This is a genomic window from Dyella sp. A6 (assembly GCF_036320485.1).
In the GTDB taxonomy this organism is placed as follows: Bacteria; Pseudomonadota; Gammaproteobacteria; order Xanthomonadales; family Rhodanobacteraceae; genus Rhodanobacter_A; species Rhodanobacter_A aluminiiresistens.
Window position 1 is genome coordinate 2,118,719 of record NZ_CP132911.1, and the last position, 114,108, is coordinate 2,232,826.

The 114,108-nt window shown below is 65.6% G+C and carries 108 protein-coding genes, 2 tRNA genes and 1 other RNA gene (1 of these 111 running past the window's edge); 36 read left to right on the forward strand and 75 right to left on the reverse strand.

Annotated elements, in window-relative coordinates:
- The 3 genes from RA164_RS09405 to kch all read left to right on the forward strand — a co-directional run.
- A protein-coding gene (locus RA164_RS09405; protein WP_329740592.1) for an RNA-binding S4 domain-containing protein crosses the window boundary here: on the forward strand, positions 1-52 show its final stretch. Its footprint begins 188 nt before the window's first position; the window shows 52 of its 240 coding nt (coding positions 189-240); the start codon falls outside the window, past its left edge; it ends in the stop codon at positions 50-52.
- A gap of 93 nt (positions 53-145) precedes the next feature.
- The gene (msrA, locus tag RA164_RS09410) at positions 146-862 is read left to right on the forward strand and encodes a peptide-methionine (S)-S-oxide reductase MsrA (RefSeq protein ID WP_329740593.1); all 717 of its coding nucleotides are present in this window, start codon (positions 146-148) and stop codon (positions 860-862) included.
- Between the two features lie 94 nt (positions 863-956).
- The gene (kch, locus tag RA164_RS09415; protein ID WP_329740594.1) at positions 957-2,168 is read left to right on the forward strand and encodes a voltage-gated potassium channel protein; all 1,212 of its coding nucleotides are present in this window, start codon (positions 957-959) and stop codon (positions 2,166-2,168) included.
- Positions 2,169-2,189: 21 nt separating this feature from the next.
- Here kch and RA164_RS09420 read toward each other — a convergent pair whose 3' ends face one another.
- A complete protein-coding gene (locus RA164_RS09420) occupies positions 2,190-2,615 on the reverse strand; it encodes a VOC family protein (RefSeq protein ID WP_329740595.1) in 426 nt (141 codons plus the stop codon).
- A gap of 187 nt (positions 2,616-2,802) precedes the next feature.
- Between RA164_RS09420 and RA164_RS09425 the strand changes: the two genes are divergently transcribed.
- Positions 2,803-5,007, forward strand: coding sequence for a penicillin acylase family protein (locus RA164_RS09425; protein ID WP_329740596.1), 2,205 nt, complete (start codon positions 2,803-2,805; stop codon positions 5,005-5,007).
- Positions 5,008-5,043: 36 nt separating this feature from the next.
- Here RA164_RS09425 and RA164_RS09430 read toward each other — a convergent pair whose 3' ends face one another.
- Both RA164_RS09430 and RA164_RS09435 read right to left on the reverse strand, forming a co-directional pair.
- Entirely contained in the window at positions 5,044-5,748 is a 705-nt protein-coding gene (locus tag RA164_RS09430; protein ID WP_329740597.1) for a glutathione S-transferase N-terminal domain-containing protein, read from the reverse strand.
- Positions 5,749-6,131: 383 nt separating this feature from the next.
- A complete protein-coding gene (locus RA164_RS09435) occupies positions 6,132-6,482 on the reverse strand; it encodes a carboxypeptidase-like regulatory domain-containing protein (RefSeq protein WP_329740598.1) in 351 nt (116 codons plus the stop codon).
- A 547-nt stretch (positions 6,483-7,029) separates the two neighbouring features.
- Here RA164_RS09435 and RA164_RS09440 point away from each other — a divergent pair.
- The 6 genes from RA164_RS09440 (at position 7,030) to RA164_RS09465 (ending at position 10,944) form a co-directional block, all read left to right on the forward strand.
- Positions 7,030-7,425, forward strand: coding sequence for a hypothetical protein (locus tag RA164_RS09440; RefSeq protein ID WP_329740599.1), 396 nt, complete (start codon positions 7,030-7,032; stop codon positions 7,423-7,425).
- 3 nt (positions 7,426-7,428) lie between these two features.
- Positions 7,429-7,803: a GntR family transcriptional regulator gene (locus RA164_RS09445; protein ID WP_329740600.1), complete on the forward strand. Its 375-nt coding sequence runs from the start codon at positions 7,429-7,431 to the stop codon at positions 7,801-7,803.
- Positions 7,800-8,657 carry an ABC transporter ATP-binding protein gene (locus RA164_RS09450; protein WP_329740601.1) on the forward strand — a complete coding sequence of 286 codons (858 nt, stop codon included), beginning with the start codon at positions 7,800-7,802 and terminating at the stop codon, positions 8,655-8,657. The genes RA164_RS09445 and RA164_RS09450 overlap by 4 nt, the downstream gene beginning before the upstream one ends.
- Complete coding sequence (locus RA164_RS09455; protein ID WP_329740602.1) at positions 8,654-9,628, forward strand: hypothetical protein; 975 nt, start codon at positions 8,654-8,656, stop codon at positions 9,626-9,628. Before RA164_RS09450 ends, RA164_RS09455 begins: the two co-directional genes overlap by 4 nt.
- A 35-nt stretch (positions 9,629-9,663) precedes the next feature.
- A complete protein-coding gene (locus tag RA164_RS09460) occupies positions 9,664-10,347 on the forward strand; it encodes a YggN family protein (protein WP_329740603.1) in 684 nt (227 codons plus the stop codon).
- Positions 10,348-10,491: 144 nt separating this feature from the next.
- Complete coding sequence (locus tag RA164_RS09465) at positions 10,492-10,944, forward strand: DUF2884 family protein (protein WP_329740604.1); 453 nt, start codon at positions 10,492-10,494, stop codon at positions 10,942-10,944.
- A 122-nt stretch (positions 10,945-11,066) separates the two neighbouring features.
- On the opposite strand, the gene RA164_RS09470 is transcribed toward RA164_RS09465, so the two are convergent.
- Positions 11,067-12,449, reverse strand: coding sequence for a class II fumarate hydratase (locus RA164_RS09470; protein WP_329740605.1), 1,383 nt, complete (start codon positions 12,447-12,449; stop codon positions 11,067-11,069).
- A gap of 169 nt (positions 12,450-12,618) precedes the next feature.
- On the opposite strand from RA164_RS09470, the gene purB reads away from it, so the two are divergent.
- The 10 genes from purB to pilH all read left to right on the forward strand — a co-directional run bounded on the left by purB (position 12,619) and on the right by pilH (position 24,528).
- Positions 12,619-13,986, forward strand: a complete 1,368-nt coding sequence (purB, locus tag RA164_RS09475; RefSeq protein ID WP_329740606.1) for an adenylosuccinate lyase — start codon at positions 12,619-12,621, stop codon at positions 13,984-13,986.
- Between the two features lie 40 nt (positions 13,987-14,026).
- A complete protein-coding gene (locus RA164_RS09480; RefSeq protein ID WP_329740607.1) occupies positions 14,027-14,779 on the forward strand; it encodes a sulfite exporter TauE/SafE family protein in 753 nt (250 codons plus the stop codon).
- A 21-nt stretch (positions 14,780-14,800) separates the two neighbouring features.
- On the forward strand, positions 14,801-16,030 hold the full coding sequence (locus RA164_RS09485; protein WP_329740608.1) for a cupin domain-containing protein: 1,230 nt from the start codon (positions 14,801-14,803) through the stop codon (positions 16,028-16,030).
- Positions 16,027-16,536 carry a DUF7931 domain-containing protein gene (locus RA164_RS09490; protein ID WP_329740609.1) on the forward strand — a complete coding sequence of 170 codons (510 nt, stop codon included), beginning with the start codon at positions 16,027-16,029 and terminating at the stop codon, positions 16,534-16,536. Before RA164_RS09485 ends, RA164_RS09490 begins: the two co-directional genes overlap by 4 nt.
- 209 nt (positions 16,537-16,745) lie before the next feature.
- Entirely contained in the window at positions 16,746-19,583 is a 2,838-nt protein-coding gene (locus tag RA164_RS09495; RefSeq protein WP_329740610.1) for a 2-oxoglutarate dehydrogenase E1 component, read from the forward strand.
- Positions 19,584-19,590: 7 nt separating this feature from the next.
- Positions 19,591-20,790, forward strand: coding sequence for a 2-oxoglutarate dehydrogenase complex dihydrolipoyllysine-residue succinyltransferase (odhB, locus tag RA164_RS09500; RefSeq protein ID WP_329740611.1), 1,200 nt, complete (start codon positions 19,591-19,593; stop codon positions 20,788-20,790).
- 135 nt (positions 20,791-20,925) lie between these two features.
- Positions 20,926-22,350, forward strand: a complete 1,425-nt coding sequence (gene lpdA / locus RA164_RS09505) for a dihydrolipoyl dehydrogenase (RefSeq protein ID WP_329740612.1) — start codon at positions 20,926-20,928, stop codon at positions 22,348-22,350.
- 130 nt (positions 22,351-22,480) lie between these two features.
- Positions 22,481-23,077: an LOG family protein gene (locus RA164_RS09510; RefSeq protein WP_329740613.1), complete on the forward strand. Its 597-nt coding sequence runs from the start codon at positions 22,481-22,483 to the stop codon at positions 23,075-23,077.
- 20 nt (positions 23,078-23,097) lie between these two features.
- Positions 23,098-24,093, forward strand: coding sequence for a YhdH/YhfP family quinone oxidoreductase (locus RA164_RS09515; protein ID WP_329740614.1), 996 nt, complete (start codon positions 23,098-23,100; stop codon positions 24,091-24,093).
- Positions 24,094-24,162: 69 nt separating this feature from the next.
- A complete protein-coding gene (gene pilH, locus RA164_RS09520; protein WP_329740615.1) occupies positions 24,163-24,528 on the forward strand; it encodes a twitching motility response regulator PilH in 366 nt (121 codons plus the stop codon).
- 101 nt (positions 24,529-24,629) lie between these two features.
- On the opposite strand, the gene RA164_RS09525 is transcribed toward pilH, so the two are convergent.
- Both RA164_RS09525 and RA164_RS09530 read right to left on the reverse strand, forming a co-directional pair.
- A complete protein-coding gene (locus RA164_RS09525; RefSeq protein ID WP_329740616.1) occupies positions 24,630-25,541 on the reverse strand; it encodes a DnaJ C-terminal domain-containing protein in 912 nt (303 codons plus the stop codon).
- Between the two features lie 137 nt (positions 25,542-25,678).
- A complete protein-coding gene (locus RA164_RS09530) occupies positions 25,679-26,128 on the reverse strand; it encodes an Hsp20/alpha crystallin family protein (protein ID WP_329740617.1) in 450 nt (149 codons plus the stop codon).
- 333 nt (positions 26,129-26,461) lie between these two features.
- On the opposite strand from RA164_RS09530, the gene RA164_RS09535 reads away from it, so the two are divergent.
- On the forward strand, positions 26,462-26,746 hold the full coding sequence (locus tag RA164_RS09535; RefSeq protein WP_329740618.1) for a hypothetical protein: 285 nt from the start codon (positions 26,462-26,464) through the stop codon (positions 26,744-26,746).
- Positions 26,747-26,822: 76 nt separating this feature from the next.
- Positions 26,823-27,311 (forward strand): peroxiredoxin, encoded by a 489-nt coding sequence (locus RA164_RS09540; RefSeq protein WP_329740619.1) that lies wholly within the window; start codon positions 26,823-26,825, stop codon positions 27,309-27,311.
- Between the two features lie 101 nt (positions 27,312-27,412).
- On the opposite strand, the gene gyrA is transcribed toward RA164_RS09540, so the two are convergent.
- The 43 genes from gyrA to RA164_RS09755 all read right to left on the reverse strand — a co-directional run bounded on the left by gyrA (position 27,413) and on the right by RA164_RS09755 (position 72,136).
- Complete coding sequence (gene gyrA / locus RA164_RS09545) at positions 27,413-30,028, reverse strand: DNA gyrase subunit A (protein ID WP_329740620.1); 2,616 nt, start codon at positions 30,026-30,028, stop codon at positions 27,413-27,415.
- A 162-nt stretch (positions 30,029-30,190) separates the two neighbouring features.
- Complete coding sequence (locus RA164_RS09550) at positions 30,191-30,601, reverse strand: GtrA family protein (RefSeq protein WP_329740621.1); 411 nt, start codon at positions 30,599-30,601, stop codon at positions 30,191-30,193.
- On the reverse strand, positions 30,601-31,611 hold the full coding sequence (gene mtnA / locus RA164_RS09555) for an S-methyl-5-thioribose-1-phosphate isomerase (RefSeq protein WP_329740622.1): 1,011 nt from the start codon (positions 31,609-31,611) through the stop codon (positions 30,601-30,603). The genes RA164_RS09550 and mtnA overlap by 1 nt, the downstream gene beginning before the upstream one ends.
- Before the next feature lie 28 nt (positions 31,612-31,639).
- Positions 31,640-31,822 carry a PspC domain-containing protein gene (locus tag RA164_RS09560; RefSeq protein WP_329740623.1) on the reverse strand — a complete coding sequence of 61 codons (183 nt, stop codon included), beginning with the start codon at positions 31,820-31,822 and terminating at the stop codon, positions 31,640-31,642.
- A gap of 19 nt (positions 31,823-31,841) precedes the next feature.
- Positions 31,842-32,864, reverse strand: a complete 1,023-nt coding sequence (phaC, locus tag RA164_RS09565) for a class III poly(R)-hydroxyalkanoic acid synthase subunit PhaC (RefSeq protein WP_412731100.1) — start codon at positions 32,862-32,864, stop codon at positions 31,842-31,844.
- Between the two features lie 59 nt (positions 32,865-32,923).
- Complete coding sequence (locus RA164_RS09570) at positions 32,924-33,967, reverse strand: poly(R)-hydroxyalkanoic acid synthase subunit PhaE (RefSeq protein WP_329740625.1); 1,044 nt, start codon at positions 33,965-33,967, stop codon at positions 32,924-32,926.
- 118 nt (positions 33,968-34,085) lie between these two features.
- Positions 34,086-36,191: a polyribonucleotide nucleotidyltransferase gene (gene pnp, locus RA164_RS09575; RefSeq protein ID WP_329740626.1), complete on the reverse strand. Its 2,106-nt coding sequence runs from the start codon at positions 36,189-36,191 to the stop codon at positions 34,086-34,088.
- Positions 36,192-36,209: 18 nt separating this feature from the next.
- Complete coding sequence (gene rpsO / locus RA164_RS09580) at positions 36,210-36,479, reverse strand: 30S ribosomal protein S15 (RefSeq protein WP_329740627.1); 270 nt, start codon at positions 36,477-36,479, stop codon at positions 36,210-36,212.
- A 157-nt stretch (positions 36,480-36,636) separates the two neighbouring features.
- Entirely contained in the window at positions 36,637-37,575 is a 939-nt protein-coding gene (gene truB, locus RA164_RS09585; protein ID WP_329740628.1) for a tRNA pseudouridine(55) synthase TruB, read from the reverse strand.
- A gap of 21 nt (positions 37,576-37,596) precedes the next feature.
- Entirely contained in the window at positions 37,597-37,971 is a 375-nt protein-coding gene (gene rbfA, locus RA164_RS09590) for a 30S ribosome-binding factor RbfA (protein ID WP_329740629.1), read from the reverse strand.
- A 196-nt stretch (positions 37,972-38,167) separates the two neighbouring features.
- The gene (infB, locus tag RA164_RS09595) at positions 38,168-40,996 is read right to left on the reverse strand and encodes a translation initiation factor IF-2 (RefSeq protein ID WP_329740630.1); all 2,829 of its coding nucleotides are present in this window, start codon (positions 40,994-40,996) and stop codon (positions 38,168-38,170) included.
- A gap of 134 nt (positions 40,997-41,130) precedes the next feature.
- On the reverse strand, positions 41,131-42,636 hold the full coding sequence (nusA, locus tag RA164_RS09600) for a transcription termination factor NusA (protein ID WP_329740631.1): 1,506 nt from the start codon (positions 42,634-42,636) through the stop codon (positions 41,131-41,133).
- A 106-nt stretch (positions 42,637-42,742) separates the two neighbouring features.
- Entirely contained in the window at positions 42,743-43,273 is a 531-nt protein-coding gene (locus RA164_RS09605) for a ribosome maturation factor RimP (protein ID WP_329740632.1), read from the reverse strand.
- 202 nt (positions 43,274-43,475) lie between these two features.
- Positions 43,476-43,552: transfer RNA gene (locus RA164_RS09610), tRNA-Met, on the reverse strand.
- 92 nt (positions 43,553-43,644) lie between these two features.
- Entirely contained in the window at positions 43,645-45,084 is a 1,440-nt protein-coding gene (nuoN, locus tag RA164_RS09615) for an NADH-quinone oxidoreductase subunit NuoN (RefSeq protein ID WP_329740633.1), read from the reverse strand.
- Between the two features lie 14 nt (positions 45,085-45,098).
- Positions 45,099-46,607 (reverse strand): NADH-quinone oxidoreductase subunit M, encoded by a 1,509-nt coding sequence (locus RA164_RS09620; RefSeq protein ID WP_329740634.1) that lies wholly within the window; start codon positions 46,605-46,607, stop codon positions 45,099-45,101.
- 15 nt (positions 46,608-46,622) lie between these two features.
- The gene (gene nuoL / locus RA164_RS09625; RefSeq protein ID WP_329740635.1) at positions 46,623-48,656 is read right to left on the reverse strand and encodes an NADH-quinone oxidoreductase subunit L; all 2,034 of its coding nucleotides are present in this window, start codon (positions 48,654-48,656) and stop codon (positions 46,623-46,625) included.
- 4 nt (positions 48,657-48,660) lie between these two features.
- On the reverse strand, positions 48,661-48,966 hold the full coding sequence (gene nuoK / locus RA164_RS09630; protein WP_329740636.1) for an NADH-quinone oxidoreductase subunit NuoK: 306 nt from the start codon (positions 48,964-48,966) through the stop codon (positions 48,661-48,663).
- Complete coding sequence (locus RA164_RS09635) at positions 48,963-49,622, reverse strand: NADH-quinone oxidoreductase subunit J (RefSeq protein ID WP_329740637.1); 660 nt, start codon at positions 49,620-49,622, stop codon at positions 48,963-48,965. The genes nuoK and RA164_RS09635 overlap by 4 nt, the downstream gene beginning before the upstream one ends.
- Before the next feature lie 13 nt (positions 49,623-49,635).
- Positions 49,636-50,127: an NADH-quinone oxidoreductase subunit NuoI gene (gene nuoI, locus RA164_RS09640; protein WP_329740638.1), complete on the reverse strand. Its 492-nt coding sequence runs from the start codon at positions 50,125-50,127 to the stop codon at positions 49,636-49,638.
- 8 nt (positions 50,128-50,135) lie between these two features.
- Positions 50,136-51,152, reverse strand: coding sequence for an NADH-quinone oxidoreductase subunit NuoH (gene nuoH, locus RA164_RS09645; RefSeq protein WP_329740639.1), 1,017 nt, complete (start codon positions 51,150-51,152; stop codon positions 50,136-50,138).
- A 5-nt stretch (positions 51,153-51,157) separates the two neighbouring features.
- On the reverse strand, positions 51,158-53,485 hold the full coding sequence (gene nuoG, locus RA164_RS09650; protein ID WP_329740640.1) for an NADH-quinone oxidoreductase subunit NuoG: 2,328 nt from the start codon (positions 53,483-53,485) through the stop codon (positions 51,158-51,160).
- Positions 53,482-54,822 (reverse strand): NADH-quinone oxidoreductase subunit NuoF, encoded by a 1,341-nt coding sequence (nuoF, locus tag RA164_RS09655; protein WP_329740641.1) that lies wholly within the window; start codon positions 54,820-54,822, stop codon positions 53,482-53,484. Before nuoF ends, nuoG begins: the two co-directional genes overlap by 4 nt.
- Positions 54,823-54,826: 4 nt before the next feature.
- A complete protein-coding gene (gene nuoE, locus RA164_RS09660; protein ID WP_329740642.1) occupies positions 54,827-55,354 on the reverse strand; it encodes an NADH-quinone oxidoreductase subunit NuoE in 528 nt (175 codons plus the stop codon).
- A gap of 21 nt (positions 55,355-55,375) precedes the next feature.
- Complete coding sequence (locus tag RA164_RS09665; protein WP_329740643.1) at positions 55,376-56,632, reverse strand: NADH-quinone oxidoreductase subunit D; 1,257 nt, start codon at positions 56,630-56,632, stop codon at positions 55,376-55,378.
- 1 nt (position 56,633) lies between these two features.
- The gene (locus RA164_RS09670; RefSeq protein WP_329740644.1) at positions 56,634-57,362 is read right to left on the reverse strand and encodes an NADH-quinone oxidoreductase subunit C; all 729 of its coding nucleotides are present in this window, start codon (positions 57,360-57,362) and stop codon (positions 56,634-56,636) included.
- Between the two features lie 10 nt (positions 57,363-57,372).
- The gene (locus tag RA164_RS09675; RefSeq protein ID WP_329740645.1) at positions 57,373-57,930 is read right to left on the reverse strand and encodes a NuoB/complex I 20 kDa subunit family protein; all 558 of its coding nucleotides are present in this window, start codon (positions 57,928-57,930) and stop codon (positions 57,373-57,375) included.
- Positions 57,921-58,277: an NADH-quinone oxidoreductase subunit A gene (locus tag RA164_RS09680; RefSeq protein WP_329740646.1), complete on the reverse strand. Its 357-nt coding sequence runs from the start codon at positions 58,275-58,277 to the stop codon at positions 57,921-57,923. Before RA164_RS09680 ends, RA164_RS09675 begins: the two co-directional genes overlap by 10 nt.
- A 228-nt stretch (positions 58,278-58,505) precedes the next feature.
- Entirely contained in the window at positions 58,506-58,859 is a 354-nt protein-coding gene (locus tag RA164_RS09685; RefSeq protein WP_329740647.1) for a PilZ domain-containing protein, read from the reverse strand.
- Positions 58,860-58,956: 97 nt separating this feature from the next.
- Positions 58,957-59,874: a PIG-L deacetylase family protein gene (locus RA164_RS09690; protein WP_329740648.1), complete on the reverse strand. Its 918-nt coding sequence runs from the start codon at positions 59,872-59,874 to the stop codon at positions 58,957-58,959.
- A gap of 24 nt (positions 59,875-59,898) precedes the next feature.
- Positions 59,899-60,834 carry a DNA polymerase III subunit delta' gene (holB, locus tag RA164_RS09695; protein ID WP_329740649.1) on the reverse strand — a complete coding sequence of 312 codons (936 nt, stop codon included), beginning with the start codon at positions 60,832-60,834 and terminating at the stop codon, positions 59,899-59,901.
- A complete protein-coding gene (gene tmk, locus RA164_RS09700) occupies positions 60,831-61,469 on the reverse strand; it encodes a dTMP kinase (RefSeq protein WP_329740650.1) in 639 nt (212 codons plus the stop codon). The genes holB and tmk overlap by 4 nt, the downstream gene beginning before the upstream one ends.
- The gene (gene mltG, locus RA164_RS09705; protein WP_329740651.1) at positions 61,466-62,506 is read right to left on the reverse strand and encodes an endolytic transglycosylase MltG; all 1,041 of its coding nucleotides are present in this window, start codon (positions 62,504-62,506) and stop codon (positions 61,466-61,468) included. Before mltG ends, tmk begins: the two co-directional genes overlap by 4 nt.
- Positions 62,503-63,318 carry an aminodeoxychorismate lyase gene (gene pabC, locus RA164_RS09710; RefSeq protein WP_329740652.1) on the reverse strand — a complete coding sequence of 272 codons (816 nt, stop codon included), beginning with the start codon at positions 63,316-63,318 and terminating at the stop codon, positions 62,503-62,505. Before pabC ends, mltG begins: the two co-directional genes overlap by 4 nt.
- Positions 63,315-64,664 (reverse strand): aminodeoxychorismate synthase component I, encoded by a 1,350-nt coding sequence (locus RA164_RS09715; protein WP_329740653.1) that lies wholly within the window; start codon positions 64,662-64,664, stop codon positions 63,315-63,317. Before RA164_RS09715 ends, pabC begins: the two co-directional genes overlap by 4 nt.
- 5 nt (positions 64,665-64,669) lie before the next feature.
- Positions 64,670-65,908, reverse strand: coding sequence for a beta-ketoacyl-ACP synthase II (fabF, locus tag RA164_RS09720; RefSeq protein ID WP_329740654.1), 1,239 nt, complete (start codon positions 65,906-65,908; stop codon positions 64,670-64,672).
- 204 nt (positions 65,909-66,112) lie between these two features.
- Positions 66,113-66,352, reverse strand: a complete 240-nt coding sequence (gene acpP / locus RA164_RS09725) for an acyl carrier protein (RefSeq protein WP_091336635.1) — start codon at positions 66,350-66,352, stop codon at positions 66,113-66,115.
- Between the two features lie 270 nt (positions 66,353-66,622).
- A complete protein-coding gene (locus tag RA164_RS09730; RefSeq protein WP_329740656.1) occupies positions 66,623-68,215 on the reverse strand; it encodes an ArnT family glycosyltransferase in 1,593 nt (530 codons plus the stop codon).
- 218 nt (positions 68,216-68,433) lie between these two features.
- Positions 68,434-69,177: a 3-oxoacyl-ACP reductase FabG gene (gene fabG / locus RA164_RS09735; RefSeq protein WP_329740657.1), complete on the reverse strand. Its 744-nt coding sequence runs from the start codon at positions 69,175-69,177 to the stop codon at positions 68,434-68,436.
- Positions 69,178-69,231: 54 nt separating this feature from the next.
- Positions 69,232-70,179 (reverse strand): ACP S-malonyltransferase, encoded by a 948-nt coding sequence (gene fabD, locus RA164_RS09740; RefSeq protein WP_329740658.1) that lies wholly within the window; start codon positions 70,177-70,179, stop codon positions 69,232-69,234.
- Positions 70,180-70,314: 135 nt separating this feature from the next.
- Positions 70,315-71,289 carry a beta-ketoacyl-ACP synthase III gene (locus tag RA164_RS09745; RefSeq protein WP_329740659.1) on the reverse strand — a complete coding sequence of 325 codons (975 nt, stop codon included), beginning with the start codon at positions 71,287-71,289 and terminating at the stop codon, positions 70,315-70,317.
- A gap of 154 nt (positions 71,290-71,443) precedes the next feature.
- Entirely contained in the window at positions 71,444-71,638 is a 195-nt protein-coding gene (rpmF, locus tag RA164_RS09750) for a 50S ribosomal protein L32 (RefSeq protein ID WP_329740660.1), read from the reverse strand.
- Between the two features lie 18 nt (positions 71,639-71,656).
- The gene (locus tag RA164_RS09755) at positions 71,657-72,136 is read right to left on the reverse strand and encodes a YceD family protein (protein ID WP_329743524.1); all 480 of its coding nucleotides are present in this window, start codon (positions 72,134-72,136) and stop codon (positions 71,657-71,659) included.
- Positions 72,137-72,308: 172 nt separating this feature from the next.
- Between RA164_RS09755 and RA164_RS09760 the strand changes: the two genes are divergently transcribed.
- Both RA164_RS09760 and RA164_RS09765 read left to right on the forward strand, forming a co-directional pair.
- Complete coding sequence (locus tag RA164_RS09760; protein ID WP_329740661.1) at positions 72,309-72,764, forward strand: hypothetical protein; 456 nt, start codon at positions 72,309-72,311, stop codon at positions 72,762-72,764.
- Positions 72,761-73,345 carry a Maf family protein gene (locus tag RA164_RS09765; RefSeq protein ID WP_329740662.1) on the forward strand — a complete coding sequence of 195 codons (585 nt, stop codon included), beginning with the start codon at positions 72,761-72,763 and terminating at the stop codon, positions 73,343-73,345. The genes RA164_RS09760 and RA164_RS09765 overlap by 4 nt, the downstream gene beginning before the upstream one ends.
- A 6-nt stretch (positions 73,346-73,351) precedes the next feature.
- Here RA164_RS09765 and RA164_RS09770 read toward each other — a convergent pair whose 3' ends face one another.
- A complete protein-coding gene (locus tag RA164_RS09770) occupies positions 73,352-74,950 on the reverse strand; it encodes an ArnT family glycosyltransferase (protein ID WP_329740663.1) in 1,599 nt (532 codons plus the stop codon).
- Between the two features lie 65 nt (positions 74,951-75,015).
- On the opposite strand from RA164_RS09770, the gene RA164_RS09775 reads away from it, so the two are divergent.
- From RA164_RS09775 to RA164_RS09790, 4 genes are read left to right on the forward strand one after another with little or no spacing between them, the layout of a single operon-like run.
- Positions 75,016-75,957 carry an AAA family ATPase gene (locus tag RA164_RS09775; protein ID WP_329740664.1) on the forward strand — a complete coding sequence of 314 codons (942 nt, stop codon included), beginning with the start codon at positions 75,016-75,018 and terminating at the stop codon, positions 75,955-75,957.
- Positions 75,957-76,913: a DUF58 domain-containing protein gene (locus RA164_RS09780; RefSeq protein WP_329740665.1), complete on the forward strand. Its 957-nt coding sequence runs from the start codon at positions 75,957-75,959 to the stop codon at positions 76,911-76,913. Before RA164_RS09775 ends, RA164_RS09780 begins: the two co-directional genes overlap by 1 nt.
- Positions 76,910-78,874 carry a transglutaminase TgpA family protein gene (locus RA164_RS09785; protein WP_329740666.1) on the forward strand — a complete coding sequence of 655 codons (1,965 nt, stop codon included), beginning with the start codon at positions 76,910-76,912 and terminating at the stop codon, positions 78,872-78,874. The genes RA164_RS09780 and RA164_RS09785 overlap by 4 nt, the downstream gene beginning before the upstream one ends.
- 50 nt (positions 78,875-78,924) lie before the next feature.
- Positions 78,925-79,530 (forward strand): Slp family lipoprotein, encoded by a 606-nt coding sequence (locus RA164_RS09790; protein WP_329740667.1) that lies wholly within the window; start codon positions 78,925-78,927, stop codon positions 79,528-79,530.
- Positions 79,531-79,592: 62 nt separating this feature from the next.
- Here RA164_RS09790 and RA164_RS09795 read toward each other — a convergent pair whose 3' ends face one another.
- The 9 genes from RA164_RS09795 to RA164_RS09835 form a co-directional block, all read right to left on the reverse strand.
- On the reverse strand, positions 79,593-79,937 hold the full coding sequence (locus RA164_RS09795) for a histidine triad nucleotide-binding protein (RefSeq protein ID WP_329740668.1): 345 nt from the start codon (positions 79,935-79,937) through the stop codon (positions 79,593-79,595).
- 13 nt (positions 79,938-79,950) lie between these two features.
- Complete coding sequence (locus RA164_RS09800) at positions 79,951-80,370, reverse strand: GNAT family N-acetyltransferase (protein WP_329740669.1); 420 nt, start codon at positions 80,368-80,370, stop codon at positions 79,951-79,953.
- Between the two features lie 3 nt (positions 80,371-80,373).
- Positions 80,374-80,976 carry a recombination mediator RecR gene (gene recR, locus RA164_RS09805; protein ID WP_329740670.1) on the reverse strand — a complete coding sequence of 201 codons (603 nt, stop codon included), beginning with the start codon at positions 80,974-80,976 and terminating at the stop codon, positions 80,374-80,376.
- A 107-nt stretch (positions 80,977-81,083) separates the two neighbouring features.
- Complete coding sequence (locus RA164_RS09810) at positions 81,084-81,407, reverse strand: YbaB/EbfC family nucleoid-associated protein (RefSeq protein WP_329740671.1); 324 nt, start codon at positions 81,405-81,407, stop codon at positions 81,084-81,086.
- A gap of 18 nt (positions 81,408-81,425) precedes the next feature.
- The gene (gene dnaX, locus RA164_RS09815) at positions 81,426-83,096 is read right to left on the reverse strand and encodes a DNA polymerase III subunit gamma/tau (RefSeq protein WP_329740672.1); all 1,671 of its coding nucleotides are present in this window, start codon (positions 83,094-83,096) and stop codon (positions 81,426-81,428) included.
- An 81-nt stretch (positions 83,097-83,177) separates the two neighbouring features.
- An RNA gene (gene ffs, locus RA164_RS09820) (signal recognition particle sRNA small type) lies at positions 83,178-83,274 on the reverse strand.
- Between the two features lie 65 nt (positions 83,275-83,339).
- A tRNA-Ser gene (locus RA164_RS09825) sits at positions 83,340-83,432 on the reverse strand.
- A 90-nt stretch (positions 83,433-83,522) separates the two neighbouring features.
- Positions 83,523-84,284: an MBL fold metallo-hydrolase gene (locus RA164_RS09830; RefSeq protein WP_329740673.1), complete on the reverse strand. Its 762-nt coding sequence runs from the start codon at positions 84,282-84,284 to the stop codon at positions 83,523-83,525.
- The gene (locus tag RA164_RS09835) at positions 84,281-85,006 is read right to left on the reverse strand and encodes a 3-deoxy-D-manno-octulosonic acid kinase (RefSeq protein WP_329740674.1); all 726 of its coding nucleotides are present in this window, start codon (positions 85,004-85,006) and stop codon (positions 84,281-84,283) included. The genes RA164_RS09830 and RA164_RS09835 overlap by 4 nt, the downstream gene beginning before the upstream one ends.
- A 127-nt stretch (positions 85,007-85,133) precedes the next feature.
- On the opposite strand from RA164_RS09835, the gene RA164_RS09840 reads away from it, so the two are divergent.
- A complete protein-coding gene (locus RA164_RS09840) occupies positions 85,134-86,177 on the forward strand; it encodes a glycosyltransferase family 9 protein (protein ID WP_329740675.1) in 1,044 nt (347 codons plus the stop codon).
- A 65-nt stretch (positions 86,178-86,242) separates the two neighbouring features.
- On the opposite strand, the gene ispH is transcribed toward RA164_RS09840, so the two are convergent.
- The 5 genes from ispH to murJ form a co-directional block, all read right to left on the reverse strand.
- A complete protein-coding gene (ispH, locus tag RA164_RS09845) occupies positions 86,243-87,205 on the reverse strand; it encodes a 4-hydroxy-3-methylbut-2-enyl diphosphate reductase (RefSeq protein WP_329740676.1) in 963 nt (320 codons plus the stop codon).
- A 114-nt stretch (positions 87,206-87,319) separates the two neighbouring features.
- Positions 87,320-87,820, reverse strand: a complete 501-nt coding sequence (lspA, locus tag RA164_RS09850; protein ID WP_329740677.1) for a signal peptidase II — start codon at positions 87,818-87,820, stop codon at positions 87,320-87,322.
- A 96-nt stretch (positions 87,821-87,916) separates the two neighbouring features.
- A complete protein-coding gene (gene ileS / locus RA164_RS09855; RefSeq protein WP_329743525.1) occupies positions 87,917-90,778 on the reverse strand; it encodes an isoleucine--tRNA ligase in 2,862 nt (953 codons plus the stop codon).
- 215 nt (positions 90,779-90,993) lie between these two features.
- The gene (locus tag RA164_RS09860; protein WP_329740678.1) at positions 90,994-91,947 is read right to left on the reverse strand and encodes a bifunctional riboflavin kinase/FAD synthetase; all 954 of its coding nucleotides are present in this window, start codon (positions 91,945-91,947) and stop codon (positions 90,994-90,996) included.
- 89 nt (positions 91,948-92,036) lie between these two features.
- Positions 92,037-93,629 carry a murein biosynthesis integral membrane protein MurJ gene (murJ, locus tag RA164_RS09865; protein WP_329743526.1) on the reverse strand — a complete coding sequence of 531 codons (1,593 nt, stop codon included), beginning with the start codon at positions 93,627-93,629 and terminating at the stop codon, positions 92,037-92,039.
- Between the two features lie 240 nt (positions 93,630-93,869).
- Here murJ and rpsT point away from each other — a divergent pair, with 240 nt between their 5' ends.
- Positions 93,870-94,133 carry a 30S ribosomal protein S20 gene (rpsT, locus tag RA164_RS09870; RefSeq protein WP_017460878.1) on the forward strand — a complete coding sequence of 88 codons (264 nt, stop codon included), beginning with the start codon at positions 93,870-93,872 and terminating at the stop codon, positions 94,131-94,133.
- Between the two features lie 115 nt (positions 94,134-94,248).
- On the opposite strand, the gene cgtA is transcribed toward rpsT, so the two are convergent.
- From cgtA to RA164_RS09890, 4 genes are all read right to left on the reverse strand, one after another.
- Complete coding sequence (gene cgtA / locus RA164_RS09875) at positions 94,249-95,328, reverse strand: Obg family GTPase CgtA (RefSeq protein WP_329740679.1); 1,080 nt, start codon at positions 95,326-95,328, stop codon at positions 94,249-94,251.
- 149 nt (positions 95,329-95,477) lie between these two features.
- The gene (gene rpmA, locus RA164_RS09880; protein ID WP_329740680.1) at positions 95,478-95,735 is read right to left on the reverse strand and encodes a 50S ribosomal protein L27; all 258 of its coding nucleotides are present in this window, start codon (positions 95,733-95,735) and stop codon (positions 95,478-95,480) included.
- A gap of 19 nt (positions 95,736-95,754) precedes the next feature.
- On the reverse strand, positions 95,755-96,069 hold the full coding sequence (gene rplU, locus RA164_RS09885; protein WP_329740681.1) for a 50S ribosomal protein L21: 315 nt from the start codon (positions 96,067-96,069) through the stop codon (positions 95,755-95,757).
- A 149-nt stretch (positions 96,070-96,218) separates the two neighbouring features.
- Positions 96,219-96,725 carry a DUF2059 domain-containing protein gene (locus tag RA164_RS09890; RefSeq protein ID WP_329740682.1) on the reverse strand — a complete coding sequence of 169 codons (507 nt, stop codon included), beginning with the start codon at positions 96,723-96,725 and terminating at the stop codon, positions 96,219-96,221.
- 169 nt (positions 96,726-96,894) lie between these two features.
- Between RA164_RS09890 and uvrA the strand changes: the two genes are divergently transcribed.
- Positions 96,895-99,825 (forward strand): excinuclease ABC subunit UvrA, encoded by a 2,931-nt coding sequence (gene uvrA / locus RA164_RS09895; RefSeq protein WP_329740683.1) that lies wholly within the window; start codon positions 96,895-96,897, stop codon positions 99,823-99,825.
- A complete protein-coding gene (locus RA164_RS09900; protein WP_329740684.1) occupies positions 99,822-100,355 on the forward strand; it encodes an acyl-CoA thioesterase in 534 nt (177 codons plus the stop codon). Before uvrA ends, RA164_RS09900 begins: the two co-directional genes overlap by 4 nt.
- 30 nt (positions 100,356-100,385) lie before the next feature.
- Here RA164_RS09900 and RA164_RS09905 read toward each other — a convergent pair whose 3' ends face one another.
- Positions 100,386-102,650, reverse strand: coding sequence for a glycoside hydrolase family 20 protein (locus RA164_RS09905; RefSeq protein WP_329740685.1), 2,265 nt, complete (start codon positions 102,648-102,650; stop codon positions 100,386-100,388).
- 95 nt (positions 102,651-102,745) lie between these two features.
- The gene (locus RA164_RS09910) at positions 102,746-105,676 is read right to left on the reverse strand and encodes a TonB-dependent receptor plug domain-containing protein (protein WP_329740686.1); all 2,931 of its coding nucleotides are present in this window, start codon (positions 105,674-105,676) and stop codon (positions 102,746-102,748) included.
- A 900-nt stretch (positions 105,677-106,576) separates the two neighbouring features.
- On the opposite strand from RA164_RS09910, the gene RA164_RS09915 reads away from it, so the two are divergent.
- Positions 106,577-108,034 carry a DUF4139 domain-containing protein gene (locus RA164_RS09915; RefSeq protein WP_329740687.1) on the forward strand — a complete coding sequence of 486 codons (1,458 nt, stop codon included), beginning with the start codon at positions 106,577-106,579 and terminating at the stop codon, positions 108,032-108,034.
- Between the two features lie 15 nt (positions 108,035-108,049).
- Positions 108,050-108,808 (forward strand): enoyl-CoA hydratase/isomerase family protein, encoded by a 759-nt coding sequence (locus RA164_RS09920; protein ID WP_329740688.1) that lies wholly within the window; start codon positions 108,050-108,052, stop codon positions 108,806-108,808.
- A 44-nt stretch (positions 108,809-108,852) separates the two neighbouring features.
- Here RA164_RS09920 and RA164_RS09925 read toward each other — a convergent pair whose 3' ends face one another.
- Genes RA164_RS09925 through RA164_RS09940 form a run of 4 tightly spaced genes read right to left on the reverse strand, consistent with a single transcriptional unit; the run spans position 108,853 to position 111,233 of the window.
- The gene (locus tag RA164_RS09925; RefSeq protein ID WP_329740689.1) at positions 108,853-109,692 is read right to left on the reverse strand and encodes a sulfurtransferase; all 840 of its coding nucleotides are present in this window, start codon (positions 109,690-109,692) and stop codon (positions 108,853-108,855) included.
- Positions 109,689-110,282, reverse strand: coding sequence for an NUDIX hydrolase (locus tag RA164_RS09930; protein ID WP_329740690.1), 594 nt, complete (start codon positions 110,280-110,282; stop codon positions 109,689-109,691). The genes RA164_RS09925 and RA164_RS09930 overlap by 4 nt, the downstream gene beginning before the upstream one ends.
- Complete coding sequence (locus tag RA164_RS09935) at positions 110,279-110,467, reverse strand: DUF1289 domain-containing protein (RefSeq protein WP_329740691.1); 189 nt, start codon at positions 110,465-110,467, stop codon at positions 110,279-110,281. The genes RA164_RS09930 and RA164_RS09935 overlap by 4 nt, the downstream gene beginning before the upstream one ends.
- Positions 110,468-110,498: 31 nt before the next feature.
- On the reverse strand, positions 110,499-111,233 hold the full coding sequence (locus tag RA164_RS09940; RefSeq protein ID WP_329740692.1) for an FKBP-type peptidyl-prolyl cis-trans isomerase: 735 nt from the start codon (positions 111,231-111,233) through the stop codon (positions 110,499-110,501).
- Between the two features lie 158 nt (positions 111,234-111,391).
- On the opposite strand from RA164_RS09940, the gene RA164_RS09945 reads away from it, so the two are divergent.
- Positions 111,392-112,174 carry an enoyl-CoA hydratase/isomerase family protein gene (locus tag RA164_RS09945; RefSeq protein ID WP_329740693.1) on the forward strand — a complete coding sequence of 261 codons (783 nt, stop codon included), beginning with the start codon at positions 111,392-111,394 and terminating at the stop codon, positions 112,172-112,174.
- Between the two features lie 54 nt (positions 112,175-112,228).
- Positions 112,229-113,011: an SGNH/GDSL hydrolase family protein gene (locus RA164_RS09950; RefSeq protein WP_329740694.1), complete on the forward strand. Its 783-nt coding sequence runs from the start codon at positions 112,229-112,231 to the stop codon at positions 113,009-113,011.
- Positions 113,012-113,076: 65 nt separating this feature from the next.
- Here the strand turns inward: RA164_RS09950 and RA164_RS09955 are convergent, their stop codons facing one another.
- Positions 113,077-113,997, reverse strand: a complete 921-nt coding sequence (locus RA164_RS09955) for a DUF1684 domain-containing protein (protein WP_329740695.1) — start codon at positions 113,995-113,997, stop codon at positions 113,077-113,079.
- Positions 113,998-114,108: the final 111 nt, after the last annotated feature.

Here is a 114,108-nt window from a genome sequence, read left to right on the forward strand (position 1 = left end):
GGTGCAGCTGGACGGCATCGAGATCCGCGTGATCGACGCGCCGACCGGCTGAGCGCGCCCTGATCCACCCCAGCGACAGCGTGAGGTAACCCCAGCGCAGTGTGGGGCGAATCAGCAGGTAGCCGAACCATTCGGGAGAACCCAGATGCGCACGCGATCACTGCAACGCCCTGCCCTGCACCCGCTCACCCGCCTTGCCGGCCTGTTGCTGCTGGCCGGACTGGCCGCCTGCAGCGCGGCTGCCGCCGAGCAACCCTTTCCCGACCCGGCTGTCGACGCACCGCAGGCCACGCCTCACGGTGACCGCACGGCCGTGCTGGCCGGCGGCTGCTTCTGGGGCATGCAGCTGGTGTTCGAGCACGTGCGCGGCGTGCGCCATGTGTGGGCCGGTTACAGCGGCGGCAGCGCGGCCACCGCGCACTACTTCGACGTCAGCGACGGCAATACCGGGCATGCCGAATCGGTGAAGATCCGGTTCGACCCTTCGGTGATCAGCTACGGCCAGCTGCTGAAGGTCTTTTTCGCAGTCGCCCACAACCCCACCGAGCTGGACCGGCAGGGCCCTGACAGCGGCACCCAGTACCGCTCGGAAATCTTCTACACCAGCCCGGTGCAGCGAAAGATCGCCACCGCCTACATCGCCCAGCTCGACAAGGCCCGCGTGTTCAAGGCGCCGATCGTCACGCAGGTGGCGCCCCTGAAGGCGTTCTACCCGGCCGAGGCCTATCACCAGGATTTCGCGCGCCGGCACCCGGACAACCCCTACATCGTCATCAACGATGCGCCGAAGCTGGCACGGCTGAAGCGCATGTTTCCGTCGATGTACCAGCCGGCGATGCGTGTGCTCGACGTCAGCCTGTAACCCTCCATGGCGTGGTCACCGGGGCCGGCTCTTGCTAAGGTGACAGCCCGTCCGCGCGCCGCGCGACGGCAGGCATGGAGTGACACGTCAGCCAATGAGTCTTGCACCGATCCGGCGCCTGCGCGCGCAGCTGCAACGCCTGCATCACGTGTCACGCGGCCGTCACTGGTTCCCGCATGTGCCTCTGTCGCTGCTGTTCGGACTCGGCGGCGTCTGGCTGCTGCGTTCCGAGCTAGGACAGCACTGGAGCGACTACGCGCAGCTGCTGGTACTCAACGCTTCGCACCTGCAACCGCAACTGCTGCCGCCGCTGCTGATCGGCGGCGGCATGTTCACCATGGCGCTGGGGCTGCTCTGGCGCTCGCGCCTGGCCTGGACCATGGCCCTGCTGCTGGAGGTGCTGGGCGCGATCAGTCTGCTGGTCGGGCCGTACGGCCATCGCAACCACCTGCTGCTGGCCTATTTCGTCCTGCTGCTGATCGCCCTGCTCAGCTCGTGGCGGCAGTTCAACCGTGCCAGCGTGGCGGCCAGCACACTGTTCGCGCTGACCTCGGTAGCGATGCTGCTGATGTACGCCACCTTCGGCAGCTATTACCTGGGTGCGGACTTCAAGCCGCGGATTGGCGACCTGATCACCGCGCTGTATTTCGCCATGGTCACCATGAGCACGGTGGGCTACGGCGACATCACCCCGCAGACCCCCGAGGCCAAACTGTTCACTGTCTCGGTGATCGTGCTGGGCGTGGCCGTGTTCGCGACCTCGCTGACCGCGGTGATCGCACCGATGGTCAGCCGCAGTCTGCAACGTATCGTCAATCGCAAGGGTTCGGGCATGAAACGGGAAAACCACTTCGTGGTGATCGGCAACACCTCGCTGGCCGTCAATACCTGGCATGAGCTGAACCGGCGCGGCCGTCCGGTCACGCGCGTGCTGCGCGAGTCGCCGGAAGACGACGAGCTGCGCGGGGTCGACTATGTGGTCGGCGACCCGAGCAGCCTGGACACTCTGCGCGAGGCCGGCGCCGAGCGCGCCGAGGCGGTGCTGGCCATGCTTGCCGACGACTCGGAAAACGCCTTCGTGGTTCTGGCGGTGAAGGAACTGGACAGCAAGGTACGGACGGTCGCCGCGGTCAACGACGCGCGTCATCTCAGTCGGGTGAAGCTGGTGCAACCGGACGTGGTGATCGCGCCGCAGGTGCTGGGCGGCGAGCTGCTGGCCATGTTGCTGTCCGGCGAGCAGGTCACCCCGGATTTCGTGATGCAGCGGGTGTTCCAGCAGGTCGAGAAGGCGCCGGCCGCCAGCTGACACCCGCGCTGCCGCCTCGCCTCAGCCCGGTGGCGGCACCGGCACCACCAGCATCCACGGCACACCGAACCGGTCTTCCAGCATGCCGAAGCTGCTGGCGAAGAAGGTCGGTGCCAGCGGCTGCTTCACCTGACCGCCATCGGCCAGCGCCGCGAAGCGACGTGCCGCCTCGGCATCGTCGGCCAGCGTCAATGACAGGGCGGTGCCGGCGAACTGCGGCTGGCCGCGGCTGAATCCGTCCGAGACCATCAACTGGGCGTCGCCGATCCGCAGGCTGGCATGCATCACCTTGTCCCCCGGCGGCATCGCGCCCTCGGGACATCCGGAACCCTGCGGCCCATCGGCGTAATGCATCAGCATCAGCACCTCCGCGTCCAGAGCCTGGCGGTAGAACGCGATCGCCTCCTCGCAGCGACCGTCGAAAAACAGGTAGGGATGGATCTGCATCGCTGAAACCTCTCGGTAAATGGCGTGCCACGGCGTCCGTGCCCCGTCATCCCGACGAACGTAACGCCGCGAAATCGACATGCTCCCAGCCATCCCGGCAACTGCTACTGTTGATCCTCGTGAACCGCCTTTGAAACGGGGCCGGCGGTGCGACAGGGCCATAAAGGCCGACAAGGGGACAACCACGATGCCCATCCGCCGCTCGATCCGGAAGCTGCACGCCTGCCTGCTGCTGGCCGCAGCACTGCCCCTGGTGCCGGCCTTTGCCGCGTACGCATCCACCACGCCGGAACAGGCGCGCTGGCGGCAGGAGGCTCAGGCCGTCACCATCACCCGGGACAACTGGGGTATCGCCCACGTCCACGGCAGGACCGATGCCGACGCCGTGTTCGGCATGGCCTATGCGCAGGCCGAGGACGACTTCAACCGCGTCGAGACCAACTACCTGACCGCGCTGGGCTGGACCGCCGAAGCCGAAGGTCCGTCCGCCATCTGGCAGGACCTGCGCCAACGCCTGTGGATCCAGCCGGCCCGGCTGAAGGTGCTCTACGCGCAGAGCCCGGCCTGGCTGCGTCAGTTGATGGATGCCTGGGCCGACGGCCTCAACTGGTACCTCGCCACGCATCCGGATGTGCACCCGAAGGTGATCACCCATTTCGAGCCGTGGATGGCCCTGTCCTTCACCGAGGGCAGCATCGGCGGCGACATCGAACGCGCCTCGCTGAAAGGGCTGGCCGCGTTCTACGGCGACCGCCATCCCGATCTTGCGCAGGCCACACCGCCCAGCTGGGCCGAGCCGACCGGCTCCAACGGCATCGCCATCGCGCCGAAGCTCACCACCGACGGGCACGCACTGCTGCTGATCAATCCGCACACCTCGTTCTATTTCCGCTCCGAGCTGCAGATGTCCAGCGACCAGGGGCTGGACGCCTACGGTGCGGTGACCTGGGGCCAGTTTTTCATCTACCAGGGCTTCAACAAGCACATCGGCTGGATGCATACCTCCACCGGCCTCGACGCGGTCGACTCGTTCGCCGAGACCATGGTGCAGAAACACGGCAAGTGGTTCTACCGCTACGGCGACAAGCTGCTGCCGGTGGCCGAACGCCGGATCGTCATCCGCTACCGCACCGGGGACGGCCAGCTGGCGTCGCGCAGCTTCACCGGCTACTTCACCAGGCACGGGCCGGTGGTGCGCGCGGATCACGGCAAGTGGATCGCCATAGCGCTGATGAACAAGCCGATTCCCGCGCTGGAGCAGAGCTGGCTGCGCACCAAGGCCAGCGATTTCGCCAGCTACATGAAGATCGCCGAGCTGAAGGCCAACTCGTCGAACAACACCATCTTCGCCGACGACAAGGGCGAGATCGCCTTCCTGATGCCGCAGTTCGTGCCCAGACGCGACAACCGTTTCGACTACACCCGGCCGGTGGACGGCAGCAACCCGGCCACTGCCTGGCAGGGCCTGACGCCACTGAGCCAGCTGCCGCAGGCCGTGAACCCGCCCAACGGCTGGGTGATGAACACCAACGACTGGCCCTGGTCCGCCGCCGGCCCGTACAGCCCGAAGCAGGCGGACTTCCCGCGCTACATGGACACCTTCGGCGAGAACCCGCGCGGCATTCATGTCACCGGCATGCTCACCGGCGCCAGCGGCTTCAGCATGCCCAAGCTGATCAGCGATGCCTTCGACTCCTATCTGCCGGAATTCGCGAAGCTGATCCCGCTGCTGATGCACGACTACGAGACGCTGCCGGCCGGCGATCCGCGCCGGGCCAGCCTGGCCGGCCCGATCGGGCTGCTGCGCCACTGGGACGACCGCTGGGGCATCGCCTCCATGCCGACCTCGCTGGCGGTGTTCTGGGGCGACACGCTGTGGGACGAGATCTACGCCAAGGCCAAGGCACAAGGCATCTCGCCGTACACCTACATGGCCACGGTCGCCGGTCCGGACGAACGCCTGCACGCACTGACCGAGGCGGTCGACCGGCTGCGGCATGACTTCGGCAGCTGGGGCGTGGCCTGGGGCGAGATCAACCGCTTCCAGCGCCTGGACGACGCGATCCAACCGCATTTCGACGACAGCAAACCGAGCATCCCGGTACCGTTCGTGTCCTCGCGCTGGGGTTCACTGGCCTCGTTCGGCGCGCACCGCTGGGCCGGCACCAGGCGTTACTACGGCAATAGCGGCAACAGCTTCGTGGCGGTGGTCGAGTTCGGCCCCAGGGTCGAAGCGCGTGCGGTCACCGCCGGTGGCGAAAGCGGCCACCCCGGCACCCCGCACTTCAACGACGAAGCCGAGCGCTATGCCACCGGCAACCTGCGCAGGGTCTACTTCTGGCCCGACGAGCTGAAAGGGCACATCGAGCGCATCTATCATCCCGGGCAGTGACCCGATGCGCCCGGCCGTGCTGGCCGGGCGCCGGTTTCAGCCTGCTTTCGGAACCGCAAGCCCACGCTGCACCGCCGGACGCGCCAGTCCGCGTTCGAGCCATGCGACCACATGCCCGAAGCTGTCGAAGTCCACCTGTTCGCGTGCACCGTAGAAGGTGATCAGGCAGTTGACCCAGCCCAGCGTGGCGATATCGGCAACGGTGTACTCATCGCCCATGATCCAGTCGCGCCCGTCCAGCCGCGCATCCAGCACGCCCAGCAAACGCTTCGATTCATTCACGTAACGCTGAAGCGGCCGCTTGTCCTCGTACTCGCGGCCGGCGAACTTGTAGAAGAACCCGATCTGGCCGAACATCGGCCCGATCGACGCCATCTGGAAAAACACCCACTGGATGGTTTCCCAGCGCAGTGCCGGATCGGTGGGCATGAACAGCCCTGTCTTGTCGGCGAGGTACAGCAGGATCGCGCCGGACTCGAACAGGCCAAGCGGTCTGCCATCCGGTCCCTGCGGATCGATCAGCGCGGGGATCTTGCCGTTCGGATTCAGCGCCAGGAATTCCGGCAGGTGGCTCTCGCCCTGCGAGATGTCGACCCGGTGCGCCTCGTAGGGCAGGCCAGTTTCTTCCAGCATGATCGACACTTTTACGCCGTTGGGCGTGGCCAGCGAGTAAAGCTGAATGCGATCGGGGTGCTGCGCCGGCCAACGGCGGCTGATCGGGAAGCTGGAGAGATCGGGCATGACGGGTCCTCGGGCGACATAGACTCTGGACAATGGTGACGCATCGGCCTGGCTTCAATCGCTGGACTCCAGCGAAGAGTCCCAACGGCCGGTGACGATCCGGTACTCACGCGCCATCACGGAACGCCCCGAACCTCATGCGCGCAGGCTGGACGGACCGTGTTCGTCATCGTCCCTTTCCTCAAATACCGGCACGCGCAGCATCCACCGCGCGCTGCACGCTGCTCCCACATACCGCGCATACGGACGCATCGGGCCGGCACTGAAGCACGCGTCGTCGTAACCCCATGCAACAAAAAGCCCGGCACCCCATGGGTACCGGGCCATGATCGAACCATGCGGCACAGGCGTCATCCGCCGGCCGTGCATGGCCTGGGGGCTTCTTACTTGGCGAAGTCCACTTCGCTGCCGCGTCCCACCACCACCGGCACATTGATGTGCTTGGCGACCGGCTTGCCGTCCTTCTTCAGCACGACCGTGTACACGCCGGTCGGCAGCTCGCGGGCGAAGTAGCGCCCCTCGGAGTTGACCTTCACTTCGCGGCCGGCACCGGTCTGCATGCTGCGGGCCGAAACCGTGTCGCCGGCCGGGGCCTTGCCGAACACCGAGCCCACGGTGGACTGGGCATTGACTGCCACAGCCGCGGCCAGGCTGCAGACACCAGCGATGGCCACCAGCATCAGCTTTGCGTTGCCGCGCTGTCCATTCGTGCGATTCGAACGTGCCTTGATCATGAGATGAACTCCATATTGGATGGTTATCAATGTGAGCATGGACAGCGCCATGGGGAATGGCGGACTACCCAAGGGGGAAAGCGGACTGCCATCGATCGCGCCCGTCTCTTCACAAGGCACGCCGCACGCACAGCCAGCAGCAGCCCGGCATACAACGTCCATGACCGGGAGCGGCGCAAAGGCTATCCCCATGCCATCGCGCTCCATAGAGCCAAAGGTCATACCGAGTGAGGCACGACGCACAAGCCGCGCAGCGTGTGCCTGTGCGAACACATCAGTCCGGCATCTTCGCCATGCCGTCGCCTGACCCTGCAGGATCGCCGCCAAAGCCGATAGGTCAGCGACGATCCCCATCAGTACTTCGTGTGCATACGAGGCCATGCAAAGCCGCCCCTACCTAGACGAAACGATGAGGCGCCCAGGAAGAACGTGCCCCACCCCTGCCATCAGTCACCCCCTGAAGCAGAGAAAGAACCGTTGACCCGCCAAAATATGGTGTTATAGTTAACTACAACACCGGTCAACGACATCACCAAGGAGGTTCGCCATGAAAAGCACATCGCTCTACGCCAACAGCTTCGCTACCGCACCGACGGACGAAGTCTTTGCCACGGCACCGGCCCACACCACCCGCCTGCTCTCGCTGGTCGCGGCCGTGCTGATCACCGGCCTGGGCGTGTTCGCCCTGAGCCATGGCAGTGCAGGCGCCCTGCCCGGCATGGTCGACGGCATCAAGGTCACCACGCTGGCACCGGTGCAGGTGCGGCCGACCGCCGCAGAATTGCGCGCAGCCCTGCAGGGTGTCGACATGGAGACGGGAGCCGCGGTGATGTCCCTGCCGCATACCGTCGCAACCGGCGCAGGCATGCTCGGTGCGCAGTTGGCCATGCCCTACTATTCCTTCGGCAATACCCACAGCAAAAGCGTCAGCACCAAGGAATAACTCATGACCATCACCTGGAACGACAGCGTCCCGATCTATCGCCAGCTACGCGAACGCGTGGTGGCGATGATCCTGGACGGCGCCTTGAACGAGGGCGACCCGCTGCCGTCGGTACGCCAGGTGGCTGCGGACTTCCAGATCAATCCGCTGACCGTGTCGAAGGCGTATCAGGAACTGGTCGACGACCAACTGGTTGAAAAAAGGAGGGGGCTGGGCATGTTTGTCATCGATGGAGCACGCGACGCGCTGCTGAAATCCGAACGCGAGCGCTTTCTGCGCGAGGAATGGCCCATGCTTTACGCACGCCTGCAACGGCTGGGCCTGGACCTGAAGACGCTGATGCGCGAAGCCGACAAGGCGAACGGAGAAACGCCATGAGCGCCGTGATCACTGCCACGGAACTGACCAAGCGCTACCGCAACACCGCTGCGCTGGACAAGGCCAGCTTCCGTATCGAGTCCGGCCGCATCGTGGGGCTGATCGGCCCCAACGGCGCCGGCAAGACCACTGCGCTGAAGGCGATCCTGGGTCTCACCGATTTCCAGGGCGAACTGGACGTGCTCGGACTGGACCCCCGCAAGCAGCGCGACAAGCTGATGGAGCAGGTCTGCTTCATCGCCGACGTCGCGGTGCTGCCGCGCTGGATCCGGGTTCGCGAGGCGGTGGACTTCGTCGCCAACGTACATCCGCGTTTCAACCGCGCCAAGTGCGAAACGTTCCTGGCCCGCACCAAGCTCACCCCTGACCAGCGCGTGCGGCAGATGTCCAAGGGCATGATCGTGCAGCTGCACCTGGCCCTGGTGATGGCGATCGACGCCCGCCTGCTGGTGCTGGACGAGCCCACTCTGGGCCTGGACATCCTCTATCGCAAGCAGTTCTACCAGAGCCTGCTGGAAGACTACTTCGACGAGAACAAGACCATCATCGTCACCACCCACCAGGTAGAGGAAGTCGAGCACATCCTCACCGACCTGATGTTCATCCGCGACGGCCGCATCGTCCTGGATACCGACATGGATGCCATGGGTGAACGCTTCACCGAAGTCATGGTGGACGCCAGTCGCACCGCCGAGGCGCGCGCGCTGAAACCCATCGACGAACGGCAGGTGTTCGGCAAAAGCATTTTCCTGTTCGACGGCGCCGATCGCGCTGCATTGGAGGCGCTGGGCGAAATCCGCCGCCCCTCCGTCAGCGACCTGTTCGTCGCCACCATGAAGGGGACCTACGCATGAAAACCCCGGCTCTGAACGAAATGTACTGGCTGGTGAAACGGGAATTCTGGGAACACCGCGGCGGTTTTTTGTGGACGCCGGTGATTACCGGCGGCGTGTTCCTGGTGCTGAACCTGATGGGCATCATCACTGGCGAGGTGCTGCGGGTACAGCACGGCATCACCTTCGGTGCCGGTGGCGGCAACATCAACCTGTTCAAGCAGGCGCTGGCCTCGGGCGACATGGCCAAGGTGGGCTTCGGGCTGGACATCATGATGCTCTCCAGCAGCGGCATCATCAGCGTCATCCTCGGCTTCGTGCTGTTCTTCTACTACCTGGGCGCGCTCTACGACGAGCGGCGCGATCGCAGCCTGCTGTTCTGGAAGTCGCTGCCGATCTCGGACACCGCGACCGTGCTATCCAAGGTGGCCGCCGGCGCCGTGCTTGCCCCGGTCATTGCGGTGGTCTGCGGTGTGGTGACGGGCATCCTGATGCTGCTGATGTACACGGTGACGCTGTCCTTCCACGGCATCAGCATGTGGCACCTGCTGACCCTGGCGCACCCGTTCCAGATCACTGCCAACCTAATCGGCATCATCCCGCTCTATTTCATCTGGGCCCTGCCCGCCATCGGCTGGCTGCTGCTCTGCTCCGCCTGGGCGCGCAGCAAGCCGTTCCTGTGGGCGGTGGCGCTGCCGATCGGCACCGGCATCGTGATCGGCTGGTTCCATCTGCTGGGTTCCATCGGCATGGGCAGCGAGTGGTACTGGAAATACGTCAGCGGCCGTTTCCTGCTCAGCGTCTTTCCCGGCGGCTGGCTGGGATTCGGGCACATGACCGACCTTGGCAACGGCGCCCATGCGCTGGACATCCTGCACGTCGAATATGCCTACCGTGTGCTGTCTTCTCCCTCGATCTGGATCGAAGCCGCCGTCGGCATCGCCATGATCGCCGGTGCCATCTGGCTGCGCCGCTGGCGCGACGACAGCTGACATTCAACGCTTACGACCACCAAGGGAGCCTATCGATGAAAAGCCATGCCATCGCTACCTGTGTTCTCGCCTCGGCGCTATTGCTGCCACTGGCGGCCTGCAGCCAGAGCGGTCAGGGAGGCGCCACTGCCTCCAACGGAAACCCCGCCAGCGCATCGTCGTCGCTGATTTCCAGGGAAATCGCGAAGGGCATGCAGAAAGCCAAGCAGGAACTGCTGACCCAGGACATCGACGTGGACAGCATTCATATCGGCCATGGCATGTCGGATACGCCGGACAATCTGCCCAAGGCAGTGATCACTCCGCAAGGTGACCTGAAAATCGCCGGAAAGATCGAGCCGGCCACGCCGGAGCAACACGCCATGCTGCTGGCCTACCGCACGCAGCTCATCGGCATCGCCGATGCAGGCATGGATATCGGGGCACGCGGTGCCGGCCTGGGCGTGAGTGCGGCGAAGGAAGCGATCTTGGGTGCTATCGCCGGCAAGAGCGACAAGCAGATCAACGCAGCCATCCAGCCCCAGACCAAGGGAATCCAGGCCGCCGCCCTGCAGTTGTGCAAGCGCATGCCGGCGGTGCTGGCCACCCAGCAGCAGCTGGCCGCCAACATGCCCGCCTTCAAGCCCTACGCCACCCTGACCCAGAAAGACGTGGACGACTGCGGCAAGGACAGCACCGACCAGAACGGCAAACACGGCGTGGTCATTTTTTCCGACTGACCCGCGTCAGTCGGCGAAATCTCTGGCCGCGCCTCTTTGCCCACCACCAGGAGAACACATGTGCGGTATGCAACACGGTCATTTCAGGGCCTCGCGCTCGCGCTAGGTGTCGGCACACTGGCCGCCTGCGGCGCCCCCACCGTCATGAGCATGGCGAACGGCACCATCATCCTGCATGCCGACGAGGTGAGCCTGCATGTCGGCGGCGCACCCGATGCAAGCATCGAGGCCAACGGCGACTTCGCCGTCGACGGCCACAAGGTTGCCACGACCGCCGCCGAACACGCCCTTCTGGCAGCTTATGTCCAGAACGTGCGCGACGTTCGCGAAAAGGGGCTTTCGATGGGCAAGACCGGCGTCAACATGGCCGTCAAGGCAGTCAGCGCGGCGGTCTCGTCCTCGTCCGGCAGTGCCGACAAGGCGGCGGATGCCGGGTCGAAACGGATCAAGACCCTGAACATGGCGATCTGCAATGACACCGCCGCGATCAAGCAGGCACAGGATGCGCTGGGCAACCAGCTGGCGGCCTTCAAGCCCTACGCGACCATCGTCGGCGCCGCCGATGTGTCCGATTGCATGAAGGACGCCAACGACTGACCCGGAACCGGGACTGCAGCAAGGAACGCTGCAGTCACCGACGGCATATCCATGAAGCGGGCATAGCATGCCGGAACAAGCCGCATGCAGGCGTACCAGGGGTCATCGCACCCAGCCGGCACTCATGCCTCGCGGATGCCACCGCGCGTCAACGCCAGCGGGTCCAGCAGTTTCTGCAGCTCGGCCCTTGGCATGCCGGTAGCCTCCAGTGCCACGTCGATGACCGGCCGCTTCTCCTTGTAGGCCTGCTTGGCTATCGCCACACCCTTCTCATAGCCGATCACCGGATTGAGTGCGGTAACCAGAATCGGGTTCATCGCCAGCGCCTGCTCGACCCGCGCGGTGTTGACCTTGAAGCCGGCGATAGCCTTGTCCGCCAGCAGGCGCGACACCTGGGCCAGGATGCCGATGGACTGCAGCAGGTTGTACGCGATCAGCGGCAGCATCACGTTGAGCTGGAAGTTGCCGGACTGGCCCGCGACGGTGATCGTCGCGTCGTTGCCGATCACCTGCGCCGCCACCATCGCGGTGGCTTCGGGGATCACCGGATTCACCTTGCCGGGCATGATCGACGACCCCGGCTGCAGCGCAGGCAGCTCGATCTCGCCCAGCCCGGCCAGCGGCCCGGAATTCATCCAGCGCAGGTCGTTGGCGATTTTCATCAAAGCCACCGCCAGCGTCTTCAGCGCGCCGGAAAGCTCCACTGCCGCGTCCTGTCCGGCCATGCCCTCGAAATAGTTCTCGGCCGACTCGAACCGTACTCCGGTCAGCTTTTTCAGAGCCTGCGCGACCGCCGGACCGAACTTCGGGTCGGCGTTAATGCCGGTGCCCACGGCCGTACCTCCCAGCGGCAGGCGACGCATGCGTTTCAGTGCATCCTCGATCCGCTCGATCGCCGCGCCGACCTGTGCCGCCCAGCCGGACAGCTCCTGCCCGAACGTGACCGGCATGGCATCCATCAGATGGGTGCGCCCGGTCTTGGGCACCTTGCCCAGCGAGCGGGCGCGCCGCAGGATCGTCTGGCGCAGGTGCTTCAGCGCCGGCAGCAGCTGCTCGTGCGTTTCCAGCGCGGCACTGACATGGATGGTGGTCGGGATAACATCGTTCGAGCTCTGCCCGTAGTTGACGTGGTCGTTGGGGTGCACCGTGCTGCCGGCCTTCGCGGCCAGGTGCGCGATCACCTCGTTGGCATTCATGTTCGTGCTGGTGCCCGAACCGGTCTGGAACACGTCGATCGGGAACTGGTCGTCGTGATGCCCCTCGGCCACCGCCATCGCTGCCTTGCGGATTGCCCCGGCCCGGGTCTTTTTAAGGTGACCCAGCGTGAAGTTCGATTCGGCCGCCGCGGCCTTGACCAGCCCCAGCGCGCGAATGAAGGCCCGTGGCAGATGCAGCCCCGAGATCGGGAAGTTGTCGATGGCGCGCTGGGTCTGCGCGCCGTACAGGGCGTCGGCGGGCACCTTGAGTTCGCCCATGCTGTCGTGTTCGATGCGGAACGGGTTCATGCGGGGATCCTTGGTGGAAAGCCGCATGACTATAGGCCGCAGGGCGTGAGCCTGACGACAAGTCCGGTGCCCGGCACATGCAGATGCGTCTACGGAATATGCAATCTGCCCGGCTTGCCCGCGCCGCCATGTAAAATGGCCCATCCTTCAGGTTCCGGAACAGTCCCCGATGTCCACACATGCCCTCACCGCCCTCTCGCCGCTGGACGGCCGCTACGCCGGCAAGGCCGAGGCGTTGCGCCCGATCTTCAGCGAGTTCGGCCTGATGCACCGCCGTGTGCACGTGGAGATCGAATGGCTGCTGGCGCTGGGCACGGAAGCCGGTGTCGTCGAGCTGCCCGCGTTCGATGCGCCGCTGACCGCGCAGCTGCGCAGGATCGCCACCGATTTCGGCGTCGAGGACGGCAGCCGCATCAAGACCATCGAAGCCACGACCAACCACGACGTGAAGGCGGTGGAATACTTCATCAAGGAACGCATCGGCAACGACCCCGCGCTGGCCCAGGCCAAGGAGTTCGTGCACTTCGCCTGCACCAGCGAGGACATCAACAACCTGTCCTACGCGCTGATGCTGCGCGACGCACGCGAACAGGTGCTGCTGCCGGCCTTCGACCGCATCATCGCCAAGCTGCGCGAACTGGCCCATGCCAATGCGAACCTGCCGATGCTTTCGCGCACCCATGGTCAGACGGCGTCGCCGAGCACCCTGGGCAAGGAACTGGCCAACGTAGTGGCGCGCCTGGAGCGCCAGCGCAAGCAACTGGCGGCGCTGGAAATCCCCGGCAAGATCAACGGCGCGGTGGGCAACTACAACGCCCATGCCATCGCTTACCCGGAAATCGACTGGCGCGCGTTCTCGCAGCACTTCGTCGAAAGCCTGGGGCTGGACTACAACCCGTACACCACCCAGATCGAGCCGCACGACGGCGTGGCCGAATACTGCGACGCGGTGCGCCGCGCCAACATCATCCTGATCGACCTGGCCCGCGATGTCTGGGGCTACATTTCGCTGGGCTACTTCAAGCAGGCGCTGAAAGCCGGCGAAGTGGGTTCCTCGACCATGCCGCACAAGGTCAACCCGATCGACTTCGAGAACGCCGAGGGCAACTTCGGCCTGGCCAATGCCCTGCTCGGCCATTTCGCCGAAAAGCTTCCGATCAGCCGCTGGCAGCGCGACCTGACCGACTCCACCGTGCTGCGTGCGCTGGGCACCGCCTTCGGCCACACACTGGTCGCGCTGGAATCCCTGCAGAAAGGCCTGGGGAAGCTCACCGTCAACGCCGACCGCCTTGCCGCCGACCTCGATGCCAGCTGGGAAGTGCTGGCCGAGGCAGTACAGACGGTGATGCGCCGTTACGGCCTGCCCGAGCCCTACGAGCAGCTCAAGGCGTTGACCCGCGGCCAAGGCATCACGCGCGATTCGATGCGCACTTTTATCGAAAACCTGGCCCTGCCCGACGATGCCAAGCACCGTCTGCTGGCACTGACACCGGGCGGTTACGTCGGCCTGGCGGCCGAACTGGCCAACGCGATCTGATGGCGTCGTTCATACGCCCGCCCGGCCCGGCGTCCACGCCATGATCGAGTGGGCGGACTTCCTGACCTATGCCGGCGTGGGTGCTGCCGCCCAGCTGATCGATGGCGCCCTGGGCATGGCCTATGGCGTCACCTCGGCCGGCATGCTGCTGAGCCTGGGCATGCCGCCGGCCATGGCCAGCGCCAGCGTGCACTATGCCGAGACCTTCACCAGCGGGGCCTCCGGCATCAGCCACCTGTGGGCCGGCAATGTCCGCCGCAAGCTGTTCCTCGCGCTGGTCATGACCGGCGTCATCGGCGCACTGATCGGCGCCATGCTACTGGTCCACATGCCCTCACACTGGGCCCGGCTGGTACTGACCCCCTACCTGCTGCTGATTGGCGTGTTCCTGCTGTTCCGTACCCTCCGCAGCAGCAACAGCCGGCGCACGGACGTGCCCCGTGGCACGGCACCGCTGGGGCTTGTCGCCGGCGTGCTCGACGCCGTCGGCGGGGGCGGCTGGAGCGCCTTGACCGTCACCACACTGGTCGCCCGCGGGATGGAACCGCGCAGCGTGATCGGCAGCGTGCACCTGGCCAAGTGCCTGGTCAGCCTGGTGGCCAGCATCAGCTTCCTGTTCACCATCGGCACCGGCAAGCCCAGCGTGATTGCCGGACTGATCGCCGGCGGTGTGATCGCGGCCCCGTTCGGCGCACTGCTGGTACGACGGATTCCCCCGCGCCTCACCACCCTGCTGGCCGGGCTGACCGTGCTGGCGCTGGGCGTGAACAACGCTATCGCGCTGCTGCACTGAGGTACGGGCCGCGCGGCTACAATGTCGCGCATGGCTATTACACCTCCATCCCGCAAGACCCCGTCGCGCACGACGTTCCCGATCGAAGTCCGGGGTTCCGCCCGGTTGCCGTTGGGCATGTCCGCCGCACAGTTCCTGCGCGATTACTGGCAGAAGCGACCGCTGCTGATCCGCAACGCCTTCCCCGGTTTCGTGCCGCCGATCGCACCCGAAGACCTGGCCGGCCTGGCCTGCGAGGACGGCGTGCTGGCCCGGCTGATCCGTCACGACGAAAAGCGCGACCGCTGGCAGGTCAAGAGCGGCCCGCTGAGCGAGGCCGACTTCGCCACCACCGGCGATGCCGACTGGACCCTGCTGGTGCAGGACGTGGACAAATGGGATGCCGACGTGGCAGCCCTGCTCGATTCATTCGCCTTCCTGCCCAGCTGGCGCGTGGACGACATCATGATCTCCTACGCCGAGCCCGGCGGTGGCGTCGGCGCACACGTCGACCAGTACGACGTGTTCCTGCTGCAGGGCATCGGCCAGCGGCACTGGGCCATCGACACCGATCCGCAGGCGCCCAAGGCCTTCCGCCCCGACGTCGAGCTCAAGCAACTGGTGCATTTCGACCCGGACCACGAGTGGCTGCTGGAACCGGGCGACATGCTGTACCTGCCGCCTGGCGTACCGCATGACGGCATCGCCATCGGTGGCCCGTGCATGACCCTTTCCGTCGGCATGCGCGCGCCATCGCAGGCCGAGCTGACCGGCGACCTGGCCGACTACCTGGCCGAGCGACTCGACGAAGACCAGCGCTATACCGACCCGGACCTGGCCCCGGCCAAGACCCGGGGCGAAATCGACCGCGCCGCCCTTGCACGCCTGCGGACAACCCTGCCCATGGCCGCCGGCCTGGACGATGCCACCCTGCGCGACTGGTTCGGCCGCTTCATCACCCGCTATCGCAACGCACAGACGCCTGCACCACCGAACCGCCCCCTGAGCGCGGCCGGACTGCTGAAGAAACTGCAGGGCGGCGCGGAATTGCTGCACCACCCCTGGTCGCGCATGGCCTGGGCACGCGACCGCAAGACGGCCGTGCTGTTCGCCAACGGACAGGTCTGGCCGACCACGCCCGAACTGGCAGGTCAGCTGTGCGCACGCGACAGCTTCGTCCCCGCACTGCCGCTGCCCGAGGCCGACCTGGATCTCCTGCTGTCGCTGGTGAATGCCGGCCATCTGGTCCCGCACAAGCCACGCCGTCGATGAGCGCAACCGACTCGGATGCCAACACCGAACGCTCGACCACGCTGGATGGCCGCGATGCCGTCGCGGCAGCCCGGTTGCAGTTGCTGGTCGACACCCGGCGTCAGCTGCTGATCCACGTTCCCGCGCTGACGCCGGAGATCTTCGGCAGCCCGGCCGAACTCGACGAGCTGCGCCGCATCGCAACCAGCGGCCGCGGCGCGGAAATCCGCCTGCTGCTGCACGACACCGCCACAGCCATCCGCGACGATCACCGCCTGATCGGGCTGGCCCAGCGCCTGCCGAGCGTCCTGCAGATACGCACTCCGGTGGAAGACACCGATCGCGCCTGTGCCTCGGCCTGGCTGCTCGGCGACGCAGGCGGCTACCTGTTTCTGCCCGACGCGCGCCAGCCACAGGGGCGCTGTTCCCGCAGCGACCGGCCCGGCCAGATTCCGCTGCGCCAGCAGTTCGACGGCATGTGGGAACGCTCCGTGCGCGCCCGCGAGCTGCAAGCAATTGACCTGTAAGCTCATTCCCGCCTAAATGGTCGGACAGACCCGTCGCTGCGGGACGATTCGACCGTCTCCCGCCTGAATCGGAACGCCGCAGACTCATTCGACGATCGCACGGGTTGTCGCGTCGCAGCAGCCACAGGCTATAATTAACGGGATTTTTCGCCAGCGGGCCGAACTCCCCATCCGGCCGCTGCAAGACTCCCTTCCCTGCCGGTGGTGACGTGAGCACAAATCTGATTCGCGAGTTCTTCGAGTCCTCCCAACTCGCTGGCGGTAACGCCGATTACGTCGAATCCCTCTATGACGCTTGGCTGGCCGATCCCGCATCGGTCCCCGCCGAGTGGAGCCGCTACTTCGAGACCTTCAAGGGCCGCGAGTCGGGAGATGTCTCCCATACCGCGGCCATCGCGCGTATAGAGGCCGCACAAAAGCAACGCAAAGGCTTGGCCGTGCCGGTCAGCGACGAGCATGCGCGCAAGCAGGCCGGTGTGCTGCGCCTGCTGACGGCGTATCGCTCGCGCGGGCATCTCGGCGCCGACCTTGATCCGCTGGGTCTGGTCGAGCGCCTGCCGCCGCCCGACCTGGGCCTGCCGTTCCATGGCCTGGCCGAGTCCGACCTCAACACCGAGTTCGACTGCGGCACCTATGCCGGCGGTGGCCAGCGCCTGAAGCTGAGCGAATTGTGGTCGCGCCTGAAGAAGGTGTACACCGGCACCATCGGTGCCGAGTTCATGCACATCAGCGACCACGCCCAGCGCAACTGGATCTACAGCCGGCTGGAGCAGGCCAATGGCAGCGCCGGTTTGGACGCCGCGGGCAAGAAGCGGGTGCTGGCCGAACTGACCGCGGCCGACGGCCTGGAGCGCTACCTGCATACCAAGTATGTCGGCCAGAAGCGCTTCTCGCTGGAAGGCGGCGACAGCCTGATCCCGTTGATCGACGACGTGGTGCGGGCAGCCGGCGACAACGGCATCAAGGAAGTGGTGATCGGCATGGCCCACCGCGGCCGCCTGAACGTGCTGGTCAACATTCTCGGCAAGCCGCCGAAGACCCTGTTCGACGAGTTCGAGGGCCGCTTCGAGCATCCCGACGACCCCGCGCACTCCGGCGACGTGAAGTACCACATGGGCTTCTCCGCCGACGTCAAGACGCCCGAAGGCGGCGTGCACGTGGCGCTGGCGTTCAACCCCTCGCACCTGGAAATCGTCAACCCGGTGGTGGCCGGCTCGGTGCATGCGCGCCAGGTCCGTCGTCGCGACAGCGAGCGCCAGCAGTCGCTGGCCGTACTGGTGCATGGCGATGCCGCGCTGGCCGGTCAGGGCGTGAACATGGAACTGTTCCAGATGTCGCAGGCGCGCGGTTTCAAGATCGGCGGCACCGTGCACATCGTGGTGAACAACCAGGTGGGCTTCACCACCTCCAATCCGCAGGACGCGCGTTCCACCAAGTACTGCACCGACCTGGCCAAGATGGTCAACGCGCCGGTCTTCCACGTGAACGGCGACGACCCGGAAGCGGTGATCGAGGTCACCCGCCTGGCCTATGCGTTCCGCAAGACCTTCCGCAAGGACGTGGTGATCGACCTGGTCTGCTACCGCCGCCACGGCCACAACGAGGCGGACGAGCCGTCGGCCACCCAGCCGGTGATGTACCAGGTCATCAAGAAGCGCCCGCCGGCCCGCGAACTCTACGCGCAGCAGTTAGTGAAGGAAGGCGTGATCGCCGAGGGCGATGGCCAGAAGCTGTTCGACGAATACCGCGCGCGCCTCGAGGCCGGCAAGCCGATGACCGAGCTGAGCACGGTGCCGGCGAACAACGACATCCACATCGACTGGACGCCGTTCCTCAAGGGCAAGCTGTCGGACAAGGCCGATACCGGCGTGCCGAAGAAGAAGCTGGTGGAGCTGGCCAACAAGCTGCTCGACCTGCCCGGCGACCTGACCCTGCAGTCGCGCGTGGCGAAGATCTACGACGACCGCCGCAAGATGGCCGCCGGCGAGCAGCCGGGTGACTGGGGCTTCGCCGAGAACCTGGCCTACGCCACCCTGATCGATGGCGGCAGCAACCTGCGCCTGGTCGGCCAGGACTCGGGACGCGGTACCTTCTTCCACCGTCACGCGGTGCTGCACGACCAGAAGGATGGCCACACCTACATGCCGCTGGCGACCCTGCGCGACGGCGCCGACGTCGAGGTGATCGACTCGCTGCTCAGCGAAGAGGCGGTGATGGCCTTCGAATACGGCCACGCAACCACCGACCCCGATACGCTGAACATCTGGGAAGGCCAGTTCGGCGACTTCGCCAACGGTGCGCAGGTGGTGATCGACCAGTTCATCAGCTCGGGCGAAGCCAAGTGGAATCGCCTGTGCGGCCTGGCGCTGTTCCTGCCGCACGGCTACGAGGGCCAGGGTCCTGAGCACTCCTCCGCCCGCCTGGAACGCTTCCTGCAGCTGTGCGCACTGGACAACATGCAGGTCTGCGTGCCGACCACTCCGGCGCAGGCTTTCCACATGATCCGTCGCCAGATGGTGCGCAAGACGCGCAAGCCGCTGATCGTGATGACGCCGAAGTCGCTGCTGCGCCACAAGCTGGCCGTGTCGTCGCTGGACGAACTGTCCAAGGGCGGCTTCCAGCTGGTGATCGGCGAGCATCGCGAACTGGCCGCGAAGAAGGTCAAGCGCGTGGTGCTGTGTTCGGGCAAGGTCTACTACGACCTGCTCGAGGCCGCCGAAAAGGGCGAGATCAACGATGTCGCCGTCGTGCGCGTCGAGCAGCTCTACCCGTTCCCGCGCCAGGAAGTCAGCGCCGAACTGGAGAAGTATCCTTCCGCCAAGGAAGTGATCTGGTGCCAGGAAGAGCCGATGAACCAGGGCGCATGGTTCCAGATCCGTCATCACCTGCAGGCCTGCATCGGCAGCAAGCAAAGTCTGTCCTACGCGGGACGCGCACGCTCGCCGGCCCCGGCCGCAGGCCATCTCAACACCCACAACGCCGAACAGACGGCGCTCGTCGAACAGGCGCTGGTTGCGCCGATCGGCACCGACCACTCCGCGGAGTAAGACAAGCATGTCCACCGAAGTCAAAGTCCCTGTCCTGCCCGAGTCCGTCTCCGACGCCACCATCGCCACCTGGTACAAGAAGGTCGGCGAGGCGGTGAAGCGCGACGAGAACCTGGTCGATCTCGAAACCGACAAGGTGGTGCTGGAAGTGCCCGCACCGGTCGACGGCGTCATCAAGGAGATCCGCCAGGAGACCGGTGCCACGGTGAACAGCCAGGAAGTGATCGCGATCATCGAGGAAGGCGCCGTCGCCGCAGCTCCCGCTCCCGCCGCAGCCCCGGCCGCGCAGGACGCGCCGAAGGCCGCCGCTCCGGCGCCGGCCGCTGCCAAGTCGGCTGCAGGCGTGGACGAGCTGTCCCCCGCCGGTCGCCGGGTGGCCACCGAGGAACACATCGACCCGGCCAAGGTCGCCGGCACCGGCCGTGACGGCCGCGTGACCAAGGAAGACCTGGTCAACTACGGCAAGGGCGGTGCTGCCGCACCGGCCGCCGTGCCGACTCCGGGCGCGCGTCCGGAAGAGCGCGTGGCGATGACCCGCATGCGCACCCGCATCGCCGAGCGCCTGATGCAGTCGAAGAACTCGATCGCGATGCTCACCTCCTTCAACGAGGTGAACCTCGCCGAGGTGGTGAAGATGCGCAAGTCGCTGGGCGAGCAGTTCCAGAAGACCCACGGCATCAAGCTGGGCTTCATGAGCTTCTTCGTGAAGGCCACCGCCGAAGCGCTGAAGCGTCATCCGATCATCAATGCCTCGGTCGACGGCAACGACATCATCTACCACGGCTACCAGGACATCTCGATCGCCGTGTCCACCGAAAAGGGCCTGGTGACGCCGGTGCTGCGCGACGTGCAGGACATGAGCTTCGCCGACATCGAGCAGGGCATCGCCAACTACGCCAAGAAGGCGCGCGACGGCAAGCTCTCGCTGGACGACCTGCAGGGCGGCACCTTCACCATCACCAACGGCGGCACCTTCGGTTCGCTGCTGTCCACGCCGATCGTGAACCCACCGCAGAGCGCGATCCTCGGCATGCACACGATCAAGGAGCGCGCCATCGTCGAGAACGGCCAATTGATCGCCGCGCCGATGATGTACATCGCGATCTCCTACGATCACCGCATCATCGACGGCAAGGATGCGGTGCTGTTCCTGGTCGACATCAAGGATCAGCTGGAGAATCCGCAGCGCATGCTGCTCGGCTTGTGAGCACCCGCTCACAAACCAAATAGGTAACGAGGCTCTGACGGTGAGCCGTGCGATCCAATCCACGCTCACCGTAACTTTCCCGCTTTATTCCATGCCTCGCCTCCCATCGACGCGACATGCTGCAAAGGAACAACCATGAGCGACAAATTCGACGTCATCGTCATCGGTGCCGGCCCCGCCGGTTACGTGGCCGCGATCCGCGCCGCGCAGCTTGGCCTGAAGACCGCCTGCGTGGATGCCTTCGTCGGCAAGGACGGTAAGCAGGCCCTGGGCGGCACCTGCCTCAATGTGGGCTGCATCCCGTCCAAGGCGCTGCTCGACTCCTCGCGGCAGTACTGGAACCTTGCGCACAACCTGCCGGTCCACGGCATCAGCGTGAAGGATGCCAAGGTCGACATGGGCACCTTCATCGGCCGCAAGGACAAGATCGTCAAGCAGTTCACCGGCGGCATCGGCCAGCTGTTCAAGGCCAACAAGGTCACCCCGTTCTTCGGCAAGGGCAAGCTGCTGAAGGGCAACCAGGTCGAGATCACGGGCACCGACGGCAGCACGCAGACGATCAGCGCCACCAACGTGATCCTGGCTTCCGGCTCGGTGCCGATCGAACTGCCGTTCGCCAAGTTCGACGGCAAGCACATCGTCGACAATGCCGGCGCACTCGACTTCACCGACGTACCCAAGCGTCTGGGCGTGATCGGTGCCGGCGTGATCGGGCTGGAGCTGGGCAGCGTGTGGAAGCGCATGGGGGCCGAAGTGACCGTGATCGAGGCCCTGCCCGACTTCCTGGGCGCCGCCGACGCGGACATCGCCAAGATCGCGCTGAAGGAATTCACCAAGCAGGGCCTGGACATCAAGCTGGGCGCCAAGCTGGCCAAGGCCGAGGTCAAGAAGAACGAAGTCCACCTCACCTACGAGGACAAGGACGGCGCACACGACCTGGTGGTCGACAAGCTGCTGGTCGCCGTGGGTCGCCGCGCCTACACCGCGGGCCTGCTGGCCGACGATACCGGCGTGAAGCTGGACGAGCGCGGCCGCATCGTGGTCGACGAGCACTGCCACACCGGCGTCGACGGCGTCTGGGCGATCGGTGATGCCGTGCGCGGTCCGATGCTGGCCCACAAGGGTTCCGAGGAAGGCGTGGCGGTGGCCGAGTGGATCGCCGGCAAGGCCGGTCACGTCAACTTCGACACCATCCCGTGGGTGATCTACACCGAACCGGAAATCGCCTGGGCCGGCAAGACCGAGAAGCAGCTGAAGGACGAAGGCATCCCCTACAAAGTGGGCACCTTCCCGTTTGCCGCCATCGGCCGCGCCGTGGCCATGAACGAGGCGATCGGCCAGGTGAAGATGCTGGCCCATGCCGAAACCGACCGTATCCTCGGCGTGCACATGGTCGGCCCGGGCGTGTCCGAGCTGATCGCCGAATGCGTCGTGGCGATGGAGTTCAAGGGCTCGTCCGAAGACCTGGCCCGCATCGTCCATGCGCATCCGACGCTGTCCGAGGCGGTGCACGAAGCGGCCCTGTCGGTCGATAAGCGCGCCATCCACAAGGGCAACTGAGCGCCCTCCGGACCGGTCGTCAGCGGCCCGCTCGTGGCAACATGGGCGGGCCGTTTGATTTCAGCCGCGGGTTCCGATCCGTCGCTCGCCCACTTTGACCTCTCCCCCATCCCAGCCCACTTCCCGCCCTATGCCCCAGCCCAATGCCCTTTGCGTCTACTGCGGCTCCAGCAGCGGCCAGCATCCCGAGTATGCCGAGCAGGCCCGCCGTTTCGGTGCCGAGATGGCACGCCGCGGCATCACCCTGGTCTACGGCGGCGGCAACGTGGGCCTGATGGGTATCGTGGCCGACGCGGTGCTCGCGGGTGGCGGCAAGGTCACCGGCGTGATTCCGCGCCAGCTGGTCGAGCGCGAAGTCGCGCATGCAGGCCTCAGCGAACTGGTGGTGGTCGACACCATGCACCAGCGCAAGACCCGCATGTTCGAACTGTCGGACGCCTTCGTCGCCCTGCCCGGCGGCTTCGGCACCATGGACGAAATGTTCGAGATGCTGACCTGGGCGCAGCTTGGCCTGCACCGCTATCCATGCGCCTTTCTCGACGTGCGCGACTACTACCGCGACCTGCGCGGGATGATGGATCACATGGTCGGCGAACATTTCGTGCGCGCGGAACAACGCGAGAGCATCTGGTTCGGCGACGACATGAATGCGTTGTTCGACTGGATGCAGCACTACCAGGGTAGTTACCAGCCCAAATGGATCGACCGCGACAGCGTCGAAGCCTGAACCGCATTACCGGAGTTGCCATGACCCGCTTTCGCGCCCTGCGTATCCACAACGACGATGCCGGTTACCGCGCATCCATCGAGGAAATGGACACCGGCGAGCTCAGCCCTGGCGAAGTGCTGGTACGGGTCGCCTGGTCGTCGGTGAACTTCAAGGACGCGCTTGCAGGCACCGGCAAGGGCCGGATCCTGCGCCGCCACCCGCTGAATGGCGGCATCGACCTGGCCGGCCACGTGATCGCTTCGACAGACCCGGCCTTCAAGGAGGGCGATGCCGTGCTGTGCACCGGCAGTGACCTGTCCGAAACGCGCGATGGCGGTTATGCGGAGTACGCACGGCTCGATGCCCGCTGGGCGATTCCCCTGCCGTCCGGGCTGGACCTGCGCGAGAGCATGATCCTGGGCACCGCCGGCTTCACCGCCGCACTGGCCCTGCTGCACATGCAGGACAACCGGCAGACGCCTGAGCTTGGCCCGATCGCAGTGACTGGCGCCAGCGGCGGCGTCGGTATGCTGGCGATCGACATCTTCAGCCGCGCCGGCTACACAGTGCATGCCATCAGCGGCAAGGCCGACCACTTCGATTTCCTGAAGTCGCTGGGCGCCGCCGAATGCATCGACCGGCACCAGTTGGCCTTCAGCGGCAAGCCGATGGATTCGGCGCGTTTCGGCGGCGCGCTGGACAACGTGGGCGGCGCCATGCTCGCCGGTCTATTGCCGCTGATCGCGCCTTACGGCAATGTGGCCATCTGCGGCAACGCCGGCGGCATTGCCTTCGAAAGTACCGTCATGCCTTTCATCATTCGCGGCGTGAACCTGCTCGGCGTGGCATCGGCCGGCACGGCCCGCGATCAGCGTGAACGGGTATGGGAGCACCTGGCCGGGGCATGGAAGCCCGGCCATCTGGACCGTATCGCCACGCAGGAAGCAACACTCGACGGGCTGCCCGAGGTGTTCGAGCGCATGCTGGCCGGAAAGTCATTCGGCCGTACGCTGGTACGCATCGCGGGTAGCTGAAAACATACGCTTGGAAGGGCCGCTCCGGCGGCATAGAATCCACTGAATCAACAAGGGGACAACCACCTTATGGCACGCATTCTGATCGTCGACGATTCGCCGTCGCAGCTCCTGGGCCTGAAGCGCATCGTCGAAAAGCTCGGCCATGAGACCTTGACCGCCGAAGACGGTGCCGCTGGCGTGGAAGTCGCCAAGCGCGAGCTACCGGACCTGATCCTGATGGACGTGGTCATGCCCAACCTCAATGGTTTTCAGGCCACCCGCACCATCAACAAGGACCCGTCCACCTCGCACATCCCTGTCGTCCTGGTCACCACCAAGGACCAGGAAACGGACAAGGTCTGGGGCATGCGCCAGGGCGCCAAGGCCTACGTGACCAAACCGATCAAGGAAGACGAACTGGTCGCTACGCTAAAGGACCTGCTGCCGTCCTGAAGCAGCTTCGTTCGAGATCTGCCTTATCAAGATACGCCTCAACAAAAACCCCGGCCGAGGCCGGGGTTTTTGTTGGTCGGACTGCATCGATACGGCGTTTGCTAGCGGCGCGGATCGTAGCTGGGGAACGCCGTCTGCAGGGCCGCGTATGCAGCACGCTGCTGGTCGTTCTCGGCCTCTGGCGCACGTATCGACAGCTCCACCAGTTGATCGCCAGGTGTCGCTCCCGGCATGCCACGCCCCTTCAGCCGCAGCTTGCGCCCTGACTGCGAGCCCGCCGGGATGCGCAGGTCCACGGTGCCTGCCAGGGTCGGCACCGCCACCGTGGCGCCCAGTGCGGCCTCCCAGGGTGCAATCGGCAGCACGTGCAACACGTTGCGACCGTCGAGTTTGAAGCGGGCGCTGTCGCGAATACCGACTTCCAGTAGAAGATCGCCGTTGGAAGCACCGCCCGCCCCCGGATGTCCCTGCCCCGCCAGGCGGATCACCTGTCCCGACTGGATACCGGCCGGAATCTTCACTTCCAGCACACGCTCCCCACCGCTGCTGTCGTGCATGGCCAGCCGCGTGCGGCCGCCATCGAAGGCTGTCTGCAGGTCGATCTGCACCTGCGCCTGCACATCACGCCCGCGGCGGGCCCTGGCATGCCCCTGTGGGCCATGCGGGCTGCCAGCCGACGCGCGGCCGAACAGGCTTTCGAAGAAATCGCTGAAATCGCCGCCTTCGCCGAACTCGAAGCTCTGGCCCTGGCCTTGGCCCCAGTCAGGCGGCGGACGGAACTGTTCGCCACCGCGATAGCCTCCCGCACGCAGCTGGTCGTACGCACGGCGCTTCTCGGCATCCAGCAGCACCTCCTGCGCTTCGTTGGCCGCCTTGAACTTGTCTTCGGCACCCGCATCCTTGTTCTTGTCCGGATGGTACTTGCGCGCCATCTTGCGATAGGCCGTCTTGATCTCGGCCTCGCTGGCATCGGGCTTTACGCCAAGGATGTCGTAATAGTCTTTGAATTCCACAGCCGCTCCCAGGCATGTCGGATCGCCAATCAACAGGCGGCCCACGACGGATCATTGCCCGCCGCAGGCCGCCCCCGCAACCGCCGTTCCCCTCCGCCCCGCAACGGATTATGGGTGGAAACGGCGTTCCCGGACGATCAATGACTGGTATTGATGGTGATGCGGCGCGGCGAGGACTCCGGCTTCTTCGGGATCGAGATTTCCAGCACACCGTGCCGGCCCGTCGCCGTGATGCCTTCGGCATCGGCACTGTCCGGCAGGCTGAAACGGCGATGGAAGGTGCCGTGCTGGCGCTCCTGGCGGGTAAACCGGCCCACCTGTTCGCCGGCTTCCAGCGCACGCTCGCCCTTGATGGTGAGAATGCCCTTGTCCATGTTCACTTCGATCGACGCCGGGTCGACACCGGGCACATCGGCAAAGATCACGAAGCGCTTTTCTTCCTCCTTGATGTCCACCTGCGGAGCCCATTGGCTGGTCACCACATTGGACTGGTCGTTCTCTTCCTGGCCGAGAAAACGCTCGAACGCCTGGCGGAATGCCTGGGCATCACGGGGCATGCCCCAGGAAACGTGACGGGTAATGGTCATTGCAGTTGCTCCTCTGTAGGGTCGCGGCGACGCCGCCGCATGCCCCAGAGATAGGTCCCGCCTAGCACGATTCAAGGTGCATGGAAAGGATCTTTTGCACACCTTTTCTGATGCAGCCACGATCGACCACGTTCGAATGCGTGACGTACCGCGTGGACGACTCAGACAGGCCCTCCGTACACTACGAACATGAGGAAAATCAAAACACTTTGCGTACTCCCTGCCATCCTGCTCGCGGCCTTCAGCACAACAGGAAGTGCACGGCCAGCAGGCGGACTTGCACTTCCGGCAGGTGCCGATTTCGGAGCCTATCCACCGGACTACCAGTCCCTGGTGCGGTCATGGAGCGAACAGAACTTCAGCCATCCCGAGATGCTGCGCTTCGGACATGTCTCTAGACCACGCAGGGAATGGACACTCGAGCACGCACGCAAGGTGTACGGCTGGTCGGTCTGCGCAATGATCAGCGCATCGAATGCCTATGGCATGGACATCGGACCGCAGACAATCTGGTTCCTGATCCATGCCGGCAAGGTTGTCGACATCCGCCAGACCCATACGATTTCGCCAGGACATCCCGTCGATTGCAACGACGGCAAAGTGCGCGCCCTCGGTTGATCCGTCATCGGTGCGAAACCGCACCTGACAGCGTTGGGTTAGGATGCAGGGCCGCACATGCCATGGAGCGCCTCGTATGAGTATCCCGCCCGGACAGAGCCTGCCCGATGTCGAAATCCGCGTGGTCGACGGCGACATCCGCACGGCGCGCACCGGCGATCTCTTCGCCGGACGCAGGGTGGTGCTGTTCGCCGTACCAGGCGCCTTCACGCCGACCTGTTCGAACAAGCACCTGCCCGGCTACGTGCAGCACCATGCCGAGTTCCAGGCACGCGGTATCGAGGTGATGTGCCTGTCGGTCAACGATGCCTACGTGATGCAGGCGTGGGCTGCCGCACAGCATGTCCCGCCGGGCCTGCTGCTGCTTGCCGACGGCAACGCCGCCTTCACCCGCAGCCTGGGCCTGGAACTGGACGGGAGCGGTTATGGCATGGGCATGCGGGCCCGCCGCTTCGCCCTGTATGTGGACAACGGCACGGTGCGCCAGGTGCATGTGGAGGCGCCAGGCGAGTTTCGTGTCTCCAGCGCAGAGGCCATGCTGACTGCCGTCGGCGATGGGGCCTGAGTCGAGCCTGAACGCATCGGCGGAACGGCTGATGCCCGGACCGTAGAGACGAAAAACCCCGGCTTGCGCCGGGGTTCGTGTTTCGGACATCCAGAGCGGCGTTATTCCTGCGGCGCCGGCGCCTCTCCGTCTGCAGCGGCGTCACCAACCGGATCCGTCGGCGGAACATCGGACTCGACATCGCTGTCGACGTCCTCGTCGGCATCGAGCCGGACCACGCTCACCAGTGTCTCGTCCGTCGGCAGCTTGATCAGCGTGACGCCCTGGGTGTTGCGACTGAGCTGCGAGACTTCCGCCACACGGGTACGCACCAGCGTGCCCTGGTTGGAAATCAACATCAGTTCGTGCGCCTCGGTCACCTGCACCGCGGCAACCAGCGCGCCGTTGCGATCCGAGCACTGGATACCGATCACACCCTGCGTGCCACGCCCCTTCTTCGGGAACTCATCGAGCGCGGTGCGCTTGCCGTAACCGCGGGCGGTGGCAGTAAGGATGTCCCCCTCGGCCGCCACGATCATCGACACCACTTCGGCGTCATCGGCCAGCTTCATGCCGCGCACGCCCGTGGCCGTGCGGCCCATCGAGCGCACGGTGTTCTCGTCGAAACGGTTGACCTTGCCGTTGGAGGCGAACAGCAGCACGTCGCTGTTGCCATCGGTGAGTTCGACGTTGACCAGCGCGTCACCCTCGGCCAGGTTGATCGCCTGCTTGCCCTTCTGCAACTGGAAGGCGAACTCAGTCAACGGCGTCTTCTTCACCGTGCCGCTCTTGGTCGCGAAGAACACGAAGCGGTCCTCGCTGTACTCGCGCACCGGCACGACCGCCTGCACCTTTTCGCCCTCGCCCAGCGGCAGCAGGTTCACCATCGGTTTGCCGCGGGCACCGGGGCCGGCTTCCGGCATCTGGTAGACCTTGACCCAGTAGACCCTGCCCGTGCTGGTGAAGGTAAGCAGGGTATCGTGCGTGTTGACCACCCACAGCTGCTCGACCACATCCTCGTCCTTCAGCGCCGACGCCGAGCGGCCCTTGCCGCCGCGGCGCTGGGCACGATAGAGGCTGGCCGGCTGGCGCTTCACGTAACCGGTGTGCGACAGCGTGACCACCACGTCTTCGGGTGCGATCAGGTCGAGCACGTCGAGGTCTTCCTGCGACGGTTGGATCTCGGTGCGCCGCGCGTCGCCGTATTCGGCCTTGATCGCCTCGAGCTCCTCGCGGATCACCTGCAGCAGGCGTTCGGGGTTCTCCAGGATCTCGATCAGGCCACGGATGACTTCGAGGATCTGGCGGTACTCGTCGGACAGCTTTTCCTGCTCAAGGCCGGTCAGGCGATGCAGGCGCATCGCCAGGATCTCCTGCGCCTGCGTCTCGGAAAGCTGGTAGCCGTCGGCCTTGAGGCCGTCGCGCGGATCCATGTCCTCGGGACGGGACGCTTCGGCGCCGGCTGCCGACAACAGCGCACCGACCATGCCCGGCTCCCACTTGCGCGCAAGTATGCGCTCGCGCGCTTCCTGCGGCGAAGCCGAGGTCTTGATCAGCTCGATCATCTCGTCGATGTTCGCCAGCGCGACGGTCAGGCCTTCCAGGATGTGGGCGCGGGCCCGTGCCTTGCGCAGCTCGAAGATGGTTCGGCGGGTGACCACCTCGCGCCGGTGGCGGATGAAGGCTTCGAGGATCTCCTTCAGGTTCAGCAGGCGCGGCTGGCCATCGGCCAGCGCCACCATGTTGATGCCGAAGGTGACCTGCAGCTGGGTCTGCTGGAACAGGTTGTTGAGCACCACGTCGGCCATCGCGTCCTTGCGGATCTCGATGACGATGCGCATGCCGTCCTTGTCGGACTCGTCGCGCAGCTCGCTGATGCCCTCGATCTTCTTTTCCTTGACCAGCTCGGCGATCTTTTCGATCAGCCGCGCCTTGTTCACCTGGTAGGGAATCTCGTGGACGATGATCGTCTCGCGTCCGTTGGACTCCGTTTCGATCTCGGCCTTCGCACGCACCAGGATGCGGCCACGGCCGGTGCGGTAGGCTTCGACGATGCCGGCGGCGCCGTTGATGATGCCGCAGGTGGGGAAGTCCGGTCCGGGGATGTACTCCATCAGCTGCTCGATCGACAACTCGGGCGTATCGATCAGCGCGATGGTGGCGGCAACGACCTCGCTGAGGTTGTGCGGCGGGATGTTGGTGGCCATGCCGACCGCGATACCGGCCGAACCGTTGACCAGCAGGTTAGGCACACGCGTCGGCAGTACCAGCGGTTCCTGCTCGCTTTCGTCGTAGTTCGGCCCGAAGTCGACGGTGTCCTTGTCGATATCGGCCAGCAGCTCGTGAGTGAGCCGCGACATGCGTACTTCGGTGTAACGCATCGCGGCAGCGCTGTCGCCGTCCACCGAACCGAAGTTGCCCTGGCCGTCGACCAACATGTAACGCAGCGAGAAGGGCTGCGCCATGCGCACGATCGCATCGTAGACCGAGGAATCGCCGTGCGGGTGGTATTTACCGATGACGTCACCGACCACGCGCGCCGATTTCTTGTACGGCTTGTTCCAGACGTTGCCCAGCTCGTTCATGGCGAACAGGACGCGGCGATGCACAGGCTTGAGGCCGTCCCTGACATCGGGGAGTGCGCGCCCCACGATCACGCTCATGGCGTAGTCGAGGTAGCTCTGGCGCATCTCGTCTTCGATATTGACGCGAATGACTTCTTTGGCGAGTTCTGCCATCAATCGGCTTCCCTGGGAGTGTCTGACGGAGCACGAGATGGGTGCGGCATGGCACACACATGAAGTCCGGCGCCATGCTCCGCCGGAACACCTCGTACAATCGTGGAATTGTAGCACAGACGCGCATTTTTCATCTCAAAAACGCGCTTTAAATTCAACGAGTTAAGAAGCCATTTTGGTCTTCTTGAAAAGGATGATGCGGGCACTGGTGTAATTCACCATGGCAGCCACGACCGAACCTACCGCGACGGCCAGCACGGGCCATCGATGCCAGGCAGGAAACAGCAGCAGGCTGCCGGCATAGGCGGCATAGTTGACGGCGGCACCGGCCCCCATCAGGACCATCCAGTGCATCCATTCGCCGAGCAGCGAACGCCCACTGGCGCGGGCCGCAAAGGTCCGACTGCGGTTCCACCACCAGGTCGCCGTGGCTGCCACCAGAAAGGCGAAGATCTGCGCTATATAGGGGTTGGCATCGAACAGCCAGACCAGCAGCTGCAGGATGCTGGCATCAACCACAAAACCGATGGCGCCACCCACCGCGAACAAGGCGATTTCTCGCCGCATCTTCATCAACCAAAGACCTTGCGCATGGCGGTCTCGTCAGGTTGCTCGATCACGCCCCGCTCGGTCACGATCGCATCGATCAGGCTTGCCGGCGTCACGTCGAATACCGGGTTCCATGCCTGCGCGCCCTCGACCACGGTGCGCCGGCCCGCGGTCGACAGCAATTCGGCCGGGTCGCGCAGCTCGATCTCGATGACCTCGCCAGACGATGTCGCCATGTCCACGGTGGAGGATGGCGCCACCACCATGAACTTCACGCCATGATGGCGCGCGGCAATGGCGAGCTGGTAGGTACCAATCTTGTTGGCGGTATCGCCATTGGCCGCGATGCGGTCGGCACCGACGATCACCCATTGCACGGCGCCGGAGCGCATCAGGTGGGCTGCCGCCGAATCGGCGATGAGCTGGGCGGGGATGCCGTCGCGGACCAGTTCGTACATGGTCAAGCGTGCGCCCTGTTGCCAGGGACGTGTTTCGCCGGCGTAGACGCGTTCGATGGAACCGGCCGCGACGCCAGCCCGGATCACACCGAGCGCCGTGCCGAAACCGGCGGTCGCCAGCGAGCCGGTATTGCAATGGGTCAGTACACCGGAATGCGGCGCGATCAGCGCCGCACCCAACTCGCCCATGCGGCGGTTGGCGGCCAGGTCCTCGTCCTGGATCGCCTGTGCCTCCAGCGCCAGGCCTGCCGCATCGTTACCCGTCTCGATGCGCGACTTCATGCGGTCCAGCGCCCACATCAGGTTCACCGCGGTCGGACGTGCCGCCCGCAGCATGGCCAGTGCCGGCTCCAGCGGTTGTGCCTGCTGCGCGGCCAGCACCACACCCCATGCCGCCGCGATGCCGATCGCCGGTGCACCGCGGACGACCAGGTCGCGGATCGCCTGCGTCACCGCCGAAGCATCACGGCATTCGATCCATTGTTCCTGCTGCGGCAGCAGCCGCTGGTCAAGCAGCCGCAGGTAGTCGCCGCACCATTGCACGGCACGGATGCGGTCGTATCGTTCGTAGTCCATCGGTTCTCTTGATATCAGGGAAGAGCACTCAGCCATCGGGCATGGCGAGCCATAGGATCAGGTAGATCAGCACACCCGAGCCGCCGAGCAGGGTCAACACGATCCACAGCACGCGGACCAGGGTGGGATCCCAGCCAAGAAACGCGGCCAGGCCGCCGCAGACACCGGCGAGCTTGCGATCGGTACGCGAGCGGTACAAGCGATTGGCCATTCGAAATGCTCCTGGTTGATCAATCGCGGTCACGCAGCCAGCGGTGGATCGCCGGCGGTACATCACGCTGTGCGCGACCCGACACGTAGATGCCGATATGCCCGCCCTTGAACGCCAGCTCGGTGTAGTCGGTGGTGCCGACATGACGAGCCAGTGCACGCGATGCATCCGGTGGCACCAGGTGATCCTGCTCGGCATAGATGTTGAGCACCGGCTGGGTGATCATGCCCAGGTCGACCGGTCGGTCGCCGATCTCCAGCGTTCCCCTGGCCAGCTTGTTGCCCTGGTAGAAATCCTTGATGAACTGGCGGAATGCCTCGCCGGCCTGGTCAGGCGAGTCGAAGATCCAGCGCTCCATGCGCAGGAAGTTCTCCAGCTCCACGGGCTTGTCCAGGATATCGACCAGGTTCACGTACTTCTGCTGCGTCAGCCGCAATGGCTTGAGCATCAGGTAGACCCAGTTCATCAGTTCCGCGGGAACATTGCCCAGCGTGTCGACGAAGCGGTCCACGTCGATGTTCTGCACCCAGTGCGAAAGCATGTTGTCCGGCGTGCGGAAATCCACCGGCGTGACCATGGTGACCAGGTTGCGCACTTTTTCCGGATGCATCGCCGTGTAGCACAGCGAGAACGCGCCGCCCTGGCAGATACCCAGCAGGTTGACCGCATCCAGTCCGTGCAAGGCGCGCACCGCGTCGACGCAGCGGTCGAGATAACCGTTGAGGTAATCGTCGAGGGTCAGCCAGCGGTCGGCACCATCCGGGTAACCCCAGTCGATCAGGTAGACGTCCTCACCCTGGGCAAGCAGGTTGCGCACCAGCGAGCGGTCCTGCTGCAGGTCGGTCATCCAGACCGTGTTGACCAGCGCGTAGACAATGAGAATTGGGGTTTTCGCGGTCGGTTCGCGCTCGCCGCGCATGTGCCAGACCGTGAGTTTGTCTTCCCGGTAGACCGCCTCGCGCGGGGTACCGGCATAGTCGGGCTCGGAAACACCACGCAGCCGCGGAATGCCGGCGGCCAGTTTGCGCTGGAAGGCCGCCATCTCCTGTACGGCCTGGAGCGGATCGATGTGCAGTGGGCTGGTGACGGACACGGGAACTCCTACTTGCGGCGGCCGGCGGCCTGGCTGCGACGGGTCGTGGTGGCCTTGCGTCGGGTCGAGGTGGCTTTCGCCGTCTTGCCGGCGGCTGGCCGGGCAGCCGCTTTCACGGTCGGCACCGACCGGGCCTCTGCCTGTTCAAGGCGACGCTTGAGCGCTGCCAATTCCTCGCGGAGGCCTGCCACGACGGCGGCAGATTCACGGGTTCGCAGCTCCCGACGCAGCTCCTGCAGGCGCTGCCCCAGCGTATTCACTTCGCTGCGGGTGGGAATGCCCTGCTCACTGCACCACTGCTCGATCTGCTGCTGCTGCTGCTGGCGCAGGCGCATCTGCGCATTGCTCATGGCACCGAAGGCTTCGCGGAACTCGTCGGAAAGCGCCAGTTCCGCAAACGCCTCCTCAATGGCATCGACCCACAGATCGTAAAGCGCCTTCATCGACTGGACCGACTGGCCGGCCACCGCAAGCTGCTCGAATTTCTGCTGCATCACGGCCGAGCCCTGTGCATGGACCTTCTGCATCAGCGCCTGGTAGCGAGCCATGGTCTCCAAGTATTCGGCCATGGCCGCAGCCAGCGCTTGCTGCTGCAACTGCTGCTCGCGCGTATAGCCGAAGGCCGCTACCGGCTCGACACCTGGCATGCCCTGTGGCGGATTCGACCACCATGACTCCCACGGTGCGGCATGGCCGGCAAACATGCCTGGCGGCATGCCAGACATACCAGGCATGCCCGCAGGCGGAAAGCCTTGCCCGAAAGGCTGTCCGGCGCTGCCCGCCATGGCCTGGCCGAATATCTGCTGCATCTGCTGGATCCAGTTCGAAGGTGGCGGCGGCACGTTGGAGCCCACCACACCGTTCTGCAGCCAGTCCATATAGGCCTTGGCACCGGCCATGCCCTGTGCGAGCAGTTCATCCGGGCCGGTGAAACCTGCAGCGAATGGGTTGCTGGCGGCTTGTGGCTGTGCCGTGCGACGCATCCACGCATCCCACGATTCCTTGGCCATCGCCTGCCAGTCCTTCAGGAAATCGCTTGCCTGATCGGCCATGCCGGCCTCCTTGATCCAAACCTGTGGACATCGTAGCAAAAGCATACCCCGGAAACGCGCAAGGCCCGGTGAACCCGGGCCTTGCGAACTACACGGTAGCCGTTGCTGGCGACCTGGATCAGGCGTCGGCGCCCTCGTCCTCGGTCACCGCCTTCATCGACAGGCGGATACGGCCCTGCTTGTCCACTTCCAGCACCTTGACCTTGACGATCTGGCCTTCCTTCAGCTTGTCGGAAACCTTCTCGACGCGCTCGTTGGAGATCTGCGAGACGTGCACCAGACCGTCCTTGCCCGGCATGATGGTGACGAACGCACCGAAGTCCATCAGCTTGGCGACCTTGCCCTCGTAGATGCGGCCCGGCTCGACGTCGGACACGATCTGCTCGATGCGCTTCTTCGCCGCATCGGCCGCGCTGCGGTTGACCGAGGCGATCACCACGGTGCCGTCGTCGCTGATGTCGATGGTGGCGCCAGTCTCTTCGGTGATCGAGCGGATGGTGGCGCCGCCCTTGCCGATGACCTCGCGGATCTTGTCCGGGTGGATCTTGACCGTGAGCAGGCGCGGAGCGTACTCGCTCATCTCGGCACGCGGCTCGCTGATCGCCTTGGCCATTTCGCCGAGGATATGCAGGCGACCGCGCTTGGCCTGGGCCAGCGCCACCTTCATGATCTCTTCGGTGATGCCGTCGATCTTGATGTCCATCTGCAGCGCGGACACACCTTCGGCGGTACCGGCCACCTTGAAATCCATGTCGCCGAGGTGGTCCTCGTCGCCGAGGATGTCGCTCAGCACGACAAAGTCGCTTTCTTCCTTGACCAGGCCCATCGCGATGCCGGCCACCGGCGCCTTCAGCGGCACGCCGGCATCCATCATGGCCAGCGAGGAACCGCACACCGAAGCCATCGACGAGGAACCGTTCGACTCGGTGATCTCCGAGACCACGCGGATCACGTACGGGAACTCGTCCATGCCCGGCTTGACCGCCTGCACACCGCGCTTGGCGAGGCGGCCGTGGCCGATCTCACGGCGCTTCGGCGCACCGAAACGGCCGGTCTCGCCCACCGAGAACGGCGGAAAGTTGTAGTGGAACAGGAACGGATCCTTCGACTCGCCTTCCGGCGCGTCGATGATCTGCGCGTCACGCGCGGTGCCCAGCGTGGCGACCACGAGTGCCTGGGTCTCGCCACGGGTGAACAGCGCCGAACCATGCGTGCGCGGCAGTACACCCACGCGCACGGTGATCGGACGCACGTCTTCCAGGCCGCGGCCGTCAATGCGCACCTTGGTCTTCAGCACGCTGTCGCGCATGGTGCGGTATTCCAGCTCGCCGAACTCCTTGGCCAGCTCGGCGGAAGCCCAGCCATGCTGCTCGGCCTGTGCGGCCAGCGCTTCCATCACCTCGGACTTGATCGAGGCGATCGCGTCACGGCGCTGGATCTTGTCGCGCACCTGGAAGGCCTGCTCGAGCTTGTCGCCCACGGCACCCTTCAGCGCGGCGACCAGCGACTCGTTGCGGGCCGGCGCCTGCCAGTCCCACGACGGCTTGGCGGCTTCGGCAGCCAGCTCGGCGATCGCGCGGATGGCGGTCTGCATCTGCTGGTGACCGAACACCACCGCGCCGAGCATCACTTCCTCGGACAGCAGCTTGGCCTCGGACTCCACCATCAGCACCGCACCGCTGGTACCGGCAACCACCAGGTCCAGCTCGGAGCTCTTCAGCTCGGTCGCGCTCGGGTTCAGCAGATACTGACCGTTGGCGTAGCCGACGCGGGCAGCACCGATCGGGCCCTTGAATGGAATGCCGGCAAGGCTCAGCGCCGCGGAGGCACCGATCATCGCCGGAATGTCGCCGTCGACCTCGGGATTCAGCGAGACGACCTGGGCGATCACCTGCACTTCGTTCTTGAATTCTTCCGGGAACAGCGGACGCACCGGACGATCGATCAGACGCGAGGTCAGCGTTTCCTTCTCGGTCGGACGGCCTTCACGCTTGAAGAAGCCGCCCGGGATGCGACCGGCGGAATAGAACTTCTCGACGTAATCGACGGTGAGCGGGAAAAAGTCCTGCCCCTCGCGCGGCTTCGCTGCCGCCACCACGGAAACCAGCACCACGGTGCCGCCCATGCTGACCAAAACGGCACCGGACGCCTGGCGGGCGATTTCGCCCGTCTCCAGTGTGACTTCGTGATTACCGTACTGGAATGACTTGGTTACTTTCGCCATGTTCGATGTCCCTTCTGATTAACGACGCAAGCCGAGGCGTTCGATCAGGCTCTGGTAGCGGGCCAGATCACGATCCTTCAGGTAGGAGAGCAGGCTCTTGCGGCGGTTAACCAGCTGCAACAGGCCACGACGGGAATGATGGTCCTGCTTGTGGGTCTTGAAGTGCTCGGTGAGATGTTCGATGCGGGCCGACAGCAGGGCCACCTGCACCTCCGGCGAACCGGTATCGTTCGGCACGCGGCCGTATTCAGCAATGATCTTGCCGGTCTGTTCTGCAGTGAGAGACATGGGTACCTTTCCTCGAAAAGCGATACGAAGCTTGCGCAACACCACCGCGCGGTGGTGTTGCGCAAGCTTCGTCAGTTGAATGAAACATGGATGTGCAAGCATCGTATTCTAACGAGTGCAAGCACATTGCAACAAGACCGAAGGCGACAACCTCTGCTCAAACCGTTCGCGGCGGCAGATTGAACCCCCGCACGATGCTCAGACGGCCGGTTCCGTCCGGCTCGACCAGGGCCAGCAGGCGGCCGTCATCGGCCAGCGCGGCATGCTGCCGACCGGGTGTCGTCGGCGCCACCGGGGTGATCTGGCGCCCCTGTGTCAAAGCCAGACTCTCGGCGGCATTGAGACGCAGACTGGGGAAATGGGCCACGCCGGCTTCCACCGGCAACACCCAGCGCTCCAGCGCCGGTTCACCCTCCTCGGCGGCCTGCTGCAGCTGCTCCAGCGTCACCATCGCCGGCTCCAGGAACGGATCGACCCACAACCGTCGCAATGCCACCAGGTGCGCGCCACAACCCAGTCGCTCGCCCAGATCCGCAGCCAGACTGCGGATATAGGTCCCTGAACCGCACTCCACATGCAGTCGCAGGGTATCGAACGTGCGCTCCTCGCAAACCAGCCGATGAATATCCACCTCACGCGGCGGAACCTCGACTTCCTCGCCTCGCCGTGCCTTCACATACAGCGGCTCACCACCCTGCTTCAGCGCGGAATAGACCGGCGGAACCTGGGTAATGCGTCCCCGGAATGGCTCCAGTGCAGCCTCCAGTGCGGCATCGTCGAGCACCGGCACCTCGCGCTGCTGCAGCACCTCGCCTTCGCGATCGGCCGTCGTAGTCGTCACCCCCAACCGGCATTCGGCCAGGTAGGCCTTGCGCGAACCCAGCAGGCTGTGTGCCAGCTTGGTCGCCTCGCCGAAGCACAGCGGCAGCAGGCCGGTGGCCAACGGATCGAGCGCACCGGTATGACCGCCCTTGGCCGCGCGCAGCAAGCGCCTGACCACCTGCAGCACCTGGTTGGAACTGATCTCTTCCGGCTTGTCGAGCAGCACGATGCCGTGCAGGTCGCGGAAACGGATGCGATGACGAAACTGACTCACGGAACAGCGGACCCGACGTACTCAGGCATCGCCTTCGTCGTGCGGGTGGCTCTGCGCGTCCTTGCGCAGCAGCGCATCGATACGCTCGCCCTTGTCCATCGAGTCGTCGTACTTGAAGCGTAGCTCGGGCACGCGGCGAAGCCGCATGCTGCGCGACAGCGCACGACGGAACTCGCCCGCCATGCCATTGAGTCCCTTGACCACCTCGGCGGACTGCTGCGGCAGCAACGCGGTGACCCAGATGGTGGCCCAGTCCAGGTCCCGGGTGACCTCGACGTCCGACACGCTGGCCGAAGGCAGGCCGTGGTCACGCACGGCGGCATGCACCAGCAGCCCGATCTCACGACGGAGCTCGGCGCCTACACGGTCGGTACGTTTGAAATCTCGGGATGGCATGATCTGTATCGCGATGGAAAACTCAGGAGCCTCGGCTCGTTATCTATATCTATGCCATGGAAGTGCAGCCCTGCACGCCCATGGCTCGGCGAGTCGGGCTGACACCCTACCCGCCTTCGGCGGAGCGATGGCATCGCCATCGCTCCACGTGCGGCCATCCGTGACCACATGACCAGCACACTCTACGCCAAAGGCGTCAGAGGGTACGAGCCACCTCGATGCGCTCGAAGCACTCGATCTGATCGCCGACCTTGACGTCGTTGTATTGCTTCACGGCGATACCGCATTCCATGCCGTTGCGCACCTCGTCCACCAGATCCTTGAAGCGGCGCAGCGATTCCAGTTCGCCCTCGAAGATCACCGTATTGTCGCGCAGCACGCGAATCGGCTTGTTCCGCTTGACCGTACCCTCGACCACCATGGAACCGGCCACGGCACCGAACTTGGAGCTGCGGAACACCTCGCGCACCTGGGCGACGCCGATGATCTCCTCGCGCACTTCCACGCCAAGCAGGCCGGATGCCGCCTGCTTCACCTGGTCGATCACGTCATAGATGATCGAGAAATAACGCACGTCCAGACCGGCGGTGTCGATCACCTTGCGCGCTGACGCATCCGCGCGCACGTTGAAGCCGATCACCAGTGCCTTGGATGCCGCCGCCAGGGTCGCGTCGGATTCGGTGATGCCGCCGACGCCAGCGGAAATCACGTTGACCTTCACGTTCTCGTTGCCGATCGCGCTGAGCGACTCGCGCAGCGCCTCGACCGAACCCTGCACATCCGCCTTGACCAGAATGTTGAGGGTCTGCTGTTCGGCACCCTGGCCCATCTGCGCCATGATGTCCTCGAGCCGGTTGGCCTTGCTGACCAGACGCGTCTCGCGGCGTTTCTGCTGGCGCTCGGCGGCCACCTGCTTGGCAAGCTTCTCGTCGGCCACGGCGACAAAGTCGTCACCGGCTTCCGGCACGCCGGAAAGGCCAAGCACCTGCACCGGAATCGACGGACCGGCTTCCTGCACAGTCTTGCCGGTCTCGTCGACCAGCGCGCGCATGCGGCCATATTCCACGCCGCAGACCACGAAGTCGCCGCGCTTCAGCGTACCCTGCTGCACCAGCACCGTCGCCACCGGGCCACGGCCCTTGTCCAGGCTGGACTCGATCACCACACCCGATGCCGGGCCGTCCTGTACCGCTGTCAGCTCCATCACTTCGGCCTGCACCGAGACGGCATCGAGCAGTTCGTCGATACCCATGCCGGTCTTCGCCGAGACGGGCACGAACATGGTGTCGCCGCCCCAGTCTTCCGGAATCACCTCCAGATTGGCCAGGCCCTGCTTGACGTGGTCCGGATTGGCATCGGCCTTGTCCATCTTGTTCAGCGCCACGATCAGCGGCACCTTGGCCGCCCGCGCGTGCTGCACGGCTTCCTGGGTCTGCGGCATCACACCGTCGTCGGCGGCCACCACCAGCACCACGATGTCGGTGGACTGGGCACCACGGGCACGCATCGCGGTGAACGCGGCGTGGCCGGGGGTGTCGAGGAAGGTGATCACGCCCTTCGGCGTGTTCACATGATAGGCACCGATGTGCTGGGTAATGCCGCCGGCCTCGCCCGACGCCACCTTGGTGCGACGGATGTAGTCCAGCAACGAGGTCTTGCCGTGGTCTACGTGGCCCATGATGGTGACGACCGGCGGACGCGGCTCCTTCTCGCCGTCCAGTTCCACGCTCTGGGTGTGCGCGGCCAGTGCCGCCTCGGCATTGTTCTCGGTGGCATCGACCGGCTTGTGGCCCAGCTCTTCCACCACCAGCGTCGCGGTATCGCGATCGATGGTCTGGTTGATGGTCGCCATCACGCCCATCTTGAACAGCGTCTTGACCACCTCGGAACCCTTGACGGCCATCTTCTGCGCCAGCTCGGCAACGACATTGGCGTCACCCACGGCCACTTCGCGAACGACCGCCGCGGTCGGACGGGTGAAGCCATGCGGACCCGACGTCGCCGAACTGCCGCGGGAGGCATCGCGACCGGTCGAACCACGCCCGGGCTTGCCGCGACGGTTGGAACGACGTGCCCGGTCGGCATCGGACAGGTGCAGCTCGCCACTGGCAAAGCGCTTGCCACCTGCCGCGTCCTCGCGATCGCGGTCGCGGCCATGCCGCGGCTTGACGCCCTTGTTGTCCGCAGCAGGTGCGGGTGCCGGCGCAGGAGCCGGCGCGGGGGCAACCACTTTCTTCTCGCGTTTGCGCGGCTCGTGGATGCGCGGAATGATCAGGCCGAACGCACTATGGTCAGTGGTTCCGCCGGCTGCGCCCGACGCATCGCCAGCCGCATCGGCCGCTGCCGCGGGTGCAGCTTCGACCGGCTTTTCGACCGGTGCCTTCGCCGCCGCCGGTGCTTCGTCCTCGCTGGCGGTTTCGGCCGCAGCCTGTTCGGTGTCGGCGTCGGCCTTGGCTTCAGCGGCTGCGCGCGCCTCGGCTTCCGCATGCTCGCGGGCCTGGCGAGCGGCCTCTTCGGCCTCGCGCTGGCGTTGTTCTTCGGCCTCGCGCTGCTGGGCTTCTTCCTCGCGACGCTGTTCGGCCTCATGGCGCGCGGCCTCTTCCTGCTCGCGCTGCTGCTGCGACTCGGCCAGCTTGCGCGCGGCCTCCTCGCGCTCGGGCTCGGCACCGGCTTCTTCGGCAATGACGCTGCGCTTCACGTAGGTGCGCTTGGCACGCACTTCCACGTTCACCGTCTTGGCGCCGCTGCTGGCTGCGCCGCGCCCGCCCGCCGAGGCGACTTTGAGTTCGCTGACCTTGCGGCGCTTGAGCGTGATCTGGCGCGGCGCGCTGTCTTCGCTCTCGGCACCGGGCTCGCCCTTGCCGTGCGTGCGTCGCAGGAAGCCCAGGAGCTTCATGCGCTCGGTGGTGCTGATCAGCTGATCGGGCGCGGAGAAGTTCATACCGGCTTCGGCAAGCTGGCTGAGCAGCTTGTCCACCGGCATTTTCACCTGCTCAGCAAGTTGTTTGATTGTGATGTCCGACATCGTGTTCTTTCTCCGCCTTTCCCGCGCTGATTCGTCCGTGCGGCATCAGGCCTGCACGTCTACCTCCATCCCTGGCGAAAGGCTCCGAAGAGCCTTTCTCGGCGCCCCCGTCCCGGGGCGACGCCGTCCCGCGGTTAGCCGCCTTTCTCCAGTCGCGCGATCATCGGGGCGCGCGCCGCCATGATCAGCGCAGCAGCACGCTCCTCATCCATACCCTCGATGTCGATCAGGTCGTCGACGGCGAGATCGCCGAGGTCGTCGATCGAGACCACACCACGCGAGGCCAGCGTATAGGCCGTCGACTCGTCCATGCCCTCGAGCTCGAGCAGCTCGGCGCTCGGCTGGTGCTCGTCGATGTCTTCCTCGACCGCCAGCGCCTCGGTCAGCAGCGCATCGCGGGCGCGGGCGCGGAGTTCCTCGACGATGTCCTCGTCGAAACCTTCCACCGCCAGCAGCTCGGCACTGGGCACGTAGGCGATTTCCTCGATGCTGGAGAAACCTTCCAGCACCAGGATGTTGGCGATTTCCTGGTCCACTTCCAGCTTGTCCATGAACAGCTGGCGCGCCACTTCCTGCTCGGCCTCGCTCTTGGCGGCGACCTGGTCCTGGGTCATCACGTTGAGCTGCCAGCCGGTGAGCTTGCTGGCCAGGCGGACGTTCTGGCCACCACGGCCGATTGCCTGGGACAGCTTGTCCTCGGCCACCGCGATGTCCATCGAATGCTTTTCCTCGTCCATGATGATGGACTGGACCTCGGCCGGCGCCATCGCGTTGATCACGAACTGGGCCTGGTTCTCGTGCCACAGGATGATGTCCACGCGCTCGCCGTTGAGTTCGTTGGACACCGCCTGCACACGCGAGCCGCGCATGCCGATGCAGGCGCCGATCGGATCGGTGCGGCTGTCATGGGCCAGCACGGCGATCTTGGCGCGGTCGCCCGGATCGCGGGCGCAGCCCTTGATCTCGACCAGGCCCTGGCCGACTTCGGGCACTTCGAGCTTGAACAGCTCGATCATGAATTCGGGGGCCGCGCGCGAGACGAAAAGCTGCGGACCACGCACTTCGGAACGCACGTCGAACAGGTAACCGCGCACGCGGTCGCCGACGCGGTGCGATTCGCGCGCAATGGTCTTGTCGCGGGGGATGAAGGCCTCGGCATTGCCGCCCAAGTCCAGGTACACGTTGCCGCGTTCGACACGCTTGACGATGCCGGTGATCAGTTCGCCCACGCGATCCTTGTAGGCATCCACCACCTGCTGGCGCTCGGCTTCGCGCACACGCTGCACGATCACCTGCTTGGCGGCCTGCGCGGCGATGCGCCCGAACTCGGCGTTCTCGATCTGGGTCTCGATGAACTCGCCCACCTGTGCGTCGTCGCGCTCGTCCAGCGCGTCCATCAGGCGCAGCTGCCAGAACGGCGATTCCATCTCGCCGTCGTCGGCAATGATTTCCCAGCGGCGGAAGGTTTCGTAGTCGCCGCTGTCGCGATCGATCGACACCCGGATATCCGGGTCTTCGTCCGGGTAGCGCTTCTTGGCGGCAGAAGCCAGTGCAGCTTCCATCGCCTCGAAGATCACTTCGCGCGGCACGCCCTTTTCGTTGGCGACCGCGTCCACTACCAGCAGAAGTTCTTTGCTCATTGCAGCAACTCCGTGGACGCCGCCCGGCGTCCGCTGTTCGATTTTGCGCCCGTCCAGCGGCGCCAGGATTCAAGAGGTGGCCATCCAGGCCACGCCATCAATACATTCAGTTGGCTTTTTTGCCCGGCTTCTTGCCACCGCGTTTCGGCTGCGGCACGTAACCGAGCGCAGCCCAGTCCGGTACCACCCGCGCGCTTTCCACGGCCGCATGCTCGAACCCGAACACCTTGCCTTCGGCCTCGAGCGAAATCTGTTCCCCGTCCACCGACACCACTTTGCCGCGCAGGCGCCGGCGCCCGTCGATCGGCGCCTTCAGCAGCACCTTTATTTCCTGTCCCACGACCTTGGCGAAATGGGCCGCGGTGAACAGCGGACGATCAAGCCCCGGTGAGGAAACCTCGAGTACATAGTGGCCCGGCACGGGGTCTTCAACATCGAGCAGCGCCGACAGTTCCCGGCTGGCCGCCTCGCAGTCGTCCAGCGTGACCTCGCGCCCTTCCTCAGCCGTGCCCGACACGTCCAGGTAGACGCGCAGAGTACTCTGCCCTTGCGCCGGGGTGAACTCCACGCCCATGCATTCCAGGCCAAGATCGCCCAGAACTTCGGTAAAGCGTTGTGCCAGTGCCTGCGTATCCATGGAGAAACCGCCGTGGTAATGCTGTCGTGTCGCCGGAAACAAAAAATGGGCTCAACGGCCCATTTTCCGATCCTGCCGATGTGCCGACCCTGCCAGGGGCTTTCCAGCATAACCACGACGCTCGTAGCTGTCAGGTAATGCGACGCATCCTTGCGCCCAACAAAAAAGCCTCACGAGGAGGCTTTCTTGTCCAAGAAAGACCTGGTAGCGGGGGCAGGATTCGAACCTGCGACCTTCGGGTTATGAGCCCGACGAGCTGCCAGACTGCTCCACCCCGCATCAGAGTCCGAAAAGTTTAACTACATGGCCAATTTCTTGCAACCCTTTAAGTCAAACTTTCTTGTGACTTGCTGCTATCGGCGGCACATGTTTCAGCCGGCGAACGCCTGCTTGCACCAGCCGAACAGCGGACCCCAGCTGAGGCCGAGCACCAGCAGGACCAGCGCGTTGAGGGACAGCATCACACGCAGCGACGCATCGGGCTGCACGCGGGTCTGCACGCCCTCTTCGGCCTTGTCGAAGTACATCACCTTGACCACGCGCAGGTAGTAGTACGAGCCGATGATCGCAAACACCACGCCGACGATGGCCAGCCAGAGCATGTGCGCATCGATGGCCGCCTGCAGCACCAGGTACTTCGCGAAGAAGCCGAACAGCGGCGGCACGCCTGCAAGCGAGAACATCACCAGCATCATCAGGAAAGCCATCCACGGCGAACGCTGGTTCAGGCCCTTGAAGTCTTCGATCTCCTCGCACTCGAAGCCGGCACGTGCCAGCGCGATGATCACGCCGAAGGCAGCGGTACCCATCAGCGCATAGCTGATCGCATAGAACATCGACGCGGCATAACCTTCCGGACCGGCATTGACCAGGCCAAGCAGCAGGTAACCCATGTGCGAAATGGTGGAGTACGCCAGCATGCGCTTGAGGTTGGTCTGCACGATCGCAACCAGGTTGCCGATCGCCAGCGACAGCACCGCAAGCGCGGCCAGCATCGGCTGCCAGTAATGCGCCAGGTCGCCGAAGCCGGTCTGCAGCAGACGGTAGGCCATGCCGAACGCCGCCAGCTTGGAGGCCGAGGCGATGAACGTGGTGACCGGCGTCGATGCACCCTGGTAGACATCGGGGATCCACATGTGGAACGGCGCCGCGCCAAGCTTGAAGGCAATACCGGTGAGCATGAACACCATGCCGAACAGCAGCAGGTGCGGCAGATGGGTGTTCATCACCGCGACGTGCAGCGAAGCGAGGTCCAGCGTGCCGGTGGCGCCGTACACCATCGACATGCCATACAGCAGCATGCCGGAGGACAGCGCACCCAGCACGAAGTACTTCATCGCCGCCTCGGACGACAGCGCCGAATCGCGGTTCAGCGCGACCAGGCCGTACGAGGACAGCGTGAGCAGCTCAAGGCCCAGGTAGATCATCACCAGGTTGCCGGCGGACACCAGCAGCATGATGCCGACCGTGGCGAAGATCATCAGCGTGTAGAACTCGCCCTGGAACTGCTTGCGCTCGACCAGGTAGGGCCGCGCGTAGACGAACACCAGGATCACGCACAGCAGCGAGAATACCTTGAGGATTTCCGCTGCACGGTCACGCACGAACATGCCATCGAAAGCGGTCACGGTCGCATGCGGCTGACCGGCCACGACCATGTAGCCGGCAACCAGCAACACGGCGATGGAGAGCCAGTGCAGAATGCCGCGCTGCTCCGGCTTGATGAAGGCGTCCACAAGCAGCAGCAAACACGCCGCGGTTACCAGATAGAACTCCGGCAACAGGACCAGGATGTCGTTTAAGGTCGGCATGATGTCGCTCTCGATCAGATCTTGTGGGTGGCGAGCTGCTGCACGAGCTGCGTCACCGAGCTGTCCATCAGGTGGATCAGCGGTTCAGGCCAGATGCCGATGAACAGCACCATCGCGGCGAACGCGGCCAGCACGAAAGTCTCGCGCCCGTTGATGTCCTTCATTTCGGCCACGTGCGGGTTGGTCACGTCACCCCACAGCACGCGCTTGACCATCCACAGCGTGTAGGCCGCACCGATGATCAGGGTGAACGCCGCGAACAGGGCGATCCACGGGTTGGCGCTGAAGCTGGCCAGGATCACCATGAATTCGCCGACGAAGCCGCTGGTGCCCGGCAGGCCGCAGTTGGCCATCGCGAACAGCACATAGAAGAAGCCGAACCACGGCATCACGTTGATCACGCCGCCGTAATCCTTGATCAGGCGGGTATGCAGGCGGTCGTACATCACGCCGATGCAGGAGAACATCGCGCCCGACACGAAGCCGTGCGAGATCATCTGCACCATCGCGCCCTGCATGCCGAGCTTGGCCGCGTCGACGTTGTTCAGGTCACGCACCAGCAGGTAACCCACGAAGATGCCCAGCGTCACGAAGCCCATGTGGGCGACCGACGAATAGGCGACCAGCTTCTTCATGTCTTCCTGCACCAGCGCCACATAGCCGATGTAGACCACGGCGATCAGGCTCAGCGCCACGATCAGCCACACGTAGTGGGCCGCCGCGTCGGGCACGATCGGCAGGGTGAAGCGCAGGAAACCGTAGGCACCCACCTTCAGCATCACCGCCGCCAGCACCACCGAGCCGCCGGTCGGCGCCTCCACGTGAGCATCGGGCAACCACGTGTGCACCGGCACCATCGGCACCTTGATCGCGAAGGCAATCAGGAAGGCGAAGAACAGCCAGCTCTGTTCCTTGAAGGTCAGCGGCAGCGTGGCCAGCGTATGCAGATCGAAGGTGCCGGCCTTGTGGTACAGGTACAGCAGGCCGATCAGCATGAACACCGAGCCGAAGAACGTGTAGATGAAGAACTTCAGCGTGGCGTAGACGCGACGAGGACCACCCCAGATGCCGATGAGGATGAACATCGGGATCAGCATCGCCTCGAAGAACACGTAGAACAGCATCGCGTCGGTCGCGCAGAACACGCCGATCATCAGGCCCTCGAGAACCAGCATCGCGGCCATGTACTGGTGCGGCTTGTTCTGGATGACCTCCCAGGCGCCGATCACCACGAGGATGCCGACGAAGGTGGTCAGCAGGATCAGCGCCACCGAGATGCCGTCGACGGCCAGTGCGTAATGTATGCCGAGTGCGGCGATCCAGACGTGGTTCTCGGCCAGCTGCATGCCGCCTGCCGTGGCGTTGTACTGCGGCAGCAGGAACAGGCTCACCACGAAGGTAAGCACCATGAACAGCAGGGCGAGCCAGCGCGCCGTGTTGGGCCGGCCGGAACCGGCCAGGAGCACCGGCACCGCGCCGACGATGGGTAGCCAGATCAGCAGGCTGAGCAAGTGATTGAACATGAGTGCTTGCTTCCCTTATTGCCCGATCAGCCAGTACCCGCCAAGCAGCAGGATCAGGCCGACAATCATCGCGAAGGCGTAGTGATAGAGGTAACCGGTCTGCAGTCGACGCACGCCGGCGGAGATACGACGGACCAGGCCAGCCGAGCCGTTGACCATCGCACCGTCGACCACGGCAGCATCACCGGCCTTCCAGAACAGGCGACCCAGCTTGACGCCGCCCTTGGCGAACACCGCGAAATAGACGTCGTCGACCCAGTACTTGCGGTCCAGCACGGTCCACAACGGCTTCAGCGCGTTCTTGATCTTGCCGGCCATCGCCGGATTGAACAGGTAGATGTAGGTCTGGATCACGAAGGCCAGCAACACCAGCCCGAACGGACCGATCGGGTTGAGGCCCTTCAGTGCCATGTCGAGCGCGCCGTGGAACTCGCCAGCCATCTCGCCCAGCACGTTGTGTGCCGGCGCCACATGGATGGCCGAACCGAACCAGTTGCCGAACAGCAGCGGCTTGACCGCGAAGAAGCCCACCAGCAGCGAGGGGATCGCCAGCAGCACCAGCGGCAACGTCACCACCCACGGCGATTCCTTGGGCGGATGCGCCAGCACGCCAGGCTCATGATGGCCGTGGTCGTCGTGATCGTCATGACCGTGATGGCCATGCTGCTCGACCACCTTGAAGCGCTCCTTGCCGTGGAAGGTCAGGTACATCTGGCGGAAGGTGTACAGGCCGGTGACGAAAGCACCGAAAAGAACGCAGAGGTAGGCGTAATGCGAACCCCAGCGATGCGAATCGCCGACCGCCTCGATGATCGCGTCCTTCGAGTAGAAGCCCGAGAAGAACGGCACGCCGCACAGCGCCAGCGAACCGATCCACATGGTGATCCAGGTGATCGGCATGTACTTGCGCAGGCCGCCCATGTGGCGCATGTCCTGCTCATGATGCATCGCGATGATCACCGAGCCGGCACCCAGGAACAGCAGCGCCTTGAAGAACGCGTGGGTCATCAGGTGGAACACTGCGCCGGCATAGGCCGAGGCGCCCAGTGCCGCGGTCATGTAGCCCAGCTGCGACAGCGTGGAGTACGCCACCACACGCTTGATGTCGTTCTGCACGATGCCGATCAGGCCGGTGAAAAAGGCACCGGTGGCGCCGATCACCATCACGAAGCTGAGCGCACCCGGCGACAGCTCGAAGATCGGCGACATGCGCGCCACCATGAAGATGCCCGCGGTCACCATGGTCGCCGCGTGGATCAGCGCCGAGATCGGGGTCGGGCCTTCCATCGAGTCGGGCAGCCACACATGCAGCGGCACCTGCGCCGACTTGCCCATCGCGCCGATGAACAGCAGCACGCAGATCACCGTGGCCGCATCCCAGTGGGTGTGCTGGGTCAGCGCCAGGGTCTTGCCGACCAGGGTCGGCGCGGCGGCGAACGCGGTGGCGTAGTCCAGCGTGTTCAGGAAGTACAGCACCGCGGCGATGCCCAGCAGGAAGCCGAAGTCGCCCACGCGGTTGACCAGGAACGCCTTGAGGTTGGCGAAGATCGCGGTCGGCTTCTTGTACCAGAAGCCGATCAGCAGATAGGACACCAGGCCCACCGCTTCCCAGCCGAAGAACAGCTGCAGGAAGTTGTTGCTCATCACGAGCATCAACATCGAGAAGGTGAACAGCGAGATGTAGCTGAAGAAGCGCTGGTAGCCCGGATCGTCCGCCATGTAGCCGATGGTGTAGACGTGCACCAGCAGCGAGACGAAGGTCACCACCACCATCATCATGGCGGTCAGGCGGTCGATCATGAAGCCGACGCTGGCGTTCAGGTGACCGATCTGGAACCAGGTGTACAGATCGTGGTTGTAGGCCGGCGCACCGGCGAAACCGATCTGGTACAGCACGTAGAACGACAGGCTGCAGGAAACCAGCAGGCCGAGGATCGTCACGCTGTGCGCACCGATGCGGCCGATCTGCTTGCCGAGGAAGCCCGCCAGCAAGCATCCGACCAGCGGGGCCAGCGCGATGATCAGCAGGATTGAAGTGGAAAGCGGCATCGGATCAACCCTTCATGCTGTCGATTTCGGCGACATTGACCGTGCTGCGGTTGCGGAACAGCAGCACGAGAATCGCCAGGCCAATGGCGGATTCCGCCGCAGCCACGGTGAGGATGAAGAACACGAACACCTGCCCCGCCACGTCGTGGTGGAAGCGGGAGAACGCGACGAAGTTGATGTTCACCGCCAGCAGCATCAACTCGATCGCCATCAGCAGCACGATCACGTTCTTGCGGTTGATGAACAGGCCGGCCACGGCAATGCAGAAAAGCACCGCGCCGAGCACGATGAAGTGCGAAAGCGTAATCATGACTTGGACTCCTCGGCCTGAACCTCGTCCGCCTGCGGCTCGACGGGGCGGACAGCCTGCATCTTCACCACGCGCACACGGTCGCGCGGGTTGACCCGGACCTGCTGGCTCGCGGACTGGTGCTTGGCGCCCTTGCGCTGACGCAGGGTCAGGGCCACCGCCACGACCACGCCCACCGTCAGGATCAGCGCGGCGATCTCGAACGGCAGCAGGTACTGCGTGTACAGCGCCGTACCGAGCCATGCCGTATTGGACTGCTGGGCCGCCGTAGCGGGATTCACGCCCATCGTCTGCGCATGCATCACGCGCAGGCCGATCAGGGCCAGCATCTCCACCAGCATCACCGCGGCGACGATCAGGCCGACCGGCAGGAACTTGACGAAGCCCTCGCGGACTTTCTCCTGGTCGATATCGAGCATCATCACCACGAACAGGAACAGCACCATCACCGCACCGACGTAGACGACGATCAGCGCAATGGCCAGGAACTCCGCCTCGGCCAGCATCCAGATGCAGGCCGTGCTGAAGAACGCCAGCACCAGCGAGAGCACCGCATGCACCGAGTTGCGCAGGGTGATCACGCCCAGTGCGGCCGCCACGGTAACCGCGGCAAACGCGTAGAAACAGACCAGTTGGAACATTTGGAGATTGATCATGATGTCCCTGCCCTCAGCGATACGCCGCGTCTTGCGCGCGGGCGGCGGCGATGTCGGCCTCGAAGCGATCGCCGATGGCGAGCAGCTGCGGCTTGGTCACCACGTTCTCGCCACGATGCTCGAAGTGGTATTCGTGGATGCTGGTCTCGACGATCGAGTCCACCGGGCAGCTTTCCTCGCAGAAGCCGCAGAAAATGCACTTGAACAGGTCAATGTCGTAGCGCGTGGTACGGCGCTGGCCATCGCTCTCGCGTGGCGCGGAGTCGATGGTGATGGCCAGTGCCGGGCACACCGCCTCGCACAGCTTGCACGCGATGCAGCGCTCCTCGCCGTTGGCGTAACGGCGCAGCGCATGCAGGCCACGGAAACGGTTCGACTTCGGGATGTGCTCCATCGGGTAGCGCATCGTGTACTTCGGGCTGAACATGTAGCGCATGGTCACGGCCATGCCCTTGAGCAGTTCGGCCAGCAGCAGGCTGTTGAAATAACTGATTATGCGTTTCATCGGATTTCTCAGGCCCCCGCGATGCCGTAGAACTTCATGCAGCCGGCCACCAGCACCCACACGATGGCGATGGGAATGAACACCTTCCAGCCCAGGCGCATGATCTGGTCATAGCGGTAACGGGGGAACGTGGCGCGGAACCACAGGAACATGAAGGCGAAAATGAATGCCTTGACGAACAACCAGAGCACGTTGGCATGACCCAGCAAACCCCAGCTCGCCGGGAACGGGCTGAGCCAGCCGCCCAGAAACAGGATCGAGGCGAGGAAGCTCACCAGGATCATGTTGGCGTATTCGGCCAGGAAGAACAGCGCGAACGCCGAGCCGGAATACTCCACGTGGAAGCCTGCGACGATTTCCGACTCGCCCTCGGCCACGTCGAACGGTGCGCGGTTGGTCTCGGCCACACCGGAGATAAAGTAGATCACGAACACCGGAAGCAACGGCAGCCAGAACCAGTCGAACAGGCCCTTGCTGCCCTGCTGCGCGTGCACGATGTCGGTCAGGTTCAGCGAACCGGCCAGCACCAGCACACAGACCAGACACAGGCCCATCGCCAGTTCGTAGGAGATCACCTGCGCCGCCGAGCGCATCGCGCCCAGCAGTGCGTAGCGCGAGTTCGACGCCCAACCGGCGAGGATGATGCCGTACACGCCCAGCGAGGTCATCGCCAGCAGGTACAGCAGACCCGCGTTGGCGTTGGACAGCACCAGCTTGTCGGAGAACGGGATCACCGCCCATGCCGCCAGCGCCGGCACCAGTGCGATCAGCGGCGCGAGGTAGTACAGCACGCGGTTCGCGTTGGTCGGCAGGATGACTTCCTTGACCAGCAGCTTCACCACGTCGGCGAACGCCTGCAGCAGGCCGAACGGACCGACCTTGTTCGGCCCCATGCGCACGTGCATCCAGCCGAGCACCTTGCGCTCCCACCACACGTACAGCGCCACCGTGATCACCAGCGGCAGCACGATGCACAGAATGTGGATGACCGGCCAGATGATCTGGTTGAGTATCTGTTCGCCCATGGACCTTACGCCTTGCTCAGGGTGATGGCTGCGCCATAGGGCGGCAGCGTGGCAGTGGAGTCCTGCGCGGCTTCGATCCATACCGCGCCATCCGGCACGGCATGATCGGCGACCAGCGGCAGATCGATACCGTCGACGCGCACCCGTGCGCCGTCGGCCAGGCCGAGTCGTTCCGCCACGGCAGGATTGACGCGTGCGGCCGGTGCGCGGTTCAGCGGATGCGCATTCAGCGCGCCGGCACGGCGCAGCACCGCATCGCTGCGGTAGATCGGCCACGTCGCGAGACGGCTCAGGCCGGCGACCGGATGACGTTCGGCAAGCGCGTCGCGGGTGGCCACTTCGCGCGAAACGATGCCGTCACGCAGGCCCGCCAGGTCATCGAACTCGAAGCCAGGCAACTGCATCGCGCCACCCAGGGCACGCAGCACCTTCCAGCCCGGACGCGCCATGCCAGGCGCCTTCGCGCCCGCCTGGACGCTCTGCGCCAGACCATCGACATTGACCAGGGTGCCTTCCATCTCGGGCAGCAGCGCGATCGGCAGGATCACATCGGCCACCTCGCGCAGCGAGGGGCTGGCGAAGGCGCTGAAGGCCACCACCTGCTGTGCCTGCGACAGTGCCTTGAGCACCTGCGCGCCGTCGGCGAAATCGTGCGGCGGCTCCACACCGTAAAGCAGGTAGCTCTTGCGCGGCTGGGCCAGCATCGCCTGCGCGTCCAGCCCGCCATTGCCCGGCACCACGCCGAGCTGGGCCAGACCCAGCGCGTTGGCGCCGACCGGCAGCTCGTTGTAGGCCGCGCCGGTCGCCTGGGCGATGAAGCGCGCGATCGCACGCAGCCACGAAGCCTGCGGATGGGTCGAGGCAGCCTCGCCGAGGATCACCACGGCCTTGCCGGACTTGAGCGCGGCCACCGTCGCGTGGTCGCCCGCGTCACTGGACACGTTGCCGATCGCCGCGGCGAGTGCCGCCGGCGCGGCAGCACCTTCGGCCACTGCGGCCTTGGCTACGGCCAGCAAGGCATCGACCATGCCCTGCGGCGGCACGATCTCGGCGCCAGCAAGCTTGTAGTTGAAACCGAAGTCGGCAGGATTGACCGCGTAGACCTTGGCGCCCTTCTTGCTCGCCTGGTGCAGGCGATGGTTGAGCAGCGGCATCTCGCGGCGCAGGTCGGAGCCGACCAGCAGCGCGGCCTTGACCTGGTCGACCTCGGCCACCGGCAGGCCGAAGCGGCTGGCCACGGCGTTGTCGGCGAAGTCGAGCTGGCGCAGGCGGTGGTCGACGTGGGCACTGCCCAGGCCGCGCGCCAGGCGCATCAGCAGGTCGGCTTCCTCATTGGTCGTGGCGGGGTTCACCAGCACGCCCAGTTCGCTGCCCGGCGCGGCCTTCAGCGCCTCGGCGGCCATGCCCAGCGCATCTTCCCAGGTGGTGGGCTGCCACTGGCCATTGCGCTTCACTTCGGGCGAGCCGATACGGTCGGCCGCGTACATGCCCTGGTAGCTGTAACGATCGCGGTCCGACAACCAGCACTCGTTGACCGACTCGTTGTCACGCGGCACGGTGCGCAGCACTTCGCCTCGGCGCGTGTGCAGCCACAGGTTGGAACACAGCGCGTCGTGATAGGCGATCGACGGCTTGGCGACCAGTTCCCAGGCACGTGCCTTGAACTGGAACGGCTTGTTGGTCAGCGCACCGACCGGGCAGACGTCGATGATGTTGCCCGACAGCTCGGTCTCGACGGTCTTGCCGATGTAGGTGCCGATCTGCAGGTTCTCGCCGCGGCTCATACCGCCCAGCTCGTAGGTGCCGGCGATTTCGCTGGTGAAGCGCACGCAGCGTGTGCACTGGATGCAGCGGGTCATCTCGGTGGCGACCAGCGAGCCCAGGTTCTCGTCGGCGATCACGCGCTTGCGCTCGGTGTAGCGCGACACGCTGCGACCGTAGCCCAGTGCCACATCCTGCAGTTCGCATTCGCCGCCCTGATCGCAGATCGGGCAGTCCAGCGGATGGTTGATCAGAAGGAATTCCATCACGTCCTTCTGGAACTTCAGCGCCTTGTCCGAACGCGTGGTGACCTTCATGCCCTCGCCCACCGGCGTGGCACATGCCGGCTGCGGCTTCGGCATCGGCCGACCGCCCATCTCGACGTCGACCAGACACATGCGGCAGTTGGCGGCAATCGGCAGCTTGCGGTGGTAACAGAAGCGCGGGATGGAAATGCCGACGGCATCAGCCGCCTCGATGATCATCGCGCCCTTGCGGATCTGCGTGGGCTTGCCGTCGATCTCGATGTTGACGAGATCGAGCGAGGCATTGCTGGTGGGCTGCGCACTCATGCAGCGACTCCACGGTTGGCGGCAAGCTGGTCCTCGGTCATCGAGCGACCATGCTGCACGTAATATTCGAATTCGTTCCAGAACTTGGCGAGGAAGCCCTGCACCGGCCACGCGGCGGCTTCGCCGAACGCGCAGATGGTATGGCCCTCGATCTGGCCGGCGATGGCCTTGAGGCGATGCAGGTCGTCCTGCGTGCCCTTGCCTTCCACGATGCGTGTCAGCACGCGGAACATCCAGCCGGTGCCCTCGCGGCAGGGCGTGCACTGGCCGCAGGATTCGGCGTGGTAGAACTGCGCGATGCGATGGCAGGCCTTCACCATGCAGGTGGTGTCGTCCATCACGATCACCGCGCCGGAACCCAGGCCCGAGCCCAGCTTCTGCAGGCAGTCGTAGTCCATCGTGGCGGACATCATCTCCTCGGCGTTGAGCACCTTCATCGAGGAGCCACCCGGGATCACCGCCTTCAGCTTGTTGCCGTTGCGGATGCCGCCAGCCATTTCGAGCAGGTCCGCAAACGGCGTGCCGAGGCGGATCTCGAAGTTGCCCGGCTTGGCCACGTGGCCGGAAACCGAGAAGATCTTCGGACCGCCATTGTTCGGCTTGCCGAGGTTGAGGAACCAGTCGGCGCCATTGCGCAGAATCGCCGGCACCGAGGCGTAGGTCTCGGTGTTGTTGATGGTGGTGGGCTTGCCGTACAGGCCGAAGTTGGCCGGGAACGGCGGCTTGAAGCGCGGCTGGCCCTTCTTGCCTTCCAGCGATTCCATCATCGCGGTTTCCTCGCCGCAGATGTAGGCACCGGCGCCCAGCGCGGCATAGATGTCCACATCGACGCCGGAACCCTGGATGTTCTTGCCCAGCAGACCGGCTGCGTAGGCCTCTTTCAGCGCTTCCTCGAAGTGCTCGTACGGTTCGTGGTGGAACTCACCGCGCAGATAGTTGTACGCCACCGAGGAACCGGTGCAGTAGCAGGCGATCGCCAGACCCTCGATCACCGAATGCGGGTTGTAGCGCAGGATGTCGCGATCCTTGGCGGTGCCGGGCTCCGACTCGTCGGAGTTGCACAGGATGTACTTCTGCATGTCCCCCTTCGGCATGAAGGACCACTTCAGGCCGGTGGGGAAGCCCGCGCCGCCACGGCCGCGCAGGTTAGATTTCTTGATTTCCTCGATCAGGCCTGCCGGATCGGGCTTCTCGGCGAGAATCTTCTTCCACGCCTTGTAGCCGTCCATCTGGATGTAGTTGTCCATCGCCCACGGCTTGTCGAAATGCAGCGTGGTGTAGACGACCTGATGGTCCTGGGGTGCGGGTCCGACCGGACCGGTGGTGCTGTTCGCCATCGTCTTACTCCAGCCCGTCCAGGATTTCGTCGAGCTTCTCGGGCGTGAGCCGCTCGTGATAATGCCCGTTGACCGTCATCGCCGGCGCGTACACGCAGGCAGCGATGCATTCCTCTTCCTTCTTCAGGTAGATGCGGCCGTCGGGGGTGCTCTCGCCAAGCTTGATGCCCAGCTTATCTTCACAGTGACGGACCAGATCCCCGGCGCCGTTGAGCCAGCACGAGATATTGGTGCAGATCGCCACGTTGTTGCGGCCGACCGGCTTGGTCTCCAGCATCGAATAGAAGCTGGCCACCTCGTAGGCCCACACTGCCGGCAGATCGAGGTATCTGGCCACCGCGGTGATCAGCTCGTCGGTGAGGAAGCCCTGGTTCTGCTCCTGCGCGGCGAACAGCGCCTGGATCAGCGCAGAGCGCCTGCGGTCCGGCGGAAACTTGGTGAGCCAGTGGTCGATGTGGTGACGCGTATGCTCGGTCAGCACGACGAGTGGATCGACGTTTTTGACCTGATCGTAATGTCCGGTGGCTTTCATGCGTTTCTCCGTCGTGCCGGCTCAGCGATCCACTTCGCCGAACACGAGGTCGTAGGTGCCGATCATCGCCACCACGTCGGCCAGCATGTGGCCGCGCACGATGGAGTCGATCGACGAAAGATGGGCGAAGCCAGGTGCACGCAGGTGCACGCGGAACGGCTTGTTGGCACCGTCGGAAACCAGGTAGCAGCCGAACTCGCCCTTCGGCGCCTCGACTGCGCAGTAGGTTTCGCCGGCCGGCACGCCATAGCCCTCGGTGAACAGCTTGAAGTGATGGATGAGCGCTTCCATGCTCTCCTTCATGTCTTCGCGCTTGGGCGGCGCCACCTTGTAGTTGTCCACCATCACCGGGCCGGGGTTGGCACGCAGCCAGTCCACGCACTGCTTGATGATGCGGTTCGACTGGCGCAGTTCCTCGACGCGCACCAGATAGCGGTCGTAGCAGTCGCCGTTGACGCCCACCGGGATGTCGAAATCCACGTCGGCGTACTTCGCATACGGCTGCTTCTTGCGCAGATCCCACTCCACGCCGGAGCCGCGCAGCATCGCGCCGGTCATGCCCCAGGCCTGCGCCTGCTCGGGCGAGACCACGCCGATGCCGACCGTGCGCTGCTTCCAGATGCGGTTGCCGGTGAGCAGTTCCTCGTACTCGTCGACCTTGCCCGGGAAGTCCTTGGTGAAGGCGTCAAGGAAGTCGAGCATCGAGCCTTCGCGCCAGCTGTTCAGACGCTTCAGGTCATTGCCCTTGTGCCAGGGCGACTCGCGATACTGCGGCATGTGCGCCGGCAGGTCGCGGTAGACACCGCCGGGACGGTAATAGGTGGCGTGCATGCGCGCACCGGACACCGCCTCGTAGCAGTCCATCAGCTCTTCGCGTTCGCGGAAGGCGTACAGGAACACCGCCATCGCGCCCAGGTCGAGCGCGTTCGAACCCACCCACATCAGGTGGTTCAGGATGCGCGTGATCTCGTCGAACATGGTGCGGATGTACTGCGCCCGCTCCGGCGCCTCGATCCCCAGCAGGTTCTCGATGGCACGCACGTAGGCGTGCTCGTTGCACATCATCGACACGTAGTCGAGGCGGTCCATGTAGCCGATCGACTGGTTGAACGGCTTGGATTCGGCCAGCTTCTCGGTACCACGATGCAGCAGGCCCACGTGTGGATCGGCGCGGACGATGGTTTCGCCGTCCATTTCCAGCACCAGGCGCAGCACGCCGTGCGCAGCCGGATGCTGCGGGCCGAAGTTCATCGTGTAATTGCGGATTTCCTGGGCCATGTCAGTTCCTGCGCCAGTCGTCGGAGGCCTCGGCCTTGGCCTGCAAGAGGTCGGCGTCGTCGCGGATGGTGCGCGGCACGAGCACGCGCGGCTCGATCGAGACAGGCTCGTACACCACGCGCTTCTGTTCGGGGTCGTAGCGGACCTCTACGTTGCCGACCAGCGGGAAGTCCTTGCGGAACGGATGTCCCACAAAGCCGTAGTCGGTAAGGATGCGGCGCAGGTCGGGATGACCGTCGAAAATGATGCCGTACAGGTCGAACGCCTCGCGCTCGAACCAGTTCACGCCCGGCCAGATGCCGGTCACCGACGGCACCACCGGCAACGCGTCGTCGGCGCAGAACACGCGCAGGCGCAGACGCTGGTTGTTCTCGATCGACAACAGGTGCATCACCGCGGCGAAGCGGTTCGGCTGCTGCACGTCGCGCGGGCGGTCGGCCCAGTCGAAGCGACCCATCGCCTCGCCCTCGACGCCACGCGAGAAGCCCGTCCAGGAGACGTCGGTGGTGTCCCACTCGGTCTGACCGTAGCCGAGGTAGTCGATACCGCACAGGTCGACCAGTTCGCCGAAGCGGAACTCCGGCTCGTCACGCAGCGCGGTGGCCACGGCGATCAGGTCGGCAGCGGCCAGTTCGGCCGTGGTCTCGTTGCGGACGGTGCTGATCTTCAGCGTCTCGCCGAACCGTGCGGCAAGGCGCCCGGCCAGCGAATTATTTTGCATGTCGGTCATGGCGACGCCTTCAGGAACGCGCGATGGTGCTGGTGCGGCGGATCTTCTTCTGCAGCTGCAGAATGCCGTGGATCAGGGCCTCGGCCGTCGGCGGGCAACCCGGCACGTAGATATCCACCGGCACCACGCGGTCGCAGCCACGCACCACCGAATACGAGTAGTGGTAGTAGCCGCCGCCGTTGGCGCAGCTGCCCATCGAGATCACCCACTTGGGGTCGGGCATCTGGTCGTAGACCTTGCGCAGCGCGGGGGCCATCTTGTTGACCAGCGTGCCGGCGACGATCATCACGTCGGACTGGCGCGGCGACGGACGGAACACGACGCCGTAGCGGTCGAGGTCCAGACGCGCGGCGCCGGCGTGCATCATCTCCACGGCACAGCAGGCCAGACCGAAGGTCATCGGCCACATCGAGCCGGTACGCGCCCAGTTCATCAGCGCGTCGACGCTGGTGGTCACGAAGCCACGCTGTACCACGGGGTTGTCGCCGGCCGGACGCAGGATGTCGTCCACCAGATTCAACGGCTGCGGGTTGTGCATCACCCGATCGATGGCGGACATCACTCCCATTCGAGTGCTCCCTTCTTCCAGACGTAGGCGAAACCGATCACCAGCAGCAGCAGGAACAGCGCCATCTCGATCAGCGCGGTCAGGCCGATCTGCTTGAACACCACCGCCCATGGGAACAGGAAGGCGATTTCCAGATCGAAGATGATGAACAGGATCGCCAGCAGGTAGTAGCGCACGTCGAAGCGCATGCGGGCGTCCTCGAAGGCCTCGAAGCCGCACTCGTAGGGCGACAGCTTCTCCGACTCGGGGCGACGCTGGCCGGCAAGCATGCCGATCACCAGCAACGCGATACCCAGGCCGACGGCGACAAGGATGAAAAGCAGGACAGGCCAATATTCGGCAAGCACGATGAAACCTACCTCCGCGCCGTCTGGCGCATCAGTGACCGTTGGGGAAAACGGCCCGTTACCTCGGGGCGGACCTTGCGGTCCAGGTCATCCGCACGACATGGTACGGACGTCCGAATTTCCACGATGCGAGCTCGGGAACCGATACATTGTACCAGTGCGTATAGGTAGGACGACAAGCCTTGACGCCCGAAAAAGCGCCATAAATGTGCCCATGAGGCACAACAATTACATGGTGAGCGTGGGTCGCTCGGAACCGAGCACGCCCGCCAGCAGCGCTTCGATGCGACTGCGGGCGACTTCGCCGTCGGGCGATTCGTTGAATTGCACGCCGATACCGGCGGTCCGGTTGCCCTGCGCGCCGACCGGAGTGACCCACACCACCTTGCCCGCCACCGACAGCCGCTCGCCAGCGTCGATCAGGTTGATCAGCAGCACGACCTCGTCGCCCAGCGCGTAGGTTTGCGCCGTTGGCGCGAACAGCCCGCCCTGCTTCAGGAACGGCATGTAGGCACCGTAGAGCGCGGCGGCATCCTTGAACTTCAACGAAATGATGCCCTGTCGGGCGCTGACCGGGTTCATGCCCGCTTCCCCTGTATTGCTGTGCCGGACGGCATCCGCGCATCGTAGCGACGGGCGGCCCCGCGCGCAAAGCGGCAAGCGATCCTCCCTGCCCGGCTCAGACGCGACACCAGCCCCAGACGTCGAAAATCCACGGCGAGGGCCAGTCCAGGTGCAGCTTGGCGAAGCGCGAGCCGGATGCGCGACGGGCAAGCGACAGCCGATAGCCACCGTCGCCCGCAACCACGACGTCACCCCAGGCGTGATCGGTCACGCCCGCGGCATCGGCCACCAGCACACGCAGGAAAGGCTGCAGCCATCGGGGTGGACACCATGGCAACGGCCCGGCCTCGGGCGTCGATGCCCCGGTCTCCAGCGGAACGAATTGCTCCGGGCGTGTCGCCAGGCGCAGCAGCCGGTCGCCGCTCAACGTCATCTGGGTAACGTGCTCGCGCAGCGCATCCAGCTTGGCCTGCTGCTGTCCGGACGAGGCCGTGGCGAGCATGACCGCCCCGGGCAAAGGCTGACCGTGCACCGGATAGGCCAGCCCGGCAGGTGACAGGTCGCGCGCATCGAAAGCCAGCCGGCACAGCACATGGGCCGCACCATGGTCCGGGTGACGGTCCTCCAGAGCCGGCAGCGCCACCAGGTTGGGCTCGAAGGCGTCGATCGCCGCACCGAGCACTGCCATGGCTCCAGCCGGGTCCTGCACGAGTTGCCCTGTCAGCCCCATGTCGGGCCAGCCCAGCGACTGCAGGGCGGACGCCGGCAAGCCGAGTTTCGCCACCGCCTGGGCAACCTCGGCCCGCCGTCGCCGCCCCCAGCGCAGGCGTTCCTGCGCGCCGATCCACCAGCGCCGCTCCAGCCAGCGCTGCGGCCACGGGTTGTTGTCACCGTCGGTCAGTTGCAGGATGTGCACCGTGCCACCCGCGTCGCGCACCTGCTGCATCAGTACGCCGCAGGCCAGCGTCTCGTCATCGGGATGCGGCGCCACCACCAGCAGGCGGGTCGAGGCGGAGAAGGTTGGCCACGGCACGGGCGGCTCTGCAGCGGGCCGGGGTCAGCGCCAGCGACCGAGCAGGTCGAGCAGCAGCAGATCGCCGCGCAACGGTCCACGCAGGGCATCGCGAGCGCGGTTGGCGTGCTCGTACCAGCGGGCCAGCGCCTCTTCGTCCAGACCGCTGGAAAGGGGTGCCGGCTGGCCACTGGCGCGTGCACGCAGCTCGTCGACCGTCGCCTGGGCGGCAAACCACAAGCGCTGCTCGGGTTCGCTGTCGAGCCAGCGTCGCACCACCTCCATGGCCTCGCCACGGCCGGCCGCCAGCGCCGCCAGGTCCTTGCGCACTTCCTGGCGACGGTCGAGTGCGCCGTGCTGCGCCCATGCGCGGGCCAGACCGGGGTTGCCGCCGGCCGCATCGAGCGCCGCCGCCGGCGACCCCACACCCTCGGCCTGCAGCCAGTCCAGCGCCTGCTCGCGTGCCGGCAAGGCGAACTCGATCCGCTGGCAACGACTGCGGATGGTCTGCGGCAAGCGCCACGGCGCATCGGCGACGAGCACCAGCATGGTCTGCCGCGCCGGCTCCTCCAGCGTTTTCAGCAAGGCATTCGCGGCCGCGACATTCATGGCGTCGGCCGGGTCGATGCTCGCCACCTGCCAGCCGCCGAACTGACTGGAAGTCGCCAGTCGCGCCGAGAGCCCACGAATCTGGTCCACCACGATTTCGCTGCGCTGCACGCCATCCTTGCGCAGGCCGTAACTGAGCGTGACGCGGTCGGGATGGGTACCGGCATCAAGCAGCAGGCAACTGCGACACTGACCACACGCCTCGCCAGCGTCCGGCCGTTCGCACAGCAGTCCGCGCACGAAACGCTCCAGGAACGCACGCTTGCCCAGCCCGGTCGGGCCCGCCAAAAGCAAGGCATGCGGCAGGGCATCACGCGCATGGGTGGCCTGCAGCCGGGCCCATGCATCGACATGCCAGGGCATGCCGCTCACGAGACGCTCCCCAGCAACGGCGTCACGGCCTGCCATGCCGACTGCAGTACATCGGCCGGCGCGGCACTGGCGTCGATGACACGAAAGCGTGCCGGCTCCGCCGCGGCACGTGCGCGATAGGTCGAGCGCACCCGCTCGAAAAAGGCATCCGCCTCGCTTTCGATGCGGTCGGCCTCGCCGCGACCCGCAGCGCGCGCGCGACCGGTCGCCACCGGCAGGTCGAGCAACAAGGTGAGGTCGGGTTTCAGCCCCTGACACGCCCAGGCTTCCAGGCCCGCGATGCGCTCGACCGGCTGCCCGCGCCCGCCACCCTGATAGGCGTAGCTGGCATCGACGTAACGGTCGCACAGCACCCAGCGGCCTGCAGCGAGCGCCGGCTCGATCACCTCGCGCACCAGTTGCGCGCGCGAGGCGAACATCAGCAGCAGTTCGCTCTCGGCACACATGCCGCGGCCGGCCGGATCGAGCAGGATGCCGCGCACTGCTTCGCCCAGCGCGGTGCCGCCCGGTTCGCGGGTCAGCAACAGGTCCACGCCGTGCGCTTCCAGACGTTCGCGCAAGCCCGCCAGCAAGGTGCTCTTGCCGGCACCCTCGCCGCCCTCCAGGCTGATGAACCGGCCGCGTGTTGCGTTCATCGGCAACGCTTCAGCTGGTAGCAGTCCACATTGCGATCCTGCTCCTTCAGCGTATCGGCGAATGCGTGCGTGCCATCGCCTCGCGCCACGAAGTACAGGGCCGTGCCCGCTGCGGGGTGCAAGGCGGCCACGATCGCCGGCGTCCCCGGCAAGGCGATCGGCGTGGGCGTCAGGCCGGGATGCATGTAGGTGTTGTAGGGCGTATCCGTGGTCAGATCGACCCTGCGGATATCGCCGTGGTATTTCGCGCCCATGCCGTAGATCACGCTGGGATCGGTCTGCAGCAGCATGTGTTTTTCGAGTCGGCGCACGAACACGCCGGCAATCCGCGCGCGCTCGTCGGCGCGACCGGTTTCCTTTTCCACGATCGAGGCCAGGATCAGCGCGTCGTAGGGGGTCTTCAGCGGCAGGTCCTTCGCACGTTTCGGCCACAGCGCCGCCAGCGTCTTCTGCATCGCCTGGTGCGCACGCCTGAGCACATCGAGGTCGGTGTCGCCCTTCACGTACGCATAGGTCTCGGGCAGGAACCAGCCCTCCGGCGCCATGCCCGGCGCGCCGAGACGACGCATGATGGTCGCATCGTCCATGCCCACGGTGTCGTGCTTCAGTTCCGGCGCCTTCTGCAGCTGCTGCAGCATCTGATTGAAGGTCCAGCCGTCGACGATGGTGAAATCGTGCTGCACGACCTTGCCGTCGGCCATGTTCTGCAGCAGCTGGCGCGGCGTGATGCCGGCCGGCAGTGCGTATTCACCCGCATGCATGCGTCCGGTCACCTGCATGCGCATGGCCAGCAGGCGCCAGGCCAGCGGCGAGGCATGCGTCACCCCGCGACTACGCAGACCCCTGACGATTTCCTTGAAACTGGTGCCACGGGCAATGTCGATCTGCTGCCCGGTCGCTCCTACCTGCAAGGGCGCGTCCGAGAAACGCGTCACCGCGTGCCAGCCCCAGCCCAGCGCACCGGCCAGCGCCAGTACCGCGACCAGCATCAAGGCGCGGATGTGCGCCTTCCCCCCGACTGTCTTGCGACCACTCATGCCTGCTCCAGCGGAAAACCCAGTTCGATCCAGTGTGCCTGCATCGCACGCGCGACCGGACCCGGACGATACACGGTAGCGCCCACGGACTGAACCGGCAGGATGCCGCGCACGCTGGAACAAAGGAACATTTCCGCGGCCTGCCGGCAGTCGTCAAGGGACAGTTCACGCACCCGCGCCTGCGGCAAGGCGTCGAGCACTTCGGCCCGGGCCACACCGGCGACGCCGCAACGCGCCACCGACGGCGTTACCGGCACACCGTCGATCACCGCGAACAGGTTCGCCGACACCGCCGAAATCACCCGGCCGCTGCCGTCGCGCAGCAAGCCTTCATGCATCCGCGGGTCGTTCCATTCCGCGCGCGCCAGCACCTGCTCGAGCCGGTTCAGATGCTTCAGCCCTGCCAGCGCGGGCTGTTCGGCCAAACGGGTTTCGCAAAGATGAAGGCGCACCCCGTCGGCATACAGCCCGGTATCGACCACCGGCATGGGAAAGGCCGCCACGATACGGGTCGTCCGCGGCACCGAAGGCATGGCGTAGCCGCGTTCGCCGACACCGCGCGTCAGCGTGATGCGGACCACCGCATGCGGCATGTCCGCCAGACTCGTCCGCGCCTCGTCCAACAGCTGCGCGGCCGCGGGTGCCGGCATGTGCAGCCGTGAGCAGCCCAGCTGCAGACGCTGCATGTGACGGTCCCACAACGGCGCATGTCCATCGACGAAGCGGATCGTTTCGAACAGACCATCGCCGTAACTCAGGCCACGGTCGTCCGCCGAGACGACATCCGCCGCCTGCCCGTTGACCAGCCTCATGCGTCCGCCATGCCCAGCGCACGCAGCAGACCGCGTGCCTTGGCCCGGGTTTCGTCGAGTTCCTTCTCGGCCACCGAGTCGGCCACGATGCCGGCCCCCGCACGCAGGCTGACCGTGTCGCCGGCCAGCGTCAGCGTGCGGATCAGGATATTGAGATCGAGGTCGCCGCACAGGTCGAGATAGCCCAGCGCGCCGGTGTAGGCGCCGCGCGGCGCCTGCTCCAGCCCGGCCACGATCTCCATGCAGCGGACCTTCGGGCAGCCGGTGATGGTGCCACCCGGGAACACCGCGGCAATCGCCTCGCCCGGGGTCACCTCAGCACGCAGCCGGCCACGCACGTTGGAAACGATGTGGTGCACGTGGGCGTAGCTCTCCACCACCATCAGCTCGTCCACCTCGACCGTGCCAGGCACGCAGACGCGTCCCAGGTCGTTGCGTTCCAGATCAATCAGCATGACGTGCTCGGCGCGTTCCTTCGGATGCGCGTGCAGCTCGCGGATGCGCGCCACGTCGTCATCGCCGGCCAGTCGCGGGCGCGTGCCGGCGATCGGTCGCGTCTGCGCCACGCCGTCGCGGACCTCCACCAAGCGTTCCGGCGAGGAGCTGATCACCGCCCACCCCGTCTGCTGCATCAGACCGGCGAAGGGTGCCGGATTGGCCTGGCGCAGCGCCTGGTACAACGCAGCCGCTGCCGGCGCCTCGGCATAGCGCGCACGCCATGCGCGCGACAGATTCGCCTGGAAGATATCGCCCGCATGCAGATGCTGGTGGATGCGGCCCACGCCATCGAGGAACTGCTGCGGCGGGTCTTCCTCGAACGCAAGCGGCGCGGGCAGCGGCAATGTCTCTGCCGCGATGGCAAGATCGGCCTCCAGCGCATCCAGCAAGTGCGCGTGGCCGGCCTCGGCGACCAGCACGGTCTGCCCACTGGCGTGGTCGACGATGATGGCCGCCGGGCAACGCAGGGCCAGTGCCAGCGGCAGTTCGGCAGATGGCGTCAGCTGCAGCCGCGGCTCGACCTGCCCCACCAGTTCGTAGCTGAGCAGCATGACCCAGCCGCCGTGAAACGGCAGGCCATCCGTTGCCGCAGGACGGCGCTGCCCCTGCCAGTCGGTGTCCAGCACATCGAGAAATCGCCCTTCGCGCTCACGGCCCGAATCGTCTCGGACCAACCCATCGGCATCCAGCCGGAAGCTGTCCTGAGGAAACGCGAACAGGATGTCGTAACGCGCCTGCGGCGTGCCGGACTGCACGCTCTCCAGCAAGGCCGGATATCGGTCCGGAAACGCAGCGGCCGGCGCGAGCAAGTCGCGCCGGCCGCCGAGGATGCGGCAATGACAGGACATCACCTTCAGAGGCGACGGAATGCCAGGGTGCCGTTGGTACCGCCGAAACCGAACGAGTTGGAGATCGCGATGTCGATCTTCGCCTCGCGCGCGGTGTGCGGCACGAAGTCCAGGTCGCAGCCTTCGCCGGGCTCGTCCAGGTTGATCGTGGGCGGCAGTACCTGGTCGCGCATGGCCAGGATGGTGAAGATCGCCTCGACACCGCCGGCCGCGCCCAGCAAGTGGCCGGTCACCGACTTGGTCGAGCTCATCGCCAGCTTGTAGGCGTGGTCGCCGAACACCCGCTTGGCCGCCAGCACTTCGCCAAGATCGCCCAGCGGCGTGGAGGTGCCATGGGCGTTGACGTACTGCACGTCGGACGGATTGATGCCGGCGTCCTTCAACGCCGCCTCCATGCAGCGCGCCGCACCCTCGCCACCCTCGCTGGGTGCGGTGATGTGGTAGGCGTCGCCGCTCATGCCGAAACCGGCCAGCTCGGCGTAGATCTTCGCGCCGCGCGCCTTCGCATGTTCGTACTCTTCCAGCACCAGCACACCAGCGCCATCGGACAGCACGAAGCCGTCGCGGTCCTTGTCCCACGGACGGCTGGCCTTGGTCGGCTCGTCGTTGCGGGTGGACATGGCCTTGGCCGAGCAGAAACCGGCCATCGCCGTGCCGGTAGTGGCGAACTCAGCGCCACCGGCGATCATCACGTCGGCATCGCCGTACTGGATCATCCGCGCCGCCAGGCCGATGTTGTGCGTGGCCGTGGTGCAAGCGGTGACACAGGCGATGTTGGGCCCCTTCAGGCCATACATGATCGAAAGATGGCCCGAGACCATGTTGATGATCGAGCTGGGCACGAAGAACGGCGACACGCGACGCGGCCCCTTCTCATGCAGCTCGATCGAGGTGCGCTCGATGGTGTGCAGGCCACCGATGCCGGCAGCCACCGCCACGCCGATACGCGGCGCATTGGCCTCCGTTACCTCCAGCCCGGAATCGCGCAGGGCTTGCGTGCCCGCGGCGATGCCGTAGTGGATGAACGGATCCATCTTCTTCACCTCTTTCGGCGCGACCCATTCAGCCGGATCGAAACCGACAACCTGCCCGGCGATACGCGTGGCGTAGGTGCTGGCGTCGAAATGGGTAACCGACCCGATGCCGCTGACACCCTTCAGGATGCGCTCCCAGGCGGTGGTGATGTCATTGCCGACCGGCGAAACAATGCCGAGGCCGGTCACTACCACACGTCGTTTGCTCATGGATTGAAGTTCCTTCGTGCTTCGGGAAATACAACGGCCAAAGCCGCCATTCTCCCGCATTTCGCGGATGCCTGCCGAACCTGCACACCATACGGGATCGGACGTTGCAGATCGCAGAAACGAAAACTGCGCCCATATGGCGCAGCTTCCGATACCGTTACGCTGACGACAGCACGGCGTACGTCGCCGACTGCCGCACGTCGATCAGTCCTTGGTGTGGGCCTTGATGTAATCGACGGCCTGCTGCACGGTGGTGATCTTCTCGGCTTCTTCGTCCGGAATCTCGGTCTCGAACTCTTCCTCGAGAGCCATCACCAGTTCGACCGTGTCCAGCGAATCGGCGCCCAGATCGTCAACAAACGACGCGTTCGCCGTGACTTCGTCTTCCTTCACGCCCAGCTGCTCGATGACGATTTTCTTGACGCGTTCTTCGATGGTGCTCATGTTGCCAAACCTCCCACGGGGAATTGGTGTATGCCAGCTGTGCCGGCCTTAAGACCGGCGAATTGTAGTGGCTAAAAGGCAAAGCCGCCACGTCGCACCGGCATCATCTGGATGCGCCGCCCTGCGGCATGCGCGAAATGGCGATTGTCGCCTAAAAATCGAACGAAGGCGATAACCCCGCCCACAGTTCGCCATGCGGCATGCGCAATCCGTGCGCTGGAAGCCGGTTTGACACGGCGTGCAACGGCGCATTCGGGCCGCTGCGGACGCTTATTCCGCGGCCTTCTCCGGTTGCGCCGGAGCCACCGCGGATGCCGGCAACACGGCGGCCCAGCCGTTGCCCACGGCTGTCGTCGACAAACCATTGTCCGGTCGCTTGCCGTGGCTGGCCCACATCAGCAGATAGCCCTGCGGATGGGCCTTGGCCCAGGCCTCGGGATCGTCCGTCACCGGCAGCGTTCGCGGCAACCGCCCCAGGAAATTGACCAGACCGGGCTCGCTCGCCTCGGCCGCCATTGGCACCTGCCGGGCCTGCAGCGCAGCCACGCGATGCGCCAGACCACGCAGGTCGCTGGCGCCAAGCACCTGTGTGCGCATCACCGGAAGCATGCCCAGTGCCAACAGCGCGGTAGCCACCGTGATGTGACGGGCGCCACCGGCCTGACCGGCATGCCACAGCACCACGGCCGCCGCCAACAGCAACAGTGCGGACAGGCCCAGCAGCCCATAGCGGGCCCCCTCGGTCATCGGCCACGGCTGCATGTCGCCCGGACGCAGCACGGCCCAGACCCAGAGCCCCACACACAGCAGCGCCAGCCACCACAACCGGCGCGGCGCCAGCAGTTCGCCGGGACGCCCGCCCAGCGAAGCCAGCAGCAAGGCCACGCCCGGCATGCAGGGCAACAGGTAATGCAGCTGCTTGCCGCTGACCAGGCAGAAGCCGAGGAACGCCGGCAGGCTGGCGCACAAACCGAAACGCGCCATCATCGAGCTGCGCCATGTGGTCCGCCACGCAGCCAGGCGCTTCCAGCGCAGCACCAACGGCCACGGCAGCAGAATCGGCAGCAACCAGATCAGGTACCACCAGACCGGCCGGCGATGCGCGAAGCTGTGCACCACGCGCCCTGCGGTCTGCCGGACCAGCAGGTCACGCGCATCGGCCTCGCCCAGGCCATGCACGGCCGCAAGCGCCCACAGCAGCACCGGCAAGCCGCCCAGCAGCGCCATCAGCAACGGCCAGCCCAACCGCTTCCAGGAAACCCGGATCGACGGCGCCGCCCACCAGGGCGCCAGCAGGATCGGCCCGGCCAGATGCAGCAACATCACCGGGCCTTTCGCCAGCATGCCCAGGCTGCTGGCCACGAAAAGCAGCAGCAAGGCACGCCAGCCACCGCCCTGCACCCACCTCAGCACAGCCAGATAGGCCAGCAGCACGCAGCAGGTGAGCGTGATGTCGAACATCACCACGCCGGCGAACAGCAGGAAATAGACGAAACCCGGCAGCATCCAGGCCGCCGTGTTGCCGGCCCGGGCATCCAGTCGCCGGCTGATGGCCGCCAGCAGTGCAACGCACCCGGTCCCGGCCAGCACCGATACCAGTCGCGCCGACCACAGCGAGACGCCGAACATGCTCCAGGCCAGGTTCACCAGCCAGAACAGCAGCGGAGGCTTGTCGAAATAAGGCACCCCGTCGACATGCAGGGTGATCCAGGAACCGGTCTGGCGCATCTCCCAGGCGATGCTGAGGTAACGCGTCTCGTCCACCGGCACGGCAGGGAGAATCCAGAGTACGGGCAACAGCAGCAGCATGACCATCCATGGCTGCTCGTCGATCAGGGTCTGCAAACGTGACAGGAGCTTCATCGCGGTATTTTAGGCCATCGCACTCGTGACCTGCTCAATAGTTGATGCATCACATGCCGATGGATGCGAGCTGTCCGGCCGGGCGCTTCCGCATGCCGACAGCATGGATGCGCATGCGGACGACCAAGACACAGCGGGCCCGCCATCAGAACATGGCGGGCCCGCTTGGATCACGCAGGCATGATCGCAGCTGCAGCAGACGACCGGGCGGACCCAGGTTACGGCATGTACATGCCGCCGTTCACGTGCAGCGTTTCGCCGGTGATGTAAGCCGCCGCGGGCGAAGCCAGGAAGGCCACTGCCTGCGCGATATCGGAGGCCTCCCCGAGGCGACCCAGCGCGATCTGTCCCAGCAGCGCCTCCTTCGCCGACTCCGGCAGGGCGCGGGTCATGTCGGTATCGATGAAACCGGGCGCCACCACGTTCACGGTGATGCCGCGCGAACCGATCTCGCGCGCCAGCGACTTGGAGAACGCGATGATGCCGGCCTTGGCCGCCGCATAGTTGGACTGCCCCGGGTTGCCGGTCAGGCCGATCACCGAGGCGATCGAGATGATGCGACCCTTGCGCGCCTTCATCATGCCGCGCATCACCGCCTTGCTGGTGCGGAACACCGAGCTGAGGTTGGTATCGAGGATGGCCTGCCAGTCAGCCTCGGGCATGCGCATCAGCAACTGGTCGCGCGTGATGCCCGCGTTGTTGACCAGGATGCTCACGGCACCGAATTCCTTGGTGATGCCGTCGATCAACGCATCCACCGCGGCAGCATCGGTCACATTCAGCATGCGGCCGTGACCGCCATGCGCGGCCAACCGATCGCCGATCGCCGTGGCACCAGCTTCGCTGGTGGCGGTGCCGATCACGGTGGCGCCCTGTGCGGCCAGCGTGTCGGCGATAGCCGCGCCAATGCCGCGGCTGGCGCCGGTAACGAGGGCGATCTCACCCTGCAGGATGTTGCTCATGCTCATGCTTCCTTAGTCTCGTGTCTGTTGCTTGTCTGATGCGGCACGTGGAAATCAGGCCCACCCGGCCTGCGCGCTTTCAAGCTCGGCAGGGGTGCCGATCGCGCGGGCCTCAATCGACTTGTCGATGCGCTTGGCCAACCCGGCCAGCACTTTGCCGGGCCCGCACTCGGCGAACCGCGTCGCCCCCCCGGCCTGCAGCGCCTGCACGCACTCGGTCCAGCGCACCGGCATGTAGAGCTGGCGCTGCAGCGCGCCGCGAATATCGTCCAGCGCGTCGTAGCTGCGCGCCTCGGCATTCTGTACCACCGGCATCGACGGCAGCGCCCACTGCAACATAGCCATGCGCTCGCCCAGCCGGTCGGCGGCATCGCGCATCAACGCGCAATGCGAAGGCACCGACACCGCCAGTTTCACCGCCTTGCGCACGCCCACGCTGGCCAGTTTCGCCAGGGCGCGGTCGACCGCTTCGGCGTCACCGGCGATGACCAGCTGACCGGGCGAGTTGTAATTGGCCGGCGCCACCACCTGGCCCTGTGCCACCTCGTCGCAGACCGCCGCGATCTGCGCATCGTCGCCACCAAGGATGGCCGCCATCGCACCGGTGCCTGCTGGCACCGCCGCCTGCATCAGGCGACCACGCTCGGCCACCAATGCTGCGGCATCATGCAGCGAGAGTGCACCCGCGCAGACCAGGGCGCTGTATTCGCCCAGGCTGTGACCGGCCAGCTGCGCCGGCTGCGTCCCGCCCAGCTTGTTCCATACGCGCCACACCGCCACGCTGGCCGCCAGCAGTGCCGGCTGGGTGTTCTCGGTGCGGTTGAGCTGCTCATCGGGCCCCTGCTGGCTTAGCGCCCACAGGTCGACACCCGCCCCCTGCGAGGCTTCGTCGAAGGTCGCCTTCACTTCGGCATGGGCTGCGGCCAACTCGGCCAGCATGCCTACCGACTGCGAGCCCTGACCGGGGAAAACGAAAGCAAGCGTGGATGCGGCGTCGCTCATGTATGCGGATGTTCCGTGAATTGAAACCGGCATCTTGCCAGCATTGACCTGCGTACGCAGCCGTATTCCCGACCGCACAAAGCACGATGCCGCCCGGTGGGCGGCATCGCAGCGTGCTCGAATGACGTCGAAAACTCAGTAGCGCAGCAGCGCCGAAGCCCAGGTAAAGCCGCCACCGAATGCTTCCAGCAGCAGGTTCTGGCCACGCTTCACCTTGCCCGAGCGCACCGCGTAGTCCAGTGCCAGCGGCACCGAACCCGAGGACGTGTTGGCATGCTTGTCGACGGTCACGATGACCTGCTCCATCGACATGCTCAGCCGCTTGGCGGTCGCCTCGATGATGCGCAGGTTGGCCTGGTGCGGAATCAGCCAGTCCAGCTGGGAAGCTTCGAGGCCGGCTGCCTGCAAGGTCTGCTCGACCAGCGAATCCAGCGTCTTGACCGCGACCTTGAACACTTCACGCCCGGCCATCTTGATGCGCACGCCATGGTTTGGCTCGTCGCGGAATCCGGCCGAGACGCCGACCGGGTTCCACAGCAGTTCCTTGTAGCCGCCATCGGCGTGCAGGCAGGTGGCATAGATGCCCGGCTCGCTGCTGGCCTCCAGCACCACCGCACCGGCACCGTCGCCGAACAGCACGCAGGTTTCGCGCTCGTTCCAGTCGACCATGCGGGTCAGCGTCTCGGCACCGATCACCAGCACCTTCTTCGACTGCCCGCTCTTGATGAATTTGTCGGCGATGCCCAGGGCGTAGACAAAGCCCGAGCAGGCCGCATTGACGTCGAATGCGGCGCAGCCGTTGGCGCCCAGCCGGTCCTGCACCAGGCAGGCCGTGGACGGGAAAATGATGTCGGGTGTGGTGGTGCCCACCACGATCAGGTCCAGCTCCGATGCCTTGACGCCGGCCGCCTCGAGCGCGCGCTGCGCAGCCTCGAAGGCAAGGTCACCGGTGGTCTGCCCCTCGGCAGCGATGTGGCGCTGGCGAATGCCGGTGCGCGTACGAATCCATTCGTCGCTGGTATCGACGATCTTTTCCAGATCGGCATTGGTGACCACGCGCTCGGGCAGCGCGCTGCCGGTGGCGATGATGCGTGAGTAGATCTGGGCCATTCACCTGTCCATCAGCGGAATTCTGGAGATACGCGCCCGCATCAGCCGCATGGCTACCGGGCGTGGGACGCAAAGGTACGCGCAAGCATGCCGCAAACGCAAAGCGGCGCGTCGCCGCGCCGCCTCGCATGAACGTATACCGGCGCGAGGCCGATCAGTCCTCGTCGACCACCGCGACGCTGGTCTGGATCACCTTCTTGCCACGGTAGTAACCGTCGGCGGTGACGTGATGGCGCAGATGCACCTCGCCACTGGTCGGATCGGTCGACAGCTGCACGGTCTTCAGCTTGTCGTGGGCACGGCGCATGCCACGGGTGGACGGGGTACGGCGGCTCTTGGCAACGGCCATGATGGTTCTCCGGGTGAATCAGTGATTCTTGAGTTCGCGCAGAACCGCGAACGGGTTGTCGGTACGTTCCGGGATGGACGCATCGTCCGTACCGGAACCGGTTACTTCGTCGGGCAACACGCTGTCCGGATTGACCGGCACCAGTGGCAGCGCCAACAGTATTTCGTCCTCGATCACGTCGGCCGGAACCAGCTTGCCATCGGCCGCCACCAGCAGTGGCTCGCAACCCGGCGGCAGACCGGCCTCTTCGTGTTCGCGCCGGATCAGGCCAAGCCGCGTGTCCACCGCAATCGGCAACACGAACGGCTCCAGCGTCCGCTGGCATACCAGCGTCACAGGGGCCTGGGCACGCACATCCAGATAGGCCGCATCGAACTCGTCCCTGCCGAAGTCCAGCTCGAAACGCACCACCCCCTCGTTCGACGCCAGCGCCTCGCACAGGCGGGACATCGCGGAAACGGGCATGGAACCTTCGAATGAACGCCGCGCCGAGACCATGCGCCAAGCGTCCACGGACTCTGGCAGTGTCACGGACATAATCGCGGAATGGTATGCATCAGCCCCGCCCAAGTCAACCCGCCACGGTGAGGCAAAGACCAGGCGCTGCCGGGCTTTTGCCTGAAACTGCGGCATGCGGCAGACTGCCTGTCCGTCGACTGAACCTAATTCCGTGGAAGCCTACCTGATGCTGGGCGTGGCCGCACTGATTGCGGCGCTGATCGCCATTCTGGCCGTTTACGTAACCTTTCGCCTCCGGCTTGCCCGGCGCACCGCCAGTGTACGGCGCCTGCTGGAGCTGGCCGACCGGCTCGAGACCGACCTGAAATCCTGCCGCAACGGGCTGCGCCAGGCACATGCCGTGATGTCGCTGAACCCCGACCAGCCGGCCAGCGGCGAGCAGGAAGCCACCCAGGCGATCGACGCCGGACTGCGTTCGCTGTTGCAGCAGCGCATCTGGATCCGCGATCGCGCCTCGCGCGCCAGCCAGTCCGAACTGGATGCGGCCGCCCGCACCATGAATGAGGTGCGCGAGCGCCTGCATCCACTGCTGCAGGCGCTCGGCCAGGCCCAGCAGGAACTGGACAGCGCCATGCGCGAACACATCCGGCGAGAACCCGAGGCATGAGCGCCCCGCTGCTGATCCTGGGGTCCACTTCCCGCTACCGGGCGGAACTGCTGCGACGTCTGACCGACGACTTCCAGCAGGCCGCCCCGGGGACCGACGAAGCGGCCCTTGCCGGTGAAGGCCCGGCACAGCGCGCCCTGCGACTGGCAGTCGCCAAGGCTGGCGCGGTCGGCCAGGGCCGGGACGATGCTCTGGTCATCGGCTCGGATCAGGTTGCCGAACTGGATGGAGCGGTGCTGGACAAACCCGGCAGCGTCGCGCGCGCCCATGCCCAGCTTGTCGCTTCCTCCGGCCAGGTGGTGAACTTCCATACCGCGCTGTGCCTGCTCGACACCCGCAGCGGCGAAGTGCATACCCATGTCGACCTGACCCGGGTTCACTTCCGCAGCCTCGGCGAGGCTGAAATTGCGCGTTATATCCAGCGCGAGCAGCCGCTGGACTGCGCCGGCAGCTTCAAGTGCGAAGGCCTGGGCATCAGCCTGTTCGAGCGTATCGAGAGTGCAGACCCCACCGCCCTGATCGGCCTGCCACTGATCGCACTGGCCCGCCTGCTGCGCGCAGCCGGCATCGCGCTGCCCTGACAGCGCTCAGCGATAGCGCCGATCCGCAGCATAGGCCCGTTGCCAGATGATGCAGGCATTGCGCTGCGCAACCTGCGCCGGAAACGTTATCGGCGCATGCGCAGGCACCCGTCCCGCGTAGAACGCCACGCGGACGCGTCCCTGGTAAAGGTCCAGCCGGCGCAGCGCAACCGGATCATCAATGCGTGAACACAGCGCGCCCAGCCAGCCGGGCCGTTCGTGCACGTTTATGTCCAGCTCGTCGACCGCCAGCAACATCGGCGCCCCGGCATGCGCCATGCGCAGGGCATGACCGTCGCGCTTCCACACCACCAGCTGCGGCGCCCGTCCGTGAAAGGCGTTCAGCGGGCTGTCCAGCGCATACACCGGGACCCGCCCGTCCAGTTGGAAGTCGAGTTCGGCCGCCAGCTTGAAGTCATCGGCCACCAGCACCGTGCCGGGCGGCTGAGCGCGCAGCAAGTCACTGGCCGCCTTGCCGCTTTCGCGCCAGCCCACGAAATTGCCCGGAAAAGCCTTGACCCTCGCCATCACGCCGGCGGCACCAGGCATCGCAGCCATGCCCAGATAGCCAAACACCAGCAGTTGCCCAATGGCCGCCAGCGCAAAGGCCGTGGCGGCAAACCCTCGCCAGCGACGACGCGCGGCCAGCGGTCGCCACAGCATCGGCAACGCCACCAGCAACGGCAGGTAACCCGGCAACGGCCAGTGTGCCCGGAAGCGCCGATCGTCGGCGAAGAGCCCGCCCAGGAAATAGCCGAGCACGAAGGTCAACGCCATCACCGCCAGCACGTCCCACGGCGAACCTTCCGCCCGGCGCTGCCAGCAGCGCCATGCAGCCCAGAGCAGCATCAGGTAGAGCAACGGCGTGCAGGTCAGCGCCTGTTCCAGTGGCTGCACCAGCGCACTGGCGTGAAACCGCCACGGATTGCGCTGCACCAGCTGGAACATCAGTCCGGCACCGTGCTGCTGCCAGTTCGAAACCAGTATCGGCAGCAGGCCGATCATGGCGACCGCCATGGCAAGCCAGAATCCACGGCATCGCCACAAACGGCGGCCACGGGGCGTGAGCAGGCAAAGCAGCAGCCCGGCCAGCATCGGCATCGCCGCGCGGTAATGGCTCAACCATGCACAGGCCAGCGCCAGCCCCAGCAACAGCCAGTCCCGTAGTCGATCGGCATCCATCGCCCGCACCAGCGCAAGCAAGGCAAGCATGATTGCCACGGTAAGCGGCACATCCGGCAGCGCCAATACGCCAAGACTGCCGGCCAGCGGCAATACCAGGCAGCACAGCCCGGCCTGCCAACCTGCCCGGGCATCGAAGAGTCTGCGCGCCAACAGCACCACCAGCCAGGGCAGCGCACTGCCGATGACAAGAAAAGGCCAGCGCATGGCCAGCAGACCATGTCCGGCGACGCCATCGCCAAGGCGGATCAACCAGGCGGTCAGCGGCGGCAGGTCGCTGTAGCCCCAGGCAAGGTGGCGACTCTCCTGCCAGTAGAAAGCTTCATCCGCGAACGGGGCCAGCGTCGCCGCAATCGCCAGCTTGATCGACAGCTCGATGACGAAGGCCGTGACGAAGGCCGCTCGCCAGCGTGCGAACGGCATGGCTACACTGCCTTGGTCAGGCATGCGCCACCGGCCATGCCATCCACTTCCGACTAAAAGTCATCATGCCCCCTGCCACCCCGCTTACGGAAGAAAACCTGCGCCAACGCCTGGATGCCGCCCTGGCCCAGGTCAACCAGGTCCTGCTGGGCAAGCCGCGACAGGTCAAACTGGCCTTTGCCTGCCTGATCGCCGGCGGCCACCTGCTGCTGGAGGACGTTCCAGGTGTCGGCAAGACCACCCTGGCCCGCGCACTGTCATCCACTTTCGCACTGGACTTCCAGCGCGTGCAGTTCACCAGCGACCTGCTGCCGTCGGACATTATCGGGGTGAGCGTATACGAGCGCGAGACGGGCGAGTTCCGTTTCCATCCCGGCCCGATCTTCAGCAGCCTGCTGCTGGCCGACGAGATCAACCGCGCCACGCCCAAGACCCAGAGCGCCCTGCTCGAAGCCATGGCCGAAGGCCAGGTCACCGTCGACGGGCAGACCCATGCCCTGGCCCGTCCGTTCTTCGTGGTCGCCACCCAGAACCCGCTGGATCTGGCGGGCACCTTTCCCCTGCCCGACTCGCAGCTGGACCGCTTCATGCTGCGGCTGTCGCTGGACTATCCGGACGCCGTCGCCGAGCGTGCCCTGCTCAACGGCGATGACCGCAACGACCTGCTCGCACGACTCTCGCCGCAACTGGACGCCGCCGCGCTCGACGCCCTGCATCGCCAGACCCAGTCGGTCACCGCCAGCAGTGCCCTGCTGGACTACCTGCAGGCACTGCTGGCGGCCAGCCGGCGACATGCGGACATCCGCATCGGCCTGTCGCCACGAGCCGGCCTGGCCCTGCTGGCCGCATCCCGGGCCTGGGCCTGGTTGAGCGGCCGCACGCACGTGTTGCCGGAGGACGTGCAGGCCCTGTTCGTGCCGCTGGCCGCACATCGCCTGGTGCCCGCCCGCGGCGCTGGTGGCGACGCGCTGGCGCGCACCCTGCTGGCCGAGGTGGCCGTCGACTGATGCGCCCGGACCTGCGTCGCATGCAGCAGTGGGCCGAGCGCCGGCTGCCGGCGCTCACCCGTTATCGGCGTGCCGAACCGCTGCCGGTCGAACTGCATCGTCGACGCATCTACATCGTGCCGACGCGCTTTGGCCTGGGCTTCACCGTGCTGCTGATGGTGATGCTGGTCGGCGCGCTGAATTACTCGAACAACGCCGCGCTGCTGCTTACCTGCCTGCTGGGTGCGGCCTGCGCGGCCAGCATGCTGGTGGCCTTCCGCACCCTGGACGGTCTGGAACTGCAGCGCATCCACAGCGGGCACGCCGTGGCCGGCCAGCCGATCGAGATCCGCTTCGACTTCGCCGCACCTTCCGCCCGCTTCGCATTGCGCCTGGACATGGGCGAGAGCAGTACCAGCTTCGCCGTGGACCTCGCACACGACTCCGCCAGCGTCACGCTGCCGTTGCCGACCGTGTCCCGCGGCTGGCAAGCACTGCCGCGAGTGCGCGTCTGGACGACCTGGCCGCTGGGCCTGTTCCGTGCGTGGAGCTGGCTGCACCCCGAGCAGTCCGTGCTGGTCTGGCCACAACCCGAAGCCGCCGGTCCACCGCCCGAGGCGCGCGCCGACGACGACCAGCGCCGGCGCCTGCATCAAGGCGAGGATCCCGCCACCCTGCGCGACTATCGCCGAGGCGATCCGATCCGCCATGTCGCCTGGAAGGCCAGCGCGCGCCACCGCGATCTGCTGGTCAAGGATTTCGAGGCACCGGCATCCCGCCAGGACTGGCAACTGGACTGGCACCAGCTCGGGCAACTGGAGCACGAACATCGCATCGCCCGGCTCGCACGCTGGCTGGACGAGGCCGCCGCACATGGGCGACACCACAGCCTCGAGCTTCCCGGCGAAACGATCGAGAGGGGCAGCGGACCGGTCCACTACATGCGTTGCATGGACGCATTGGCGAAGTTGCCATGAAGTACGCCGCGACTGCTGCCACACCTCCGCTCGGCGAACGCGCCTTTGGACTGCTGTGCCTCACCGTGGCCGTGGTGCTGGCATTGCATGCCCCGCATCTGCCGTGGTGGCTCACACTCTCGCTGGCCCCGGTGCTCGGCTGGCGCTGGTGGCAGCGCAGTCACCGGGCTGGACACATTCCGGCGTGGGTCAAGCTGCCGCTGCTCGGCGTACTGGCGCTGGCCATCCTGGCCGAATACGGCAATTTGTTCGGCCAGACACCGGGCACGGCACTGGCGATCGGCCTGCTGGTGCTGAAGACCCTCGAAAGCGAACGTCCGCGCGATGCCCGTGTCGGAGTCGGCTTCGCCTGTTTCGTACTCATGGCCGCCCTGCTGTTCAGCCAGAGCATGACCAGTACCGCCGTCGTCGCACTGGGCCTGCTGCCGGCACTCGCCACCCTGCGCGCGCTGGAACCCGCGCAACCGACGCAAACCAGCCTGCCCCGTACCTTGTTGCCGGGCCTCGGTCTGCTGGCCGCGGCACTGCCGCTGGCGATGCTCGCCTTCGTGTTCGTGCCGCGCCTGGGATCGCCGCTGTGGGGGGCCCCGAACGCACAACAGGAACTCACCGGCCTCAGCGATACGATGTCGCCGTCCGGCTTCACCCAGTTGCTGATCGACGACAGCCCGGCGATGCGGGTCAGTTTCGACGGCCCGCCGCCCCCGCCCGACCAGCGCTACTTCCGCGCCTATGTGATGGATCACTACGACGGCACGACGTGGCAGTACCACGACGTCGTCAACCAGCCGCCGGCACCGCTGCAGGCCAGCCGCACCCTGCGCTACCGGATCAGCCTGGAACCCACCCACCAGCGCGTGCTGCCGACCCTGGACGTGCCGCTCGACGCGCCTGCTGGTGCACATCTCCGGCGCGACCGCGTGGTGATGGCCGACAAATCGGTGAACGACCTGCTCAGCTACAGCGTGACTTCGGCCACGCAATACCGCCTGCAGCCTGTTCTGGGACCACACCGGCAACGCTGGCTGCAACTGCCGGCAGACTTCAATCCGCGCACGCTGGCACTGGGCCGCTCGTGGCGGCAGCGCTACGGCGACGACACCCCTGCCATCGTGCGCGCGGCCCTGACGCTGTTCCACGACGGCGGCTTCCGTTACACGCTTGCCCCGCCGCCGCTCGGGCGCAACGCGATGGACGACTTCCTGTTCGACACCCGCCAGGGGTTCTGCGAACACTACGCCTCGGCGTTCACCGTGCTGATGCGTGCCGCCGGCATCCCCGCCCGCGTGGTCACCGGTTACCAGGGCGGCTACTGGAGCTCGGCCGGGCATTATCTGCTGGTGCGCCAGTCCGATGCGCATGCCTGGAGCGAGGTCTGGCTGGCTGGCCGCGGCTGGGTCCGGGTTGACCCCACCGCCGCCGTGCGGCCGCAGCGTATCGACCTGGGTGCGGCGGCCGCCGCCGGCAATCAGCTGCCATGGACCGAGAGCGGCTGGCTGCAGTCGCTGCGCAATCACTGGGACATCGTCAACCACTGGTGGAACGAAGGCGTTATAGGCTTCAACGCACTGCGTCAGCGCGGCATGCTCACCTCGTTCGGGGTACGCCGCGCCGACCCGACGCTGCTGGCCGAATTACTGGCCGGCAGCTGTGCTCTTGCCGGTGCCCTTGGCCTGGCCTGGGCATTGCGACGCAAGCAACACGCCGACCCGGCACGTGCCGCACTGCGCGGGCTGGAGCGGTACCTGGCCCGGCAGGGCGTGGTCCGGCGGCTGGGCGAAGGCCCGCGACACTACCTGAGTCGCGCGGCCCGTGCTCTGCCAGGACGCCGTGCCGAGCTGACCGGCCTGATGGATTGCTATCTTGAGCTTCGCTATGCCCATGACGAACCACCACCTGAATCCCTCCGGCACTTTCTTCGCGCCGCAAGGAATTTTCGGCGCGTCCGCGTGGTCAAATGACTGCGCAGTGCTTTGCACTGCACACTGGTCCTCCCATTGGAGATAACGTGATGTCCCCCCGCTACCGAATCCTGATACTGGCCGCGGCAAGTGCCGCACTCGGCGCCTGCGCCACCATGCCGCAACCGCTGCAGGGCAATTATTCCAACGTGACCACGGCGGCGGCGCAGCAGGGCGGTGCCGGTGGTACCCAGGTGCGCTGGGGCGGCGAGATCATCAAGACCGAACCCGGTCCGCAGGAAACCTGCTTCTACATCCTGGCCCGCCCACTCGACAGCCAGGCCCGCCCCGAACTTGGCAATTCCGGCGCGAACATGGGCCGCTTCGTGGCCTGTCATGCCGGCTTCTACGACCCGGAAGTGTTTACCCGCGGACGTGAGCTGACCATCACCGGCACCCTGCACGGCACGGTGTCGCACAAGGTGGGCAACTACGAGTATGCCTACCCGCGGGTCGACGCCAACGTGGTCTACCTGTGGCCGAAGCGGCCGATCTACGTGAACACGCCCTACCCGGCCTACCCGCCGGGTTTCTACGACCCGTTCTGGGGTCCAGGTTGGGGCGCCGCGTGGGGTTATGGCTACCCGTACCCGTACTGGGGTGGGCCGCGCGTGATCGTGGTGAACCGTCCGCCGCCCCCGCCGCCGAAGAAGTAATCGGGCGGATCAACGAAAACGCCGGCCCTGGGCCGGCGTTTTCGTTGCGCGGATGGCAGCCATCAACCCGGCGGCCAGTGCAATGGCCGTCCTGCCAGCAGGTGCACGTGCAGGTGGAACACGGTCTGCCCGCCATGCTCATTGCAATTGATCACGGTGCGGTAGCCCTGCTCGGCAAATCCCTCCTGTTTCGCATAGTCGGCACAGGCCAGCAGCAGGCGGCCAAGCAGGCCAGCATCATCCGGCCCTGCTTCGTTCAGCGTGGCCAGGGGGCGCTTGGGAATGAACAGCACGTGCACGGGGGCCTGCGGATTGACGTCCCGGAAGGCCAGGATCTCATCGTTCTCGTAAACGATATCCGCGGGAATCTCGCGCCGGATGATCTTGCCGAAAATCGTATCGCCCATGCCATGTCTCCGTTTACAGACGCAGAAGCATACCGTGTGCGCCAGGCTCCACGCGTTTGAAACCGAACTGCTCGTAGAGTCGATAGGCCGTGCCGTCGGCGATCAGCCCCACCATCGTGCGCGGCGCGGCCCGCTCGTGCACCTGCGCCATAAGGGCCGCCATGATCTGTCGTCCAAGGCCCTGCCCCTGCCAGGCTGGCGTCACGGCGATGTCGACCACGAACAGGAACAGCCCGCCGTCGCCGACCACTCGCCCCATGCCGATCAGTTCATCGCCGACACGCACGCACACCGCGCACCAGCTGGATGGCAGGCCGGTGGTCGCACCCTGCTCGCTCATCGCACTGAGGCCTGCGGCGACACGTAGTGCGAGGTACTCGCCGACGTGCGGTATCTCGCGGCGAAGCTCGGGCATGTCGACCGCTGTCGTCATGACTCAGTCCACCGCGAGGCGACCGCCGAAGGCGTGTGCCAGCGTGCCACGATCGACATATTCCAGCTCGCCGCCCAGCGGCACACCGTGCGCCAGCCGGGTGGGACGAATGCCCGCCGCGCGCGCCAGCTGCGCCAGATAGTGCGCGGTGGCCTCGCCCTCGACGGTGGGGTTGGTGGCAAGGATCAATTCCTGCACCTCACCCTCGGCCAGCCGCTCGCCGAGAAGCTCGAGCCCAAGCTCCTTCGGCCCCAGTCCGTCCAGCGGCGACAAGCGTCCCATCAGCACGAAATACTGTCCGCGGTAGCCGGTGGCCTGTTCGATCGCCGCCAGGTCGACCGGCGACTCGACCACGCACAGCAGATGCCGGTCGCGGCTGTGGCTGGCACAGATCGCACACACCGGCTCCTCGCTGAAATTGCGGCAACGGGAACAGTGACCGATCCGCTGCATCGCCTCGCTCAGGGCGCCGGCCAGCTTCAGGCCGCGCTCGCGCTCGCGTTCCAGCAAATGGAACGCCATCCGCTGCGCGCTCTTGCCGCCCACGCCGGGCAGGCAGCGCAGGGCTTCGATCAGTTCGGCAAGCAGCGGAGAGCTCGAGGACATGGGTGATTCGCGTAATGGGGGAAGAGGAGTGAGAAGCGAGAGATAAGCAGGGGAATCACGCGGTATCGGCAATCGCCCATTCTCACTTCTCGACACTCACGCCTGCTTCAGAACGGCATCTTGAAGCCGGGCGGCAGGTTCATGCCCGAGGTCACGCCACCAAGCTTGTCCTTGCTCGCCTCGGCGACCTTGTTCACCGCATCGTTGACGGCAGCGGCCACCAGATCCTCGGCCATTTCCGGATCGTCGGCGAACAGCGCGCGGTCGATGGTGACCCGACGCACTTCGTGCGCCCCGGTCATCAACACGCTCACCAGGCCACCGCCGGCACTGCCGGTGACTTCCATCTTTGCGATCTCGTCCTGCGCGCGCTTCATTTCTTCCTGCATGCGCTGCGCCTGCTGCATCAACTGGCCGATCTGACCTCTCATGTCGCGTACTCCGATGGGTTACTGATGTTCAACGGGCTTGATCGAGCCGGGCACTACCCGCGCGCCAAAATCGCGCTTGAGGGCCTGCACTAGCGGATCGTCCTCGATCGCCTGCTCGGCGTCGGTCTGGGCGGCCTGGCGCGCAGTGGCTGCGCGGGCCGCGGGGGTGTGGGCGCCGCTTTCCTGGTCGCTCACGAAGCGCAGGCGCACCGGCTCGCCGAGCGCCTCGGCGATGCGGTCGGCCATCTGCCCCACCATCGGCTCCACCGCCAGGTGCATATGCGCCGGCTGCAGGGCCAGGATCAGGGTGTTGCCTTCGCGTCCACGCAGGGCCGAATTCTGTGCTAGCTGGCCCAACGGACCGCGCAGACCCGCCTGCTCGATCATCGCCGCCCAGTCGAACAGGCCATCGTTGCCGCGGGCGATGGGGGCCACGGGCGCCGCCGCTGCGGCGGGCGGTTCGGCATGTGGCGCCGGCGCAGGACGCGGCGCGGTGGCAACCGGGGGCTCGGCACGCGATGCCGGTCCTGCTGTGCGCGGGGGCGTCGCGACAGGCGGTGTGGCTCGCGGCCCGGCCGGCCGGGGCGGCGCGCGTACCGTATCGCCCTCGCCCGCCGGGCGGAACGCCAGCATGCGCAGCAGCGCCATTTCGAAACCGGTGCGCGCGTCCGGCGCCAGGGCCAGGTCGCGGCGCCCGGTGGTGGCGATCTGGTAGTACAACTGCACGTCTTCCGGCGCCAGACGCTCGGCCAGTACCGCGAGCTCCGCATCGCCGTCGTCCGGCCGATACCCCGGCACCAGCTGGATCAGCTGGATGCGGTGCAGCACGGCGGCGAGATCGTCGAGCACGCCGCCGAAATCGGGCGAGAACGATGCGATGCGCTCGCATTCGGCCAGCAGGCGCGCACCGTCGCCATCGGCCAGGGCCTCGAGCACGCCCAGCACCTGCCCGCGCTCCACGCTGCCCAGCATCGCGCGCACATCCTCGGCCTTGAGCTCACCGCCGCCGTAGGCGATCGCCTGGTCAAGCAGCGACAGGCCGTCGCGCATCGAGCCGTCGGCGCCACGCGCCAGCTCCTCGATCGCGGCGTCCTCGTAGGCAATGTTCTCGGCGCCGAGGATGTGCCGCATCTGGCCGGCGATCTGCTCGGGCAGCAGACGTTTCAGGTTGAACTTCAGGCAGCGCGACAGCACCGTCACCGGCAACTTCTGCGGATCGGTGGTGGCAAGCAGGAACTTCACATGCGGCGGCGGCTCTTCCAGCGTCTTCAGCAGCGCATTGAAGGCCGGCTTGGAGAGCATGTGCACCTCGTCGACCAGGTACACCTTGAAACGGCCGCGCGAAGGCGCGTACTGCGCGTTCTCGATCACCTCGCGCACATCGTCCACGCCGGTATTGCTGGCCGCGTCGATCTCGAGCAGGTCGACGAAGCGACCCGCGTCGACGGCGGTACATACCGAGCACTCGCCGCACGGGTCGGCCGACTCGCCACGCTCGCAGTTCAGCGACTTGGCGAAAATGCGCGCAATAGTGGTCTTGCCCACGCCGCGTGTGCCGGTGAACAGGTAGGCATGGTGCATGCGCCCGGTATCGAGTGCATTGGTGAGCGCGCGCACCACGTGTTCCTGCCCCACCAGCTCGGCGAACTTGCGGGGGCGCCATTTGCGCGCGAGAACCTGATAGGACATGAGCGACTACCTTGGGGCGAAGTCCGATTGTGCCAAGTCGCCACCGGCAAGTCAGTAACGCATGCCCCGAAATGGCGGCGGCCCCGCCAGCCACACCCCGGCACCCGAATCATCCGCTACCGTTGCTCCCTTCCGGGCCTGGCGGGGTTTGCGAACTATCGTCGCGGGGGGACCGACGGGGCCACCATGAACGTTGGGCTTTGATGCCCTGTGCGCCGGCCGCAGCCGTCGCGATCAATCAATTGGCGGAGAGGGCGGGATTCGAACCCGCGATACGGGTATAAGCCGTATACACACTTTCCAGGCGTGCTCCTTCAACCACTCGGACACCTCTCCGCACGCAAAACCCTTCACCCGGGCAACCCGCCCCGGTGAAGAGGCGAAAGGATAGCGGCCAACATGGTGGCTGACAAGGGATACAGCGACTCAGCCCGCATCGGCGCGCGGCGGCAGCGGCGCCTCCAGCGCCACCCGCTGCCCGGCCGTCACGACCCGGTAGCCACGCGCTGCCAGCGCCGCACCATCGGCAGCGCTGCCGTAGTGGTACAGCAGCAGCCGTGCACGCAGCGCCGCATCGTATTCGCGCTCGATATCGTCGATGCCGGTATGCGACGGGTTGCCGTGCAGGCCGCAGTCGTGCGCGATCAGCTCGCGTCCTTCGGCATAGCGGCCCAGCACTTCGGGAATCGGCCGGGTATCGCCGGTGAATGCGAAGCTGCCGGCCAGAGCCAGCCCGAACGATGTATCCGGACGGTGATGCCGCGTGGCGAACACGTCGAACCACTGTCCGTCGAGCCAGAAGCCGCGTGAACACGGGACCAGCCGGAAAGCCTCCCAGTAATTGACGCCGCCCTCGGCAAGCACGCCCGGATAGTCGGCCACGCGCATCTGCAGCCACGGCACCAGCGCTGCGTGGCAGAACACGCGCATACGTCCGCGCAGCGCCTCGTCGAACCATGTACGGGTGAACAGGCGCTCCATGCCGCCGACGTGATCCATGTGCGTGTGGGTGAGATACAGCGCCGTCGGCAGGCGTCCCGCGTAGGCCGCCTGGTAACGATCGAGGGTGTCGGGCCCGCAGTCGATCAGCAGCAGCGGTTCGCCGTCGCGCTCCAGCACCGCCGACGACGAGCCCAGCTCCACCGCGTGCGCGGCACCGGTACCGAGGAAATGCAGATGCCAGTTCATACGGCGAAGGTCCGTTGATAAGCATTCAAAAGCGGCTGCCAGACATCGCGCTCGAACACCGCAAGCTCATGCCCCGGCCCGGCCACTTTCAGCAGCGAACGACGCAGCCGGCGCAGGTTCGCCAGACGCCAGCGGGATGCCAGCGGACGCAGGCGACCACGGTCGAAATCGATCAGGTAAAGCCCGGCGGGCGTCACCAGCACGTTGTGTGCGTTGAGATCCGCGTGCCAGATGCCTTCGCGATGGAAGCGCGCCACCAGCACGCCCACGGATTCCGCCAGCGCGGCGTCGAGCCGACCTTCGCCCTGATACTCGGCCAGGGTGCGCGCGGCATCGATCCGGCGCGTGATCAGGTCGGCCGTGTAGAAGCCACCGCGCCGACAGAAGCGCGCAGCCACCGGCAGCGGCCCGGGCAACCCGCGCGCGACGATGGCGGCAAGCAGGCGAAATTCGGCGAATGGACGCGTACGATTCGCACCGCCCCAGCGGTAGCGGTCACCGAGCAGGCGGGCCACCAGCCCCCCGCGACGGTAGTGCCGCAACACGCACTCGCCCGCCGGCGTGCGGATCAGCGCGACACCGCCGCGACCGCCCTGCTGCACGTGCAGGGCATCGCGCCCGCGCCAGTAGTCGGGGTCGAACCAGTCCGCGTCGACTTGTGGCGAGACCTCGGCGTCGAACAGAATCGTGCCATCGGCCTCTTCGCGCAGTTGCTCTTGCATCGGTGCGGGTCTGTCTCCGTCGGGGAAATCAAGGAACCGCCACCCCACATCGGCGGGAACCATCGGGTCCCAGCTTTCATCGGGATGAGGTCACAATCAGAACATCATCGGCTCGCTGCGATTCTACATGTCCGTTCCCGCATCCATCTGTCTGCTTCGTGCTTCCGCCATCGGCGACGTCACCCATGTCGTGCCGCTGGTACGCACCCTGCAGCGTGCCTGGCCGCAGACTGCCCTGACCTGGGTCGTAGGCAAGCTGGAGCGCAAGCTGGTCGGCGACCTGCCCGGCGTGGATTTCGTCACCTTCGACAAGAGCGCCGGCTGGGCCGGCATGCGGGCGGTGCACGCCGAACTGCGTAGCCGCCGCTTCGACGCGCTGCTGCAGATGCAGGTCGCGTTGCGGGCGAACCTGCTCAGCCTGGGCATCCATGCACGACACCGCATCGGCTATGACCACGCCCGCTCGAAAGACCTGCACGGCCTGGTCATCAACCAGCGCATCCCGGCGCGTAGCGGCGAACATGTGCTGGACGCCATCGGCAGCTTCGTCGAGCCACTGGGCCTGACCCAGACCGAGGTGCGCTGGGACATCCCGGTTCCGGACGAGGCGAGCGACTGGGCCGCCGCGCAGCTGCCCGGCAACGCTCCGACCCTGCTGGTCAGCCCCTCGTCCAGCCATGCGCTGCGCAACTGGCGCGCGGAGCGCTATGCCGCGGCGATCGACCATGCACTTGCACGCGGCTGGCGCGTGGCCCTGATCGGTGGGCCATCGGCGGCGGAGCGCACGATGGCCGACGCCGTTCTGGCCGCCTGCAAGCGCGTGCCACTGGACCTCACCGGCAAGGACACGCTGAAGAAACTGCTCGCCCTGCTCGACCGCGCACAGCTGCTGCTCACGCCCGACTCCGGCCCCATGCACATGGCCAACGCGGTCGGTACGAAAGTGCTGGGCCTGCATGCCGCCAGCAACCCGGACCGCTCAGGCCCCTATTCGGACCGTCGCTGGTGCGTGAACCGCTATGACGATGCCGCCCGCACCTATCTGCACCGGCCGGCGGCCGAGGTCGCGTGGGGCACCAAGATCGAACACGCTGGCGTGATGGACCTGATTTCCGTGGACGATGTCATCGAGCGCTTCGAGGCGGCTGCAGCCTTCCTGCAGGCGGACTGATCCCGAGGCAACCGCTTTCCCAGCCGCGCCGTCAATGACACGGACCGCCACTAATGGCGTAGCGCTCAGGTACGCACCGGCGCCACACCATCGACCACGCGCAGCTCCTTGGGCAACGCGAAAACGATGTTTTCCGGCTCGCCATCCAGCTCGCGCACATCGCCGCCGCCCCACGACTGCAGGCGGGCGATCACGTCACGCACCAGCTTCTCCGGGGCCGAAGCACCGGCGGTCAGGCCGATGCGCTTGACGCCTTCGAGCCATGCGCGATCGATGTGGTCGGCACCATCGATCAGGTACGCGCGCACGCCCTGCTTCTCGGCCAGCTCGCGCAGGCGGTTGGAGTTGGAGCTGTTGACCGAACCGACCACGAGCATCAGGTCCACCGCATCGGCCAGCCGCCGCACGGCGTCCTGGCGGTTCTGCGTGGCGTAGCAGATGTCGTCCTTGCGCGGACCTTCGATGTCAGGGAATTTCGCGCGCAGCGCGGCGATGATCGCCTTGGTGTCGTCCACCGACAGCGTGGTCTGCGTGACATAGGAAAGCAGGTGCGGAAACCTTGGCACCAGCGTGTCGACGTCTTCCACCGACTCCACCAGCAGGATCTCGCCGGCATGCGCCGTGTTCCACTGCCCCATGGTGCCCTCGACCTCGGGATGCCCCGCGTGACCGACCAGCACCACGCTGCGACCCACGCGCCCCAGCCGCGCCACCTCCATGTGCACCTTGGTCACCAGCGGACAGGTAGCATCGAACACTTTCAGGTCGCGTCGCTCGGCCTCGTCGCGCACGGCCCGGGATACGCCGTGGGCACTGAAGATCACCGTGGCTCCGTCGGGCACCTCGTCCAGTTCCTCGACGAATACCGCGCCGTCGTGGCGCAACTTGTCCACCACGTAACGGTTGTGCACCACCTCGTGACGCACGTAGATCGGCGCGCCGTAGGCTTCCAGCGCACGGTCGACAATGGCGATGGCGCGGTCGACGCCAGCACAGAAACCGCGCGGATTGGCGAGAAGGATGTCCATGATTGAAGACCACGGCAGGAACAGGCCCGCCAGCAATGAAAACCGGAGGCCAGCGGGTCGATACCCGGAGCCCCGCCCTCCCTGCGCGTCCGCCGCACCGGGAGCAGGTCGCGATTATCGCACGCCGTTTTCGGACTTGCCGCCGAACGTGCCGAACACCACCAGCATCACCGCACCTACCGTAATGCCGCAGTCGGCCAGGTTGAACACCGGGTAATGCCACTGCCGATAGTAGACGTCGATGAAGTCGGTCACCTGCCCGGCATGCAGGCGATCGATCAGGTTGCCCAGCGCGCCGCCGATGATCAGCGCCAGCGGCATGGCAGTGCGCCATTCGCGTCGGGCGATGCGCGCCAGCCATACGATCAACAAGGCAGAGATGACCACCGCCAGCACCACGAACAGCCAGCGCTGCCAGCCGCTGTCATGGGTGAGGAAGCTGAAGGCCGCACCACGGTTGTAGACCAGTGTCCAGTTCAGGAACCCCGGGATCACCGCACGTGAAGCGCCTGCAACATGCAGCGCGTGCACCATCCACCACTTGCTCAACTGGTCGAGCGCAATGACCACGACGGAAAGCAGCAACCAGGGCAAGGCATTGGATTTGCGGATCATGAATCTCACTCAATGGATCGGTGCGAACCCGTACCGCACCGGAGCGCGGCCGGGCATGGGCGTGACTGACAGACCAGCCGGATGGCAAACCGTTCGCTAGAACCAGCGCCGCGTTTCGCCGGCGCCATCCACATTGCTGACGCAGCGACCGCAGAGTTCCGGATGATCGGCGTGCTGACCGACATCATCACGGCGATGCCAGCAACGCACGCACTTGGCCGCCTCGCTGACCGTGGCCGAGACCCACACATCGGCACCTTCCAGCTCGGTAAGCACCGCGTCTTCGGGTTGACCGCCGGCCTTGTCCAGGCGCACGTCGGAAGTGATGAAGAAGAAGCGCAGCTCGTCCATCGCAGGCGCGTAACGGGCCACGGTGGCCTCGTCCGCATGGATGGCCAGCTTCGCCTCCAGCGCGGCGCCGATGCGTTCGGCCTTGCGCATGCCTTCGAGCACCCGTGCCGCGGTTTCGCGAACCGCCAGCAGATCGGTCCACCAGCGACGCTGGTCGGGCGATCCCTGCGTGGACACCAGACCGTCGTACCAGGTTTCGAACAGCACGCTCTCGCCGCGCTCGCCGGGCAGGTGACGCCAGATCTCCTCGGCGGTGAAGCCCAGGATCGGCGCCAGCCAGCGCACCAGCGCCTCGGCGATGCGGTACATCGCACTCTGCGCGCTGCGCCGGCCGTGGCTGTCGGTCGGCATGGTGTAGAGGCGGTCCTTGGTGATATCCAGGTACAGCGCGCCCATCTCGTTGGTGCAGAAGTTCTGCACGCGTGCCACCACTTCGGGGAAGTCGTAACGTTCGTAGGCGGCGACCACCGCCTGCTGCACATCGTAGGCCTGCTGTACCGCCCACTGGTCGAGCGGCAGGCTGTCCTCGACCTTCACCAGGTGCTTGGTCGGATCGAAGCCATCCAGGTTGCCGAGCAGGAAGCGCGCGGTGTTGCGCAGGCGGCGGTAGCTGTCCGACACGCGCTTGAGGATCTCGTCGGAGACGCTCATCTCGTTGCGGTAGTCGGCCGATGCCACCCACAGGCGCAGCACGTCGGCACCCAGCGTGTCCATCACCTTCTGCGGCGCCACCACGTTGCCGAGCGACTTCGACATCTTGCGACCCTGCGCATCCACGGTGAAACCGTGGGTGAGCACGTCGTCGTAGGGCGCGCGGCCATGGATCGCACTGGAAGTGAGCAGCGAGGACTGGAACCAGCCGCGATGCTGGTCCGAGCCTTCGAGATACATCACCTTGTATTCGTGCGCGTCGCCCTGCTGCAGTTCCGGTCGTTGGCCGATCACGCCGAAATGGGTCACGCCGGAGTCGAACCAGACATCCAGCACATCGGTGACCTTGTCGTAGTCCTTCGCCTGATCGCCCAGCAGCTCGACCGGGTCCAGGTCGTACCATGCGTCGATGCCGCCCTGCTCCATCCGCCCGGCTACCTGTTCCATCAGCGCCACGGAATCCGGATGCGGCTCCTGCGTCGCCTTGTGCACGAACAGCGCGATCGGCACCCCCCAGGTGCGCTGGCGACTGATGCACCAGTCCGGACGACCGGCCACCATGCCGGCGATGCGCTCTTCGCCCCAGCCCGGCACCCAGCGCACGTCCTTGATCGACTTCAGCGCGGTGGCGCGCAGGCCGGCCTGTTCCATGCCGATGAACCACTGCGGCGTGGCGCGGTAGATCACCGGCGTCTTGTGGCGCCAGCAGTTCGGGTAGCTGTGCTCGATCTTCGCGTGCGCCAGCAGCACGCCGCGGGCACGCAGCAGCTCGACGATGGCGTCATTGGCCTTCCAGATGTGCATGCCGGCCAGGTCGAGTTCGCCGGCCTTCGGCGTGTCCTCACGGTAGGTGCCGCGCGTGCCGATATAGTTGAGCAGGCCGATGCCGTTTTCGCGGCCGACCACGAAGTCTTCCACGCCATGGTCGGGCGAGGTATGTACCGCACCGGTACCGTCCTCGGCGCTGACGTGGTCGCCAAGGATGACCGGAACGATGCGTTCGTAGAACGGATGACGAAGCTGCACGCCGTCGAGTGCGGCGCCGACCGCATGTCCCAGCACCACGGGCGACTCGATGCCATAGCGCTGCAGCGCCTTGTCCACCAGCGCGGCGGCGACCACCAGCAGCACGCGACGACCGTCGCGCGCGGGACCTTCCACCAGCGCGTATTCCAGCTCGGCACCCAGCGACACGGCCTGGCTTTCCGGCAGCGTCCATGGCGTGGTGGTCCAGATCGGGATGGCGACGATAGCATCACCGGCATCCACGCCGAACTTCGCCGCCAGGGCCTTGGCGTCGACCGCATCGTAGGCCACGTCCACCGCCGGCGAGGTCTTGTCGCCGTACTCGATTTCCGCCTCGGCCAGCGCCGAGCCGCAGTCGAAACACCAGTACACCGGCTTGGCGCCGCGCACCACATGACCATTGCCGACGATACGTGCCAGCGCGCGCACCATGGACGCTTCGTACTTGAAGTCCATCGTGCGGTACGGGTTCTCCCAGTCGCCCAGCACACCCAGTCGCTTGAACCCGGCACGCTGGGTATCGACCTGCTCGGCGGCGTACTCGCGGCACTTCTGGCGGAAGGCACGGGCATCGAGCTTTTCGCCCGGCTTGCCATGCTGCTTTTCCACGGCGATTTCGATCGGCAGACCGTGGCAGTCCCAGCCCGGCACGTACGGCGCGCGATAGCCAGCCATCAGCTTCGAGCGCACCACCATGTCCTTGAGGATCTTGTTGACGGCATGACCGATATGGATGGCCCCGTTAGCATAGGGCGGGCCGTCATGCAGCACGAAAGCCTTGTCGCGACCGGCAGTCTCCGCCTGGATCTGCGCATAACGCCCCACCTGCTCCCACTCGGCCAGCCAGCCCGGCTCGCGCTTGGGCAGGTCGCCGCGCATCGGGAAATCCGTCTGCGGCAGGTTGATGGTGCTCTTGTAGTCCTTGGTCATCGCTTCGGGTGCCATCTGTGGGCCGTCGCCATGACGGCCTCGTCGTTGTCTCGCCCCGATGCCCTCGACCGGACCCCGAAGCGCCGTTCTACCGCCCGACGCGCGCGGCGACAGGCGCTCGCGCTGCGGGCGGATGCCTCAAATAATAATGATCGTCACGACGGCGCGGACGCGGCCATCGTTGGCGTATTTCGGATTGGACGTGTCGCGGGTAGTCATGCGCGGGCCAGTACCGGATTCATGCCCAGGATTTCCCGGGCCGAGCGCGCATCATGATCCATCTGCGCCTTCAATGCATCCAGCCCGTCGAATTTCTGCTCGTCGCGCAGCTTGGCCACAAACTCCACCGCCATGCGCCGGCCATACAAATCGCCGGCGAAATCGAACAGGTGCACTTCCAGCAGTGGCTCGCTGACCTGGTTCACGGTGGGACGCACGCCCAGGCTGGCCACACCCGGCCAGCTGCATTCGCTTTCGCCCAGCCCAACGCGCACCGCGAAAATGCCCTGTACCGGGCTCACCCGGTCATGCAGGTGGATATTGGCGGTGGGAAACCCCAGCGTGCGACCGAGCTGGTTACCCCGCTCGACCCGGCCCTCGATCACGAACGGGCGCCCCAGCAGAGCCGCCGCCCCGGCAAACTCGCCAGCGGCCAGCAGCAGGCGCACCCGGCTGGCCGAGACGCGGCTGTCATCCAGCAGCACCGACGGCATCGTTCGCGCGGTGAAGCCGAGCTCACTGCCCAGCCGCTCCAGCATCGCCACGTCACCGGCACGGCCGTGGCCGAAACGGAAATCGGCACCCACCCAGACCTCCCGTGCAGCCAGGCGCCCGACCAGCACCTGCCGCACGAAGTCCTCGGCGGACATCGCGGTCAGCGCGGCATTGAAGCGCAACAGCAGGGTCTGCTCGATACCTGCGGCGCCGAGCCCCTGCAGCTTTTCGCGCACGCTGGAAAGGCGCGGCAACGGCTCGCGCGAGAAAAAGGCGCGCGGCAACGGCTCGAAACTCACCACCACCGGTGCGCAACCCAGCTCGGCCGCGCGCACGCGCACCTCGGCCAGCAAGGCCTGGTGTCCTCGGTGCAGGCCATCGAAAGCGCCAACCGCGATCACGCTGCCGCGCGGAGCCAGGCATGGCCCCGCGGTATCCCGGGCAAGTCTCATCATGGCGTGAGTATAACGGGCCGCCCCGTCAGGCGCCGACACTCATGCGCCGACACGGGGCGAGCGTACGGGCCGACTGCGGGCCTTCGGGGTCAACTGGCGCGCAGGTCGCGCAGGCGCAGGCCAGAGACGAAAAGCCCTGCCACATAGGTCGCGCCACCGGTCAGCACCAGCACCGCCAGGTGCCACACGCGCGTCCACACCGGCACCGTGGTCCAGTGCGGCCAGCACCAGCGCCCGACCAGCAGCACCGCCACCATTGCCGCGCAGGCAAAGCCCAGGCGTGACCAGTGCCGCAGCCAGCCCGGCTGCGGGTCGTAGACACCGGCACGCTTCAGCCAGTACCAGAGCTGCGCGAACTGCAGGTAATTGGAAAGCACGCTGGCGATCGCCAGACCCACGTGCAGTCCGGGCACATGGGCCAGACCATGCAGCCAGCCATCCTGACGCTGGACCGGGGTTGTCCATAGCTCATAAAGCAGGCCCACCAGCAACACGTTGAAGACCATGTTGCTGACCAGCGACACCACCGCCGCGCGGACTGGCGTGCGCGTATCCTGGCGCGCGTAAAACGCCGGCAACAGCACCTTCACCAGTGCGTAGGCAGGCACGCCACAGCACAACGCCATGGTCGACCACGAGGTCATGCGGGTATCGAACGCGGTGTAATGCCCGTTCTGGAAGAACGTGCTGACCAGCGGCTCGGCCAGCAGCAGCAGTGCGCAGGTCGCCGGCACCGCAATCAGCAGGGTCATGCGCACCCCCCAGTCCAGCGCCTTCGAGAAACCCGCACGATCGGTGCCGACATGGTGACGCGACAGTGCCGGCAGGATCACCGCCCCAAGCGCTACTCCGAACACACCAAGCGGCAGTTCGAGGAAACGGGTGGATTGATACATCCAGGTCTGCGAACCGGTGACCAGCAGGGTGATCAGAATGGTATCCAGCAGCAGGTTGAGCTGGCCTACCGAGGCCCCGAACAGGGTCGGCACCATCAGACGCATGATCCGGCGCACCAGCGGGTGCCGCCAGCCCCAGCGCGGCAGACTCAGCAGATTCAGTCCGCGCAATGCAGGCAGCAGGAACAACAGCTGCAGCACCCCCGCCACCAGCACGGCCCAGCCGAGCGCCATGATCGGTACCTGCAGCCGTGGCGCCAGCCACAACGCCCCCGTGATCATGCAGATGTTCAGGATCACCGGCGCCATCGCCGGCAGACCGAAGCGGTGGAAACTGTTCAGCGCGCCGCCGGCCAGGGCCGTCAGCGAGACGAACAGCAGGTACGGGAACGTCAAGCGCAACAGGCTGACGATCAGCCCGAACTTATGCGGGTCGTGCACGTCGCCCGGCGCGAAGACCGCGGCCAGTTCCGGCGCGAACAGCATGCCCAGCGCGGTGACGACCAGCAGTACGCCGCCGAGAGTCCCCGCCACCCGCGCCGTGAGTTCCTTCAACTCGGCATGACTGCGTGTTTCCTTGACCTCGGTGAATACCGGCACGAAGGCCGTGGAAAAGGAGCCTTCCGCGAACAGGCGGCGCATGAAATTGGGGATACGAAAGGCGATGACAAAGGCATCGGTCGCCGCCGAGGCGCCGAACACGTGGCTCATTGCGATGTCGCGTGCCAGCCCCAGCACGCGTGAAACCATGGTCATGCTGCTGAACGAGAGCAGCCCGCGGAGCATGCTGGGGGACTTCATGCGGTCGTGGACACCTTCAGGATGCGGCGCGTGCGCGCAAAGGCCGGTAGTTTGACAGCCCGCAGGCGTCCTGTGTCGGGCCAGACCGTGGCACAATAGGGACGCTGTATCCCGGAGCCTTTGGCCCGGCCTGTATCTGGCGCACCCAAGTGCTTGACGTGCCAGATCATTGCACGCATAATCGTGCGTCTTTTTCCACACCTCAAGCCATTCCGGAGTTCTACCTTGGCCAACATCAAGTCCGCGAAGAAGCGTGCGCGCCAGTCCGAGCAGCGCCGCCTGCGCAATGTCAGCGCCCGCTCCATGGTGCGCACCGCGCTCAAGAAGGTCGTCAAGGCCATCGAGGCCAAGGACAAGGCTGCGGCCGTCGAGGCCTTTGCCGCCGCCCAGCCGGTAATGGATCGCTATGCCGCCCGCGGCCTGATCCACAAGAACAAGGCTGCTCGCCACAAGAGCCGCCTGAATGCGAAGATCCGCGAGCTGGCGTAAGCCGTCCGGTCATCGCATGCAGAAAAGCCGGCGCATGCGCCGGCTTTTTCGTTGCGGCGACGACACCCGATGCATCGTCACGGCATGAAAAACGCGCCTCATGGGTGCGTTTTTTTCATGCCTGCGTACCGTCGTCCCGAAGTCGTACATCGCCGGGCAGCATGTCGACACGTCCCGCCGCCGTCTCGCGCTGCGCCTCGAAGAAGCGCTGCACCTGGCGACAGACCGCCATCGTGTTCTCGCGCGCGATAGCCGACACCAGGAACCAGGGCGCCGTCCAGCCAAGAGCGTTCACGATGGCTTCGGCACGGGACTGGCGCTCGTCCTCTGGCAACACGTCTTCCTTGTTGAGCACCAGCCAACGCGGCCGCTGCAGCAACTCGGGATCGAACCGCGCCAGCTCCTGCTCGATGGCGCGCACCTGTTCGACCGGCTCACTGCCATCGATCGGCGCGATATCCACCAGGTGCAGCAGCAGACTCGTACGCGAGACATGGCGGAGGAACTGGATGCCCAGGCCCGCCCCCTCGGCAGCGCCCTCGATCAGGCCGGGAATATCGGCGATCACGAAGCTCTGTTCCGGCCCCAGGCTGACCACACCCAGATTCGGGTGCAGCGTGGTGAACGGGTAATCCGCAACCTTGGGCGTCGCCGCGGAAACAGCCCGGATGAAGGTGGACTTGCCCGCGTTGGGGAAACCAAGCAGGCCGACATCGGCCAGCAGCTTCAGCTCCAGCTTCAGCTCGCGCACGTCGCCCGGCGTACCCGGCGTGGACTTGCGCGGCGCACGGTTCACCGAACTCTTGAAATGGATGTTGCCAAGGCCGCCCTTGCCGCCCTGCGCCACCAGCAGGCGCTGGCCATGCAGAGTGAGGTCGCCGATCGTCTCGTCGGTATCGACATTGGTGACCACGGTACCCACCGGCACGCGGATGGTGGTGTCCTCGCCACCCTTGCCGTACATGTCGCTACCCATGCCGTTCTGACCGCGCTGCGCCTTGAAGCTGCGCTGATGGCGGAAATCGATCAGGGTGTTCAGACCCTCGTCGGCCACCAGCCACACCGAGCCGCCGGAGCCGCCGTCGCCGCCGTCAGGACCGCCGAACGGAATGAATTTTTCGCGCCGGAAGCTGATGCAACCGTTGCCGCCGTCACCGGCCTGGACTTTGATGATCGCTTCGTCGACGAATTTCATGGGCAAGGCCGTGAGCTGGAACCATGGAACATGGCGTGCGGGACTAGGTTACCCGGAAACGGCGGACTCCCCGCTCCCGGCATTCCGCACCGCCTCAAAAAACAAAAGGCCCCGCCGGAGCGGGGCCCTTGCAGCAACGCGACAGGAACTCAGCCCTGCACGACGTCGACAAACTTGCGGCCCTTGTCGCCACGGGTCTTGAATTCGACCTTGCCGTCGACCAGGGCGAACAGCGTGTGGTCACGACCCAGGCCCACGCCGGTACCGGCATGGAACTTGGTGCCGCGCTGACGCACGATGATGTTGCCGGCTTCGACCGCCTGGCCGCCATAGATCTTCACGCCGAGGTATTTCGGGTTCGAATCGCGACCGTTGCGGCTGGAACCTACGCCTTTTTTATGTGCCATGACTCAATGCTCCAGTTGCTCAGGCGTTGATGCCCGTGATCTCGACTTCGGTGAAGTGCTGGCGGTGGCCCTGCTGCTTCTTGTGATGCTTGCGGCGGCGGAACTTGATGATGCGCACCTTGTCGGCACGACCATGCTTGCGCACGGTGGCGGACACGGTGGCGCCGGCCACGGTCGGCGCACCGACGGTGATCGACTCGCCTTCGCCGACCAGCAACACCTGATCGAAGCTCACGGAAGCGCCTTCGTCGGCGTTCAGCAGCTCGACGCGCAGGACGTCGCCCTGCTGCACCCGGTACTGCTTGCCGCCGGTCTTGATGACTGCGTAACTCATGGGAATGACCCTTCTGTCGTTATTCTCTTGGGATTCAACCCGGGCTTTGTGCCCGGGTGAACTCGGGATTCTAACGACAAACCACCGGCGTGGTCAATCCTTGACCAGTCCAGGGAACTGCCAACCCACCCCGGTGGCAGCCCGATCGCCTAGTTGCCTTTCAGGGACGACGCGCCGGCGGAAGGGCTGGCCGGGCAACGGCCCTGGGCGTTCACCTTCCCCTCCTTCTGCAGTTCGCCCATCATCTGCAGGGCCCGCTCGCGTCCCCACTGGCGCCCGATCTGCATGCCTTCGGCCATGGTCTCGGGCATCACTGCGATGACCTTCTGACCCAGCGGCGAGTGGTAGAACTTGAGCAGCCCCGCCACGTCCTTGGCCGTGAATTGCTTCTGGTAGACGGGAATCATGCGATCGGTCAGCTGCTTCACACCCTGCGCGTCGATGAAGTTCTGCCAGTAACTGGCCGGCACGCATGGCAGCTGCTGACCCATCACGCCTGCCATCTGCGCATTCATCTGGCTGAACATCTTGCCCACGTTGAATACCTGCATCAGCTGCCGCACCTGTTCCGCACTGGGCTGCGCGGCCATCGCCGCCTGCCCCATACCGCACGTCAACAGCAACCCGGCACTCATTGCCACTGCCCATTTGCGCATCGTCATACTCTCCTTTCTCCCGTTGCTGCAGCCTGGATAGGGGCTGCCGAACCTTCATTATTCCTCATTGCATCCTACCGGGCATATACAGGCACGCACGATGTATGACGACAAATAACTGTCCTGCACGGTTTGATATAGTTCGCTTTTCCCCTGCGACCCCCTCCGCATGGACACCATCCGCATCCGCGGCGCACGTACGCACAACCTCAAGAACATCGACCTCGACCTGCCCCGCGACAAGCTGATCGTGATCACCGGCCTGTCCGGCTCAGGCAAGTCCTCGCTGGCCTTCGACACCATCTACGCCGAAGGACAACGACGCTACGTGGAGTCGCTGTCCGCCTACGCACGGCAGTTCCTGTCGATGATGGAGAAGCCCGACGTCGACCATATCGAAGGCCTGTCGCCGGCGATTTCGATCGAACAGAAGTCCACCTCGCACAATCCGCGTTCCACCGTCGGCACGATCACCGAGGTCTACGACTACCTGCGCCTGCTCTACGCCCGCGTCGGCACGCCACGCTGCCCCGACCACGGCATCCCGCTGGAAGCACAGACGGTGAGCCAGATGGTCGATGCCACGCTGGCGCTGGACGCGGACAAGCGCTGGATGCTGCTTGCCCCGGTGGTGCGCGAGCGCAAGGGCGAACACGTGCAGGTGTTCGAGCAGCTGCGCGCGCAGGGCTTCGTGCGGGCCCGCGTGGACGGCCAGGTGTTCGATCTCGACGCCGTGCCGCCGCTGGGCCTGCGCATCAAGCACACCATCGAGGTGGTGATCGACCGCTTTCGTCCGCGCGACGACATCAAGCAGCGCCTGGCCGAATCGTTCGAGACCGCACTGCGGCTGGGTGACGGTCTGGTAATCCTGGCCGACATGGATGACCCTTCCGCGAAGGAGCAACTGCTCTCCTCGCGCTACTCCTGCCCGGTGTGCGACTACTCGCTGCCGGAACTTGAGCCACGCCTGTTCTCGTTCAATTCGCCAGTCGGCGCCTGCCCATCCTGCGACGGCCTGGGCGTGACCCAGGTGTTCGACCCCGCGCGTGTGGTCAACCACCCCGAACTGTCGCTGGCCGGCGGCGCGATCCGTGGCTGGGACCGGCGCAACCCGCACTATTTCCAGATGCTGCAGTCGCTGGCCGCGCATTACGGCTTCGATGTCGACGCGCACTGGCGGGACCTGCCGAAGACCGTGCAGCAGGCGATCCTGTTCGGCAGCGGCAAGGAAAAAATCGCCTTCCGCTACCTCACCGAACGTGGCGGCAAGGTCACCCGCGAGCATCCCTTCGAGGGCATCCTGCCCAACATGGAGCGACGCTATAAGGAAACCGAATCCTCCGCGGTGCGCGAGGAACTGGCGAAGTACATCAGCGACCAGCCCTGCCCCGCATGCGAAGGCCAGCGTCTGAACCGTTCGGCGCGCCATGTGTTCGTGGCCGACCAGGCGCTGCCGGTGCTTACCCGCCAGTCGATCGACGACGCGCTGGCATTCTTCGCGGGACTTTCGCTCACCGGCTGGCGTGGCGAGATTGCGGCGAAGATCGTCAAGGAAATCCGCGAGCGGCTCACCTTCCTCAACGACGTGGGCCTGAACTATCTCACCCTGGACCGCCAGGCCGACACCCTGTCCGGCGGCGAAGCACAACGCATCCGCCTCGCCTCGCAGATCGGCGCCGGCCTGGTCGGCGTGATGTACGTGCTGGACGAGCCGTCGATCGGCCTGCACCAGCGCGACAACGAGCGTCTGCTCGGCACGCTGACGCGCCTGCGCGACCTGGGCAATACAGTGATCGTGGTCGAGCACGACGAGGACGCCATCCGCATGGCCGACCACGTGCTCGACATCGGCCCTGGCGCAGGTGTGCACGGCGGCGAAGTGGTGGCACAGGGCATGGTGAAAGACATCCTCGCCGCGCCGCGTTCGATCACCGGGCAATTCCTCTCTGGCCAGCGCGCGGTCGAGGTACCCACCGAGCGTCGCCAGCCGATCGACGACGACGCCTGGCTGCACTTGAAGGGCGCCAGCGGCAACAACCTCAAGAACGTGGACCTGGCGATACCGGCCGGCCTGTTCACCTGCGTCACCGGCGTGTCCGGCTCGGGCAAGTCCACCCTGGTCAACGACACCCTGTTCCGCCTCGCCGCCGCCGAGCTCAATGGCGCCGGCACGCAGCCGGCGCCGTTCGAATCGGTGCAGGGACTGGATCTGTTCGACAAGGTGGTCGACATCGACCAGTCGCCGATCGGCCGCACGCCTCGCTCGAACCCCGCCACCTACACCGGCCTGTTCACGCCGCTGCGCGAGATGTTCGCGCAGGTGCCGGAAGCACGTGCACGCGGCTACACGCCAGGCCGCTTCAGTTTCAACGTGCGCGGCGGTCGCTGCGAAGCCTGCGAGGGCGACGGCATGATCAAGGTGGAAATGCACTTTCTGCCCGACGTGTACGTGCCCTGCGACGTCTGCCACGGCAAGCGCTACAACCGCGAAACGCTGGACATCCTGTACAAGGGCCACACCATCGCCGACGTGCTCGACATGACGGTGGAAGACGCGCTGAAGCTGTTCGAGAACGTGCCCACCATCGCGCGCAAGCTCGATACCCTGCGCGCGGTGGGGCTGGACTACATCAAGCTCGGCCAGAGCGCGACCACGCTTTCCGGCGGCGAAGCCCAGCGCGTGAAGCTGTCGAAGGAGCTCAGCAAACGCGACACCGGCCGCACGCTGTACATCCTCGACGAACCGACCACCGGCCTGCACTTCCACGATATCGAACAGTTGCTCGACGTGCTGCATCAGCTGGTCGACCAGGGCAACAGCGTAGTGGTGATCGAGCACAACCTGGACGTGATCAAGACCGCCGACTGGATCGTCGACCTGGGACCCGAGGGCGGTGCCGGTGGCGGTCGCATCCTGGTTTCGGGCACACCCGAGCAGGTCGCCGCCACTGCCGGCTCGCATACCGGCCGCTTCCTCGCGCCTCACCTCAAGCCTGCACGTCCGGCCAAGGCCACGACCAAGCGCAGCAAGACCACCCTCAAGCACATCGCCTCGGCCGACAAGCACAAACCGATGCGTGGGAAAAAGAAAACCTCATGAGCACCGCCGACAGCACACCACCCAAGCCCACCCGCCGCCGCAAGGCCGCGACGCCCGCGGCGAAAGCCAGCGCCTCGCCGGCCACGACGCAACCAGCCGCTGTCGCAGCGGAAGCAGCCACGCAAGACAACACCGCGAAACCCTTGTACGTGGCCGAGCTGACCGCACGCTGGCGTGACCTGGATGCCTTCAACCACGTCAACAACTCGAACTACCTGACCTACCTGGAAGAGGCACGTCTGCAGTGGCTGAGCCACGTGCCCGGCCCATGGTTCGACGATCACGCGATGCCGGTGATGGCCGCTGCCCAGCTCAATTACCGCCGTCCGATCGAGTGGCCCGCGCAACTGCAGGTGGAGCTGTTCTGCGAACGCATGGGCAACAGCTCGATGACGATTGCCCATCGACTGGTCGATGCCGAAGATAGCGAGCGCCTGTACTGCGACGGCCACGTGGTGATGGTGTGGATGGACCCGGCGACCGGCCGCCCCGTGCCGCTGCCCGAATCCATCCGCGAAATTGCCGGCTAGCCAGCAGGGCCTTACGTCCTGCCCTGTCGCCTACTTCACGACGATCTCGTCCGCGAACAGCCAGATGTCCGCCGCGCCGCCCGGAAAGCCGGACGGCAGCGTCGCATCCGTGTAACGGTCGGCGGCCAGGCGCAGATAGCGCGCCGCGAACGGACGTCGCGGCCGGTATGCGAATCGGTAGATCACGGTGCGCCGACTGGACAGGTCGGCCCCGGGCTGTTCGGTCAGCAAGGTGTGCCAGTGACGACCGTCGTCCGACGCCATGAAGCGCAGCCGTTGCGGCGGCAGGATGCGCGAACCGACGGCCTGCATGAAACGCGTGCGGATTTCGTGAACCGGCATGACGCGCCCCAGGTCGATGGTGGCGTCGAGATCATCGTTGTGCCATGCCGCCCAGCGACCATCGTGGAAATCATTGCTGCCGAGAACCCCGTCCACCAATACACGACCCGGCGCATAAGGCGCCGACGCCGGTTGCGCAAAGGTGATCGGCTTGCCGACCGCCAGGCTATCCAACAGCTGGAAGCGCACCGGGTTGTCGTAGGGCATACCATGCCGGAACGGCACCACCTTCAGCATGCCGGCCCGATGCAGCACCACCGTATCGGTGAACGCAGGCGATGCCGCGATCGGCGTGCGCCCATCCAGGGTGTAGTGGTTGACCAGGTCGGCGAATCCGCGCCGCGCATCGAGTCGCCAACCGCCGCCGTCAGGCAATTCGGCGATGGCATAGCTGACCACCGGCTGGTCTTGCGGGCCATAGGCCACACGCCAGGCATCCAGTCGCGGATACTGCGCCTGCAGACGTTGCTGGAAGTCCGTCCACGCGCGATCGCCGCGGCCGCCACCACTCCAGAGGTTTTCCGCGAACGCCAGCAGCCGCGGATAGAGCTTCGACTCGGCGTTGCGCGGATTGGCGTGCTCGCTCCACAGCGGTGCCTCGCCACCCAGGATCTGTGCGCGATGTGCGCGGAACACGGCGTCGTTTACCTGTCGCTGCGTGGCCGTCGCCGAACGCGTGTCGCTGGCGATGTCGATGCGATAGACATCCTGCGTCGTCAACGTGTCGAGGGGTCGGTCCAGATAGAACGGCCCGGCCACCACGACGCGATTGCCGTTGCGCAAGGCCTTGGCCTCCTCGTCCGGGCCGCGCCAGGACTCGATGATCGCGTGCGTGTCGGCACCGCCTTCGAGAATTTCGTCCCAGCCCATCAGGGTTTTCCCGCGACGTTCGAGGTCGCGCTGGATGCGCCGGATGAAATAACTCTGCAGACCGTCTTCGTTCTTGAGTCCTTGCGCATGCATCAGGCGCTGGCACGATGCGCAGTCATGCCACTGGTCCTTCGGGACTTCGTCGCCGCCGATATGCACATAGGGCGACGGAAACAGCGACGTGACTTCATCGAGCACGCGGCGCAGGAAGACGAAGGTCCCCGGTTTGCCCACGCAGTCGATGCTGTCGAACACGCCCCAGCTCGTCGGCACCATGCGAGGCGGTTTGCCGCAGGCCAGTTCGGGATAGGCGACCAGTGCCGCCGAGCTGTGCCCAGGCATCTCGATCTCGGGAATCACCGTGATATTGCGTTGACGCGCATAGGCCACCACCGCGCGGATCTGCGCCGTCGTGTAATAGCCTCCGTAGCGCGTGCCATCGCTTTCGGTACGCCAGGCGCCGATGCGGGTGAGCTTCGGATAGCGCGGCATCTGGATGCGCCAGCCCTGGTCGTCGGTGAGATGCCAGTGGAAGGTGTTGATCTTATAGTAGCTGAGCAGGTCGAGCTGCTTTTCGATGAAGCTCACCGGATAGAAATGCCGGCTGACGTCGAGCATGACACCGCGATAGGGATAGGCCGGCGCATCGTCGATGCGCAACGACGGCAGCTCGACGGGCGCATGCGCATGCGGCGGCAACAACTGGCGGAACGTCTGCACACCCCAGAACAGTCCCTTGTCGGTGGACGCCGCGATCACGACGCCGGCCGGGTCGATCGTCAGCCGATAGGCTTCATCGCCGCGGATGGACGCATCGAGCCGCAGCACGATACGCCCGGGGTGTCGACCACGCACCAGGTCGATACCGACCTGCGCCCGCACGGCCTTGCGCAGGAAGCTGGCCACCTCGTGCGTACGCGCGTCGCCGTGCACCTGCAGACTGGTGCCGGCCGCAAGCCGGAAATGCCCCGCTTCCATCGTCAGATGCTGGGGCCTGGGCAGAATGTCCACGCCGGTAGCCATGCACGTGGCGGACACGATCAACAGGGCCTGCACGCACATGGCCCAGAACAGTTTTGACATCGGGTCGTTCCGAAGCGATCGGGGATTCGAAGCAAGCCACTCGCGAAAGCGGGCGGAACCGTTGAGGGCCGGCTCCGCCCGCTTTCACGCGTGGATCAGTCGATCTTCCAGTCGAGCGTCATGAACACTTCGCGCCCGGTGTAATCCTCACCCATTCCGCGCGGAATGAATTCGAAGCCGCCCGCGTAATACGGAATCTGGCCCACCCGATTGAAGATGTTCGACACATTGAGGCCCAGCTTGAGCTTGGGCGTGAGGCGATAGGAGACCGCGCCGCTCCACACGATCCACGGCGCCAGATGCCCGTAGAACATCACGCATTGCGGGTCGCCCACCCCCGGCTGGATGCCGTTGGGAAGCACCTCGCAACCGCCATAGTTGTTGGCACGCACGCCACCCGTGCGACGTTCGGCCAGCGTGGCGTCCCACGGCCCCTTGCGCCAATGCAGGCTGGCGACGATCTTGCTCGCCGGGAAGTTGTAGCGCGTGTTCTGCAGCGGATCGGATAGTCGCGTGCGCTCCTTGTAGGAAAGGTTGTCGGTGTAGTTCAGGTCGAACGCGAACGCACCCCAGTGATCGGTCATCTTCTTGTAGGTCAGATCGCCATCGACGCCGCTGACGTAGAGCGAAGCCTGGTTGATCGGGCCGGTGGTGACGCTGAGGATGTTGCCGCTGGCATCACGCCGCACATTGGCGATGGCCTCGCGGCAGTATTCCGACCCCAGCGGATGTGCCGTGTAGGCGCCGCCGCTGGTGGTGAGACCCGTGAGGCAGCCCGCCTCGTCGGTCAGCGCAGTGCCCAGGTCGATCCAGTTGATCGCGTTGTCGATGCCCATGTGCCAGTAGTCGGCCGACACGGTCAGGCCGCTCACCCACGGAATGTCCCAGACGAAACCATAGGTCCACGAATGACCGGTTTCCGGCAGTAGGTTGCGGCTGCCGCCCGAGTACTGGGTGAAGTAGGTCGAATGCTGGTAGTTCTGGCAGGAACGGTCGCCGGTCTTGATGCACTGCAGGGGATCGGCATAGTCACCGACGGTCTGCTGCGACGCCTGCAGGTAGATCGCCTGCATGTCCGGCGCATGGAAGTTGGTGCCGTAGGTGCCGCGGATCAGCAGGCCGTTGACTGGGCGCCATTCGATACCGGTGCCCCAGGTACGCGCGATGTCGGCGATGCTGGCGTCACGGTAGCGGTCGAGGCGACCCGAAATGCTCCAGGTCAGCGTGTCAGCCAGTGGCACGCGGAACTCGGTGGCGACCGAGAGACGGTTACGGGTACCGCCGCCGGTGATGTAGTTCTGCCACGGGTTGCCGAACGTCGTGGTGTTGCCGCGCGGATCGGGCGAGAGCAGGAAACCCTGGTGGTTGGCCTCCAGCACTCCAGCGAAGCCGATCGGCTGGCCGGTCCAGGTATTGAACAGGTCGCCATTGACGTTGAACTCGGCCGAATTCATCCAGGTCGACGCACTGTTCACGCCCCACACGGCGAACGAGCGGTAATCGGAAACCGACATCGGTTGCCAGTACCGGTTGCTGTTCAGCGCGTACACCGGATAGGTCGTGCCATTGATGGTGGTCGTGCCCTGCTGCTGCCCGAAGAAGTAATTGAACATGCCCTGTTCGTTCAGGCCGGTGTAGTGCTCGTGGACGATGTACTTGTTGCTGCCGAGGTTCAGGTCCCAGGCGAAGCGGTCGTCCATGAACGTGCCCTTCAGGCCGGCATGGATATCCCAGTTCTGTTCGTAGTCGCGCGTATTGGCGTAATCGCCGATCTCCTGTGGCGTGATCTGGCGCCCATAGCTGGTGATGACCTGCCCCGTGGTCTTGTCGTAGAAATTGTTGGGCAGGCCCGCCATCGGATACAGGTAGGGCAACTGGCTGTTGGAAATGCCGACGGTGTCCCACAGGCCGACCGATGCATACGCCTCGAGGTTGTCCTTGAAGTCGTAACCGCCCGCCACGTAGAGGTCGTCGTTGCGCAGGCCCGGCGTCAGCACCCAGTTGCCATAGACCTGCTGCTCGGTACACGAGACGCCTTGATCGGTGATGTTCGAGGTGTCCACCGTGTCGCCGCTGGTGGCCACCGTCTTGTGATCCTGGCGCATGAAGTTATTGCCGAAACCGCTGCAGGCACCGACCGGCGGCGTGATGTAGTTGCCGCTGCCATTCTGCAGCTGCAGGCCGTCCGCGCGCACGTAGCCGAACATGCGCTGGCTCGGGTTCCAGGCACCGTAGCCAGCATCCGCATCGGACGCGGTATACGGCCGGTCGCGCCCCCACAGCGGCGAGCGGTTGGTGTGCTGCAGGTTGTAGATGACATGCCAGTTGTCGCCCGAACGGCCACCCACGAAATTGAAGTTGTCGTAGTTGCGGCCGCCGCGCGTGGCGCCGCCACCGGTCACTTCCAGATGGTCGCCCTGGTAGCGCTTTTTCAGGATCACGTTGACCACGCCGGCCACCGCGTCCGAACCGTAGATCGACGATGCGCCGCTGGCCAGCACCTCGATGTGGTCGATCATGCCGGTCGGGATGTTGTTGAAGTTCTGGAAGGTGCTCTGGCCGCCATTGCCTGGCATCGGGTAATCCGCCACGCGCCGGCCGTTGATCAGCAGCAGGCTATGGTCCGCACCCAGGTTGCGCAGGTTGATCGGCCGCGCGTTGACGGCCGTGTTGCCCCAGGTCGATTCACGCGTGCGCCAGTCGGGCGGCGCCACCTGCGGCAGGGCGTCCAGGAACTCGTACAGCGTGGTGAAACCCTGTGCCTTGATCTGCTGGGCGGTGATCACGACCACGGGCGCGGCGCCCTCGATCTGCGAACGCGGAATCAGCGAGCCGGTGACGATGACCTTCTTGAGCTGTATCGCCTTCTTCGTGCTCGGCGCACTGCTGGACGCCGGTTGCGTGGCCGAAGGCGTCGTGTCCTGGGTCGCCGTGCCAGCCGATCCCTGTGCGAATGCCTGCGGTGCCATCAATGCCAGGGCCAGCGAACTGGCCAGCAGACTGCGATGAAAATCTTCACTGCGCATGGTTGAACCTCCCCGTGAAAACCCTGTGTTTTGATGTCCGGCATCCCGACCCGGGTGCCGCTCCCTGCCAACTCGTCCAATGGGCTGGACGGAACTTCACGACGTCATCTAAATCGATTCAAATCCTGCTTTTCACATGTTTCGCACGGGACTGGCCTGGAGATCCCCGCGCGTCTTCTGCCGACTTCCGAAATGCCGGTCTGCCCCTAACCGCGGTACCGCCGCACGCACGCACTCCCCTGCGCACGCCCTGGTGACACCGCGCTCCACTGCAACTGCATCTGATGGCCTCCTGTCCCGATGCGATAGGCGCAGGCATGCAGATCTTCCGGCTATGCCGGAAGCGTCAGCTGCAAACCCTCCGCCTGTTGCGAAAACGCCACGGCCTGACCGATGGCTAGCAGCGTCACTGTTTTTGCATTCATATCCGCACTGATCGAGTGGACGACTGTCCGGCTCGATGCCGGCAAGCCAGGTTCGATGCCATCCGGGCCGGAACGCCGGCCACTCATGGCATGCCCCCTGCGTGCACGAAGTCCTGCAGCGATGGCCCGAGGCGCCACATCCGGCTCCGCCGTCCGGGACGCGCATCGATGCAGCATCATGCGCCACGCTCGGCGTTTGCCGCGGCACCGGGCATACCCGTGATCAGCTCGATCAGTCGCCCCCACTTCCGCATGAGTTCTCCCCGGGCTCCCGTATGCCCATATGCCACGCGAACCCGCATCCCCTTCGCGAGCCTATGCTTCCCGCAAATTTAGATCGTGACAAGTTGCATCGCAACATACTGCACTTAGCTGTCACGACATGCGCTTTGTGTGTGCCGTGGGACCTGTGGTGTTCACAGGAGTGACCGTGCCCGCCGGCTATGATGGGCTGTCCCCAGGATGGAGCACACCCATGTCGAGTTCACCACGCATGACCATCGCCCTGACCTGCATCGCCCTGTTCAGCGGTGCGGCGCTGGCGCAAAACACCACCGGGCCGAGCATCACGCTCTACCGCAGCGACAATGCGGCGCTCTACACCAGCAGCGGCCAGGGCGATGTCGACGGCGGTTATGCGGTGATCCGCGAGCAACGCATGCTGACACTGCGTTCCGGCACCCACGACCTGGTGCTGGACAACCTGCCCGACCAGGTCGATGCCGAGGCGATGGCACTCGGCTTCCCCGGCGGCGACGCCCAGGTACTGTCGCAACGACTGCTGCTGGCCCAGGGCAACGATGCGGCCCTCGCCGGCCTGGTCGGACACCAGGTGCACGTGCTTGGCAGCAACGGTACGACGCTGGCCGACGGTACCCTGCTCAGAGCGGGCGATGGCCTGCTGGTCCATGGCACCCTGGGCACGACCCTGGTGCGTCACTACGCAGCGGTGCGTACCGACGGCGGCAGTTTCCCCACTGGCTCGCGGCTCGAGCTGCGCGTGGATGCAAGGCATGGCGGCCAGGCACGAGCCATCCTCAGCTACCCGACCTCCGGGCTCGGCTGGCGCGCCGCCTACGTGGCTACGTTGATGCCGGGCAACACCTGCCGCATGCGCTTCGAGTCACGCGCCAGCATCGCCAACCGCAGCGGCCGCAACTGGAACGACACGCACCTCACCCTGATCGCTGGCGAGCCGAACTTCGCCAGAAACTCGGGCCCGCGCCCGATGATGATGCAGGCCAAGGCAAACTTTGCTGCGGCGCAGGCCATGCCGCAGCAGTCGCAGCTCGCCGACTATCGCAGTTTCACCCTGCCCGGCCGTGTGAATCTGCCGGACGGCAGCGTCAGCCAGGTACCGCTGTATACCGACCATACGATCGGCTGCGAGCGCACCGCGCTGTACGAGAACGGCGGCAGCTGGACGCCACCGCAGCCGATGCTCAACCGCGACTACGGCAGCGGTGGCGGCAACACCATCATCGACACGCTGAAATGGAAGGCATTCGATAGCCTGCCGGCGGGCTACCTGCGTGTGCTCACCGCCGACCGGAACGGTGTACCCCAATTCATCGGCGAAGGTCGCCTCGGTGATACGCCCAAGGGCAGCGAGGCCGCGATCACCCTGGGTACCACATTCGACCTGCGCGCCGAACGTGAACGCACCGCGTTCCATGTCGACGCTGCGGGCCGCACCCTGGACGAAGCCTTCCGCATTACCCTGACCAATGCGGGCGACGCCTCGCGCATGGTGACCGTGCGCGAACACCCGAATCGCTGGCGCGAGTGGACCCTGGCTTCATCCAGCCAGGCCCCGAGCCGACAGACCACCAACCTGCTGGAGTTCCGCGTGGCCGTACCGGCGCATGGCAAGGCCGTGCTGAACTATGCGGTGCGCTACCACTGGTCCGCCGACGTCCAGCCACGCCCCTGAATCCCGGAGTACCACATGCTCGACATCATCCGCCACGAGGCTGTTACCGAGATCCGCCTTGCCCGGCCGCCGGTCAACGCACTCGACCTCGAACTGCTGCGCAAGCTGCGCGAGAGCATTGACCAGGCCGTCCAGAGCGGCGCGCGCGGCATCATCCTGTCCGGTGCGCCCGGCATGTTCAGTGCGGGAGTCGACGTACCGGCCCTGCTGTCACAGGACCGCGCCGGCGTGCATGCCTTCTGGCGCAGCTTCTTCGAGACCTGCAGCACGCTGGCGCGTTCGCCGATACCCGTGGTTGCGGCGATCAGCGGACACAGCCCGGCAGGCGGTGCGGTACTCGCGCTGTTCTGCGATTACCGGGTGATGGCCGAAGGCGCGTACAAGATCGGCCTCAACGAAGTCCAGGTAGGGCTGACCGTCCCCGACTGCATCCAGTTCGCGCTGCGCCGTGTGGTCGGCACCTACCGCGCCGAACGCCTGCTGGTGGCCGGCGCCATGATCGATGCCGCCGAGGCGCTGCGCTGTGGCTTCGTGGACGAGATCACCGCGGTCGACCTGGTCGTCACCCGTGCCCGCGTGTGGCTGGACGACCTGCTGAAGCGTCCTTCGCACGCGATGCTTGCCACCCGCCGGATCGCCCGCGCCGACCTGGTCGACGTCTGGGCGAACGTGGATGCGCTGCCGATCGACGACTTCGTCGAAGGCTTCTTCCATCCGCAGACCCAGACCACACTGCAGGGCCTGGTGGCCAAGCTCAAGAGCAAAAGCAGCTGAGCGAACCGGGCATCACGGGGACCGGGCGTGCCTTCGCGGCTCGCCTAGGCCTCGCCGGTGGCTATCGGTCGTGCCGGATCGCTGACCCAGCCGCTCCATGACGGCGCGTAGAGGCCTGACCCGGTCAGTCCCGCGTGTTCCATCGCCAGCAGGTTGTGACCGGCAGTGACGCCAGAGCCGCAGGAATGCAGGACAACACCCGGTTCGCGCTCGCCCAGCAGGCCCAGAAAGTCGCGGCGCAGTTCGTCCGCCGGCCTGAAACGGCCATCCGCGGCAAGGTTGTCGGCGAACGGCCGGTTGAGCGCGCCGGGAATGTGCCCACCTACCCGGTCCAGCGGCTCCGTATCGCCACGGTAACGCGGCGCGGCGCGGGCATCGATCACCAGCCGCTGCGCCAGCGCCGCATGATCGAGCACAAACATGGCCGGGTCGTAGTGCACATCCACCTGCGTGCTCGCGCGATCGGGCACGCCAGTTTCGAGCGGCAGCCCCGCCGCCAGCCACGCGGCCAGGCCACCATCGAGCACCGCGACCGCAGGCGCGCCGATCGAGCGCATCATCCACCACAGCCGCGCAGCGGCCAGTGCGCCGCCGGCGGCATCGTAGGCCACGACCTGCAGCCCGGGTCGCCAGCCCCAGCGCCCCAGCACGGCGGCAAAATCCGACTCGAGCGGCAACGGGTGACGCCCCAGACCCAACGACTGGCGGGACAGATCCGACAGGTCACGATCGAGACTGGCATACAGCGCACCGGGCAGATGTCCCGCGCGGTAGTCGCGCTCGCCCTTGCCCGGGTCGGACAGATCCTGACGACAGTCGATGACCAGCACATCGCCAGGCGGCCATGCCGCCAGTTCGGTCGCCGAAATCAGCGTGGTCTTCATGCGCGTCCCATCCTCTGCAGCAGATTCAGCAACATGGCCGCGGTGGCCCCCCAGATGCGATGCCCGCCGTGCAGGAATTCGACCATCTCGCGCCGGTGACCACGATAGTCCATCACGTAGTGGCGCAGGTTGGCCGGCTCCAGGAAAAATGCCAGCGGCACTTCGAACACTTCGTCCACCTCATCCGGCGACGGCCGCAGGCGCGCATCCGCATCGACCCGTGCGACCACCGGCGTGATCTGGAAGCCGCTGACCGTTTCGAACACGTCGAGAAACCCGAGCGGCGAGGCCAGCCTGCGGTCCAGCCCGATCTCTTCCTCGCTTTCACGCAGCGCGGTGGTCACCGCATCGTGATCGGCGTCATCGCGGGCGCCCCCGGGAAAGGCCACCTGCCCGGCATGCGCGTTGAGCTGGCCATTGCGCACGGTCAGGATCACCCGGGGTTGCACACCCTCGCGCAGACCAACCAGCACCGATGCAGGCTTCCTCGGAACATCGCCGAGCAAGTCGGCCATGGACGCGTGGTTCCAGCCCGGTCCGGGCGGCGGTTCGCTCAACGGAATCAGGGCGCGCTGAAGCTCATCGATCATGCCGGCGGTCGCATGGGCAGCACCTCGTCCATCCAGCGACGTCGTTCGTCGTCGCTCAGGTCACGCCAGCCGGCGATCTCGTCGCCGGTTCGCCGGCAGCCCAGGCACAGGCCGGCCGAGTCCAGCCGGCAAATACCGATGCAGGGCGTGAGCAGGGACGGAGAAGCGAGGGGAACGTTCGACATGCCGCCGCATGCTACCACCGCACGGTCCGGCTCAGTGGCTTCCCGGGCTGGATTTGATGGCGAGCAGCTCGATGTCGAACACCAGCGCCTCGTTGGGGCCGATCCGCGGCAGCGCACCGCGTTCGCCATAGGCAAGCTGCGGCGGGATCACCACCTTCCAGCGGTCACCCACATGCATGCGCGGGATCACGTCCTGCCAACCCGGAATGACCTTGTCGACCGTGAAGCTGACCGGCTGACCACGCGCCCAGGTGCTGTCGAATTCGGTGCCGTCGGTGAGCATGCCGCGGTAATTCACGGTGACCGTGCTGGTTACCGTGGGGCTGGCCTTGCCGTCGCCCTTCTTGATCACCTGGTACTGGATGCCGGAAGACAGCTGCACCACACCCGGACGCTTGGCGTTCCTGGCCATGTAGGCGCGGCTCTTGTCCAGGTTGACCGTTGCCATGTGTTTGAATTCGGCCACGGCACGCGCATGCATCTGCTGGTCGAGTTCGCGCAGCTGGGTGTGCATGTCTTGCATGGAGACCGAAGGCGGGCGTTTGGCATAGGCGTCGCGGATCGCCTGCTGCAGGGTGGCCAGGTCCACCTTGGGATCGCCATCGGCGAACTGGCTACCGATCTGGTAACCGATCGCGTACGACAACTTGTGCCGGTCCAGCTTGACCGATGACGGCCGCGATGACGGCGCGGATACCCGTTGTTGCGCCAGCGTCGCTGCCGCAACGAAAAGCAGGCCGAAGGCGAGCCAACGCAATCGTGTCATTCCGGTCTCCATCGCACCAACACTCGGCGCAACATCCTAGGTGGTTCCGCAGCCGCGTGCAGCAAGCGCCGGCACATCCGGCGCACGGCACTGAGAAACCCCGCGGCGACAAAGGTTCCCGCTGCTACCATGCCTGTTTTGCCCGTCGGAGTCTTCCCATGGCCTATCGCAACCTCGAAATCGGCAACCGCGGCGCGGTACGCACCATCACGGTGAACCGCCCGGACAAGCTCAACGCGCTCAATCGCGACACCCTCAACGAGCTGATCATCGCCTTCACCCAGGCCGCGCAGGACGACGATGTTCGCGTCGTGGTTCTCGCCGGCGCAGGCGAGAAGGCCTTCGTGGCCGGCGCCGATATTGCCGAGATGAATGGCTACACTCCGGTCCAGGCGCAGGGTTTCTCGCGCACCGGACAGCGCCTCATGAGCACCATCGAGCGACTCGGCAAGCCGGTGATCGCGCGGGTCCAGGGTTTTGCCCTGGGCGGCGGCATGGAACTGGCAATGGCCTGTCACCTGCGCGTGGCCAGCGAGAAGGCCCGGTTCGGCCAGCCCGAGATCAACCTCGGCCTGATCCCCGGCTTCGGCGGCACCCAGCGTCTGCTGCGACTGGCTGGCCGCGCCGCGGCGCTGGAACTGTGCCTGACCGGTGCACCGATCGGCGCGCAGCGTGCCTGGGAGCTGGGCATCGTCAATCGCATGGTGACACCCGAGACGCTGGACGAAACCGTCGATGCCCTGGCAGACCAGCTGGCGGCCGCGGCTCCGCTGGCCGCCGCCAGCATTCTCGACGCCGTGCTGCAAGGTGGCGAGACCGCGCTGGACCAGGGGCTGGAGTTCGAGACGCAGGGCTTTGCCCTGATGTTTTCCACCGACGACATGCGCGAGGGAACCGGTGCGTTCCTGGAGAAGCGCAAGGCCAGCTTCAAGGGCAGCTGACATATCGGCCCTGCCTGATTCATTCCATCCTGTCGTACCTGCTGAGGAGCCTGCATGCCAACCAAACGCCTCGTCTTTCTTGCCGGCCTGTTCCTAGCCGTGACCGCCGCCCATGCGGACACGCCGGCCGTCGGCATTGTCGACCACCCCTGCGCCACCGAGCCGAGCATGCAGGAAGCAGGCGGCTGGAATCCGTGGCATGTCTGGCTCTATGCACACGACTACGGCCAGCTCTGCTATTACCGCCGACAGAATGCGGCCCTGCCCGCGCCCTCACCAGCCACGCCGCGTGTGGTGTTCATGGGCGACTCGATCACCGAGATCTGGCACCAGCAGGACCCGCACTTTTTCACCGATGGCCGCATCGACCGCGGCATCAGCGGGCAGACGACCTCGCAGATGCTGGTGCGTTTCCGCCAGGACGTGATCGACTTGCACCCGGCCGTGGTGCACATCATGGCCGGCACCAACGACATTGCCGGCAATACCGGCAACCAGACGCTGGGAATGGTGGAAAACCACCTCGCCACCATGGCCGAACTGGCTCATGCCCACGGCATCCGCATCGTCCTGGCCTCGGTCCCGCCCAGTGATCACATGAACTGGCAGCCGACGGTGAAACCAGCGCCGGTGATCCGCCGCCTGAACCGCTGGATCAAGGCCTATGCCGCACGCCACGGCTACGTCTATGTCGACTATTACCACGCGCTGACTTCAGCCGACGGCGGCATGAGGCCGGGCCTTTCATCCGATGGCGTGCATCCCACCAAAAAGGGCTACGCCATCATGGAACCGCTGACGCTGGCCGCGATCCGCAAGGCTCTGGCCAAGCACTGATCAGCGCTGAGGCAGCCCCCCGGGTTCATGCACGATGAACCCGGGGGCGACCCGCACGGGGTGTCTTACTCGGACGTGTGGCGATAGACCTTTTCGCCGGCCGTGACCGCCAGATCGAGCCGGTTTTCCGGCGGCGCCAGCGGACAGGTGGCGAACGGCGTGAACGCACACGGCGGGTTGTAGGCCTTGTTGAAATCCAGCACCAGCTTGCCCGGCTTGTCGAGCCCGCCCGCAGGCAGGGCGGCATAAAGGAAACGGGATGCCCCGTAGGTTTCCTTGCCGGACGTGCGATCGGCCATCACGAAAAACAGCTCGCCACCCGGTTCCTCCTGGAAGGGCAGCAGCGCGAAGGTATGGCCGTCGCGGTGGAACACCGCCTTGCCGGGCACCTTCACCGTGTCGATGGTGCCGATCACCGAGCCCATCTGCAGGTCGTGCGGCGGATTGAACGGCACCCAGTCGGCCTCGATCCGCCATGAATGGTCGATCGGAAAATAATCGATGCCGTGGAAGTCGCGACGCGCCCTGGCATCGCTGTCCTTCACCCGCAACCCCATGCGACCGTCACGGTCAATGACATAGAAGCTGGCGTGGCCGAAGACCACGGTCGTCGGGTTGCCCGTACCCGCATGCACATCGTCGACCAAAGCCGCTTCGCGCACGGCCTTGCCATCGATGGTGGCGCCGCTGTCTCGGTCGAACACCGCACTCACCTTGCCGTCGGCAGCCAGCGTCACCGTACCCAGATGCGCCGGCCCGGCCTTCAGCACGATGTCGTTGTCGTCGGCACTGCCGACGCGATTGGCACCCGGGTGCAACCAGTCCAGACCGATCAGGCTGAGCCAGCCGTCGGGTGCGGTAAGCCGGGCCACACGGGCGGCCCGCCACTGCTCGATCTGATGGACATAGGGCGACGGGGCTTCGGCGGCAGACACGGTGGCAACTCCAGAAATCAGGACAAACAGTAAAGCGGCGATTCGCGACATGGGGACGATCCGCGGCGATGGAAGGCCGAGTATGGCCGTCCAAACGGGCGACCGACAACCGTGACGCCATGGTGGCAGCAGGCTGACAGCGCGATTGCCGCCTGCACAGGC

Excerpts from the sequence above, each read along its gene's own strand:
- pnp (WP_329740626.1), bottom strand. The coding sequence starts at position 36,191 with ATGGCGAAAGTAACCAAGTCATTCCAGTACGGTAATCACGAAGTCACA.
- RA164_RS09560 (WP_329740623.1), bottom strand. The coding sequence starts at position 31,822 with ATGGCCAATCGCTTGTACCGCTCGCGTACCGATCGCAAGCTCGCCGGT.
- RA164_RS09780 (WP_329740665.1), top strand. The coding sequence starts at position 75,957 with ATGCGCCCGGACCTGCGTCGCATGCAGCAGTGGGCCGAGCGCCGGCTG.
- RA164_RS09715 (WP_329740653.1), bottom strand. The coding sequence starts at position 64,664 with ATGTCCTGTCATTGCCGCATCCTCGGCGGCCGGCGCGACTTGCTCGCG.
- RA164_RS09860 (WP_329740678.1), bottom strand. The coding sequence starts at position 91,947 with ATGATGAGACTTGCCCGGGATACCGCGGGGCCATGCCTGGCTCCGCGC.
- RA164_RS09890 (WP_329740682.1), bottom strand. The coding sequence starts at position 96,725 with ATGCGCAAATGGGCAGTGGCAATGAGTGCCGGGTTGCTGTTGACGTGC.
- dnaX (WP_329740672.1), bottom strand. The coding sequence starts at position 83,096 with ATGTCCTATCAGGTTCTCGCGCGCAAATGGCGCCCCCGCAAGTTCGCC.
- RA164_RS09445 (WP_329740600.1), top strand. The coding sequence starts at position 7,429 with ATGACCATCACCTGGAACGACAGCGTCCCGATCTATCGCCAGCTACGC.
- pabC (WP_329740652.1), bottom strand. The coding sequence starts at position 63,318 with ATGAGGCTGGTCAACGGGCAGGCGGCGGATGTCGTCTCGGCGGACGAC.
- RA164_RS09785 (WP_329740666.1), top strand. The coding sequence starts at position 76,910 with ATGAAGTACGCCGCGACTGCTGCCACACCTCCGCTCGGCGAACGCGCC.
- mltG (WP_329740651.1), bottom strand. The coding sequence starts at position 62,506 with ATGAGTGGTCGCAAGACAGTCGGGGGGAAGGCGCACATCCGCGCCTTG.
- RA164_RS09910 (WP_329740686.1), bottom strand. The coding sequence starts at position 105,676 with ATGCGCAGTGAAGATTTTCATCGCAGTCTGCTGGCCAGTTCGCTGGCC.
- nuoN (WP_329740633.1), bottom strand. The coding sequence starts at position 45,084 with ATGCCGACCTTAAACGACATCCTGGTCCTGTTGCCGGAGTTCTATCTG.
- RA164_RS09460 (WP_329740603.1), top strand. The coding sequence starts at position 9,664 with ATGAAAAGCCATGCCATCGCTACCTGTGTTCTCGCCTCGGCGCTATTG.
- RA164_RS09665 (WP_329740643.1), bottom strand. The coding sequence starts at position 56,632 with ATGGCCCAGGAAATCCGCAATTACACGATGAACTTCGGCCCGCAGCAT.
- RA164_RS09620 (WP_329740634.1), bottom strand. The coding sequence starts at position 46,607 with ATGTTCAATCACTTGCTCAGCCTGCTGATCTGGCTACCCATCGTCGGC.
- RA164_RS09790 (WP_329740667.1), top strand. The coding sequence starts at position 78,925 with ATGTCCCCCCGCTACCGAATCCTGATACTGGCCGCGGCAAGTGCCGCA.
- recR (WP_329740670.1), bottom strand. The coding sequence starts at position 80,976 with ATGTCCTCGAGCTCTCCGCTGCTTGCCGAACTGATCGAAGCCCTGCGC.
- RA164_RS09915 (WP_329740687.1), top strand. The coding sequence starts at position 106,577 with ATGTCGAGTTCACCACGCATGACCATCGCCCTGACCTGCATCGCCCTG.
- phaC (WP_412731100.1), bottom strand. The coding sequence starts at position 32,864 with ATGGCGGCCTTCCAGCGCAAACTGGCCGCCGGCATTCCGCGGCTGCGT.
- rbfA (WP_329740629.1), bottom strand. The coding sequence starts at position 37,971 with ATGCCATCCCGAGATTTCAAACGTACCGACCGTGTAGGCGCCGAGCTC.
- RA164_RS09550 (WP_329740621.1), bottom strand. The coding sequence starts at position 30,601 with ATGAAGATGCGGCGAGAAATCGCCTTGTTCGCGGTGGGTGGCGCCATC.
- RA164_RS09810 (WP_329740671.1), bottom strand. The coding sequence starts at position 81,407 with ATGAGAGGTCAGATCGGCCAGTTGATGCAGCAGGCGCAGCGCATGCAG.
- lpdA (WP_329740612.1), top strand. The coding sequence starts at position 20,926 with ATGAGCGACAAATTCGACGTCATCGTCATCGGTGCCGGCCCCGCCGGT.
- cgtA (WP_329740679.1), bottom strand. The coding sequence starts at position 95,328 with ATGAAATTCGTCGACGAAGCGATCATCAAAGTCCAGGCCGGTGACGGC.
- purB (WP_329740606.1), top strand. The coding sequence starts at position 12,619 with ATGTCCACACATGCCCTCACCGCCCTCTCGCCGCTGGACGGCCGCTAC.
- pilH (WP_329740615.1), top strand. The coding sequence starts at position 24,163 with ATGGCACGCATTCTGATCGTCGACGATTCGCCGTCGCAGCTCCTGGGC.
- RA164_RS09935 (WP_329740691.1), bottom strand. The coding sequence starts at position 110,467 with ATGTCGAACGTTCCCCTCGCTTCTCCGTCCCTGCTCACGCCCTGCATC.
- fabG (WP_329740657.1), bottom strand. The coding sequence starts at position 69,177 with ATGAGCAACATCCTGCAGGGTGAGATCGCCCTCGTTACCGGCGCCAGC.
- nuoE (WP_329740642.1), bottom strand. The coding sequence starts at position 55,354 with ATGAAAGCCACCGGACATTACGATCAGGTCAAAAACGTCGATCCACTC.
- RA164_RS09670 (WP_329740644.1), bottom strand. The coding sequence starts at position 57,362 with ATGACCGACATGCAAAATAATTCGCTGGCCGGGCGCCTTGCCGCACGG.
- acpP (WP_091336635.1), bottom strand. The coding sequence starts at position 66,352 with ATGAGCACCATCGAAGAACGCGTCAAGAAAATCGTCATCGAGCAGCTG.
- RA164_RS09770 (WP_329740663.1), bottom strand. The coding sequence starts at position 74,950 with ATGCCGTTCGCACGCTGGCGAGCGGCCTTCGTCACGGCCTTCGTCATC.
- infB (WP_329740630.1), bottom strand. The coding sequence starts at position 40,996 with ATGTCGGACATCACAATCAAACAACTTGCTGAGCAGGTGAAAATGCCG.
- RA164_RS09905 (WP_329740685.1), bottom strand. The coding sequence starts at position 102,650 with ATGTCAAAACTGTTCTGGGCCATGTGCGTGCAGGCCCTGTTGATCGTG.
- murJ (WP_329743526.1), bottom strand. The coding sequence starts at position 93,629 with ATGCTCCGCGGGCTGCTCTCGTTCAGCAGCATGACCATGGTTTCACGC.
- RA164_RS09540 (WP_329740619.1), top strand. The coding sequence starts at position 26,823 with ATGAGTATCCCGCCCGGACAGAGCCTGCCCGATGTCGAAATCCGCGTG.
- RA164_RS09490 (WP_329740609.1), top strand. The coding sequence starts at position 16,027 with ATGAGCGCAACCGACTCGGATGCCAACACCGAACGCTCGACCACGCTG.
- mtnA (WP_329740622.1), bottom strand. The coding sequence starts at position 31,611 with ATGGACTACGAACGATACGACCGCATCCGTGCCGTGCAATGGTGCGGC.
- RA164_RS09835 (WP_329740674.1), bottom strand. The coding sequence starts at position 85,006 with ATGCAAGAGCAACTGCGCGAAGAGGCCGATGGCACGATTCTGTTCGAC.
- rpsO (WP_329740627.1), bottom strand. The coding sequence starts at position 36,479 with ATGTCTCTCACTGCAGAACAGACCGGCAAGATCATTGCTGAATACGGC.
- RA164_RS09900 (WP_329740684.1), top strand. The coding sequence starts at position 99,822 with ATGAGCACCGCCGACAGCACACCACCCAAGCCCACCCGCCGCCGCAAG.
- RA164_RS09795 (WP_329740668.1), bottom strand. The coding sequence starts at position 79,937 with ATGGGCGATACGATTTTCGGCAAGATCATCCGGCGCGAGATTCCCGCG.
- RA164_RS09425 (WP_329740596.1), top strand. The coding sequence starts at position 2,803 with ATGCCCATCCGCCGCTCGATCCGGAAGCTGCACGCCTGCCTGCTGCTG.
- RA164_RS09775 (WP_329740664.1), top strand. The coding sequence starts at position 75,016 with ATGCCCCCTGCCACCCCGCTTACGGAAGAAAACCTGCGCCAACGCCTG.
- nuoI (WP_329740638.1), bottom strand. The coding sequence starts at position 50,127 with ATGAAACGCATAATCAGTTATTTCAACAGCCTGCTGCTGGCCGAACTG.
- nuoK (WP_329740636.1), bottom strand. The coding sequence starts at position 48,966 with ATGATTACGCTTTCGCACTTCATCGTGCTCGGCGCGGTGCTTTTCTGC.
- nuoH (WP_329740639.1), bottom strand. The coding sequence starts at position 51,152 with ATGGGCGAACAGATACTCAACCAGATCATCTGGCCGGTCATCCACATT.
- RA164_RS09930 (WP_329740690.1), bottom strand. The coding sequence starts at position 110,282 with ATGATCGATGAGCTTCAGCGCGCCCTGATTCCGTTGAGCGAACCGCCG.
- nuoF (WP_329740641.1), bottom strand. The coding sequence starts at position 54,822 with ATGGCGAACAGCACCACCGGTCCGGTCGGACCCGCACCCCAGGACCAT.
- RA164_RS09435 (WP_329740598.1), bottom strand. The coding sequence starts at position 6,482 with ATGATCAAGGCACGTTCGAATCGCACGAATGGACAGCGCGGCAACGCA.
- RA164_RS09420 (WP_329740595.1), bottom strand. The coding sequence starts at position 2,615 with ATGCAGATCCATCCCTACCTGTTTTTCGACGGTCGCTGCGAGGAGGCG.
- RA164_RS09470 (WP_329740605.1), bottom strand. The coding sequence starts at position 12,449 with ATGAACCCGTTCCGCATCGAACACGACAGCATGGGCGAACTCAAGGTG.
- nuoL (WP_329740635.1), bottom strand. The coding sequence starts at position 48,656 with ATGCCGCTTTCCACTTCAATCCTGCTGATCATCGCGCTGGCCCCGCTG.
- RA164_RS09465 (WP_329740604.1), top strand. The coding sequence starts at position 10,492 with ATGAGCATGGCGAACGGCACCATCATCCTGCATGCCGACGAGGTGAGC.
- RA164_RS09755 (WP_329743524.1), bottom strand. The coding sequence starts at position 72,136 with ATGGTCTCGGCGCGGCGTTCATTCGAAGGTTCCATGCCCGTTTCCGCG.
- RA164_RS09440 (WP_329740599.1), top strand. The coding sequence starts at position 7,030 with ATGAAAAGCACATCGCTCTACGCCAACAGCTTCGCTACCGCACCGACG.
- ileS (WP_329743525.1), bottom strand. The coding sequence starts at position 90,778 with ATGACCAAGGACTACAAGAGCACCATCAACCTGCCGCAGACGGATTTC.
- fabD (WP_329740658.1), bottom strand. The coding sequence starts at position 70,179 with ATGAGCGACGCCGCATCCACGCTTGCTTTCGTTTTCCCCGGTCAGGGC.
- RA164_RS09940 (WP_329740692.1), bottom strand. The coding sequence starts at position 111,233 with ATGACACGATTGCGTTGGCTCGCCTTCGGCCTGCTTTTCGTTGCGGCA.
- RA164_RS09530 (WP_329740617.1), bottom strand. The coding sequence starts at position 26,128 with ATGACCATTACCCGTCACGTTTCCTGGGGCATGCCCCGTGATGCCCAG.
- rpmF (WP_329740660.1), bottom strand. The coding sequence starts at position 71,638 with ATGGCCGTTGCCAAGAGCCGCCGTACCCCGTCCACCCGTGGCATGCGC.
- RA164_RS09510 (WP_329740613.1), top strand. The coding sequence starts at position 22,481 with ATGCCCCAGCCCAATGCCCTTTGCGTCTACTGCGGCTCCAGCAGCGGC.
- RA164_RS09455 (WP_329740602.1), top strand. The coding sequence starts at position 8,654 with ATGAAAACCCCGGCTCTGAACGAAATGTACTGGCTGGTGAAACGGGAA.
- gyrA (WP_329740620.1), bottom strand. The coding sequence starts at position 30,028 with ATGGCAGAACTCGCCAAAGAAGTCATTCGCGTCAATATCGAAGACGAG.
- RA164_RS09765 (WP_329740662.1), top strand. The coding sequence starts at position 72,761 with ATGAGCGCCCCGCTGCTGATCCTGGGGTCCACTTCCCGCTACCGGGCG.
- msrA (WP_329740593.1), top strand. The coding sequence starts at position 146 with ATGCGCACGCGATCACTGCAACGCCCTGCCCTGCACCCGCTCACCCGC.
- ispH (WP_329740676.1), bottom strand. The coding sequence starts at position 87,205 with ATGGACATCCTTCTCGCCAATCCGCGCGGTTTCTGTGCTGGCGTCGAC.
- rpmA (WP_329740680.1), bottom strand. The coding sequence starts at position 95,735 with ATGGCACATAAAAAAGGCGTAGGTTCCAGCCGCAACGGTCGCGATTCG.
- RA164_RS09840 (WP_329740675.1), top strand. The coding sequence starts at position 85,134 with ATGTCCGTTCCCGCATCCATCTGTCTGCTTCGTGCTTCCGCCATCGGC.
- nusA (WP_329740631.1), bottom strand. The coding sequence starts at position 42,636 with ATGAGCAAAGAACTTCTGCTGGTAGTGGACGCGGTCGCCAACGAAAAG.
- RA164_RS09675 (WP_329740645.1), bottom strand. The coding sequence starts at position 57,930 with ATGGGAGTGATGTCCGCCATCGATCGGGTGATGCACAACCCGCAGCCG.
- RA164_RS09925 (WP_329740689.1), bottom strand. The coding sequence starts at position 109,692 with ATGAAGACCACGCTGATTTCGGCGACCGAACTGGCGGCATGGCCGCCT.
- RA164_RS09480 (WP_329740607.1), top strand. The coding sequence starts at position 14,027 with ATGATCGAGTGGGCGGACTTCCTGACCTATGCCGGCGTGGGTGCTGCC.
- RA164_RS09745 (WP_329740659.1), bottom strand. The coding sequence starts at position 71,289 with ATGGCCCAGATCTACTCACGCATCATCGCCACCGGCAGCGCGCTGCCC.
- kch (WP_329740594.1), top strand. The coding sequence starts at position 957 with ATGAGTCTTGCACCGATCCGGCGCCTGCGCGCGCAGCTGCAACGCCTG.
- RA164_RS09515 (WP_329740614.1), top strand. The coding sequence starts at position 23,098 with ATGACCCGCTTTCGCGCCCTGCGTATCCACAACGACGATGCCGGTTAC.
- RA164_RS09800 (WP_329740669.1), bottom strand. The coding sequence starts at position 80,370 with ATGACGACAGCGGTCGACATGCCCGAGCTTCGCCGCGAGATACCGCAC.
- RA164_RS09945 (WP_329740693.1), top strand. The coding sequence starts at position 111,392 with ATGGCCTATCGCAACCTCGAAATCGGCAACCGCGGCGCGGTACGCACC.
- fabF (WP_329740654.1), bottom strand. The coding sequence starts at position 65,908 with ATGAGCAAACGACGTGTGGTAGTGACCGGCCTCGGCATTGTTTCGCCG.
- nuoG (WP_329740640.1), bottom strand. The coding sequence starts at position 53,485 with ATGAGTGCGCAGCCCACCAGCAATGCCTCGCTCGATCTCGTCAACATC.
- RA164_RS09450 (WP_329740601.1), top strand. The coding sequence starts at position 7,800 with ATGAGCGCCGTGATCACTGCCACGGAACTGACCAAGCGCTACCGCAAC.
- RA164_RS09485 (WP_329740608.1), top strand. The coding sequence starts at position 14,801 with ATGTCGCGCATGGCTATTACACCTCCATCCCGCAAGACCCCGTCGCGC.
- RA164_RS09830 (WP_329740673.1), bottom strand. The coding sequence starts at position 84,284 with ATGAACTGGCATCTGCATTTCCTCGGTACCGGTGCCGCGCACGCGGTG.
- RA164_RS09955 (WP_329740695.1), bottom strand. The coding sequence starts at position 113,997 with ATGTCGCGAATCGCCGCTTTACTGTTTGTCCTGATTTCTGGAGTTGCC.
- RA164_RS09430 (WP_329740597.1), bottom strand. The coding sequence starts at position 5,748 with ATGCCCGATCTCTCCAGCTTCCCGATCAGCCGCCGTTGGCCGGCGCAG.
- tmk (WP_329740650.1), bottom strand. The coding sequence starts at position 61,469 with ATGAACGCAACACGCGGCCGGTTCATCAGCCTGGAGGGCGGCGAGGGT.
- RA164_RS09730 (WP_329740656.1), bottom strand. The coding sequence starts at position 68,215 with ATGAAGCTCCTGTCACGTTTGCAGACCCTGATCGACGAGCAGCCATGG.
- RA164_RS09685 (WP_329740647.1), bottom strand. The coding sequence starts at position 58,859 with ATGAACCCGGTCAGCGCCCGACAGGGCATCATTTCGTTGAAGTTCAAG.
- RA164_RS09920 (WP_329740688.1), top strand. The coding sequence starts at position 108,050 with ATGCTCGACATCATCCGCCACGAGGCTGTTACCGAGATCCGCCTTGCC.
- odhB (WP_329740611.1), top strand. The coding sequence starts at position 19,591 with ATGTCCACCGAAGTCAAAGTCCCTGTCCTGCCCGAGTCCGTCTCCGAC.
- RA164_RS09605 (WP_329740632.1), bottom strand. The coding sequence starts at position 43,273 with ATGGATACGCAGGCACTGGCACAACGCTTTACCGAAGTTCTGGGCGAT.
- uvrA (WP_329740683.1), top strand. The coding sequence starts at position 96,895 with ATGGACACCATCCGCATCCGCGGCGCACGTACGCACAACCTCAAGAAC.
- RA164_RS09570 (WP_329740625.1), bottom strand. The coding sequence starts at position 33,967 with ATGGCCGATCAGGCAAGCGATTTCCTGAAGGACTGGCAGGCGATGGCC.
- rplU (WP_329740681.1), bottom strand. The coding sequence starts at position 96,069 with ATGAGTTACGCAGTCATCAAGACCGGCGGCAAGCAGTACCGGGTGCAG.
- lspA (WP_329740677.1), bottom strand. The coding sequence starts at position 87,820 with ATGATCCGCAAATCCAATGCCTTGCCCTGGTTGCTGCTTTCCGTCGTG.
- RA164_RS09950 (WP_329740694.1), top strand. The coding sequence starts at position 112,229 with ATGCCAACCAAACGCCTCGTCTTTCTTGCCGGCCTGTTCCTAGCCGTG.
- RA164_RS09635 (WP_329740637.1), bottom strand. The coding sequence starts at position 49,622 with ATGATCAATCTCCAAATGTTCCAACTGGTCTGTTTCTACGCGTTTGCC.